66 protein-coding genes and 1 pseudogene are annotated in these 89,457 nt (G+C 46.5%); 39 read left to right on the top strand and 28 right to left on the bottom strand.

From position 1 onward, the window contains the following. Window positions 1–58 precede the first annotated feature (58 nt). The 7 genes from QUA54_RS18385 to QUA54_RS18355 form a co-directional block, all read right to left on the bottom strand. Window positions 59–220 carry a hypothetical protein gene (locus QUA54_RS18385; RefSeq protein ID WP_333415741.1) on the bottom strand — a complete coding sequence of 54 codons (162 nt, stop codon included), beginning with the start codon at window positions 218–220 and terminating at the stop codon, window positions 59–61. After that, the gene (locus QUA54_RS18380; RefSeq protein ID WP_333415740.1) at window positions 214–510 is read right to left on the bottom strand and encodes an antitoxin family protein; all 297 of its coding nucleotides are present in this window, start codon (window positions 508–510) and stop codon (window positions 214–216) included. Before QUA54_RS18380 ends, QUA54_RS18385 begins: the two co-directional genes overlap by 7 nt. A gap of 46 nt (window positions 511–556) precedes the next feature. Then, window positions 557–1,357, bottom strand: a complete 801-nt coding sequence (locus tag QUA54_RS18375; RefSeq protein WP_333415739.1) for a class I SAM-dependent methyltransferase — start codon at window positions 1,355–1,357, stop codon at window positions 557–559. Between the two features lie 143 nt (window positions 1,358–1,500). Next, window positions 1,501–3,141, bottom strand: coding sequence for a 2-isopropylmalate synthase (locus tag QUA54_RS18370; RefSeq protein ID WP_333415738.1), 1,641 nt, complete (start codon window positions 3,139–3,141; stop codon window positions 1,501–1,503). A 341-nt stretch (window positions 3,142–3,482) separates the two neighbouring features. After that, entirely contained in the window at window positions 3,483–4,004 is a 522-nt protein-coding gene (locus QUA54_RS18365; protein WP_006633075.1) for a LabA-like NYN domain-containing protein, read from the bottom strand. 331 nt (window positions 4,005–4,335) lie between these two features. Then, a complete protein-coding gene (locus tag QUA54_RS18360; protein ID WP_172184679.1) occupies window positions 4,336–4,986 on the bottom strand; it encodes a response regulator transcription factor in 651 nt (216 codons plus the stop codon). A 720-nt stretch (window positions 4,987–5,706) separates the two neighbouring features. Next, window positions 5,707–6,132: a (2Fe-2S) ferredoxin domain-containing protein gene (locus tag QUA54_RS18355; protein WP_172184677.1), complete on the bottom strand. Its 426-nt coding sequence runs from the start codon at window positions 6,130–6,132 to the stop codon at window positions 5,707–5,709. 263 nt (window positions 6,133–6,395) lie between these two features. Between QUA54_RS18355 and groES the strand changes: the two genes are divergently transcribed. From groES to QUA54_RS18315, 8 genes are all read left to right on the top strand, one after another. Then, window positions 6,396–6,707 (top strand): co-chaperone GroES, encoded by a 312-nt coding sequence (gene groES, locus QUA54_RS18350; protein ID WP_006633072.1) that lies wholly within the window; start codon window positions 6,396–6,398, stop codon window positions 6,705–6,707. Window positions 6,708–6,845: 138 nt separating this feature from the next. Further along, window positions 6,846–8,489 (top strand): chaperonin GroEL, encoded by a 1,644-nt coding sequence (gene groL / locus QUA54_RS18345; RefSeq protein ID WP_172184675.1) that lies wholly within the window; start codon window positions 6,846–6,848, stop codon window positions 8,487–8,489. Between the two features lie 269 nt (window positions 8,490–8,758). After that, complete coding sequence (locus QUA54_RS18340; RefSeq protein WP_333415737.1) at window positions 8,759–9,124, top strand: Tse2 family ADP-ribosyltransferase toxin; 366 nt, start codon at window positions 8,759–8,761, stop codon at window positions 9,122–9,124. 167 nt (window positions 9,125–9,291) lie between these two features. Next, window positions 9,292–9,666, top strand: a complete 375-nt coding sequence (locus QUA54_RS18335) for a hypothetical protein (protein WP_333415736.1) — start codon at window positions 9,292–9,294, stop codon at window positions 9,664–9,666. Between the two features lie 87 nt (window positions 9,667–9,753). Beyond that, complete coding sequence (locus tag QUA54_RS18330; protein WP_333415735.1) at window positions 9,754–10,248, top strand: hypothetical protein; 495 nt, start codon at window positions 9,754–9,756, stop codon at window positions 10,246–10,248. Beyond that, window positions 10,202–10,702 carry a hypothetical protein gene (locus QUA54_RS18325; RefSeq protein WP_333415734.1) on the top strand — a complete coding sequence of 167 codons (501 nt, stop codon included), beginning with the start codon at window positions 10,202–10,204 and terminating at the stop codon, window positions 10,700–10,702. Before QUA54_RS18330 ends, QUA54_RS18325 begins: the two co-directional genes overlap by 47 nt. 55 nt (window positions 10,703–10,757) lie before the next feature. Further along, window positions 10,758–11,420, top strand: coding sequence for a glutathione S-transferase family protein (locus QUA54_RS18320; protein WP_333415733.1), 663 nt, complete (start codon window positions 10,758–10,760; stop codon window positions 11,418–11,420). Then, window positions 11,417–11,845: a hypothetical protein gene (locus QUA54_RS18315; RefSeq protein ID WP_333415732.1), complete on the top strand. Its 429-nt coding sequence runs from the start codon at window positions 11,417–11,419 to the stop codon at window positions 11,843–11,845. The genes QUA54_RS18320 and QUA54_RS18315 overlap by 4 nt, the downstream gene beginning before the upstream one ends. 257 nt (window positions 11,846–12,102) lie before the next feature. Here QUA54_RS18315 and QUA54_RS18310 read toward each other — a convergent pair whose 3' ends face one another. Further along, window positions 12,103–13,029 carry an SH3 domain-containing protein gene (locus QUA54_RS18310; protein ID WP_333415731.1) on the bottom strand — a complete coding sequence of 309 codons (927 nt, stop codon included), beginning with the start codon at window positions 13,027–13,029 and terminating at the stop codon, window positions 12,103–12,105. 379 nt (window positions 13,030–13,408) lie between these two features. Further along, complete coding sequence (locus QUA54_RS18305; RefSeq protein WP_333415730.1) at window positions 13,409–13,558, bottom strand: hypothetical protein; 150 nt, start codon at window positions 13,556–13,558, stop codon at window positions 13,409–13,411. Window positions 13,559–14,285: 727 nt separating this feature from the next. Between QUA54_RS18305 and QUA54_RS18300 the strand changes: the two genes are divergently transcribed. Continuing rightward, on the top strand, window positions 14,286–15,170 hold the full coding sequence (locus QUA54_RS18300; protein WP_333415729.1) for a lysophospholipid acyltransferase family protein: 885 nt from the start codon (window positions 14,286–14,288) through the stop codon (window positions 15,168–15,170). A gap of 385 nt (window positions 15,171–15,555) precedes the next feature. On the opposite strand, the gene QUA54_RS18295 is transcribed toward QUA54_RS18300, so the two are convergent. Then, window positions 15,556–16,941 (bottom strand): 2-polyprenyl-6-methoxyphenol hydroxylase-like oxidoreductase, encoded by a 1,386-nt coding sequence (locus QUA54_RS18295; protein WP_333415728.1) that lies wholly within the window; start codon window positions 16,939–16,941, stop codon window positions 15,556–15,558. 399 nt (window positions 16,942–17,340) lie between these two features. Here QUA54_RS18295 and QUA54_RS18290 point away from each other — a divergent pair, with 399 nt between their 5' ends. Beyond that, window positions 17,341–20,439 (top strand): MFS transporter, encoded by a 3,099-nt coding sequence (locus tag QUA54_RS18290; protein WP_333415727.1) that lies wholly within the window; start codon window positions 17,341–17,343, stop codon window positions 20,437–20,439. Window positions 20,440–21,325: 886 nt separating this feature from the next. Further along, window positions 21,326–25,810, top strand: coding sequence for a response regulator (locus tag QUA54_RS18285; RefSeq protein ID WP_333415726.1), 4,485 nt, complete (start codon window positions 21,326–21,328; stop codon window positions 25,808–25,810). 130 nt (window positions 25,811–25,940) lie between these two features. Here the strand turns inward: QUA54_RS18285 and QUA54_RS18280 are convergent, their stop codons facing one another. Continuing rightward, complete coding sequence (locus tag QUA54_RS18280; RefSeq protein ID WP_333415725.1) at window positions 25,941–27,602, bottom strand: glycosyltransferase family 39 protein; 1,662 nt, start codon at window positions 27,600–27,602, stop codon at window positions 25,941–25,943. Window positions 27,603–27,676: 74 nt separating this feature from the next. Between QUA54_RS18280 and QUA54_RS18275 the strand changes: the two genes are divergently transcribed. The 4 genes from QUA54_RS18275 to QUA54_RS18260 all read left to right on the top strand — a co-directional run bounded on the left by QUA54_RS18275 (window position 27,677) and on the right by QUA54_RS18260 (window position 38,367). After that, window positions 27,677–29,164: a hypothetical protein gene (locus QUA54_RS18275; protein WP_333415724.1), complete on the top strand. Its 1,488-nt coding sequence runs from the start codon at window positions 27,677–27,679 to the stop codon at window positions 29,162–29,164. 359 nt (window positions 29,165–29,523) lie between these two features. Next, entirely contained in the window at window positions 29,524–29,931 is a 408-nt protein-coding gene (locus tag QUA54_RS18270) for a hypothetical protein (RefSeq protein ID WP_333415723.1), read from the top strand. A 762-nt stretch (window positions 29,932–30,693) separates the two neighbouring features. Then, on the top strand, window positions 30,694–34,371 hold the full coding sequence (locus tag QUA54_RS18265) for a DUF4347 domain-containing protein (protein WP_333415722.1): 3,678 nt from the start codon (window positions 30,694–30,696) through the stop codon (window positions 34,369–34,371). A 705-nt stretch (window positions 34,372–35,076) separates the two neighbouring features. Beyond that, a complete protein-coding gene (locus QUA54_RS18260) occupies window positions 35,077–38,367 on the top strand; it encodes a DUF4347 domain-containing protein (RefSeq protein ID WP_333415721.1) in 3,291 nt (1,096 codons plus the stop codon). A gap of 240 nt (window positions 38,368–38,607) precedes the next feature. Here the strand turns inward: QUA54_RS18260 and QUA54_RS18255 are convergent, their stop codons facing one another. The 3 genes from QUA54_RS18255 to QUA54_RS18245 form a co-directional block, all read right to left on the bottom strand. Continuing rightward, window positions 38,608–42,174 carry an AAA-like domain-containing protein gene (locus QUA54_RS18255; protein WP_445301565.1) on the bottom strand — a complete coding sequence of 1,189 codons (3,567 nt, stop codon included), beginning with the start codon at window positions 42,172–42,174 and terminating at the stop codon, window positions 38,608–38,610. Window positions 42,175–42,201: 27 nt separating this feature from the next. Further along, a complete protein-coding gene (locus QUA54_RS18250; RefSeq protein ID WP_333415719.1) occupies window positions 42,202–45,783 on the bottom strand; it encodes a WD40 domain-containing protein in 3,582 nt (1,193 codons plus the stop codon). A 231-nt stretch (window positions 45,784–46,014) separates the two neighbouring features. Continuing rightward, window positions 46,015–47,337 (bottom strand): AAA-like domain-containing protein, encoded by a 1,323-nt coding sequence (locus QUA54_RS18245; RefSeq protein ID WP_333191333.1) that lies wholly within the window; start codon window positions 47,335–47,337, stop codon window positions 46,015–46,017. A 586-nt stretch (window positions 47,338–47,923) separates the two neighbouring features. Between QUA54_RS18245 and QUA54_RS18240 the strand changes: the two genes are divergently transcribed. The 3 genes from QUA54_RS18240 (at window position 47,924) to QUA54_RS18230 (ending at window position 54,447) form a co-directional block, all read left to right on the top strand. After that, window positions 47,924–49,471: an ATP-binding protein gene (locus QUA54_RS18240; protein WP_333415718.1), complete on the top strand. Its 1,548-nt coding sequence runs from the start codon at window positions 47,924–47,926 to the stop codon at window positions 49,469–49,471. Between the two features lie 175 nt (window positions 49,472–49,646). Next, complete coding sequence (locus QUA54_RS18235) at window positions 49,647–53,264, top strand: GAF domain-containing protein (protein ID WP_333415717.1); 3,618 nt, start codon at window positions 49,647–49,649, stop codon at window positions 53,262–53,264. A gap of 37 nt (window positions 53,265–53,301) precedes the next feature. Further along, entirely contained in the window at window positions 53,302–54,447 is a 1,146-nt protein-coding gene (locus tag QUA54_RS18230) for an adenylate/guanylate cyclase domain-containing protein (RefSeq protein WP_333415743.1), read from the top strand. A gap of 26 nt (window positions 54,448–54,473) precedes the next feature. Here QUA54_RS18230 and QUA54_RS18225 read toward each other — a convergent pair whose 3' ends face one another. Then, a complete protein-coding gene (locus tag QUA54_RS18225) occupies window positions 54,474–55,754 on the bottom strand; it encodes a recombinase family protein (RefSeq protein ID WP_333191326.1) in 1,281 nt (426 codons plus the stop codon). Between the two features lie 3 nt (window positions 55,755–55,757). Continuing rightward, window positions 55,758–56,117, bottom strand: coding sequence for a VOC family protein (locus QUA54_RS18220; protein WP_333191324.1), 360 nt, complete (start codon window positions 56,115–56,117; stop codon window positions 55,758–55,760). A 196-nt stretch (window positions 56,118–56,313) separates the two neighbouring features. On the opposite strand from QUA54_RS18220, the gene QUA54_RS18215 reads away from it, so the two are divergent. The 7 genes from QUA54_RS18215 (at window position 56,314) to QUA54_RS18185 (ending at window position 60,878) form a co-directional block, all read left to right on the top strand. Further along, window positions 56,314–57,045 carry a PDC sensor domain-containing protein gene (locus tag QUA54_RS18215; protein ID WP_333415716.1) on the top strand — a complete coding sequence of 244 codons (732 nt, stop codon included), beginning with the start codon at window positions 56,314–56,316 and terminating at the stop codon, window positions 57,043–57,045. After that, window positions 57,024–57,149 (top strand): hypothetical protein, encoded by a 126-nt coding sequence (locus QUA54_RS18210; protein ID WP_333415715.1) that lies wholly within the window; start codon window positions 57,024–57,026, stop codon window positions 57,147–57,149. The genes QUA54_RS18215 and QUA54_RS18210 overlap by 22 nt, the downstream gene beginning before the upstream one ends. Before the next feature lie 117 nt (window positions 57,150–57,266). Beyond that, window positions 57,267–58,019, top strand: a complete 753-nt coding sequence (locus QUA54_RS18205) for a SpoIIE family protein phosphatase (RefSeq protein WP_333415714.1) — start codon at window positions 57,267–57,269, stop codon at window positions 58,017–58,019. A 170-nt stretch (window positions 58,020–58,189) separates the two neighbouring features. Then, a complete protein-coding gene (locus QUA54_RS18200) occupies window positions 58,190–58,417 on the top strand; it encodes a SpoIIE family protein phosphatase (RefSeq protein WP_333415713.1) in 228 nt (75 codons plus the stop codon). Window positions 58,418–58,582: 165 nt separating this feature from the next. Further along, window positions 58,583–59,818, top strand: coding sequence for an adenylate/guanylate cyclase domain-containing protein (locus QUA54_RS18195; protein WP_333415712.1), 1,236 nt, complete (start codon window positions 58,583–58,585; stop codon window positions 59,816–59,818). A gap of 31 nt (window positions 59,819–59,849) precedes the next feature. Further along, a complete protein-coding gene (locus QUA54_RS18190; protein ID WP_333415711.1) occupies window positions 59,850–60,458 on the top strand; it encodes a DUF6272 family protein in 609 nt (202 codons plus the stop codon). Window positions 60,459–60,524: 66 nt separating this feature from the next. Further along, window positions 60,525–60,878 (top strand): slr1659 superfamily regulator, encoded by a 354-nt coding sequence (locus QUA54_RS18185; protein ID WP_333415710.1) that lies wholly within the window; start codon window positions 60,525–60,527, stop codon window positions 60,876–60,878. 119 nt (window positions 60,879–60,997) lie between these two features. Here the strand turns inward: QUA54_RS18185 and QUA54_RS18180 are convergent, their stop codons facing one another. Continuing rightward, a complete protein-coding gene (locus tag QUA54_RS18180; RefSeq protein WP_333415709.1) occupies window positions 60,998–62,479 on the bottom strand; it encodes an ATP-binding protein in 1,482 nt (493 codons plus the stop codon). Window positions 62,480–62,609: 130 nt separating this feature from the next. Further along, window positions 62,610–63,440, bottom strand: coding sequence for an alpha/beta hydrolase (locus tag QUA54_RS18175; protein ID WP_333415708.1), 831 nt, complete (start codon window positions 63,438–63,440; stop codon window positions 62,610–62,612). Between the two features lie 159 nt (window positions 63,441–63,599). Between QUA54_RS18175 and QUA54_RS18170 the strand changes: the two genes are divergently transcribed. Together QUA54_RS18170 and QUA54_RS18165 are read left to right on the top strand one after the other, a co-directional pair. Continuing rightward, complete coding sequence (locus tag QUA54_RS18170; protein WP_172188544.1) at window positions 63,600–63,800, top strand: hypothetical protein; 201 nt, start codon at window positions 63,600–63,602, stop codon at window positions 63,798–63,800. A 154-nt stretch (window positions 63,801–63,954) separates the two neighbouring features. After that, complete coding sequence (locus QUA54_RS18165; protein ID WP_333415707.1) at window positions 63,955–65,937, top strand: BamA/TamA family outer membrane protein; 1,983 nt, start codon at window positions 63,955–63,957, stop codon at window positions 65,935–65,937. A gap of 447 nt (window positions 65,938–66,384) precedes the next feature. Here QUA54_RS18165 and QUA54_RS18160 read toward each other — a convergent pair whose 3' ends face one another. Next, a complete protein-coding gene (locus QUA54_RS18160) occupies window positions 66,385–67,686 on the bottom strand; it encodes a HEAT repeat domain-containing protein (protein WP_333415706.1) in 1,302 nt (433 codons plus the stop codon). Between the two features lie 45 nt (window positions 67,687–67,731). Beyond that, window positions 67,732–68,307, bottom strand: a complete 576-nt coding sequence (locus QUA54_RS18155) for a CPBP family glutamic-type intramembrane protease (RefSeq protein ID WP_333415705.1) — start codon at window positions 68,305–68,307, stop codon at window positions 67,732–67,734. 56 nt (window positions 68,308–68,363) lie between these two features. Here QUA54_RS18155 and QUA54_RS18150 point away from each other — a divergent pair, with 56 nt between their 5' ends. Next, the gene (locus QUA54_RS18150; RefSeq protein ID WP_333415704.1) at window positions 68,364–68,654 is read left to right on the top strand and encodes an acylphosphatase; all 291 of its coding nucleotides are present in this window, start codon (window positions 68,364–68,366) and stop codon (window positions 68,652–68,654) included. A gap of 139 nt (window positions 68,655–68,793) precedes the next feature. Here QUA54_RS18150 and QUA54_RS18145 read toward each other — a convergent pair whose 3' ends face one another. Further along, a complete protein-coding gene (locus QUA54_RS18145) occupies window positions 68,794–69,435 on the bottom strand; it encodes a phosphoribosylanthranilate isomerase (protein WP_333415742.1) in 642 nt (213 codons plus the stop codon). Between the two features lie 133 nt (window positions 69,436–69,568). Between QUA54_RS18145 and psaK the strand changes: the two genes are divergently transcribed. The 4 genes from psaK (at window position 69,569) to QUA54_RS18125 (ending at window position 74,101) form a co-directional block, all read left to right on the top strand. Further along, window positions 69,569–69,853: a photosystem I reaction center subunit PsaK gene (psaK, locus tag QUA54_RS18140; RefSeq protein WP_333415703.1), complete on the top strand. Its 285-nt coding sequence runs from the start codon at window positions 69,569–69,571 to the stop codon at window positions 69,851–69,853. 80 nt (window positions 69,854–69,933) lie between these two features. Continuing rightward, complete coding sequence (locus QUA54_RS18135) at window positions 69,934–71,130, top strand: site-2 protease family protein (protein ID WP_333415702.1); 1,197 nt, start codon at window positions 69,934–69,936, stop codon at window positions 71,128–71,130. Window positions 71,131–71,327: 197 nt separating this feature from the next. Further along, window positions 71,328–73,283, top strand: coding sequence for an adenylate/guanylate cyclase domain-containing protein (locus tag QUA54_RS18130; protein ID WP_333415701.1), 1,956 nt, complete (start codon window positions 71,328–71,330; stop codon window positions 73,281–73,283). A 38-nt stretch (window positions 73,284–73,321) separates the two neighbouring features. Next, a complete protein-coding gene (locus tag QUA54_RS18125) occupies window positions 73,322–74,101 on the top strand; it encodes a DUF928 domain-containing protein (protein WP_333203104.1) in 780 nt (259 codons plus the stop codon). A gap of 50 nt (window positions 74,102–74,151) precedes the next feature. On the opposite strand, the gene QUA54_RS18120 is transcribed toward QUA54_RS18125, so the two are convergent. After that, window positions 74,152–74,931, bottom strand: a complete 780-nt coding sequence (locus QUA54_RS18120; protein ID WP_333203102.1) for a biotin/lipoate A/B protein ligase family protein — start codon at window positions 74,929–74,931, stop codon at window positions 74,152–74,154. Window positions 74,932–75,074: 143 nt separating this feature from the next. On the opposite strand from QUA54_RS18120, the gene QUA54_RS18115 reads away from it, so the two are divergent. Both QUA54_RS18115 and QUA54_RS18110 read left to right on the top strand, forming a co-directional pair. Continuing rightward, the gene (locus QUA54_RS18115; protein WP_333203100.1) at window positions 75,075–75,401 is read left to right on the top strand and encodes a thioredoxin domain-containing protein; all 327 of its coding nucleotides are present in this window, start codon (window positions 75,075–75,077) and stop codon (window positions 75,399–75,401) included. 205 nt (window positions 75,402–75,606) lie between these two features. Continuing rightward, window positions 75,607–76,812, top strand: coding sequence for an LL-diaminopimelate aminotransferase (locus QUA54_RS18110; RefSeq protein WP_333415700.1), 1,206 nt, complete (start codon window positions 75,607–75,609; stop codon window positions 76,810–76,812). Window positions 76,813–77,073: 261 nt separating this feature from the next. Here QUA54_RS18110 and QUA54_RS18105 read toward each other — a convergent pair whose 3' ends face one another. Continuing rightward, on the bottom strand, window positions 77,074–77,472 hold the full coding sequence (locus tag QUA54_RS18105) for a hypothetical protein (RefSeq protein WP_172188566.1): 399 nt from the start codon (window positions 77,470–77,472) through the stop codon (window positions 77,074–77,076). Window positions 77,473–77,600: 128 nt separating this feature from the next. Beyond that, the gene (surE, locus tag QUA54_RS18100) at window positions 77,601–78,407 is read right to left on the bottom strand and encodes a 5'/3'-nucleotidase SurE (protein WP_333415699.1); all 807 of its coding nucleotides are present in this window, start codon (window positions 78,405–78,407) and stop codon (window positions 77,601–77,603) included. A gap of 216 nt (window positions 78,408–78,623) precedes the next feature. Between surE and pheS the strand changes: the two genes are divergently transcribed. Next, a complete protein-coding gene (pheS, locus tag QUA54_RS18095; protein ID WP_333415698.1) occupies window positions 78,624–79,628 on the top strand; it encodes a phenylalanine--tRNA ligase subunit alpha in 1,005 nt (334 codons plus the stop codon). A gap of 244 nt (window positions 79,629–79,872) precedes the next feature. Here pheS and QUA54_RS18090 read toward each other — a convergent pair whose 3' ends face one another. Next, window positions 79,873–80,529 (bottom strand): aspartate/glutamate racemase family protein, encoded by a 657-nt coding sequence (locus QUA54_RS18090; protein WP_333415697.1) that lies wholly within the window; start codon window positions 80,527–80,529, stop codon window positions 79,873–79,875. Here QUA54_RS18090 and QUA54_RS18085 point away from each other — a divergent pair. Together QUA54_RS18085 and QUA54_RS18080 are read left to right on the top strand one after the other, a co-directional pair. Further along, the gene (locus tag QUA54_RS18085) at window positions 80,528–80,710 is read left to right on the top strand and encodes a hypothetical protein (protein WP_333203090.1); all 183 of its coding nucleotides are present in this window, start codon (window positions 80,528–80,530) and stop codon (window positions 80,708–80,710) included. The two genes, QUA54_RS18090 and QUA54_RS18085, sit on opposite strands and share 2 nt — an antisense overlap. 187 nt (window positions 80,711–80,897) lie before the next feature. Further along, window positions 80,898–81,266 carry a tRNA ligase subunit PheS family protein gene (locus tag QUA54_RS18080; RefSeq protein ID WP_333415696.1) on the top strand — a complete coding sequence of 123 codons (369 nt, stop codon included), beginning with the start codon at window positions 80,898–80,900 and terminating at the stop codon, window positions 81,264–81,266. A gap of 239 nt (window positions 81,267–81,505) precedes the next feature. On the opposite strand, the gene QUA54_RS18075 is transcribed toward QUA54_RS18080, so the two are convergent. Both QUA54_RS18075 and QUA54_RS18070 read right to left on the bottom strand, forming a co-directional pair. Next, the gene (locus QUA54_RS18075) at window positions 81,506–81,955 is read right to left on the bottom strand and encodes a hypothetical protein (protein WP_333203086.1); all 450 of its coding nucleotides are present in this window, start codon (window positions 81,953–81,955) and stop codon (window positions 81,506–81,508) included. A 685-nt stretch (window positions 81,956–82,640) separates the two neighbouring features. Continuing rightward, on the bottom strand, window positions 82,641–86,162 hold the full coding sequence (locus tag QUA54_RS18070; protein WP_333415695.1) for a response regulator: 3,522 nt from the start codon (window positions 86,160–86,162) through the stop codon (window positions 82,641–82,643). Between the two features lie 993 nt (window positions 86,163–87,155). Here QUA54_RS18070 and QUA54_RS18065 point away from each other — a divergent pair. Continuing rightward, window positions 87,156–87,443 (top strand): hypothetical protein, encoded by a 288-nt coding sequence (locus QUA54_RS18065; RefSeq protein ID WP_333415694.1) that lies wholly within the window; start codon window positions 87,156–87,158, stop codon window positions 87,441–87,443. A gap of 436 nt (window positions 87,444–87,879) precedes the next feature. Continuing rightward, complete coding sequence (locus QUA54_RS18060) at window positions 87,880–88,506, top strand: GNAT family N-acetyltransferase (RefSeq protein ID WP_333415693.1); 627 nt, start codon at window positions 87,880–87,882, stop codon at window positions 88,504–88,506. 836 nt (window positions 88,507–89,342) lie between these two features. Here the strand turns inward: QUA54_RS18060 and QUA54_RS18055 are convergent. Then, window positions 89,343–89,457 (bottom strand): annotated as a pseudogene (locus tag QUA54_RS18055) (transposase); the annotation flags it as partial.

The raw sequence follows: 89,457 nt of genomic DNA, 5'->3' as shown, positions 1-89,457 counted from the left end.
GTCATTAGACAACCATATCGGTGCAATCTGGTATTTCATCCATCATTATAATGCATCATTACTTGTTTAGCACTACCAGAACTTCCACCCAGGTGATGCTGACTAGAAGCAGCGAGTTACCAGTCTGGGAATCCGTGAGCGTTTTTATCCAAGGGCTGCCAATTTCAACCACATATCTTTTGATGAGGGCGCTGCTATCCAAAAAATAAATGTTTACCACCGGCCGCGATCCTCGATAATAATTTCTGACAGAGGCTTGCCCGGTTTTGCCCCTAACCTTTTAGCCAATTCATACACATCTTCATCAGTGACAGCCTCGACGTTATGGAGATCGTTAGGTAGTGGAGTCACCAATCCTCGGTCAACTAAAAACTGGATTGCCAATTCTGTCTGCTTTTTTGGATCATCTGGCCAGAGTTGAATCTGCACAGTTTCTCCATCTTTGAAAGACACAGAACTTAATGGACGAAAAACCCCATTTTCGTAGATAGCAGTAATAGTTTCTGGCATAATTAGCCTCTTAATTAAATGCTTTGACTTATTGTACTTCTTTTAATTACTTCGTTGCCACCACAGCCAAATTCCAAGCCAACCGCTTCATCAAAGGCAACTTTTTCAAAAATCCATCCAACTCTTCTAACCGAGAGTATTCCGGTTTCAATCTATCTTGTTCAATGATAATCTTTTTCCAATAACGCTCCTCATTTGGATGCACTTTTTCTATCAAATAAAAGCGCAAAAAAACCCAAAGCGATGTCAGCCAAAACGTATCATAAGCAGTCTCAGAAAACAAAGACTTGACAAAATTCACAATATTAATATCCAAAGGACTTTCATCCTCCGTCCGCACCTCAGTCGCCATCCTGCGGTAAACATTTATCACCGGATTGTGCTTCATCGGGTCCCAAAAACAAGCTTTTCCCCCAGGCTTTAGGACGCGGTGCATTTCGCGAATTGCCTTTTCTGGTTCCGGTAAATGGTGCAACAAATTAGAAGCATAAACAATATCAAAACTATTGTCCGGGAAATCCATCGCCATTGCATTAACCGTGCAGCCGTCTATTTTGACGCCGTTTTTCTCAGCCAATTTCAGGGCAACTTCTACCATGCCCTGAGAATAGTCGGCCGCCACACAGTTTGCACCTTTTTTAGCAAAATAAACGCTATTTTCTCCCGCGCCGCAGCCTAAATCTAAGAGGCGTTTGCCTGTAATATCGCCCATTTGCTGGACAATAAATCTATTTTCTGGGGCGGTACAAGCTTCAAAGTAATCATTGACTCGAATGCCGTCTATATCGATTGTGGATGCCCAAGCATCGTGGAATTGCCGCTCTTTTTTTAAAGTTTCGTCTTGCATTTTTCAAGAGTTTGTTATTGGTAAAATAAATTAATTTTAAACCGCAGATGAACGCGGATTAACGCAGATTTATTGAGATATATCTGCTGTTATGTGCGTTCGTCTGCGGTTTGTTTCAAGAAAAATGGCTGACAATAAATTTATCAGCGCTGTGCTTTTGCAACAACTTGATTTGCGATCTGAGTTGGCTGTTCTGAGGATTTTTCAGGATTAGACTGCAATGCCTGATACAGGCGATTTAAAGCGCTGATGTATGCTTCTGCGGAAGCTACGATAATGTCGGTATTTGCTGAGTGACCGGAAAATACTTTGCCTTCGTGGCGCAAGCGAATTGTTACTTCCCCGATCGCATCAATTCCCGCTGTTACCGACTGTACAGAAAACTCGATCAACTCGTTGGGTACGTTTACCACGCGGTTAATTGCCCTGTAAATCGCATCCACAGGCCCGGTGCCGATCGCGGCATCGGTCAATTCTTCGCCCGCCGGAGTCCGCACGGTTACGGTTGCTGTCGGGCGAGATTTGTCGCCGCAAGAAACTTGCACCAATTCTAACCGGAACAGTTCCGGTGCTTGGTGCACTTCGTTATTGGCGATCGCCTCTAAATCCCAATCAGTAATCTCTTTTTTCTTGTCTGCCAAATCTTTAAACTTGACAAAAGCCTTATTTAGCTCATCGTCTGCCATTTCAAAACCCAACTCTTTCAAGCGAGTGTGAAATGCGTGGCGGCCGGATAATTTGCCCAAGACTATTTGATTTTCAGTTAAGCCGATCGACTCAGCATCCATAATCTCGTATGTCAGCTTATTTTTCAGCACCCCGTCTTGGTGAATTCCCGACTCGTGAGCGAAAGCATTTGCCCCGACAATCGCCTTATTTGGCTGCACCAACATCCCCGTCAAATTGGAAACCAAGCGGGAAGTTTTGTAAATTTGGCGCGAGTCAATATTTGTCAGCGGTTCCTCAGAATCCGCAGGCCGACCCAAGAACGGATTATAATATTGGCGCCGCACGTAAAGCGCCATTACCAACTCTTCCAGAGCTGCATTTCCCGCCCGTTCGCCAATCCCGTTAATCGTGCATTCTAACTGTCTGGCACCATTTTTTACGGCTTCCAAAAAGTTAGCAACAGCCAATCCTAAGTCATTGTGACCGTGCACTGAAATAATTGCGCGATCGATATTCGGCACATTTTCCTTAATTCCCCGAATCAAAGCCCCAAACTCGCTCGGAGTCGTGTAACCGACAGTATCGGGAATATTAACAGTAGTCGCACCCGCTGCGATCGCCCGTTCTAGAACCTGATACAAAAACTCCGGTTCCGATCGGCAAGCATCTTCCGGGGAAAACTCCACATCATCCACAAAAGACTTAGCGTAAGCCACCATTTCCGGCACAATTTCCAGAATCTCAGCCCGCGTCTTTTTCAACTTATGCTCCAAGTGAATATCAGACGTAGCCAGAAACGTATGAATTCGCGAATTGGCGGCTGGTTTCAGAGCCTCTGCTGCTCTTTTAATATCCGGCTTTCTCGCCCGTGCTAAACCGCAAATTGTCGGCCCATTTTCCGTGCCAACCGATCGGGCTATTTTTTGGACTGCCTCAAAATCTCCCGTGCTGGTGAAAGGGAAACCCGCTTCAATCACATCCACGCCCAATCTCGCTAACTGGCGAGCGATCGTCAGCTTTTCATCGACATTCAGAGATGCACCCGGAGATTGTTCTCCGTCCCGCAAAGTCGTATCGAAAATAATAATCCGGTCTTGACTTGGTTGAGTTTTCATAGCTCTAAAAAAGTGTTTTCCTGATTTTTACTTGTCCGTTTTTCTGGGTTTTTAGCCCCAGTCAGTCGATTTTAGATTTTAGATTTTAGATTTTAGATTTACTCCACAGATGAATCTGGGAACTTGAACCTTAGTCTAAAATTTTGGGCTACTGGCGGCTCCTATCGGAAAGCAAGTATGCGTTTTTGGGCGGGTCACCAGTCCCCTGTCTCGCGCCAATAACGAATAATTAATAACCCATAACCCATAACTACTGACTAATGACTGCTGACTAATGAGTAATGACTAATGACTAATAACTACTGACTAATGACTAATAACTACTGACTAATGACTACTGACTAATAATCCATTTTCTCGATATGTTCCCTAATTTCATTTAGGTCTATATACCTATCTGTAGCATTTCGTAACTCTCTAGCAATCATTCCTTCGGTTGATACCACAGTAATATGAGTATTTTTAGATCGCAACAACTCGATCGCCCGCTCAAAATCCCCATCCCCGCTAAACAGCACAACTTGGTCGTACTGATCTACCGTATTAAACATATCAACAACAATCTCAATGTCTAAATTAGCCTTTTGAGAATATCTGCCCGAAGCATCATCGTAATATTCCTTAAGAATCTTAGTGCGAACCGTGTAACCCAGACTGATCAAGGCATCTCGAAATCCCCTTTGATCTTGCGGGTCTTTCAGACCCGTATACCAGAAAGCATTGATCAAGATGACATTCGGCTGCGAAGTTTTGAAATATTCGAGCACCCTGCGAGGATCAAAAAACCAACCGTTCTTTTGTTGAGCGTAGAACATATTGTTCCCGTCCACAAAAATAGAAAGGCGGTTCATTAAGTTTGTCATAGAAACTTAGACCTAATAATTGTAGAAAGAAGTTAATCTAAATATCACATTTTAGCAACATGGAGCTAACTGAGGCAATAGATTAGACTTCAGAAAACTCCATCCCCCCAGTATTTCATATTTTAGGCTCTACCGCCAGAGGGCTCTTTTAACCCTGCTTGGATTCGATCGAGCAGCCCTCACAAACCAGACGCCTAGTAACTCAATACCGGCTGCCCTGTCCAGGTTAATGGGGCTTCACACTACCGCCCTACCGCCCTACCGCCCAGCAGGCATACCGAAGCGCATAGCACTCGCTTTTGCTCCCTGATTTGATAGCAGAGTACCTCACTCAAGCCTTTTTGCTTTCAAGGGCCCAGCGAGCTAACTCTGTCCGGTTGTGCAGACCTGTTTTGCCCAGCATATTGCTGACGTGGCTCTCTATAGTCCGCTGGCTGACATTCATCACGTCTGCGATCTGTCGGTTTGCCATACCCTGCGCTAGCAACTGTACCACCTTTAACTCAGTGGGAGTCAATTCGACATTGCGGCGCGCCTTAATTTTTGGGCCGCTCTCAATACCTGGATTTGAGTGACGAATCAAGCGGGAGGCTGCTTTCAGAGAAGATTCTACTTGGGCTACCAGTTCTTCTGGTTCAAAAGGCTTGACTATATAAACGTCAGCCCCAGTGCTCAAGCCTTTTACTCGGTCTGAACTTTGACCTTTGGCGGACAAGAAAAGAACCGGAATCCAGCTCGTGCGCGGGTCTTCTCTGATGTATTTGACTAAAGTGTACCCGTCCATTTCCGGCATCATCACATCGCATATGATCAAATCGGGGACTTCTTGTTCGAGCTTTTCTAGAGCGTCTCTGCCGTTTTCTGCTGTAATGACGTTGTAACCCCGAAACTCCAAGTAATCCTTGACTAGCAAGATTAAGTTCGGGTCGTCGTCAACCAGCATCAGCCGTTTTTGATCTCCTGAATTATTGTCTTTTGTCATGTTTATTCCCGCTAAAGTATCCCGCTTGCTTCCTTTTTTTCACTCGTGTTTTTTCCGTCACTCCGCCAACACCCCGGCTGAGGGTGGAGGACTGCCGTCGGGTGAAACGATCGCCCTCAGGGGAAAGCGGGGCAGGTGTTACCGCTTCCCAACCAGCGATCGACGCCCGTTTGTGAATGTCTTGCGACTAGGAACGGAGCCAAAACCTATAAGGTACATCTTCACAAAAGCCTGTCAATGGCAGGCATCCTGCCTGCCCCACCAGAGTTATTGGAGATGTGTAATGGACGAATATCGCCCGTTGTCACTATCGGTCTTGATTGATTGGAGACTCTCTGGGAGAGCCCAAGTTAAATATTTAATCTCGATCGGTTTAATTGGTTGATGCCCCAGTTTTAAATGATACTTCTGATATAGAGAAATTTAAGCAGACTCCCTACTTACGTATTTAACTGTTTCTAGTGTAGTTTGGCAAATTGCTTAGTGTCGGCCACTGAGAAACTTTTGCACAAAATTTCACACTTTCTCCGATCGTTTTTTTTGGGCGTACCTTTTGAGCAACACTAACGACAAGCCAAGCCCGACTACCAAGACAGCCTAACTACAGTTTTTTTGCTCTGTAGCAGGTGCGATCGCCTGGGAGCCCAACGGTCTAAAATTCTCACCTTTAACCTAAAACTTAACATTTCAGTATAACTTTGTACTTTAACAGCGCTATACTTAAATGTTTGGCTCTGCCTCAGGAGGCACAGGCAAAGGATGAGTCAAGAAAGCGTATTCTTGAACGACCTTTGAGTTTAGAAGATGTTCCTGAATAATTCTCTCAATGACGGGGGGAGTAACGTCGCGATACCACACTCCGTCTGGATAGACTACCACGATCGGGCCAGACGCGCACACTCGCAGGCAATTGGCTTTCGTGCGAAAGACGCAGGTTGGTCGATCGGCACTTGGCTTGTCCAACCCCAATTCTTGCAAGCGTTTTTTTAAGTAATTCCACGCCTCCAGACTGGTTTGCCGATCGCAGCACTTGGGCACGGTTTGGTCGGCACAGATAAAAATATGCCGCTCGATTTTAGCGAGGCCAAGGCTTTGGACGCAAGCGCTCAAGCCTTGGCTGCAATATTCCTCGTTAGGTTCAAGCATTTTATTCATTCGTCAACAGTAATTGGTTAGCGAGCAAAAGTCATCACCGCAGCCCCCACTCTCCCCTACCCCTCTCCTAGGCTCCCACTCATTCTCGGTTCGGGAACCCGTACTGACAACTAAGTTGCGATCGCCCCTTTCTAGAGCTAAATTAGCACTCAGGAGTCGAGAGTGCTAATATGTCAGTTGTAAGCAGTCGGCAGTTGCTTTTATAGCGACCCTGACGGCTGACTGACTAGGATCTGTAATCTGGAGATTTATTTATGGCAGCAGTATCACTGAGTGTTTCTACCGTTAAACCGTTAGGCGAGCGCGTGTTCGTGAAAGTAAGCGCTAGCGAAGAAAAAACCGCCGGCGGCATCCTTCTGCCCGACACAGCGAAAGAAAAGCCCCAAGTAGGCGAAGTCGCGGCCGTGGGCCCCGGCAAGCGCAACGACGACGGCAGCCGCACTGAAATGGAAGTAAAAGTCGGCGACAAAGTTCTCTACTCGAAATACGCCGGCACCGACATCAAACTCGGCACTGACGAATACGTCTTGCTTGCAGAAAAAGACATTCTGGCGATCGTTAACTAATTAATCATTAGTCATCAGTCCTTAGTCATCAGTCATTAGTTTAAAGCGAACGCCGCCAAACAACTAATGACACGGGACAAATGACTAAAATCCATCATCCCCAATCCAAAATCTCAAACCTTCTCATCCCCAAAAACTATGGCTAAGCGTATCATCTACAACGAAAATGCACGTCGCGCCCTCGAACGCGGTATGGACATTTTGGCCGAAGCAGTGGCTGTAACCCTCGGCCCCAAAGGCCGTAACGTGGTTCTCGAAAAGAAATTCGGAGCTCCTCAAATCGTCAATGACGGCGTTACCATCGCCAAAGAAATCGAACTAGAAGACCACGTAGAAAATACAGGCGTTGCTCTAATTCGTCAAGCTGCTTCCAAAACCAACGACGCAGCAGGCGACGGTACGACCACTGCTACCGTGCTCGCCCACGCAATGGTCAAAGAAGGCCTGCGGAACGTAGCAGCCGGTGCAAATGCGATCGCCCTCAAGCGCGGTGTTGACAAAGCAACCACGTTTTTGGTAGAAAAAATTGCCGAACACGCCAAACAAGTAGAAGATTCCAAAGCCATCGCTCAAGTCGGCTCCATCTCTGCTGGTAACGACGATGAAGTCGGTCAAATGATTGCTAACGCAATGGACAAGGTGGGCAAAGAAGGCGTGATTTCCCTGGAAGAAGGGAAGTCTATGACCACCGAATTGGAAATCACCGAAGGGATGCGCTTTGACAAAGGCTACATTTCTCCCTACTTCGTCACCGACACCGAACGGATGGAAGCGATTCTCGAAGAACCGTTCATCTTGCTGACAGACAAGAAAATCGCTCTGGTACAAGATTTAGTACCCGTGCTCGAACAAGTAGCTCGTTCCGGCCGCCCGCTGTTGATCATTGCAGAAGACATTGAGAAAGAAGCTTTAGCTACCCTCGTTGTCAACAAACTGCGCGGTGTGTTGAACGTGACTGCTGTGAAAGCACCCGGTTTTGGCGATCGACGCAAAGCCATGTTAGAAGATATCGCCGTATTGACCGGCGGTCAACTAATCACCGAAGACGCCGGTTTGAAACTGGAAAATACCAAGCTCGACATGATCGGCAAAGCCCGCCGCATCACCATCACCAAAGACAGCACCACAATTGTTGCCGAAGGTAACGAAGTCGCCGTCAAGTCCCGCTGCGAACAAATTCGCCGTCAAATGGACGAAACCGAGTCTTCCTACGACAAAGAGAAGCTGCAAGAACGTTTGGCCAAATTGGCTGGCGGCGTCGCAGTGATCAAAGTCGGCGCGGCTACGGAAACAGAAATGAAGGATCGCAAACTGCGTCTTGAAGATGCGATCAACGCTACCAAAGCTGCTGTAGAAGAAGGAATTGTTCCTGGCGGCGGTACAACTTTGGCTCACCTGACTCCTCAATTGGAAGAGTGGGCTAACAGCAGCCTGAAGGGCGAAGAATTGACCGGTGCTTTGATTGTGGCACGGGCTCTGGCTGCTCCTCTGAAGCGGATTGCTGAAAATGCTGGTTTGAACGGCGCTGTGATTGCTGAGCGCGTCAAAGAAAAGCCGTTCAACGTCGGTTTCAACGCAGCGACAAATGAGTTTGTCGATATGTTTGAAGCTGGTATCGTTGACCCCGCGAAGGTGACTCGTTCTGCTCTGCAAAATGCCGCATCTATTGCTGGTATGGTGCTGACAACTGAGTGCATCGTCGTTGACAAGCCTGAACCGAAGGATGGCGCTGCTGCTGCTGGCGCTGGCGGCGGCATGGGCGGCGGCGACTTCGATTACTAAGTCGATAGTCGATCGTTTGATGGGGCGGGCTTTAGGGCCCGCCCTGTTATATTGATAATTGTTACAGAACGGAACGTGATAGTTTCTCATCATTCCGCTCCTCAATAATTCCACATATTGAGAACCCAGGAAACTCTTGACATCTTCAAACAGAAGTTTTAAGATCGAACCAAACCAAAAATTAAATAAAATACTGTAACCTAAGCCGGGGCATCACTGCCTCGGCTTTTTTGGTTTTTACGGCTTTATTCTCCTATGAGGACTTAATTATGAATACAACACCCGTTGCACTGTATCGACAGGGGAATGCTAGTTCGCCTAGAATGGATAATGTCAGACCCAATAAAGATATTACTGTTTATGAACAGCAAGATGAATTATGGGTTATGCTTACTTTAGAAGAAGGAAGGTTGTCAGGAGGAATGTCTCGGTCAGAAGGAATATCAACCTTTGAGAGTCCCGGCTCAGGAAAAAATTGGTATAAATTAGAATTCGGCACTGACATTCCACCAGAATTGGAATTAGTGAATGACCGTGCTGGTCATTGGTTATTCAAGCCAAGTAGACCGATGACTCTAGAAAAATACAAAGAGGCACTTTACCTCATAGGCACATTTTTCTGTAAAATAGAATAAGTTAATAGAAGGTTGGGTGTTACTAGACAAACCCAACCTACTACTATAATTAATAGTATATTTTATTACTTTTTTATATCAAACTACCTGCATAGAAAAAAACAATCTTTTGGGTATTTTAAACTCAAGTCGGCAAATGAGTATTTATTCTTACGAAGGCAAGTATCATGAATTTATCATTTAAAGATTTAAGGTTTATTATAGAAGCCATTGAACATCAAATCAATGCCTATCAAGAACGTTTGCAAGTAATTGAAGATGTAGATGAGGATGAGGCTGCCGATCTAGGGAACGATATTAAATTTTTAGAGCTTCTCCACGCAGACATGACGACAACTTTAGAGCAGAATACTTCAGTCAAAACTTTAAGTTATGGTGAGGTTTCTTCGGCAGCTCAGAATGATAAATTTTCAGAAACATCCAAAAAAATATCGTTTCAAGAATTAGTTGAATTAACCCAGAAGTTGTCACTTAGTGAGCGATTATTTCTAGTAGAGGCGATTACATCGTCTGTGCGTCAGGAAGTCACAATAAGCCAATAATCAGTCAATGACAGGATTTTCAGAAGTTTGTTTAGATGATATACTGAGGATGACTGAGTAATCGTAAAGTGAGCAGAGGTCAGGCAAATGTCAGCCACCATCACAATTAGCCCCAGCGAAATTCGGCAGATATTTCAGCCACGCACGTCCAGCGCCTCACGTTTTTGGGAACTGGCTCAAAAAGCAAACAATTTAGCTGTGATAGTTGAGGCTCGTTGGGAGCAGATTCCCGCTGACACGCGAGAATTACTCAAAATTTTTGCCTATGCCTTAATTGAACCCCCTCAAGGAATTAAGGGAGTTTTGATTGAATTGTTAGGGCGTTTTTATTTGGCTTTTTCTTTATTTTCAATTGCAATCAAAGGTGAGCAAGACGCTTTTATAGCTTACGCTGGAGCATTTCAACGTCTTCTTAATGCAATTTTGAGTGCGATTGAACGGGAAGATATTGCTTATGAAAAAGCACTATCCGAAGCCCTGGAGGAAACTTTTGCCGGGTTGGAAACTAGCGAGGCGATGACGGCGGAGGAGGCCTGTGAACGGATCAGAGCAATTTCATATCAAGCTCTCGAAGAACTTTGATAAAACTCAGCAAAAACTAATCCGCGATCGCTATCGTAAGAATCAGGCAGGATTAGTAAAATTTGTCGAATTACTCCAAAAATTCCTCAGAATTTTGAGCGTTGACCCCCGTCCCCGTCCACCGTTGGGACATTTAGAACCTTGGCCAAAAGGCAGTAGCCGTGATGGATGGGAACTGTGGAAGTTGGAGTTTAAAATGCCTCAGCTTCGCGGATCCACTGAACAGGGGCGACTTATATATTTGTTAGATATTACAAAACAAGAAGTTGTGTTGCTGTGGATTTACACGCACGCAGAATTTGAAAAACGCCCACCGGAGCAGAATCTAAAGCGTTTATTACTGGAAATTATGGATAATTATGAAGCTTCAGATGAAAGTAAAAATTTAGACGACAGTGGAGACGGTGACACTGGAGAGGACAAAGTTGGAGAGAATAAATCAAATGACAGTTAAGGTGCATAATCAAAATGTGGCTTTTATTACCTTTGAATAACCAGAAACACCAATTATGAAACTTTACCACGCTCCCATTTCCCCCAACTCCCGCCGCGTCTGGATCGCCCTCTTAGAAAAAAACCTCGACTTTGAATTGGTAGAAATCCACTTGGACGGCGATCACTTGCAGCCTGAATTTGTGGCAATGAATCCTTTTCACCGCATCCCTGTTTTGGTCGATGATGACTTCACTGTGGTCGAGTCTCTAGCAATTCTTGACTATCTAGAAACGAAGTATCCCGAACCGGCAATGCTGCCGAAAGAGCCGAAAGATTTGGCAGTTGTGAAGATGGTAGAATTGGTCACGGTTAACGAACTTCTGCCGGGACTTGACCCCCTCAGCAGTGAAATAATGGGATGGGGAATTCCTGAACCACAGGTAATCGAAAAGGCTAAGGAAAAAGTCGATACTGTGTTGAAATTCTTTGAAGGTTTGTTGGACGATCGCCCTTTTTTCGGTAGCAACAATGTGACGTTTGCCGAGTGCGTTGCCGGCACCGTCATACCTTTGCTGCCCTGGGTTGGTGTGTCCCTAGACGGCTATCCTAAAATTCAAGCTTGGTGCGATCGCCTGCTTGCCCGCCCCTCCTGGCAGCAAACTCAATCCACCGAAGCAGATTTGGTGACTTTCGTAGCTCGGAGACAAAAATTTCTCGCACAAACTCAAGTCTCATGAACAAATCACTTGTGAAGCGATCGCTCTTTTTCCTTGCTATTTTCGCCTGCATCCAACTTCCCATCGCAGCAATGGGGCAGCCCGCCGCCCGATCGAACTACGAAGCAATTAACGCTAAACAGTTCCTTGCCGATCGCAAAATTACCGTCTCCAACCCCAAAGATATCGCAGCAAAACTCTTTAGCAGTGACCGAGAATCTGAAGGCAGAAAAAGCGACCAAATTTCGGTTGAATATCCCACGCGAGAAACAGCCGTAATTGTCCAAACCGTCGTCGGTTTAGCTGACGATTCTGTTGCTGGAATGCGGCACCGCCTCGAACTCAGACTCAGGCAAAATAAGTGGGAAATTGTCTGGATTGGCAGACAATCGAAGTGTCAACCAAATCGCGGACACCAAGATTGGGCAAGCGGCCTCTGTAGGTAGAAAAGTCGATCGGCTTTTTGCTTAAATTCGTTCATTCCGCGTGCGTTGCGAGGAACCAAGTTAGGACTTGATGCAACCGACGAAAAACATAGGCCTAGAAAGATTCGCTACCGCTGCTTCCTGGCAGAAATAAGTTATTCATGTAAGTCCAGGAAGCAGTCTGGGCTGGGCTTTGTTCGCTTGCTGCGCGACAATCTTAAAACTATTTTCGGTGTCGATCGCTCTTTTAGTTAAAAAGAGCGATCGAACTCAGAAGTTTACTTGCACATGATTAAATTTCCCGCTGAGATGAATCCGGCCACAGGGGCTGAAATCTCAACCCAATTGCGGTCTTCTCCATTCTTATCTTTCACTAACTGGAAATTCGGTACAAGCGTTACTTGACCGTTAGCCGGTACGCCACCTTTAACCGCAGCAGTCTTGGAAGGCTCCGTGCGGATAGCTAGACCCCTTGGCGCTACGCGAGGTTCTACTTGACGGCACAGACTTACGGGGCCCGGTGCTGGTGCCGGTGCTGGTGCTGGTGCCGGTGCCGGTGCCGGTGCTGGTGCTGGTGCTGGTGTCGGTGCTGGTGCTGGTGCTGGTGCTGGTGCTGGTGCTGGTGCTGGTGCTGGTGCTGGTGCTGGTGTCGCTGCTGGTGCCGGTGTCGGCGCTGGTGCAGGACTTGGACTTGGACTTGGACGCGGTGTCGGCGCTGGTGCTGGTGCTGGTGTCGCAGCAGGTGCCGGTGCCGGACTTGGGGAAGGAGTTTGACTAATTGTGGTGCTGGCTGTCGTGCAGGAACCTAAATTAGCCTCGTTGTTGGGGTATCCGGTAGCTACATACCCTTTTACGGGAGCGGTAATTTGAATCCAGAGGCGGCCGTCGGAGGCTTTAACTGAACTAGCGCTTTGGGGTACCGTTACCTGAGTGTTAATTGCTACACCGCCAACTCTAGGGGATTTGGGGTCTGGGTTCTGGCGAACGGTCAAACCTTCTTTGGGAGTGACTTTGCGGCAAATGTTGCCAGCTTGGGCTATTTGAAAGGTGGCGCTATCTTCAAATGAACTATTTTCAGCATCCTGACTGGCAGTGGATGTTGATGGGGCGGCAACACCGATCGCATTCGCTTGCAAACTTCCGGCTGCGATCGCGATCGCGCCCAGCAATGCAGCGGGTTTGTTCCAGTAACTCAAGTTTTTCATTCCGTTCAACTCCTCATCTCATCAAAACTATTATCTTTATTGCAGGTCAATATAGCAAAAAAATCGATTTGTCTTCCAGGAAAAAGCTCTATGTAACATTTTTTATGGGTATAAGTCAAGTTTTTTCTATATAATTTAATTTTTGCTGAGAGTTAAGCCAAGACAAATTAAGCTGCTACACCTATAAATTGCTCTTATGGCAGAGCCGGGGAGGGGGAGAAGACGAGAGGGGAGAGCGGGGAGAGTGGGGGAGCGGGAGAGTGGAGGAGTCAACAGTTAACAGTTAACTGTTTAAATCCGCGGCCGTTTACTAGGAATGCAAGTCATTTGTTATCCGTCAATATCTTGTCAGGTGTTCGTTAAACCATTTAGCTGCCAGTTATTGCAGTTGAGTAATATTTGGCTGCATTTCAGGTAAATTCTTGGCAGCTTCGAGAGCGAGATGGTGCTTGAGATGCTCCAATATTCTGAGTGGGAGACGATTGGTGCGATCGACCCCATCGTCCCAGTCGGGTGTCGCAAGCCACATACAGTTCTTCGATCTCGCTCGCATAACTCAACTGTCGATCGCACCTTACTTAATATTGCGGCAAACACCGCAAATCGCTAGCATTAACCCGATGGCTGGCGTCAATTTGATACAATCTTGCAAAACAGAAACCCATCGGCTTTAGACCGGGTTGGGTTTTTGTGGCTCAAGCCGCCGCGCGATCGGCCAAGGACATTTGCTGTAGCTGTTTCCAAACAGTTTTGTTCCTGTGGAGACATTTCCATTAAGGATTCTAGTCGTCGCAACGCCGGCTTGTAGTTCCTCTACTTCAGGTGCCCTTGGTTCTGGCTCTTAAGTAAGGAACTTGGATGGTTTCTTTGTATTTACTCGCTGACGCTTTACTGTGCCTGCTGCGGTTCGAGCGCCTGTCTGTTTAATAAAGATACAGGGGGCCAGTTTAGCCAACAAAATAGACAACCTGCACAAAACCTCCGAACAAAATCAGCCGGCTCAAATCAGAAACCAAATATTTGCACAGATTATGATTTAATGATATTGATATAGCAACCGCGAGCGAAGGTTAGGATGTTTTAAATTTCTGAAACTAATGCACTAGATTCCTTCTGAATGGGAGCATTTAATCCTAGTATTTTTTTTTATTCCGCTCGCGGCGATGCTCTCACACAAAGAGAGTAAAAGTGAAACTGAGATGCTCCCTTTTTCCTTCTCTCCTCGATAGCTCAAGCTTTCTTCCTTCTGCTATATAATGACCAAAGCGTTAAATATTATTTTTGCAGTGACAAAAACTACTAACAAAAAAGACGGAAAATCCTCTAACTATCCCTTTGACGGTCTATCTTTAGACGATCGCAATCCCGACTTCATTCAGCTTTTGTTGCCAATCTGGGAATGGCTGTACCGCTACTATTTTCGCGTACAAAGCGACGGCTGGCACCACGTGCCCGCGAGCGGAAAAATGCTCGTTGTCGGTTCTCACAACGGGGGAATCGCCGCTCCAGATATGTTTATGTTCCTCTACGAATGGTTCCGCAGGTACGGAACCGAACGCTTGGCCTACGGATTGATGCACCCGACGGTTTGGCAAGTTTCTCCTGATGTTGCTAGCATGGCGGTTCAGTGTGGAGCCCTCAAGGCGCATCCGAAAATGGCGATCGCAGCTTTGCGGAAAAATGCCCCAGTTCTCGTCTATCCGGGCGGCGCCCAAGATGTTTTTCGCCCCCACCACTTGCGCGATCGAATCTACTTTGCGGGACGCAAGGGATTTATCAAATTAGCATTGCGAGAAGAAGTGCCAATTGTACCAATTATCTCCCACGGTGCCCACGATACTTTGATAGTTTTGGCCGATTTGTACGAACAAGCAAAGCAATTGCATGAATTGGGGATGCCGTGGCTATTTGGCATCGATCCGGTAGTATTGCCGGTGTATTTGGGATTGCCTTGGGGATTGAGTATTGGGCCTTTGCCAAACCTACCTTTACCCGTGCAAATTCGGACTCGCGTGTGCGAACCGATTGTATTTGAGAGGTACGGTTCGGAGGCGGCGCGCGATCGCGATTATGTTGATGCTTGTTTCGAGCGAGTTACTGCCCAAATGCAAGAACAATTAGATTGTTTGGCTGGTAAGTGAGAATTGCACAAGTCTATATTAGTCTAGGATGCAGAAACCGATTTTTTTTCCGACAAGATAGCGTGAAGTGCGAGGGATATGGGTAAAAAATCCGGTTTCTTGAGTCCTGTGAGTAAGTCCTGACTACAAACAATTTTTGCAATAAATCTAATACTTTATTTCACAAACCAACAATTAGGTACAAAATGGGCTTTTACCCATCTTATGACGTGAAATACTCGAAAACCGCAGTCGCAAAAGTCACGCTTTTTATCATCCAGGTTCGAGGAAACATAATATCAGGTTAAATAAACGCAGATGAATAGGATTTCATCTGCGTTTATCTTCCTTCATGGGGGGTGAAAAAATAGAATTGGCAAAAATAACCTGATTCTGTATAAACTCTTTATTTTAATTCTGCCTTCTGACTTCCGGTGACTAATTGTCCGATCGCCTTAACCGCAATACTGGGATGAAAAAGTACAGTCGGCGACTCAATCATGTGCAGAACTTCCAAAAATGCTTGACAAACTTTAGCATCTCCGACCAGGACTTTTAACACTAGATCCATGTAATCAATTGTCAGCCGCGTAGCAAGGTTTAGTTTTGCACCCGTACTTCCGCGATAGCGGGAATCCTGACTGATGGCAAACGTCCAAGGAATAGTGTGTAATTTTGCTAGTTTTTGTTGAAATTGTCGCGCAAAGCCTGTTAAATCGCCTTCTGGATACCGCTCTCTTTGCTTTTGCAGGCACCCATCTAGCATCTGAGCATCCAGTGCAGCAACGGTCATTCCCTGGCCGTAAACCGGGTTGAAAGCGCAAACTGCATGACCGATAATTATTAAGTTTTCAGGGTAACGAGGGAGGAGATCGTAGTGGCGCAAACGGTTTTCTGTACCTCGATAGCTATAAATAGGTGTTATTGCTTCTGCGTCTTTAATCGCATCATAAATTGTCGGGGTTGGTAGAGTGCGGGCAAATTCTAGAAAACCTGCTTCGTCGGCGGGAGGATAATCGCGATCGCCCCCGCCGAGAGTCACCAGCCAGCAATTGCCTTCGATCGGGAAAATTCCACCGCCACGGGTGCGAAATGGCGGTGCAGTTGACACAAATACTGGCGCTGTGTCTGACAATTTACCGCTGCATTTATAGATGCGGGTTGCATAGCCGACAAAAGCATTGATAACGGTTTCTTGCGGAGGTTCATAGCCCAAACTTTTCAACCATTGAGGTGTTTTGGAAACTTTGCCGCCTCCATCGACTACTAAATCTGCATACAAATTTTCTGCATGGATTTTACCCGGGTTGTGGCGATCGCGAAAACGCACCGACACCCCAGTAACCTCCGCGCGCGAGGCATTCGTCAGGAGTCCCGTTACTGTGCCTCCTTGGAGAAAATGCACGTTCGTATTTTCAGCCAAGCGGCGGCGAATTTGCCAATCAACTAAATCCCGACTGAACATAATTAAATCATTTAGATCCGGGCTAAATTGTGGGGCCCAACCCGCCGGACTAAACCACCCGATCGACCTCGGATCTAAACTAGGAGCACCAGCAGCTACCAGTTCGTTTTCCAAGCCGGGAAAAAACTCTTCTAGGATGATTTTCCCCCGATTTAAAAGGATGTGAAGGTGACAGGATTGAGGAATCCCGGGGCGAGGTGCGGGTTTTTCTGGGAAAAAATCTCGTTCAACAATACTTACTCGGTCGAAGTGTTTTGATAATACTCTAGAAGCCAACAGTCCTGCTAAACTGCCGCCAATAATAATTGCATGACTTTCTCGCTGCACTATCGAATTCCTTGAAAGCTAATTTGCTATGGCCTTGGTAGATGAATTGCGAACAATTTGTCTGGGCTTCTGTGGCGACTCTTAATATCGCTCTACCAAAGATTTTCCTCTGCAATTATTTTAATCCGATTTACCATTACTACCATCTATCTCGGATGCGCCGCAGCGCGCTTTACTGATAACTTAGAACTAACAATTTAACAACTGCCAACTTACATATCACAAATATCCCTAAATAGACAGCCGGCCGCAGACATATTTCTACACTTCCAACTGTAGGGGGATGCTTTAGCTCGTCAATAAGGCGATGCTTGCCATTGGGGGCATGAGTCTAAAACTATACATTAGTTAACTCGCGCCAACGATCGCGCGCACCCACCCCTTAACGAGGAATATACTATGTATCAAAATTTGCCAATAAATCCACAACTGTATAACATCGGATTCTGGCTGGCCCAAGTGCCAGTAGAGCAGACTACTACAAACACAGCAGAAGACGCAGCACTCCTCTATTCCGGGCCGCAATTTTTTATCGCCTTGATAGCTGGAGTCGTGCTCGCCTGCGCTTTCCAACTCTTGCTAACAAATTTATCAGTAGCTGCAGGCCTTTCCTACATGGGACAATCCCATGACGACGGCAACCGCTCGGATAGCGGCAGCTCCCCAGTCCGCCACATCGGCAGAAAAGTAGGCACTTGGACGCTAATCACCGTCACCGTCGCTTTATTTTTCGCTTGCTTGCTGGCAGTTAAGCTGAGCTTGATTAGCAGTCCCGGTTTAGGTGCGATCGTCGGTTTAGTCGTCTGGGCCGCCTATTTCTCAATGCTCGTCTGGGTGAGCTCCACTACCGTCGGTTCCCTGATCGGTTCCGTCGTCAACACCGCGACATCAGGCTTTCAAGCCATTGTCGGCACCGCAGCCTCGGCCATCGGCGCAAAAGCAGCTAGCAACCAAGTCGTCGCCACAGCCAAAGCAGCAGCAGCAGCAGTGGGTCACGAACTGGGTAGCGCGATCGACCCCACAAGCTTGCGCGAAAACGTCGAAGACTACATCCAAAGCCTCAAACCGCCGGAATTAGACATCAAAGGGATGCGCAGCGAATTTGAAAAATTGCTCAACGATCCCCAACTCAAAGCAATCGCTGGCGAAAATTTGCCTAATCTCGATCGGCAAACTCTCGTAGATTTAGTAAGTTCGCGATCGGACTTATCAAAACGCGACGTAAACCGCATTGTAGACCAACTCCAAGATGCTTGGAAACAAGTAGGAAAACAAGGGCAGCCATCAGACGGTATCGCCCAATTAGTAGACTATCTCAAATCTGCAAAATCGGGAGATTTGGTCTCAGATACATTGGCAAGTAGGGTAGAAAAAGTCCTCGGCAATCTGGGCGGTCAAAATTCCGGACAAAGCCCGACCATGATGTCCCAAGCAACGACAATGGCAGTCAATGCTTTAATGGGAATAGTATTGGGTCGCACGGATATTTCAGACTTAGATGTTGAAAAAGTAGTCGGTCAGCTCAAAGCAGCTAAAGACAAAGTTACTCAGCAAACTGATAAAATTACCGCTCAAGTCAAAGGCGAACCCGAAACTTACAGCCCTATTCGCGCCGACGTAGAAAACTACTTGCTCAATACTTATTCGTGGCAGATGAACCCCCAAGCGATCGAGCGCGAATTTCGTGACGTGCTCTACGATCCTACGGCCGATCCAGGAACTGTGCGCCGCGAATTAGAAAAACTAAAACAGGCGAATTTTGCGGAAATTCTGGCGAGCCGAGGGGTTTTTACCCAAGACAAAATAAAAGAAATTTCCCAGGAATTAGAAGCAATTAGACAGCGAGTTTTACAAACCGCGATCTTTGCCGAGGAGCAAGAAAAAGCTCGCGATTTGCAGTGGCGGCTGGAAACTTATTTGAAGCTGACGCCGAAAGAGGAACTCACCGCAGCAGGTATCGGGAGCGCTTTCAAAAAAATATTAGAGGATTCCGACGCTACTTACGAACAGTTGCGCGATCGGCTTTCTCCTTACACCCGCGACAGTTTCGTGCAAATTCTCAGAGGTCGCGAAAACTTCGGATTTCAGGAAGTAGAACAGATTGTTCAAGAGTTGGAAAGGACGCGAGATGTAGTTTTAGCAGATGCTAAAGGTGTCCAAGAAGCAGCGCAAGTTCGACTAGACAACCAGTGGCAAAGAGTGCAAGAATACTTGAAGTCTACGGGCAAAGAAGAACTCAATCCCGAAGGCATCAAGCGCGATTTCAAAACGCTGCTGGACAACCCGGAAGCGGGAATGTGGGCGCTGAGAGCTAGAGCTTCTAGGTTCGATCGCGAAAGTTTGGTAAAATTGCTATCTCAGCGGAAAGACCTCAGCGAAGACCAAGTAAATCAGCTTCTCGACAGCGCCGAAGAAACTTGGCACAGCGCGCTGCACGCGCCGCAAAAATTGGCCGAAAAAGCTAAGGATCAGTACGACAATACCACCACCGCCCTTGCAGATTACCTGCGCAATACTGGCAAATCAGAACTCAATCCTGAAGGGATTAAGCGGGATTTGACAAAACTGCTGGAAAATCCCAAAGAAGGAGCTTTAGCGCTGCGCGGTCGCCTGTCTCAAGTCGATCGCGATACTTTGGTAAAACTGCTTTCTCAGAGACAAGATTTGAGTGAGGAACAAGTCAATCAAGTTATCGACCAAGTGCAGGAAACTCTCGGCTCGATTGTGAAAGCGCCGCGCCGTTTGGCAAAGCGGATGCAAAGCCAAGTGCACGATTTCCAGAGTGTTTTAGAAGATTATTTGCGCAATACGGGCAAGGATGAATTAAATCCCGAAGCCATCAAGCGCGACTTGCAACTGCTGCTGCATGACCCGAAAGTCGGCGCTTACAGTTTGGGCGAGCGCTTGTCACACCTCGATCGAGCTACAGTTGTTTCTCTGCTGTCTCAGCGGCCGGATATTTCGGAAGCAGAAGCCACTCGCATTGTCGATGGAATTTTGTCGGTACGTGACGAGTTCCAACTCCAAATTCAGAAAATACAGGAGGGTATTCAGTCGGTAATTGACGGGATTCTCGGAAAAGTTCGGGATTACCTCAATTCGCTCGATCGCCCTGAACTCAACTACGAAGGCATTACGCGGGACGTGCGGAAGTTATTTGACGACCCGCAAGCCGGATTTGACGCTTTGCGCGATCGGCTGGGTCACTTCAACCGCGATACTTTAGTAGCACTAATTAGTTCTCGGGAGGACATTTCCGAAGCAGATGCCAACCGCTTGATCGATCAAATTGAAAGAAGCCGCAACAGCGTCTTGCAAAGAGCAGAACGCTTGCAGCAAGAAGCGCAGCTTCGCCTCGAAAGCATCAAATTACAAGCCGAAAAACAAGCAGAAGAAACCCGGAAAGCAGCAGAAGTTGCCTCTTGGTGGCTGTTTTTCACCGCTCTTTCCTCGGCAGTCGCCTCCGCAGGCGCCGGTGCTTTAGCCGTCATCCGATAAAAAAGACTCAAGTTGCGATCGGATTGCAGATAGTGCCTGATGTGAGTTTCTACTGATATCAGGCACTAATGTTAGTAAATGATTTTATCGGGAAGTGGGAACGGGTTTATTTAAGTTGTTGGTAGTGTATAATGTTATCGGCAAATCCGCTTCTAGCTGTTTTTTGAGGATGGTGCAAACTGTGAATTGATACATCTTAATTAGCAGTTTTGATTTATTTAAAATTGAAAAATGAAAAGCATAATTTTTGAATTTTTGGATTTTTTATTTTTTTCGGATGTAAACGGAAAGTCTGCGGATATTAATTACCTCTGCTAGAGCAATTTTTTGGTCAGTTATGAACTTGGTTTAGGCTTCGACGCTAAATTGGCTTTTCGACCCATTCCACAACTCCTGCAAGGATTGCTAGAGAACGACAAAAATCAAAAAAGCTCCTGGAATCAGAACCTTTTTGCGGGCCAAACTAGACGCGTCAGTCCGCTCTCTCCTCAATATTTTTTAGGTATAGTAATAGTTAGGGTTCTCAACCCAGCACGCCTGTTCTCCCAACCGCCCGCCGCCCTCGCTGCGTCAGTATCAAACGCGAACTTTTTTAAGTTCGATCGCTCGTTTATTTTGAAAATGCCGATCGTCAGGTCACAACTTGTAGGTCATCAGATCATAACTGGTAGCTCATAGGTTGTGCATAATAGGGAACTAAAGCTGTGAAAATACTACACTGACTGTGGGGGGCAACATACCGGATACCTTGGAAATACCAAGGGCTTTGCCAAGTCAGCCCACAACAGTCAAAACACGCAGGCCCTGCGATCGCCAATGCTAAACAACCTAAGTCTCAAACCTCTCCTGGCTAGTTGCCTAGTAGCACCGTGAGGAGGGCGACGCCATGCAACTCCGAAAAAAGACACTATTAATCATCGGTGCAGCGCTGATCAGCCTGATTCTGGTTCTCTATGCCACTGCATCAAGTATTTTGCTGCACGATTTTCACAACCTGGAGGCACAGTACGTCCGCCAGGATGTCGCACGGGCTTTGGACGCATTAGATGACGACTTGTCGAATTTAAACACCAGCGCCCAAGATTACGCCGATTGGGACGATACTTACTCTTTCGTCGAAACACGTAACGAGGATTTTGTCAAGTCAAATTTCGTCGATTCGACATTTGTTTACTTGAGACTAAACTTGTTGGTGCTGCTGGACTCCAACGGTCAGACGATCTTCAGCAAAGGTTTCGACCTGAAATCCAAAACCCAAATCCCGATTCCCGAAAGCTTAAAACAGCACTTGACGGACGCGGTGCTAGACTACTCGACAGGTTCTGGCGGCCCCGCCAAAACAGGCGTCCTCACCCTCCCAGAAGCCACGCTGCTGATTTCTTCAAAGCCGATCTTCAACAGCAACGCCCAAGGGCCACCGCGCGGGACGCTGATCCTGGGACGCTACCTCGACAGCAGCGAAATCGGTTTACTTTCAGAACTGACTCACTTGTCAGTGGATTTTAGATTGCCGAGTTTAGATTTTAAAGTGGGAGCCACGAACTACTCCGGACACGGCGCCAAGGCGATGGCTCGATCTAGGCAAGAGTTGGAAAATCTCAAACTAAAAATTTCCCACCTCAAATCGGTAGAAATTTTAGTCGAGCCGCTCAGCGACAGCTTAGTCGCAGGATACGCCCTGATTCGCGACATCCACGGCAACCTAGCGCTGCTGCTGCGAGTAGAGGCAGAGCGCATCATCTACCGCCAAGGTCAGGCTACCTTGGAGCTGTTTACCTTATCAATACTGGCAGTAGGTTTAATATTTAGCGCGATCGCTCTGCTGTTGCTAGAAAAATTAGTCTTGGCGAGATTGGCTTCCTTGAGTACCAGCGTCAGCAACATCGCAGCCAACGGCGACCCAGACTTGCGCGTTGAAATGGGCGGAGGAGATGAACTCGCAAGCTTAGCCGACACCATCAACCGAATGCTAGAAGCATTGACCAATTCTCAAGTCGAACGCTTAGAAATCGAAGGCCGCTATCGGTTGATGGCAGAGAACTCAACCGATATGATCACCAGACACGACCCCAAAGGCGTGTTTGTTTACGTCTCGCCCGCCAGCCGCGCTTTGCTGGGATACGAACCTTCCGAACTCATCGGCCGTGTCCCCAACGATTATTTCCACCCCGACGATTTAGAAATCATCGCCAAAGCTCACTGGAAAGTGCTGGCGCTCCCTGTTACTTACACCGTCAGCTACCGCATCCGCCGCCAAGACGGCAAATACATTTGGTTTGAAACCACCGGCCGCACGATCAGCGATCCCCAAACCGGCGAAGTGCAAGAAATTATCGGCATTTCCCGCGACATCACCGTGCGCAAGCAAACAGAACAAGAACTCCGAGAAAGCGAAGCTGCAATTAAAGCTTTGTACCAAGTGACTTCGGCTCCCCGTACAGACCCCCTCAACCACCTCTCAACCTTTGATTTGCGCCTCCAAGAACTGCTGGCAATGGGATGCCGGCAGTTAGGTCTGTCCGTGGGAATTTTGTCCTCCATTCAAGGCGACAACTATCAAATAATGGCTGTTGAGTGTCCGGACGGGTCGATCGTCAAAGAACAAATCTATGATTTGGAAAAAACTTTCTGCGTGGCTACGGCAATGGCAAAAGAACCGATTTACTTTGAGTCGGTGAGATTTTCGGGTTTGTCCTTCAACACGGAGGCTCCAGCCTTCAAAATCGAAGCTTACATGGGCATTCCCGTCACGGTGGCAGGTGAAGTTTACGGCACTCTGTGCTTCTTTTCTCCAACTCCTGTGACAGAACCGTTCCGAGTTGTAGACAGAGAGTTGATGAAACTGATGGCTCAGTGGGTGGGAAGCGAACTCGAACGCCAGCAAACAGACGTAGATTTGGCAAAAGCTCGCGATCAAGCACTGGCGGCTACTAGAGCCAAAAGCGAATTTTTAGCCACCATGAGCCACGAAATTCGCACTCCGATGAATGGAGTCATCGGCATGACCGGTTTGCTGTTGGATACCCGGTTAACTCGCGAACAGCGCGATTTTGTAGAAACTATCCGCAGCAGCGGCGATGCCTTGCTGACGCTAATCAACGATATTCTAGATTTCTCGAAAATTGAGTCGGGCAAATTGGACTTGGAGGAACATCCGTTTGACATCCGCACTTGCATTGAGGAATCTCTAGACTTGGTAGCTGCCAAGGCGGCACAAAAAAAACTGGAAGTGGGTTACTTGATCGATCGTGCAGTACCAGCAACGGCGATCGGCGACAGCACCCGCTTGAGGCAAATTTTAATCAACTTGCTCAGCAATGCTGTTAAATTTACCCAAGCTGGAGAAGTGGTGGTTTCGGTGACTGCAAAAAAGATTTCAGTGCCGGCAGCCAACGTTAAAGAACCGCCAGCAATTAATGGCGAACCGCTAACAATTAACCAAGCATACGAAATACAATTTGCGGTCAAAGATACAGGTATCGGCATTCCGAGCGATCGCATGGATCGGCTATTTAAATCCTTCAGCCAGGTTGATTCTTCAACGAGCCGCCAGTACGGCGGTACCGGATTGGGTTTGGCAATTAGCAAGCGTTTGGCCGAAATGATGGGCGGCAGGATGTGGGTGGAAAGTATGGGTAGTCTGGCGGGCAATCCTCCCGCAGATTTTAGATCGGCAGTTTTTGATTTGGGATGGGGAGAATCTTGCGAAATTGCCGAAAAATATTGCTATAGCAAATCGGTACTCAGCAATAAGCCGATCGGCCAAAATACCACATCCGTTGGCTCTACTTTTTATTTCAGCACGATCGTTTCTGGCTGCAACAGTTCCTTGCCAGTTAACTTGAGCAATTCTCAACCTGAATTAGCTGGCAAGCGAGTGTTAATTGTCGATGACAATGCTACCAACCGCAGAATTTTGACTCTCCAAGCTCAGTCTTGGGGAATGGTGGCTAGGGCTTCATCTTCGGCTCGTTTGGCTTTAGATTGGCTGGCTGCTAAAGAGGAGTTTGACTTGGCAGTTTTGGATATGCAATTGCCGGAAATGGACGGGTTGACTTTAGCAGCGCAAATTCGCCGGTATCCTGATTGCGAAAAGTTGCCGTTAGTCATGCTAACTTCGATCGGCAGGCAAGACATTAACACCCCTGCTATTGAGGTAGATTTTGCTGCTTTTTTGAATAAACCGATCAAACAATCTCAGCTTTACAATGTTTTAATCAATATTTTTGGAGAACAGACACCTGAATTTAGAGGGCAGCGCAGCAGCGGGCCTTTCTTGCAAAGTATACCCGTGCTGGCAGAGAACTTACCCCTGCGGATTCTGTTGGCTGACGATCATTTGGTGAATCAGAAGGTGGCTTTGCAAATTTTGCAGCGGATGGGGTATCGCGCGGATGTGGCGGGAAACGGTATCGAAGTGCTCGAAGCTTTGTGCCGCCAGCCTTACGATGTGGTGTTGATGGACGTGCAAATGCCGGAAATGGACGGACTGGAAACTACCCGCCGCATCCGCGAGCAATTTTCAGCAGATTTAACTTTAGAAAATGACACGGGAGAATCAGAAGTTTCCGCAACTGATGAGCAATCTAATAATGGAAAATCCAGAATCCAAAATCCCAAATTGACTGACGAGGAATCTAACAATCGAAAATCGAAAATCGAAAGTCGAAAATCGACGAGGCCTTGGATTGTGGCGATGACGGCAAATGCGATGCAGGGCGATCGCGAAGAGTGTATGGCTGCGGGGATGGACGACTATTTGAGCAAGCCGATCGCAATTGAGCAGTTGGTGCGAGCTTTGATTGCGTGTAAATCCCAATCAAACTCCGCATTCGATCGCCCGCAGCCGATCGTTTGTTTTGATGCTCCGGCGGAACAGATCGAAGGAACGAGTGAATTACAAGTGCGATCGAATGTGGCTTTTGCGGGAAATCCACAACTGACAATTCCCAATTCGCCGGCAGTCGTCAATGGTGGTGCATCAAATCTCGATCGGGCTTTGTCAGAAAGCCAGAATTCCCTGAGTCCCAAGATTATACAGGGACTGCGAGAAGTCGAAGCTTTGGACGAGGCGATCGAGATTTACCTCGAAACAGCTCCGGAACTGCTGCGAGGCATCTCTATGGCCCTGGGCAACGCCGATCCGCTGGCTTTGCGGCGATCGGCTCACTCTTTAAAGTCGATCAGCGGTACTCTCGGTGCTTTTCGCTTGTTTGAGCTGTGCGAGGAACTCGAAATCATGGGCCGCATCGGGACAAACGTGAACCAGCCTTTACCCGATCCGGCCTGCGCGCTTTTAGAACAGGTTGAGGCCGAGTATCAAAGAGTCGAAACAGCGTTGAAAATAGAAAGGCAGTCTGTTGATTGTTAGCGGTTAGATTGTGTCCGATTGAGCGATCGTAAATTCGATGCCGCTCCGGGTAAGGCTGGCAATCTGAAGCAATATTAGACAATGGAAAGTTATCTCACCCACGCTAAGGAGGGGACTGTTCACTATTAACTTACTTTTTAGTTACCAAAACCCAATCGTCCGCTGTTTTGACAATCTCAGCATTCTGCAAACCTAAATGTTTTAAAACTGGTTTTTCTAACAGGAAATAAGGTTGAGGAAGAGATTGCCATTTCTGTTTGAGAGTCGGCGCGTCGGCGACAATAACTTGGCGTTGACTGTAAAAATTCAGCGATGGACGGCCCAAGCGGTGAGAAGTAAACACCTGTTGACCGGCCGGAGTTCCTGTGCGGACAATTTCGGCGATCGGCTTAACCGGATAATCCTCCGCCAGTTCCCAAACCCAGTTATCTGAAGCGACCAATACCAAAAGCGTCAGGTAAGTTCCCCAAATTAAAACTAATATAAACTGCCGATCTTTGCGGTGCAGCAACACGGCCGCCAGTGTCATTGTCAAAGCTACAAATACCAGCATTAACTGCAAATCTCGCTCGCTCGGCACAATGTATTTCCCAATTTGCACTAAGCCACTGAAGTAAATGCAGCCGACAAAACCAACTATAGCCAGCACTGCGAAAATCGCGGGATGAGGCAACAAAGAAATAGCATCAAAATGTTCTTCTGCTTCCTCTTTGACTGGCTCTGGCGGCACCGACAGTTGCTCCCAAACTTCAGCGAGATAGCTGCCAACGGCTAGAGCAAAAGCTGGATAAACTGGCAAAACATACCAAGGCAATTTAGTATTCATAACAGAAATAGCCAGCACATATACTCCAGTCCAAACCAATACTAATTTTGGCCCGGGAAAATTGCGATTTTCCCAACTCCAAAACAGCCCTTGTAGCCAAAATAACTGCCACGGCCAAGCTAATTTTAAAATTTCTAAAAGATAATACCAGGGCGGGCCTTTGTGACTGCTCACAGGTTCCGAAATGCGCCGGAAAGATTCGTTAACTAAATTAGTGTTGATGAAATATTGGCCGTAGTGCAGCCATTGGGCAAAATACCAAGCAGCTACTGGGAAAGTTCCGATCGCCAATCCGCCCCAAAGATACCCAGAAGTGAGGAGTCGCGGGGTATCCCAAACCAAAAAAATACAGCCAACAGCAGCCAACAGCAGCCCCAACATGACGCCCTTAGTCAGGCAAATGAGTCCGAACCCAATCCCCGCCCCCAAAGCGTAGCGCAAGTCGCGGCGCGATCGTAGCAAACACCACATCGCCCCCAGCAAAAAACACAAAACCGCCCCATCCAACATCGCCAAACGTCCGTGCCGCACCACCGGTAACAGCGTCAGATAAACGAGGGCAGAAAAAATGGCGATCGACCGTCTGGGAAACAACTCCCTGCCAATGGCGTAAAGCAAGGGCACAGAAGCCGCCGTCAGCATCGCCGGTACCAACCTCGCCGTGAATTCGCTGACGCCGCCTGCTGCAAAACACAGCCCGATCAGCCAGTGTACCAGCGGCGGTTTGTTGAAATAAGGCATAGAGTCGATCGTCGGATACAGCCAATTTAAGTTGCCCCGCCAAATTTCGCGGCTTACCTGCGCTGCAATGCCTTCATCCCAATCCCGCAACGCCACTCCGCCCAGATTCAGCCCGAAAATCAGCACCGCAGCCAACAGAAAAGCCAGCATCCACACTTTGTCTGTAAAGCTGTCATTCCAGCGATTTTTCGGTTTGCGGCCTAGGAATGGAAAGATTTCTGACATAAGTTAAGAGAGTTTTGAGCGTCCCAAACTGAAGGTAAACTTAGACAGCAGTTATTTGCGACTAGGAAAATACCATGAACTTGCCTGTAATTATAGATATTATCATTGGCTTAGTCTTTATCTACCTGACTTTAAGCTTGCTAGCTTCGGAAATTCAGGAACTGATTGCTACTGTTTTGCAGTGGCGGGCGGAACATTTAAAGAAATCGATCGAAGTGCTGATTTCTGGCGGCAACGAAGGTGCGAAAGAGCCCCTGCAATCTAAGCGAGTCGGACAGTTAGCCCATTCGATTTACGCCAATCCGATTATCAAGGATTTGAATCAGGGAGCGAAGGGGCTTTTATCAGAGGGATTCCGCTCTGTTACGCACCGCATGGGGGATTTTTACCACGCAGTTACGGGTACTAAAAATGTTTTCGGCAATAAATCCAGTGGGCCTTCTTATATTCCAGCCGAGTGTTTTTCTGCTAGCCTTTTGGATACTTTAAAGGTTTCAAGTTTGATCGGATCTATCTCTAAAACCAGATTGGAAAGATTTAAAAATTTACAGTTGGCACAAATTAAACTGATTGGAGCAAATTTGAACTTGCCGGATTCTACTAAACCGATTATCGATCAAGAATTTGGGTGGCTGACGGCGGAGTTTAATCGAGTTGTTGAAGATTATCACAATAATTTAGGAAGTTTGAACAACAGCTTAGATCGAATGTCGGAAAAGCTAGGATTTTATATTAAGGATTCTCAGGTTTATCTACCAGAAACCGAGCTGGGAGGGAGAGGATTTCAGAGGCAGATGGCAATTGTGAAGGCTCGTTTTGACAGCCCAATTGAGCGGGTTGCCTTGCTAGGGCAACTGCAACCGAGTTTCAGCAATCTGTTAAATACTGTTAAAAAAAGTCAAGCTACGGTAGCAGAAATTATGGAGATAAAAGAGGAGAGTCCGATTTATCAACAAATTGAAGAAACCTTGGACAGTATGCCAGAATCTTTGAAACGCAGCCTTTATATTTTAGCGCAGCGGGCTGAAAAAGGCGGCGGAGATACTCAAGAGCAGTTGCAGCGGTTTCAGAAAGAAATTGAAATTTGGTTTGACCAATCGATGGAGCGCGCTTCTGGCGTTTACAAGCGGAATGCCAGAGGGGTAGCGATTTTGCTCGGAACTGCGATCGCTGTCGCTGCTAATGCTGATAGCATTCATATTATTAATCGGTTGTCGAAGGATTCGATGTTGCGATCGACTGTTAATTTGTACGCTCAGCAGTTGGTGACAAACAATGCTAAGACTAAATCAAATAATTTAACCAGTCTGACAAAAGTTCAACAGGATGTCGATCGAGCTTTGGATCAGGTAGCTCTGCCTTTTGGATGGAGCGAACAGAACAGCTTAGAACGAGATGCCAAGGGGAATTTATTGTGGCCTGCTTTGATGGCAAAATTGTTTGGTTGGATATTGAGCGGCCTAGCTATTTCTATGGGCGCTGCTTTTTGGTTTGAGGCGCTGAACAAGATTATTAATATTCGCAATGCAGGGAAAAAACCGCCATCTTCCACAGAATCTTGAGCGGTGCAGTTTCGCGGTCGATCGACTAACTGTCATACCCTTTTAGATTTTAGATGAAAGAATGGGAATGACTGAAGACTATTGAGGTTTGAAGCACGGGCCTACAGTTGGATTCTTTTTTGAAAGTGGTATCACCGATAGGATATAGGATCGATATGTAATTGCTGGCTTGCCGGAAGTAAGGGAAAACACGCAGAATATAAATTCCGTGCGATCGCGGATGGCAGTGCCGCAGAAATAGGGCAAACTGATAGATAGGTAAAATAAGAATGGGCGAAATAAACAAGGTCGCTGGCAGTTTCAGAAGCTCTGACTCCAAGGCTGTATCTACCGCTAAACACACTTTTGGAGGACAGAATATGTTGACTTCTTTAAGGGAAACGACTCGCGCCTCGGAATACGCAAATCCCCCATCCAAAAGCTTTGTAGTCAAGGACTCCAGCATCAATGAAGGTGGATATTTTGTTTCCAGAATTTGGACTGGGGAATCGGACTGCATCGAGAAAAATACCTCGGCACTTCAAAAATATGCCTCTATCCTTAGAGAGATTGACAAAGTTCGCACAACTTCTGAGGGCAGCTCGAACCAACTGCAATTAGGCTTTGTTATCCTCAGTTCAGATTACCTCGAACGATACAAAAGTCAATTGCCAAAATCGCATAGTTCTCTGAGTAAAAACAGGGGACTTGGTTCGTGTTATGGCGATCGAGATCGCGACACACTCGGCAACTGTATCGGGCGCGATCGACTATTTGGTAATAAGTAGAGTGATGCAATTGAGGGGGACTGGTCTGAATGCAATTGTAATTAGGGGAGACAGGCGCGATCGAAATCAACGATTCGATCTGACTCAGCCTGCAATCAATCATATGAACTCCCGCTGAATAATTCTAATCACGTTTGTAGTGACGATGGCAGTCCTCAAACTGTCCGCGCCAGCGCACAAATAACTTGATTGCCAGCGATTAAATGGCACTTAATATCAGACAGTTTAGACTGTTAGTAAAAAATGCGACCAAACCCACTTCTAATCAGTATTTTGGTGTATCAAAAATCTAGCAGCTTCCAAGCATATATAGTTCTTCAAAATGTACATAATTAAGTTTTTATTCGCAGGAAATACAGGTATGAGTACCTTACTACCCTGTGCCTATACCTAAAATTTCACATTCAAATGAAAACTACTAAATATAATTTAAAGGGATTGAAGGAGAAATTACCTACACAATTTCGTAATGCCTGAAATAATGGCTACCGTTAGCCAAATCAGGCTGAAAAGCTCGGAATGGTAGAAGGTGGATTTATTTAAATTTTCCCGATAAGTTTGAGTATCTATTCTCCAGCGTTAGCGACCAAAAATCCCAGTCAGTACCAGCGCCAACAGGTAAATCAGGATAAAAATAAATTTAATAAATTAAATTTAAATATTGCAGTTTATCCAAATTTGGTGTTAAGATGTAATAAAATAAGACTGATGAGATTACTCCGGGGTGTATCTACTAATAATGCCCTTAATGGAGTCTCCAATATGAGTTCTACGTTCGCTCAAGTTAACTCACAATCTTCTTTTGAAAAACTGCCACCGCGCTCCTTAGTCTTCATTGACTCCGGCGTGGAAGATTACGAGTCAATTGCAGCGGGAGTGCTGCCTGGACAGCAGGTAGTAATACTCGATAGCACCAAAAACGGCATCGAACAAATCAGCTCGGAAATTGAAAAATACGCCTCTACTAACGGGGCGATAGACTCGGTTCACATTATTTCTCACGGCAATTCTGGCAGCCTACAACTTGGCAATACTGCTCTGGGTTCAGATAACATAGAGCAATACAAAAGCAAGTTGGAAAAGTGGCAAAATGCACTAGCCCCAGAAGCAGACATCATGCTGTACGGGTGCGATGTAGCCGCAGGTTCGGGTGCTAATTTCGTCGATCGCTTCAGTCAATTAACCGGGGCTGACGTTGCCGCTTCCACCAACATAACCGGCAGCGACGGCGACTGGAATTTAGAATTCGTTAAGGGCCAAATTGAATCTCCCATAGCCTTGCAAGCCGAGGCTATGGCAAGTTACCAAGGTGATTTAGCTACTATAGTGGTAGCCAACAATAGCGATAGCGGGCCGGGTTCATTAAGGGCTGCGATCGCCACCGCTGTTGCAGGGGATACAATTACCTTCGCTCCAGGTTTAGCCGGCCAAACTATTACCCTCACCAGCGGTCAACTCGATATTCCCGTTGGCAAAAACATCACCATTGACGGCGCCGCCGCAGCGGGTTTAACTATCAGCGGCAACAACGCATCCCGCGCCTTTTTTGTCAATGCCAACGTTGCGACTGCTACCAATTTTGCAGTCAAAAACCTCATTATTACTAACGGCAAAACGGCTGATAACGGGGGTGCGATCGGTACAACTGACGAAGTAACGATGACCGTAGAAAACGTTCAGTTTACCAACAACGTTGCTGATAAAGGTGGCGGTGCAATCTTCAGCGGCTGGAACAACACCCTGACCGTTACCAACAGTAAATTCACCGGAAATAAAGCCACTGCAACCAACGATGAACGTGGCGCTGGCGGTATTGCTTTTGCAAGTAATAAAAACCTCACCGTTGTTAACAGCGACTTCACCAACAACTTAGGAATTAACGGCGGCGCAATTAATAGCCTCAACGGCAAGTTAACAGTTGAAAACTCGCGATTCATCGGCAACGACACCACCGCAGGCCAGTTCGCCCCAAACGATCCCAACGGCAATTCTTTTTTAAGAGGTTTCGGCGGCGCAATTTACACAGACAGAGCCAGTTCTACTGACGAGCCTTCCGGCACAATTAAAATTACCAAAAGCGTATTTCAAGACAACAAAGGGCGAGGCGAAGGCGGAGCAGCTTATCTGTTCACCGGTAGCCAGGACAATGTAATTTTGGAAAACAGCACCTTCCAAAATAACGAAGTTATGGCGCTCACAGGCAGCCCCAATGGTGGAAATCCTGGAAATGGTGGTGCGGTAACGATTTTGAGCGACAGCACCAACCAGGGATTGACCATTGCCAACACCACCTTTGCTGGCAACAAAGCCAATAATCAAGGTGGCGGCCTGTGGATGCGAAATGCCCCTACTACGATTACTAACAGTACGTTTTCTGGCAACTCAGTTCCTACTACTGTGGCTGATGGCTACGACAAACTCGGCGGTGCAATGACTCTTGGTGCACCCACAACTATTGTTAACACGACGATCGCCGATAATTACGCCGGCTGGGTTGGTGGAGGTATCTTCGCCGATGCCAATAATGTCACCCTCAAAAACACGATTTTTTCCAACAATACAGCGGGCAACGGAGGAAACCCTTGGGGCATTCAGCAACACACCACGGCCCAATATAGCGATCAAGGAGGGAATTTTCAGTGGCCGGTGATTAACACCGATACCAAGGTGACGACAAGTGTGACGATCGCAGACCCTTTACTCGGCCCTTTGCAAAACATCAACGGCGCTTTAGTCAGACCCCTGCTGACAGGAAGTCCGGCAATTGATAAAGGGATTGCTACCGGCGCACCCGCTACGGATCAGCGCGGCGTGACTCGCCCTCAAGATGGCGACAGCATTCCAGGTGCGATCGTCGACAGCGGATCTTTTGAATTGGGAGGTAGTGTCGTCCCGGTGCCAACTCCGACGCCTGCGCCCACTCCTACTCCGACACCGACTCCGGTGCCAACTCCGACGCCCGCGCCCACTCCTACTCCGACACCGACTCCGGCGCCGACTCCGACGCCCGCGCCGACACCAACTCCGACACCGACTCCGGCGCCGACTCCGACGCCTGCGCCGACACCAACTCCGACTCCGGCGCCGACTCCGACGCCTGCGCCGACACCAACTCCGACACCGACGCCCGCGCCAACTCCGACGCCTGCGCCAACTCCTACTCCGACACCACCGACGCCGACTCCGACGCCTGCGCCAACTCCTACTCCGACACCACCGACGCCAACTCCGACGCCTGCGCCCACTCCTATTCCGACTGAGACTCCGACACCGACGCCCGCGCCGACACCGACTCCGGCGCCGACTCCTACTCCGACACCGACTCCGGCGCCAACTCCGACGCCCGCGCCCACTCCTACTCCGACACCGACTCCGGCGCCAACTCCGACGCCCGCGCCCACTCCTACTCCGACACCACCGGCGCCAACTCCGACGCCCGCGCCCACTCCTACTCCGGCCTCGGATGCTGGTCTGCTGGATGACCTCAACGCCCCGCAACTCGACGTTGCTGCCATCACCGCGAACCCCGTCCAACAAACTCTCAACGGCGGTGAAGGTTCCGATTTCATCATGGGCGGCGGCATCAACGAGTCAATTAACGGGCTTGCTGGTAACGACACTTTTTACGGCATGGGCGGCAATGACAACATTGACGGCGGTGCAGATAACGACTCGCTTTTCGGCAATGAAGGCAGCGATTTCATCTCTGGTGGCGCTGGCAACGATACCATCTACGGCGGCAAAGATAATGACACTGTTGTTGGCGCTGATGGCAGCGATTTTTTAAGGGGAGATCTCGGCAAAGATACTGTTGCCGGCGGCCTTGGCAGCGACACCATCTTTGGTGGCAAAGATGACGATATCTTGCTGGGCGAAGATGGCGACGACTACATTTTAGGCAACTTAGGAAATGACACCATTAATTCTGGAAACGGCAACGATATTGCCTTTGGCAATGAAGGTGCAGACCTAATTTTCGGTCAACTGGGAAATGACACGCTTTACGGCGGCAAAGAAAACGACAGTCTCGATGGCGGTGAGGGCAACGACTTGCTGTTAGGCGGCAATGAAAACGATGTGCTCTGTGGCGACATCGGTAACGATACTATGTACGGTGGCAAAGGCAATGATATTTTCAGCGGCGGTGCTGGTTCCGATTTCCTTTCCGGCGATGTTGGGGATGATACTTTGACTGGCGGTTCAGGAAATGATGTATTTTTCCTAAATCAAAGTTTGGGTAGCGACATCATTACCGATTTCCACAAGGGTGAGGATTTAATTGGGTTGAATCCTGGTTTGAGTTTCAATCAACTCAGCATCACTTCGAGCAACAATCAGACTTTGATTAGCGTGACGGACACCAATCAATTGTTAGCGAAGCTTAACGGTGTTGCGCCCGGTATTCTCACCGCTAGCGATTTCACTCAGGTAACAATCTAACTGCCTGTGGTAGGGTGCGCCATAAGCACCTTACTACCAGCGCAACTTCGGGTAGGTGCGCTATAAGCACCACCCGAATAAAGCAAGCTTTCTCAATAACTAAATTTCGGATTGTTTGGAATTTTTTGCGATGGGCAAACAAGCTAAACTGACCAAGCTTTGATGCGGCTTTCCTGGTTTTCAGTAAGACAAATGTATGAGGTACTAGCTAGAGCAATTCTCAGGATTCGGAACCGGAGATATGTTTTCTGAATTTACCAGGACTAAAGCTCCAAAATGGTATGATGCGCTACTTATATCGGTAAGGTGCGCATTCCAAACCTGCGATATAGAGGTTCTACGTCCAGGGATATTTACATTACATCCTCTGCGGTTAATGGCTAGAAAACTCGCAATCCTTACACAGCAAAACCTACAGCAGATTGCAGCTTTATGAAGTACACCCGCCTATCGATCGATTCCCGTAGGGACACGGCACTGCCGTGTCCCTAGTGCTTCATCAACCTGGGATACGCTGTAATTATGGATACAAGTCTCGGATTTAAGGCAGGAAGAAAAAGAAAAATTTTCCCTAAAATTTCATCTCCCAGATTGATAATTGAGGTTTTAATTCGGCCTTCTGTCGGCTGCCTTCTGCATCTCTAGCCTTCTGCTTTCAAGGTGAATCTACCAGCAAATAGCAAACATTCTCATAGGGTATGCGAAATGAACTCAACTTTTGCCAGTATTGATTCACAATCTGCGATCCGCAATTCTCGTTCTAAATCTATTGTCTTCATTGATTCCGACTTAGATGACTATCAAACTCTTGCGGGTGGCGTGCTTCCAGGCGCAGATATCATCATTTTAGATAAAAATGGCAACGGAGTCGAGCAAATTACTGCGAAACTGCAAACAATTTCTGCTGCGGGAGGAACTGTAGACCAAGTTCACATTTTTTCTCACGGCAATTCTGGCAGCTTGCAGCTAGGTTCTGCGACGTTGAATTCGGATAATTTGCCACAATATGAAAGCCAGTTGCAAGAGTGGCGAAATGCCCTGAGCGACCAAGCAGATATTGTACTTTACGGTTGCGATGTTGCGGCGGGATCGGGAAGCGATTTTGTCGATCGCCTGGGCGAGTTAACCGGGGCTGATATTGCGGCATCTAGCGATCGCACTGGCCGCGGCGGTAACTGGAATTTGGAGTTTGCCAAGGGTGATATTGAAGCACCGCTAGCCTTGACTCCAGAGGCAATGGCGGATTACCGAGGGGCTTTAGCAACTATTACCGTTACTAACAGTAATGATAGCGGGCCGGGTTCATTGAGAGATGCGATCGGCTCTGCAGCGACCGGCGATACCATTGAATTTGCCTCCACTCTTGCCAGCCAAACAATTACTCTCACTTCCGGTCAACTTGTCATCAACAAAAACTTGACAATTGATGCAGTTGGTGCAGCCAATTTAACCATCAGCGGCAACAATGCTTCGCGGGTGATCCTTACCGAAGGTTCAACCAATGTTACTCTAAAAAACCTGATTGTTGCCAACGGCAAAGTTTCTGGTACTGACCCCAACAATCAGACAACTAGCGCCGGTGGTGGCATTCAAACAGGAGGTAGCAGCACTTTAACTTTAGAGAATTGCCAAATCAATAATAATGTTGCCGGTTTTGGTGGCGGCATTTACACGGGTTTCCGCAGCACGACGACTGTAATTAACAGCAAGTTTAGCGGCAATGACGGTTCGCTAGCAGATAATACCGAACGCGGTGGCGGCGCGATCGCAACCAAAAGCGGGGGTGTTCTGACTATCAGAGATAGCGAATTTACCAACAACAAAGGCAGCTACGGCGGTGCTGTTAATAACCTGTTGGGCAGCATGACGATCGAAAACTCTAAATTCACTGGCAACAGCACAGATAAAGGCGTTGGCGGGGCAGTTTACGTCGATGGCGCTAATGCTTCGGGGCCCAATGCAACCCCCGGCCCTGTTGCCGGAACTATTGCTATCCGCAACAGCGTTTTTGATGGCAATATCGGAGCGAGAGAAGGAGGAGCTGGATTTTTATTTGGCTATCTTCAAGATAAGATAGTTTTGGAAAATAGCACTTTTGTTAACAATAAAGCTGTTAAGGATCTAGCAGGAGTTGGAGGTTCCGGAGGCGCAATTCGTCATGGAAATGTGGATCTTACGGTAACAAATTCCACTTTTTCTAATAACCAAGCTGAAGATAATGGGGGCGGTTTGTGGTCGGGAGGAGATGGAAATATCAGCATTGTCAACAGTACATTTTCCGGCAACAGCGCTGCTAAGCAGGGCGGAGCAATGCTTGTCGCTAACAGAGATTCCTTTTCGACTAACATCGTCAATTCGACTTTTGCTAAGAATACCGCTGAATTTTCGGGAGGTATTGCTACTTTTAACGATCCTGTGAAATCGCCAATTACTGTCAAGAATTCGATTTTTGATAGGAATACGGCAAGTAACTCTTTTAAAACTAGGCAGCACACTGGACGGGAGCTAATCGATGGGGGAAACAATCTTCAATTTCCCGCTAAACTGACGGTGGGAGATCCTAATGATAGTAATGTTACGGCAAATGTGACGATCGCAGACCCCTTACTCGGCCCTTTGCAAAATATTAACGGCGTTTTTGTGTTGCCGCTGCTAGTAGGAAGTCCGGCAATTGATACTGGTACTGGTGCGGGCGCGCCGGCTGGGGATCAGCGCGGTGTGAGTCGCCCTCAAGATGGTGATAATAACGGAAGTGCGATCGTTGATATCGGCGCTTTTGAATTCACCACTACAGTCACGCCGACTCCGACTCCGACGCCCACACCCGCGCCGACTCCCACTCCGACTGAGACTCCGACTCCGACGCCCACACCCGCACCGACTCCGACGCCCACACCCGCACCGACTCCAACGCCCACACCCGCACCGACTCCAACGCCCACACCGGCGCCGACTCCGACGCCCACACCGGCGCCGACTCCGACGCCCACACCGGTGCCGACTCCAACTCCGACACCGGAAACAGATGATTGCCTGCTGGATGACCTCAACGCCCCGCAACTCGACTCTGCCACCATTACTCCCAACCCCGTCCAACAAACTCTCAACGGGGGTAACGATGCCGATTTCATCATGAGCAGCGGCGTCAACGAGTCGATTAACGGACTTGCCGGCAACGATACTCTCTACGGTATGGGTGGCAATGACAACATCCAAGGCGGTGCAGATAACGACTCGCTCTTCGGCAATGAAGGCAGCGATTTCATCCAAGGCGACGCTGGTAACGATACCATCTACGCGGGCAAAGATAATGACACTGTTGTTGGCGGAGATGGCGAGGACTTTTTGAGGGGAGATATCGCCAATGATACTGTTGCCGGCGGCGGTGGCAACGACACCATTTTTGGCGGTAAAGATGACGATATCTTGATCGGTGAAGATGGCGACGACTACATTTTAGGCAACTTAGGAAATGACACAATTAATACTGGAGACGGCAACGATATTGCCTTTGGCAATGAAGGTGCAGACCTGATTTTTGGCTTATTGGGACATGACACGCTTTACGGTGGCAAAGAAAACGACAGTCTCGATGGCGGTGAGGGCAACGACTTGCTGTTAGGCGGCAATGAAAACGATGTGCTCTGTGGCGACATCGGTAACGATACCCTGTATGGAGGCAAAGGTAATGATATTCTCAGTGGTGGCAGCGGTTCCGATTTCCTTTCCGGGGATGTTGGGGACGATACATTGACGGGAGGTTCGGGAAATGATGTGTTTTTCCTCAGTCAAAGTTTGGGTAGCGACACCATTAATGATTTCCGCAAGGGAGAGGATTTAATTGGGTTAAATTCTGGTTTGAGTTTCAATCAACTCAGTATTACTTCCAGCAACAATCAAACTTTGATTACTGTGACGGACACCAATCAATTGTTGGCGAAGCTTAACAATATTACCCCCGGTATTCTCACTGCTAACGATTTCATTACTCTGTAATTATTATACTAAATCCGGTTTGTCTATACCCTCGATCATTCTGCCTATCCTTCGGCGGTTAAAACCGCTACTAAACAAACGAAGTCTGAGTCCGCAGAGTGAGATAAAAGGAGTATTTAAGCCGGATTTAGTATTATAATGTTTCCAAAAAAAATAGCTAAGTATGATAAATATCCTCTAATCTTCTGATGCTATAGCCACACATATTAATCTCTTTTTCCTAATAAAGCGGACTTGATATTATTCCGTTTTAATACGATCGCACAAATGTCTGTCCTCCTCCTTCACATCGGCATTTGTTCGCAGATAATCCCGCACGCGATCGCACGCATAACCCAGTTCATCTAGTTTGAGAATGCGCTCCACATCCCACAAAATCACCGTGCGATCGTCCCCGGCGGAGGCAATGAGTTTGCCATCGGGGCTAAACGCAACTCCCCAAACGTTCCCTTCATGTCCGGTTAGCGTCGTTATTTCTGTCCCGTCGGTTTTCCAAAGTTTGAGTGCGCCAGTTGAGCCTCCCCCCACCAGCATTTGACCGTCAGGACTGAAATCAACTGTCATCATGCCTCTAGTATTTCCCTTGAGGGTTTTGAGCAACGTGCCATCGATCGTCCAGAGTTTAATCGTGTCATCCCTGCTGGCAGTTGCCAAAGTGCGACCGTCTGGACTGATGGCAACTTCCCAAATCGGGCTGCGATGACCCTCTAGAGTCTTGGAAAACTTACCGTCAAGACTCCACAACCGAGCAGTGCTGTCGCTACTGCCTGAAACCAGCCTCTGTCCGTCAGGGGTAAAGTCCACATCGTAAACCCTAGCCCGATGCCCTGTGAAAGTTTTCAGCAAAGTGCCGTCCTTGTTCCACAGTTTCACTGTTTTATCGTTGCTAGCAGAAGCCAGTAGCCGACCATCTGGACTGACGGAGGCATCCCACACTCCCGCCCCATGTCCTGTAATGGTTTTCAGCAGCGTCCCGTCGAACTGCCAGAATTTAATTGTTTTATCTTCACTAGCGGTAGCAAAAATAGGTGCGATCGCAGGATTGGCAAAGCTGGCACCAGAGAGGAAAGCAACGGAGCGAACGGCAGTCTTATTTCCGGCAAAAGACTTCAGCAACGTGCCGTCTCGCGCCCACAGTTTGAAGCTGCCATCCGTACTGGCTGAAGCTAGCATCTGACCGTCCGGGCTGAAATCCACATCCCAAATCGTGCCGCCATGTCCGTAAAGGACTTTCGAGAAGGAGTTTATCGGGTTCCACAGTCGGGCGGTATTGTCGTCGCTAGCGGAGACAACCATTTGACTGTTGGGAATAAAAGCAAGCCCGCGAATTCCCGATAGATGCCCTTTGAGGACTTTCAAAATTGTCCCGTCCGGCTTCCAGATGTTTATGGTTTGGTCGGCGCTGGCGGAAGCGATGAGATCGCCTGCTGTGCTGACGGCGACTTCAAACACTTCCGCACTGTGACCGCTAAGAGTTCGTAGCAGGGTTCCGTCGGGTTGCCAGAGTTTGACAGTGTTGTCAGCGCTGGCAGAGATGATGGCGGGACGCTTGGTGCCGCTATTATCGGCAAGTAAAGCGAACTCAACGTCCCAAACGGTGGCGCTGTGACCTTCCAGAGTGCTCACCAGTTCGCCGTCTAGAGTCCAGACCTTGACAGTATTATCTGTGCTGCTAGATGCGAGGAGGTTTCCATCCGGGCTAAAGGCAACACCCCAAACGGCACCTTGATGTCCGCTCAGGGTTTTGAGCAGTTTGCCATCAACGCTCCACAGGCGAATGGTGCTGTCTTCACTGGCGGAGGCGATGCGCTCACCGTCTGGACTCACGGCGATCGCCCAGATCGCAGTCTTGTGTCCCTGAAAGGTTTTGAGCAGTTTACCTTCCCGACTCCACAGATAAATGTTGCCGTCTACGCTGGATGTTACCAGGCTCTGACTGTCGGGAGTAAAACTGAGGGCGTAGACGCTGCTGATCGTGTGCTGGAGAGTGTGCAGCAAGGTGCCATCCCGTTGCCAAACCTTGGCTGTTTGGTCGCCGCCTCCGGTGGCGATGAGTTGACCGTCTGGGCTGACATCAACTGCCAGAACCGGGCTGGAATGCCCGAACAGGCGATTTAATTCTGCCGTTCCGTAGATGGCTTGTTGCAGCACTTGTTGAACTTGAGATTGCAACTGAGGGCTGGAATTCGCGAGACTGTCGAGCCTGCGTCTGGCTTTGATGGCACTCACGAGGGCGTCTAATCGCTGTTGGGAGGCGAATTGTCCTGCGGAGGAGGAGGTGAGGGCTTGAATTTCGCTGATGCGGGCTTGCTGCTCGCTGGCGATCGCGTAATGATATTGCCAGAGGGCAAGAATGCCAAAGGCGATCGCAACTATTAGCGCTCCGCTGAGCGCCCCAAGAAATCTTCGCTGTCGCTTCGCTATCTCTCGCTCTAAAACTAACCGCTTGCGTTCTTCTGCCAGTCTCGCTTCAACTTCTCTGAGCCTCGCTGCTTCCAGCGCTTGCTGCACTTCCAGCCTGTCTAATTCTTGAGAAGCCGCTAAAAATTGATAATCCAAATCGCTCAAACTTTTTCCCTGGGCCCAGTAGGAAGCGTCTTTTAGCGATTGTCCCCGCAACAGTCGCGATTCATCGGTTTGTTTTGAAGCGATCCAAGCGTTGAAAGCTTGGGAGTAAGGACGCAGTTGCTCTAACTGTTTTTCTACCCATTGTTTGTTAAACACTGCTTGATAAATCGGATTTCTGACCTTCAACAAACCTTGTTGTTTCACTACCAAACCTGATAGCAACAGTTCGATCTGCTCTCGACTATCATCGGCTTCAATTTCACCCCCCTGTAAGAGCTGCTGATAGATGCCTAAGCTACGTGCAGTGGATTGTTCGTTGCGAAGGAGGCGATCGCGTATCGTTTTTAAATGCTCCGGTTCGTCTTGCGATTCCCATTTATCGATGATTTGCGATCGCACCAAACTATCCACCCAAAATGCCTCTGCTCCCGGGGGAATATTTACTAATCCGCCCGCCGTTTCTCGGCTAGCTCTGTAAGCCAAATAGCAAATTTTCTGGGTGAGGAATGGCTGTCCGGAAGTCCAAACTAATATTTGTTTGATTACGGCATCAGGATTACTTACGGAACTCTCTAATCCTTTAACTAATAGTTGGGCTTCGTGCCGTTCAAAACCCCGCAAATCTATAGCACGACCGATATTAAAAGGAGTTCGCTTTTTGTCAGCTATTAAATCGCTCGGCGCGGCTACTCCAAAAATTGCAAAACTAATGCGATTGTATGAAGGATTAATCGCTCGCTGATTGTAGCAAAACCGAATCAGGGCGAAAAAATCATCGACCGCGAAATCCAAACTGAGAATGCTATCGATTTCATCGATGAATATAAATATCTGCTGTTGAGGAAATTTGACCAGTAGGATATCTTCTATAAAATGGCTCAATCTTTGCAGAAACGAGACATCTTCTTCATCGCACCACCAGGTTTTTAAGTTAACTTGCCCTAATAATTTGAAGCCGCGCCACAGTTCCCCAATCATGCCTTTATACCACTGTAAAGGAGTGATATTTTCGCTGCCGATGCGGGTCATGTCGATGGTGCTGCATTGAAATCCTTCAGCTTGCAATCGGTGCAAGGTGCGGACTAAGAGAGAAGATTTGCCCATTTGCCGCGAGTTGAGGACGTAACAAAATTCGCCTGCTTTTAAGGCTTCGTAGAGTTCGGAATCGGCAGCTCTTACTACATAGGTAGGCGCATTATTGGCGAGACTGCCACCAATTTGGTATTGATAATTGTTCATCATTTTGAGTTCAGAGTTTCTGATTGTTTAGCGATCGCCCGCTCGATCGCACAAATGTCTGTCCTCCTCCTTCACATCGGCATTTGTTCGCAGGTAATTCCCCACCCAATCGCATCCATACTGGAGAAAATCGAGCTGGAAAATTCGCTCTAAATTCCACACAATTGCTGTAGTATCCTGACTCGCTGAGGCGATGAACTTCCCATCAGGGCTAAAGGTAACTCCGAACACCCCATCGCTATGTCTTTTTAAGGTTTCAAGTTCTTGACCATCGTACCTCCAAAGTTTAACAGTGCCGTCAAAACTTGCTGAAGCGAGAGTCTTGCCATCGGGGCTAAATGCCACTGAGAATACCCCATTTTTGTGTCCCTTTAAGGCTCTGATTTCTGTACCATCCAACCGCCAAAGTCTCACCGTGCTATCCATTCCTGCTGAAGCGAGAGTCTTGCCGTCAGGGCTAAATGCCACTCCCGCCACCTGACGGCGATGGCTTGTTAAAGTGTGTAGAAGCTTGTAGCTGGACTTTCCAGAGGCGATCGCATTATCCCACTGCCAAAGTTTGATAGTTCCGTCCACACTACCAGAGGCAATCAGCTTTCCATCGGGACTAAATGCCACTCCGTTAATGTAATCGGTATGTCCTTTGAGAGTTGCCAATTGGGTGCCGTCAATCCTCCAGACTTTGACCGTTTTGTCCTCACCCGCCGAGGCGAGTGACTGCCCATCTGGATGGAAATCAACGGCGAAAACTCTACCTTGATGTCCGGTGAAAGTTTTGAGTAAAGTTCCGTCGAGTCGCCACAATCGAACAGTGCTGTCATAACCGCCTGTAGCAATTGTGTCTCCCTTTGGGCTGAAATCTACTCCGAAAACTTTATCAGCTTGTTTGGGGAAAGTGCGAATTAAGCTACCATCAAGCCGCCAAAGTTTAACGGTATTGTCACGACTGGCGGTGGCAATTGTCTTACCATCAGGACTAAATTTTATGGTGTAAATCGATGCTTGATGTCCGTTAAGAGTCTTGAGCAAACTATCATCAAGTTTCCATAGCATGATCGGGCCATCCCAACTGGATGAGGCGAAGATTTGCCCGTCAGGACTCCAAGCCAATCCAGAGACGACATCCTTGGCGACTAGCAGGGTTTTTACCAGAGTCCCGTCAAGCTGCCACAGTTTGACTGTTCTGTCTAGACTTGCCGAGGCAAGCAAACCACCTTGAGGGTTAAAAGCGATTTTGGTCACGGCATCGCTGTGTCCAGTTAGGGTTTTGACTAAAGTTCCATCAAGGTGCCAAAGTTTGACCGTTTTATCCGCACTCGCCGAGGCAATGAGATATTCTGAAGGGCTGTTGGCGTAGCCTGCGCTTGGCGCTAAGGCAACATTCATAACTCTATCGGTATGTCCGGTGAGGGTTCGGATCGGTTTACCGTCTGCATTCCAGAGTTTGATGGTTCGATCTTTAGAAGCAGATGCCAAAGTTTGACTGTCGGGGCTAAAGGCAACGCTGGTAACTTCATCTGTATGTCCGGTGAGAGTTCTGTGCAGTTTGCCGTCTGTACTCCAGAGTTTAACTGTTTTATCTTTAGAAGCTGAAGCAATAATCTGATTGTTAGGAGCGATCGCGACTTGTGTAACGTTATCGGTATGTCCTTTTAATGTCTGCCACAAGGTATAACTCGGCTTGACATTTGGTAAATTTGTAGTATTTTTGCGCCAAAGTTTGACTGTTTTATCCCCAGAACCCGAAGCAATTATATCCCCTTTGGGGTTAAATACGACTCCCCAAACTGCATTGTTGTGCCCTTGAAGCGTTCCCAGTTTTGTACCGTCTTTTTTCCAAAGATCGATCGTTGTGTCGGCAGAAGCTGAGGCGATGATTTCTCCATCAGGGCTAAAAGTTACATCATTAACCACATTGTTATGCCCCGATAAATGATTATAGTCAACTGCTCCATAAACAGCTTGATGGAGAACTTCTTTAACTGAGCGTTCGATCTCTGGGTCTACACCACCTAATTTTTGCAGTTGTCGCTTTGCTCTGATGGCTTGTATTAATGCGTCTAATTTTTGATTTGAGGCGAATAGTGCTTCGGAAGATTTGGCGATCGCTTTGATCTCGCTGACAGCAGTTTGCCGATACTGAAAATACACCGCTAGCCCCAAGGCACAGGCGATAATTAATGCTATTGTTACTACAAAAAGCAAAAATCTTTGCCGCCTAGAACTTTTTTTCTCTACAGCTAATCTTTTTTGTTCTTCTGTTAGTCTGGCTTGAATTTCTTTAGCCCGTTCTGCTTCCAATCCTACCTGCATTTCTCTTCGGTCTAATTCTTCAGAAGCGCCTAAAAATTGATAATCTAAGTCACTCAAACTTTTACCCTGGGCCCAAGCTTGAGCATTTTTCAAGGCTTGTCCGCGCAACAGTCGGGATTTATCGGTCTGCTTGGAAGTTATCCAAGCATCAAAGGCTTGAGAGTATGGACGCAAGGAAGCGAGATTTTTTTCTACCCATTTTTTGTTAAATACTTCTTGATAAATCGGGTTTCTTACCTGTAAAAAACCCTGGTATTTTACTACCAAACCAGACAGCAATAGTTCTATCTGTTCTCGCGAGTCATCGGTGGGTACTTCCACTCCTTGTAAGATTTTTTGATAGATGCCTAATAGTCTTCCAGCACGTTGCTCATTTCTCAGGATGCGATCGCGGATCGTCTTTAAATGCTCTGGTTCGTCTTGAGATTCCCAATTCTGGATGATGTGCGATCGCACGACCGATTCCACAAAAAATCCTTCCGTTCCAGGTGGAATTATCAGCACGTCACTGTGAGATTCTCGCGTCGATCTTACTATCAATTGACACAGCTTTTGGCTCAGAAATGGTTGCCCAGAAGTCCAAGCTAATATTGATTTGATAATTACCTCGGCATTACTAACTACACTCTCTAAACCTTGAGTTAAAGGAGAGGCTTCTTCCCAGGAAAAACCGTGCAAATCTACTGCTTGTCCGATATTAAAAGGTGTCCGATTTTTATCAGCGATTAAATCGCTGGGTGTAGCTACTCCGAAAATCGCGAAGGTAATTCGGTTGTAGGCGGGATTAATGGCTCGTTGGTTGTAACAATAACGAATCAAGGCGAAAAAATCATCAACTGGAAAATCTAAGCTTAAAATACTATCAATTTCATCGACAAATATAAAAATTCGCTCTTTCGGAAATTTTACTAATAAAATATCTTCAATAAATTGACTCAATCTTTGCAGGAGAGAAACTTCTTCTTGTTCTTTCCACCAAATTTTTAAGTTAAGTTGCTCTAAAAGATGGAAGCCCCGCCATAAATCCCCAACGATTCCTTTGTACCACTGTAAGGGAGTAATGTTTTCGCTACCGATACGGGTCATATCGATGGTGCTGCATTGAAATCCTTCTGCTTGCAATCGGTGCAAGGTGCGGACTAAGAGAGAAGATTTTCCCATTTGCCGCGAGTTGAGGATGTAACAAAATTCGCCAGCTTTTAATGCTTCATAGAGTTCGGAATCGGCCGATCTTACTACATAGGTAGGCGCATCACTGGCGAGACTGCCACCAATTTGGTATCTAACCTTGGTCATGCCGTTTACAGGTGGTTTTAAAGGTGAGTATGTAGTGAATTTATTTAGAGGTGAGGATGTGGTACTGGAGCTTGATTGTAATAAAAACTATGCCAAATTTTGGTTAATTACCGCCTTTTTTTATTTAGTCCGGCGCGGACTTTGTTTGTATAGCAGCGACTTATCATCGCCCGGAAAAGTCTAGTTTTCAAGAGTAATTTTGTATGCGCAAAAAAACAGTAAACCCCCGTTCTAAAGAAAGTTGTGCGAACCAAAATACAGGCGGTACAACTCGCAGCTTAGCGTATAGCGGTTGTTATCGATATGAATCAGCCCCATACTCATTAATTTAGAACCTAATATCGGATCTAATTCCACGCCCCCCTCAGATTTTACCACTTGTTTAAGTGCAACCGCAAGTTCGGGATACTCTTGCAATGTCACCCAAAAATTCTGCAAGTAATCTTTATAAATTCCCGCCAGTGTAGGAGCTTCTTGTAGTAGCCTATCTAGCGTTACAGCGTTTTGACAGAGGTGGTAAAAAGCGAGCCGCACCAGATAAGGATGTCCCCCCACCATTGCCATCAGTCGATCGGCATCGGGGGTATCTCTCCAATCCAGTCCGTGACGCTGCGCTAAAGCAAGTATCTGCTCTTTGGTAAAATAGGGTAATTGCAGCGGCAAACCGACATTAAAAGGCGATTCATTCAGCTTAAAAGGAATATAAACTTCTGTGGAGTGAAGTACGATTAACCGCAGTTTTCCAAAAGTTTCTATCCGCTTTGCTTCTTCATGCCAGCTTCGCAGCAGCGGCAAAAATTCTCTGGCAATTTTTGGATACTCTAAAATTCTATTGACTTCATTTAAAGCTAAGACAATAGGACTCCTTATTTCTGCTAATACATATTGTTGCAAATAGACGGTGCAGCTTACTTTGCTACCCATATCTTCATCCCAATAATCATCTAATAGAGGTGGCAATTTTAGGTGACGGCTGATGTTGGCACAAAACCAGCGTAAAAATTTATCCAAGTTGTCTAAAACAGCTTCCTCGGCTTGCTGAAAATCCAAACTTACGGTTTGGTAGCCAAGAGAATTAGCGCGCTCTAAAATCCGTAGCAGCAGGGAACTTTTTCCCATCTTCCTGGGAGCTTTAATCCGCAGAACACTTCCAGGTTTGTCAATCTGTCGGTACGCGAGTTCTTCAATTAGCGGGTGATGGATATAAAATGGCGAACCGAGGGGTACTGGAGAGCCGGGATAATCTAAAGGTGTTGCTAGGCATTGGCTGCGGGTAAATTCTTCTATTAATTTTCGTTCCTCTGCTGTCAGGGAACGCGATTCTAGAGAGGATCTAAAATTTGATTTACTAATAGGTATCTGCAAGATCTCAGAGAGAGATTGCCACAAGGACGAGGCGATGTTTCTCAGGTAATGCTCTCCGTAATGAGAGGCTGATGCTATACTTGTATAAGTCTTTCCTTCCCAAACTTGGCGGAGTATGATTTCTTGTACGGGATATAAATTTTTTTTAAATCGGGTACGAGTTAGCTGTATGACCTCATCTATTGTCATAATTTGCAATGATTGCGTAAGTGTATCGTTGATGTTATTTCTTTTGATTGATTGTAAAGCCCTGAGCGATCGCCTATTGAATTGCGACGCGAGGCGGAAATAATATTTCTCTGGGGGTAACAGGTAAAATCCGTTAAATGTCACCGAACCCTTCTTTATTCTACTCCCTAGGGCGTAATCCCTACGCTCGTCGGCCAAAATGTCATGCAGGTGTCACAGTGAGTAGTAAAGCCACAATTATAAATGTGACACTTGACCTTGATAAATTTTAGTTAATTGATGTTAATTTAATCAGATGTAGTTTCATATAGTTCTCGTGATTATCGGGTGATTGATATGGCTTAAAATTTTACGGGCAAGGATTTCAGCGATTTAATTTAAAAAAATTTGTGTTTCTCCTCAATAAAGTTGATCCACAAATGTTACGCTACAAATCCAAGATATCCTTTCATATCGCTGCATCTATTCATCACAATTGTGACAATTGTTAAGTCCAAAAGCCTAATTCTTCTTTTTGTGCTCGCAGGTTTTTAAATTTTCCTGTAATCCCCTCTAAAAAATAGTAGCAGATAACCGACTTGATTTGATGCAAATGGTTCATAAAATGTTTCCCAATTATTTTATTCCTCACGGCCATTGCTACTTGTGGAAGCCTGGATTAGTGGGGCTGCACGTTTTGTCCGACGCTTTGATTGCCGTCGCTTATTTTTTGATACCCCTTACGCTGATTTATATTGTCAATAAGCGGAAAGACGTGCCTTTTGACTGGGTTTTTATGTTGTTTGGCTCTTTTATTGTCTGCTGCGGTATTACCCATATTATGGAAATATGGACGCTGTGGCATCCTAATTATTGGTTCTCTGGTTTTCTTAAAGGGATTACGGCCCTGATATCGCTATCTACAGCAGCAGTGCTGGTGGAACTAATTCCAAAAATCTTGGCTATCCCCAGTCCCGATCAATTGGCGGTGGCAAATGTGGCTTTACAAAATGAGATTGGCGATCGCAAACAAGCTCAGGAAGCACTCTCAGAATTAATGCTGGAATTGGAAAAACGGGTTATTGAGAGGACGATCGCTTTAGAATCCACCAATGAACTGTTGTTACAGGAAAATCGCGATCGCTCCTTGGCTGAAAATTCATTGCGGCGCTCTGAAGCTAAACTGCTTGAACGAACTCAGCAGCTAGAGAAAACTCTGCAACAACTTAAAGGCACCCAAGCTCAACTCGTACAAAATGAAAAAATGTCCTCTTTGGGGCAAATGGTAGCTGGCGTTGCTCACGAAATCAATAACCCTGTTAACTTCATTTATGGCAATCTGATTCCGGCTGAGGAATACATTAAAGACCTTTTGGGACTGATTAAGGTATATCAAATTTATTACCCCACTCCTGCGCCGGAAATTGCAGACAAGATTAAAACCATCGAACTCGATTTTGTTTTAGAAGACCTGCAAAAACTTTTTAGTTCGATGAAGATAGGAGCAGAGCGGATTAGGGAGATCGTTAAATCTTTACGCACTTTCTCCCGGTTAGACGAAGCGGACATGAAAAAAGTAAATATCCATGAAGGTATCGACAGCACTTTAATGATTGTGCAGCACCGCTTGAAAGAACAACCAAAACGTCCGGCTATCCAAGTTATTAAAGAGTATGGAGATTTACCACAGTTAGAATGCTATGCTGGAAAGCTCAACCAAGTATTTATGAACATTATTTCTAATGCTATTGATGCTTTAGAACAGATGGCGCAGCAGGGACATTCCACCCAAGGCTATTGGGAAAATAATTTCGATGAACACTTACACAAGACCCATTGCCAACTGCTAAAAATTCGCATCCGCACGCTTTTGGTTGAGGGCAAGTGGGTGCAAATTCGCATTGCTGATAATGGCACTGGTATAGATTCTGACGCGATCGCTAAAATTTACGATCCCTTTTATACGACGAAACCTATCGGTTATGGTACGGGCCTGGGTTTGGCGATTTCTTATCAGATCATTAAAAGCCATGAAGGTTATTTGCGTTGTGTTTCCGAGCTTGAGAGGGGTACAGAGTTTATCATTGAAATTCCCTTGAAATCCCAAAATCATCAACAAGCAACTTGCTCAAAAAAAGTTTTTGTAAAGCTGTAAATTTTGGTTCATCCCGTTTTGGTGAATCAACTTGTGGGGTTTGCAGAAAAACCCGCACTAACTCAAATATAGGCCAGGCTCTTGGGTCTAATTCATAAGAAAAATAGGGTAGGCTATGCGACATACTATACAACAACAAGAGCATTTTAATTAAAATTATCTGCAATCAAACATTATGTGGCCAATAGTCAAAAGTATCTTTTCTCCAAGTCAGTATATGCCTCACGGTCACTGCTATCTGTGGCAAACACCTTTGGTATGGCTGCACATCACCGGCGACTTTTTAATCGCGATCGCCTACTATTCAATTCCGGCGATGCTGATTTATTTTATCCTCAAGCGGCGCGATATCCCTTTTTTAGGAATATTTGCTTTATTTGGTGCATTTATTATTCTCTGCGGCACGGGTCACTTGCTAGAAATTTGGACGCTGTGGCATTCCGCTTATTGGCTGTCGGGAATTGAGAAAGGAATTACTGCAATTGTTTCCTGCTTCACTGCTGGACAGATGGTAACACTATTGCCACAGTTTTTATCTTTAAAAACCCCCCAAGAATTAGAGGCAATAAATCGCAAGTTGCAGAGTGAAATTACTGTCCGTGAAGATGCAGAATTAGCGCTGCGACACGCTTATGATGACTTAGAAATTAAAGTCGAAGAGCGCACCGCACAGTTGAGAGAAACCAACGGTTATTTAGAAGCAGAAATTAGAGAAAGAATAGCCGCTGAATCCGCTTTGCGGGAACGAGAGATTAGGTTAACAGAACAACAAACTGCCTTGCTAGAATTAGCACAAAATTCTAGTATCTACGAGGGAAATATTGGCGAGGCGTTGAGAGAGATTACACAAATGGCAACCCGTACTCTGAATGTTGAGCGGGGAAGCGTTTGGTTTTTTCGGGAAGATAAATTAGCATTGTGCTGTGCGGATATTTACGAACTGACAGCCAATCAACACAGTGAGGGTGCTGAACTGAAAGTTGCTGACTATCCTAGCTATTTCCAAGCTTTAAAGAGAGAACAGACGATCGCAGCAGTTGATGCCAAAACCGATCCGCGCACCCGAGAACTTACAGAATCTTATTTGATTCCTTTAAACATCTCGTCAATGCTAGATGTTCCTATTACCCATCAAGGACGAATTGCGGGTGTAATTTGTTTGGAACATCAGGGGACGCCGAGGAAGTGGACGCTCGACGAACAAAGCTTCGCTAGCTATTTGGCACAGATGACAGCTTTAGCAATGGAAGCTCGCGATCGCAAGCAAGCCGAGTTAAATTTGCGCTCTGTCACCGAACGCTTGCAATATTTGCTGGCGACTACTCCGGCGGTGATTTTTAGCTGCCAATTAGGAGGAAATTATGACGTAACATTTGTTAGCGAGAACGTTATTTCAATGATCGGCTACGAAGCGCGAGAATTTGTTGATGGTTCTCTTGATTGGCATAGCATCGTTCACCCAGAAGATCGAGAGGTTGTTAATACTTCATTCGCTCAGATATTGGAAAAAGGAACCATTTCCTATGAATACCGCGAACTGCACAAAGACGGTAATTATCGCTGGATATACGATGAGGTTAAGTTGGTCAAAGATGCTGCTGGCATACCTGTGGAGTGCGTTGGTTATGGAGTAGATATTACTGCACGCAAACAAGCGGAAATAGCCTTGCAGCAACAACTAAAAAGGGAGCGGCTCGTAAATTCCATTCAAGAGCGGATTCGTTCTTCTCTTAACCTAGAAGAAGTGATGACAGTGGCTGTGGAAGAAGTGCGCCAGTTTTTGTCAACTGACAGGACAGTTATTTACCGTTTTAATCCAGATTACACTGGATTTATAGCCGTCGAGTCGGTAGCAGCCGATACGATGCCGATTTTGGGAATTGATATTAACGATCCTTGCTTTCAGGAACACTACGTCTCTATTTACGAGCAGGGACACCTTCGCGCGATCGACAATATTTACACGGCAGGTATTTCAGAGTGCCATATTAATTTACTGAGCCAGTTTAAAATTAAAGCTAACCTCGTGGTTCCCATTTTGCAAGGTGAAAAATTATGGGGTCTTGTCATTGCTCATCACTGCAGCAGTCAAAGACATTGGAACTCTTCTGAGATAGAATCTATCAAGCAAATTTCCGTGCAGCTAGCAATTGCCATCAAGCAATCCACCCTTTTTGAACAAGCCAAAACAGAAATTTCCGAACGCAAAGTAGCAGAAACAGCATTACAAAAAGCTGTCGTAGCTGCTGATACGGCTAACCGCGCTAAAAGCGAATTCCTTTCTTCTATGAGCCACGAACTGCGGACTCCCCTAAATGCCATTCTGGGATTTAGTCAGGTGATGGTGCGCGATTCATCTTTAAACAAGCAACACCAGCAGCACCTAGAAATTATTAATCGCGCCGGCGAACACTTGCTTGCACTAATTAATGATATTTTGGAAATGTCTAAAATTGAAGCGGGGAGAAGTCAGCTTAATGAAAGCAGTTTTGATTTAAGGCGCCTGCTAGAAACGTTAAAAGAAATGTTTCGATTAAAAGCTAAAGCTAAGAAATTGCAGCTCAATATAGAAGTTGTTGACGGCGTACCGCAATTTCTTAATGGAGATGAAGGTAAATTGCGCCAAATTTTGATTAATCTTGTAGGAAATGCGATCAAGTTTACAGAGACGGGTAGCGTTACGTTGCAAGTGAAAAAGAAGGTAGAAGAAAGTTTGGCTGTTGAAACCGCAGAGTTGACGGGTACACAAACAAAACCTGCCTCGGCGGGTTCAGAACAGTCCTCGCAGGCGGACTTTGATGGTGTAGAGGCGAATGACCTTCGCCGGGTATTTTTACGCCTTCAGTTTGAAATTGAAGATACCGGCCTTGGTATTGCCGCAGAAGAGATGAATAGGTTATTTGAACCATTCGAGCAAACAAAAACAGGTCAACAATCTCAACAGGGTACTGGATTAGGTTTACCAATTAGCCGCAAATTTGTACAAATGATGGGAGGGGATATTGTTGTCAGCAGTACGCCTGGTGTGGGAAGTAAGTTTGCATTTGATATTGAAATCAAGCTTGCCGATCCAACCGAGATTAAAATGCTTCAACCGCAGAAAAAAGTAATTGGTTTAGCACCGAATCAACCAGAATACCGGATTTTGGTAGTTGACGATCGCGCCGATAACTGCCTAGTCATAGAGAGATTACTGTCACCGCTAGGCATCATCGTGCGAGAAGCTAGAGATGGTGAAGAAGCTATTGCTGTATGGGAGGATTGGCAACCGCACCTGATCTGGATGGATATGCAGATGCCTGTCATGAATGGCTATGAAGCCACCAGAAAAATTAAAGCTCATCCTCTCGGAAAACAAACTGTAATAGTTGCTCTTACAGCTAGCGCTTTTGAAGAAGAACGACAAACTATTTTAGAAACAGGGTGCGATGATTTCATGCGTAAACCCTTCGAGGCAAAGATATTATTTGCCAAAATGGAAGAACTTTTAGGAATGCGCTACATTTACGAGGAATCTGTTGATGCACAACAAGAAAATGAAAGAGAAATTAGCGGAGCGACCAGCAATCAATCTGTAGTAGAATCACAACTCGGTCAAATGCCTGTTGAGTGGGTGGAGAAGATATATGATGCTGCTCATGAATGTTGCGATGATAAAATTGTCAAGTTGATTGAGGAAATGCCTAGACAATTTTCTGTAGCCGCACAAGTTTTAACTACTTTAGTGCATGATTTCCTCTTTGATGATATTATAGAGCTAGCGAAATCCGCAGTTACGGCACGTCAGTGTTAATATCTTTAGATCTTAAAAGAATACCGTGAGCGATCGCATGGACAGCAATGAATATCCTACAATTCAAGCCAACATTTTAGTAGTTGATGATAAGCCAGATAACGTGCGGCTTTTATCTACAATTTTGACGGCACAAGGGTATCAGGTTCGTAAAGCGCTGAATGGGCAAAGGGCGATCGCTACCGTGCAAGAGTTTCCGCCGACTCTAATCCTGCTGGACGTGATGATGCCTGAGATGAATGGATATGAGGTGTGTGCAAAGTTGAAAACTTCACCAAAAACCAGTTCCATTCCCGTGATTTTCTTAAGCGCCTTAGATGACGTTGTAGATAAGGTGAAAGCCTTTGATGTGGGAGCAGTTGACTATATTACTAAACCTTTTAACAGTAAAGAAGTATTGGCACGAGTGGCAAATCAGCTAACAATTCAAAGTCAGCAACAGTTACTTCAAGAGCAAACGAAGCAATTAGAAGAAGTTGTGAAACGTTTGCAAAACGAAATTAAAGAGCGACAGGGGGTGGAAGTAGCTTTGCGCCTTTCTCAAAAAAAATCAGATCATTTATTGTTAAATATTTTACCCGCAGCGATTGTTGAAAATTTGAAAAAAGGCCAGGGTTCTGCTGCCGATAGGTTTGACTCAGCAACAGTCCTATTTGCCGATATTGTTGGTTTTACGTCTCTTGCTGCCAGAATTTCACCTCTGGAATTGGTAAATTTGCTAAACAAGATTTTTTCAAAGTTTGACCAATTAACTGAAAAACACGATTTGGAGAAAATTAAAACGAGTGGGGATGCTTATATGGTAGCAGGGGGGGTGCCGGTGCCGAGGGCAGACCATGCTGAAGCGATCGCGGATATGGCGTTGGATATGCAGGAAGCGATCGCAGATTTTCAAACTGACACAGGCGAACCGTTTCAAATTCGGATTGGCATTAATACAGGGCCAGTAGTTGCTGGCGTAATTGGCACTAAAAAATTTATTTATGATTTGTGGGGAGATACCGTTAATGTTGCTTCTCGGATGGAATCTCAAGGATTACCGGGATATATTCAAGTTACTGCTGCTATTTACGAGCTGTTAAAAGATCGGTATTTATTTGAGGAAAGAGGCGCGATCCCGGTTAAAGGTAAAGGAGATATGATCGCCTATTGGCTAAAAGGTAAAAAAGTTAGTTCAAGCTAATTGATAAGTTATAGTCGAACTAATTATTAAAAGATGAAAATAACTTGCAGTTTCCAACTTTCATTCTCGTGTACTATTTCAATGCGATCGATAAACTCTCGAAAATAGAACCTGCGTTCCGATTCCGACAAGTCCAGCCAAAATTGTGGAAGAGAAACAGTTTGAGCAGTTTCTCGCAAATTCACTGGCGGCAGTTGCGCTAATTTGCTTTGCTGTTCGGCAATTTCCGTGCGGATTTTGTAGGATCTCAACTCTGCCGTTTCTGTGTCTAAAATGCCGCTTTCCATCAGGGCGGGAAGTTGGTCTAGGATTTCTTGTTTCGAGGCGATCGCCCGTTCAATTCTTGCTTTAATTCCGTTGATATCCGGCATTTGCAGCGCGGCGACAGCAGCGGGCAAATCCCGACAGATTCCTTCAATGGTTGATTGCAATATTTCTTGGTAGGAAAAGCCACTGCATTTAGGCTGAGACAGACACTTAATGGGCCGCAAATAAAGGTATTCTCTATCTTTGCGGTAGGAGGTGACTTTGGCAACTGTCATGGGCGATTTGCATTCCGCACAAATTGCTAAACCTGCGAGGGAACGGGGGGCGCTGGCGCTGCGGGGAGAAAGGCGGCCGTTGCGGCGCAGCAATCTGTCTATTTGGGCGGCTTCTTCTCTGGAAATAATCGGCACGTGGGTGTTAGAAATTACTTGGCCGTTTTGATATTCCAAATCGCCTCGGTAGGCGGGATTTGTCAGCCAGCGGCGGCCTGTGCTGACGGAGATTTTTTTGCTGTATTTCTTTGCTAAATACCGCACGGAACCGCGCAAAGAACCGTAGATTAGAAAGTGTTCAAAAAAGTCTTTGACGGCGGCGGCGGCCGATCGCTCGATCGTGTAGCGCTCTTTGCCGCGCCGGTAGCCGTAGGGAGCTTTACCCGGTGGAATCCGGGATTTGATGCGGTTGCGGGCGTGTCCTTTGCGAATGCTCCGGCTGTGTTGGCTGCGCTGGAGTTCTGCGAGGATTTGCAGCAAGTTTTTGCGGTTTCGCGGTTCTGTTTCTGCTTGTACGATGATTTCGACGCCGAGGTTTTCGAGTTGGGCGAGGTGCGAACACACTTGCTGCAATGTGTCGCCGAGTTCTTCAAAGCGCTGAATTAGCAGGTATTTGACGGGTTCTGTTTGGCAGTCTTTGAGGAGTTGTTGCAGTTGTTGCCGCCCTCCTAAGTCTTGATATATTCGATCGACCTCTTGGCCCCAAATTTCGGCTGCCGGCGCAGGTTCTAGCAGCGGTTCGCTGTAAGAGTAGGCAATGATTTTCATTTTTTACTCGCTCAGTTCAATTATATTCCCGTCGGGGTCTTGGGTAAATAATGCCGATCGACCTGACGCGCTCATTTGAAACGGGCAATTGTGAGCAATTAATTGCTCTCTGGCTGCTGCTAAGTTAGCAACAGAAAATGCTAAATGTCGGTTGCGCCCCCATTTGTCATTGTCTGCGGCATCTGGGATAATTGTTGCAGCTACAATTAGGTGTATCTGGAAGTTGCCCACTTGATACCAGATACCGGAAAATTTTAATTGTCTATCTATTTTTGACAGTCCTAATATGCTGCTGTAAAATTCTTCTGATTTTTCGAGGTTGGAAACGAGTATGGCGGCGTGGAGGGCTTGAGTAATTTGCATTTTTTTGGAGATTTATTTTTTTATTTTAACCGCTGATGCAGGCATATGAGCGCTGATGAACGCAGATTGGCTGATGTTTATTCCGTTTTTGATATAATCATAACATTGTCAGTCGTTATTAACATATCTACGGAGGTAGAAGCGAGGCAGCAATTCCTGTTTGCGGCAGCATTTAAAAACTTCTTGATATCATGCTATGGCTTCCACCCTTTGCCAATTCCGCCTCCGCACCGCCCTCGCAGTTCCCTTCCTGCTGCAAATCTTTGCAGCCGTTGGTTTAGTTGGCTATCTTTCCTTCCGCAATGGACAAAAAGCGGTAACAGATTTGGCTAACCAGTTAATGACTGAGGTGAGCAACAAAACCGATCGGCACCTAGATAACTATTTCTCAACCCCTCATCATATTAATCAGATCGACATCGATGCGATCGCAACAGGATTGCTGAATCTAGATGACTTCGACCTTGCTGGACGCTATTTTTGGAAGCAAGTGCAAGCATTCGATCATCTTGGCTCGATCTCCTATGGACTTTCAGATGGACGCTTTATTGGTGCTGGGCCAGTCAGACCGGGGAAAGGCGTCACTATTGACGAGCTTTCAGCAAGGACAAACCGGAAAATTTACGGCTACACAACCGACAACCAGGGGAATCGAACTAAAGTAGGGCAGGTTGCTGCGTTTGATACGGTGATAGCAGAATGGTACACTCAGGCGGCTAAAGCGGGTAAACCCATCTGGACTTCTGTGTATGCGTTAGACCAGTTTGAATTTATTGCTGTAGGGGCCATGCGTCCTATTTTTGCAAAAGGCAAACTAATCGGAGTGATTGGGGTTGATTTACAACTGTCCAATATTACTAACTTTCTGCACAACTTAAGCTTGAGCAAACCCGGGCGAACTTCATCATGGAACGAGATGGGCAGTTGATTGGAAATTCCGGTTCTCAACCCTCTTTTACAAGGGTGAACAATCAAGCCCAACGCTTCAGCGCCCTGAACATCTCCGATCCTGTGATTCAAGCTGCTGCTTAAACCCTGCAAAATCAGTTCGGCAGCTTTCAAAAGATTAGAAAAACCCAAAGGCTTAAAATTAAAATTCAAGGACAGCAATACTTTGTCCTGGTTGCTCCCTGGCAAAACAAGTTTGGGTTGGACTGGCTAATCGTGACGGTGGTTCCCGAATCATATTTTACGGCCCAAATTAACGCCAATACCCACACCACCATTCTATTGTGCGCGATCGCATTTACTGTGGCAACGGCAATGGGACTTCTCACAGCCCGCTGGATTACTCGCCCCATTGAAGGCATCATCCAAGCTTCGGAAGACATGGCTAAAGGTTATCTCGATCGACAGGTAAAAACCAGTTCGATCGTCGAGCTTAAAAAACCAGCCAATTTTTTTAACAGCATGGCAGGACAACTCAAAGAATCCTTGGAAATCCTGGAAGATAAAGTTAAAGAACGCACCGCTGAACTCGCCACAGCTAATACAGAAATTGCGGCTCTCCATCACCGACTGAAAGCGGAAAATATGCGGATGAGTGCCGAACTCGACATTCTCAAACAAATGCAGAAATTGATTTTGCCCAAACGCCAAGAACTAGAGGAAATTAAAGATTTAGATATTGCCGGATTCATGGAACCAGCCAACGAAGTAGGCGGTGATTATTACGATGTTCTCCATACCGACGGTGTGGTTACAATTGGCATCGGCGATGTCACTGGACACGGACTAGAAAGCGGCATTTTGATGGTAATGACTCAAGCTGCTGTCCGCACTCTTCAGGAAATGCAAGAATCCGACCCTGTGCGTTTTTTAGATACCCTCAACCGCACTATTTATAAAAATGTCCAGCGCATGAGCTCGGACAAAAATATGACGCTAACTATGCTCATCTAAGCCGATCGCACAATTAGTATCAGCGGTCAGCATGAGGAAACTATTGTGGTCAGGAAAGGCGGTAAAATCCAGCGAATATACACAATAGATTTAGGATTTGCGATCGGCTTAGATGAGAATATTTCCGAGTTATCGGCTATGTTTTAGTAGAGTTAGAGCCGGGGGACGGGGTGGTGCTTTATACTGACGGCATTCCCGAAGCTAGAAATATGCACAAAAAATTCTACGGTATCGAAAGACTTTGTGAAGTTGTTTCTCAAAACTGGCTTTTGAGCGCCGAACAATTCAAGGAAGCCGCCATCGATGATTTGCGAGAATTTATGGGAGAACAGAAAGTATTTGATGACATTACTTTGCTAATATTGAAGCAACAGGGAAATATCGTGCATAATTTATGATTGACTGTCATCAACCCGGTTTCTAGCATCGCTATTGGATTTAGTGGCGAAGCATCTAAGCAGAAGAAGCAGAAACCGGATTTCTCGCTCCGCCTGTGTAAGTTCTAGTAATTTACAGGGAGCGAGTGAAACAATTTTGCGATCCCAGATTCGAGAGGATAAATTATGAAACCCAAAATAAATTTAGCACAATCTACATCTCCAGAAAAGCTCAATACCCAGCTACAGGATTTGATGCAAAAACTTGAGGAAGCCGAAGATGAAAAAAATAGCTATGAAACTTTAGTAGAAATTATCACGGAACACTCCACGAATCTGGAAAACCAGATCCATCATAAAAATCGAGAGATGCAGACTTACATCGAGCAGGTTAAAAAGGTAATAGATGCAGCTATTGCTGTGAAAAATAACAGCTTTGAACCCCAGATATTGTCAGAGGTGGCAGCGCGTAGTGATGCACTGGGAGAACTTGCACAGGTATTCTCGCATATGGTGCAAACGGTGAAAGCGCGGGAACAAGAATTAGAGAAACTTTTGCAGGCTTACGGACGTTTCGTTCCCGATGAATTTCTCCAATTTCTCGGCAAGCAGAGCATGGTTGATTTCCAGCTTGGAGATCACGTCAGCAAAGAAATGGCAATTATGTTTTCCGATATGCGTTCGTTCACCACGATGGCGGAGCAAATGACTCCTCAAGAAAACTTTGACTTCATCAATAACTATTTACAGCAAATTAGTCCCGAAATTCGCAAGCATAACGGTTTTATTGTCAAGTATATAGGAGATGGAGTCATGGCAGTTTTTCCCGATGGCGTTGATGATGCTATTCAGGCAGGAATTATGAAGTTGGAGCGGTTGCAAAAATACAATCAAAGCCGTGTAATAAATGGGTACGTACCGCTGAATATTGGCATTGGTATCCATGTCGGTGATACAATGGTGGGAATTATTGGAGACGCGAACCGGATGCAAGCCGATGCCCTGTCCGATCATGTCAATCTCACGGCGCGTCTGGAAAGTTTAACTAAGTATTATGGCGTATCTTTATTAGTTTCAGGAGATGTGGTACAACGTTTGACTCAACCAGAAAAGTATCATATTCGATTTTTGGATCGTGCCATTGTCAAAGGTAGACAAGAAGCCATTACTGTTTGTGAGGTGTTAGATGTTGATGCAGAACCAGTGCGATCGCTCAAAATTCAAACAGTGCCTATTTTTGAGGAAGGACTCGAACAATACTGTCTGGGAAATTTTGCTAATGCCAAAGTTTGTTTTGAACAAATAGTGGCACTAAATCCAGGCGACAAACCCAGCCAACTTTACCTAGAACGCATCCAAGCATTTTTAGAAAATAGTATTCCCGCTAACTGGAATGGCGTGTGGAAATTTACCCAGAAGTGACATTAACACATCAATTGAACGGAGAACAATAATGACATCTGGAAGCTTACAATCTGTGACAGAAATCTGTGGAGAATTCATTGACCAATTTCCGCCTGAACACGACTCCCTAGAACTTACTTTTACGCCTAGCTCTCGCCCCATCAAGCAGCGCTGGCGCAACAACAGGCTTTCGGCTCATTTTGTAGCCGATTATTTGTCCAGCTTTCTACCAGTGGATGCAGAGGATGCTAGCAGCGAGAAACGGGTTAAACAAAGCAAGGGAGCTGTGAGCTACGTCGCTAACGAACTGTTAGAAAATGCGATAAAATTTAATAAGGATGATACCAATTACAAAGTCAAATTTGGCATACATTTTATTGGTGAAACAGAGGTTACTGCCGTAATTTTTGCCAGTAATACTGTCAATCCAGAAGGCGCGAATAAGTTGAAGGAGTTTATTAAAGAAATTCTGGCTTCCGATCCGAATGAACTTTATTTGCAGCAGATTGAAAAGAATGCTGAATCTGAAAGCGACACCTCGGGATTGGGATTGCTGACTATGATTAATGACTATTCAGCTAAAATAGGTTGGAAATTCGACCCAAGGCCAGACAGTGATACGATCGCTGTGACGACTGTGGTTCAAATTACGGTCTAGTTTCAACCATTTCAATATTTACTCTCTTGTGCGATCGCAGTATTTTACTCAGGAAACCAAAGAACAATGAGCATTCAAGAAATTAAAGGTGAAGATTACAACATTCAGTACGATGGAGAATCAGCCACAATCATTTTCCAAGGCGAACTCAGCCTGGGCGGGCCAGCAGAGTATGCACCAATAGCCGAATTGTTAGATGAGGTCGCCAATCCCGAACCGCCTACTATTACCTTGAACCTAAAAAAATTGGAATTTGTTAACAGTTCTGGTATCAGTATGCTGTCTAAGTTTGTCATTAGCGTCCGGAAAAAGAAAACGATTAAACTTTTGGTATTGGGTTCAAATGATGTTCCTTGGCAACAGAAATCTCTCAAAAATTTAGAAAAGCTGTTGCCAACTTTGAAGCTAGAATTAGAGTAGGATATGTGTAAATTTCAACTAGAGTTAACATAGGCGGGACCCCATTCCACACACAATTAACACAGGCGTGCTGCCCGTGCCACAATTAACACAGATAAATTTGGAGATTTGTAAATTGCTTAAATTTGCTGTACCGGCAGTTCAATGATAAACTCGGTTCCTTTGGACGGTTCAGACTCGCACCTGAGCGATCCTCCGTGATTTTCTACTAATATTTTGTAGACAATAGACAATCCTAAACCGGTACCTTTACCGATTTTCTTTGTGGTAAAAAACTGCTCGAACATTCGTTGTTTTATCTCTGCTGTCATTCCCGTTCCCGTGTCAGCAATCCGTACTCTCACGCGATCGGGCCCAGCTAATTCTGTGCTGATAGAAATTTTGAGCGCAGCATGGGGCTCATTTTGTGATGCCTCGTCCAAAGCATCAATCGCGTTGGTAATTAGATTCATAAATACTTGATTGAGCTGTCCGCCATAACACTCTACAGCAGGCAATTTTCCATAATTTTTAACTACTTGAATGTCGCGACGGTCTATTTGAGAATTGAGACGGTTTCGCAAAATTAACACGGTGCTGTCAATGCTGTCGTGCAAATCGCACAGGGTCATGTGACTGTTATCGGTTCGCGAAAAATTGCCCATAGATTTGACAATTTCGCGAATGCGATTGGAACCCATTTGCATAGAAGAGATAACTTTAGGCAAGTCTTCAACTAGAAAATCAAGATCTATCTCTTCGATTAAAGTTTTAATTTCGGAACAGGGATTGGGACAGTATTCTTGATACAGACACAGCAGGTTCAGCAAATCTTGAGTATAAATTGCGGCATGGCTCAAGTTGCCGTAAATAAAACTAACTGGGTTATTAATTTCGTGGACGATACTAGCCATTAGCGCCCCCAGCGAAGACATTTTTTCGCTGTGGAGGAGTTGAGCTTGAGTTTGTTTGAGTTCGCAAAGTGCGCGATCGAGCTGGGCCGCTTGAGCTTCCGCTTTCGTGGTAGCAGCGCAACTTTGTTGATAAAGTTCAACCTGTTTGAGGTCGATTTCAAATTGTTCGATTTCGCTTTCTTGCTGGTATTGACTCACCACCGCATCGAAAGCTTCTAGCAAGTCGCCGCCCGCAGCTTCGACAATGTACAGCATATCGGGATTTTCCAGCCTGATTTCGGCATCAGGAACTTGCACCAATGCTTTTATTCGAGCGATATATTCGCGGACTTGTTTGTCTAAATACAGTGGCGGCTCAAAATACATTGCCTTGAGGGTGGCTGAAGGGGGACTGCCTAAGTTGATGCTGCTGCCAATATTAATTAAGTCGCGGTGCGATTTTTCCATAAGCTCGATCGCCTCTAACAAATCCCCGCGCAGTTTTGCTCTTTCTGCAGCATTCTCAGAGCAAGCTAACCTCATGCAAAAAAAAGCCGTTCGTTGGGAAAGCATTCGCTGGCGGCCGCTGATATTAATTACCGCAGCACTAATTTTTCTGGCTGTCGTAATTTCTTCCAGATTAAAGTAGTTATTCAGTGTCGCCATTGATAATGCCCCCGACTCAACTAAATGTCTGTAGCTCCTGCTGACACAAGATTTAAGAGCCATAAATTTTTTTTGTACAATACACTAACTAATATATTGTGTAGTTCGTAATAAAGTAGTATACTAAAACACAATTATTTTCATTTTTTGACTTATCACAATTTTCATAATTCGGCTTGTTGCATAGTTTTTCTTAATTATTCAAAAATTTACTAATCAACTTGGCCATGATTTGAGCTTGAGTTTGCGGCAAGCCGTGAGCGGCATTGGGAATAATTGCTAACTCAGCCCCCGGTATCTCGTTGGCATAGGTTTGACAGTGCCATAGAGGAATTGTTTCGTCGCTATCTGCGGCGATTACTAAGGTAGGAATTTGCAATTGGTGAATTTCTTTTTCTACGGTATCAACTGCATCTTCCGGCCGCATCCGGCTCATTAAAAATGACCTTGCTACTGGTTGAGACATTAACTCCCGTCGCCACCCGGAAATTTGCTGCAATTTATCACTTTTTCCCGCTAAACTAGCAAAAGGTTTGGCTAACTGCAAGGCCCAATCAACGGCGGTTGTTTCCCACAGCAGCGGCCGCAAAGCATCGTATTGACCGCAAAAACTATCGTCCCGAATTCCCGCAGGTGCTGCTAATACTAAACTGCTGACTGAATTAGGATATTTTAAGGAATATGCAGATGCGACCCAACCGCCAAAAGAATGTCCGATGATGCAGCATGGTTCGATATTTAGTTGTTCTACAACTTGCCGCACAAAAGCAACTTCTACAGCTACATCGTAGCGGATTTCTGGTTTGCTGGATTCTCCAAAACCCAACATATCTAAACTGATGCACCGAAACTGAGATTGCAATAACTCAATTAATGGCAGCCAGCAAGTCTTTTCTCCGAAGAAACCGTGCAGCATCAATAAGGGTCGGCCGCACCCGATGTCGAGGTAGGCGGCTGTTTGGCTGCTGCTATTGACAAAGGTAGTTAATGTGTGCTTCTGTCCTACAAGTGCTTGAGACTGCATGGGCGAGCGATTCCTGATAGGTAAGAAATTTTTGTAAACAATTGTAACAAAACGGCAGTCCAAAGGTTAAACTTCATTACGGAGTACGCAATTAGAAATAGACCGTGATATTCTCTATTATTATTTGAAAATACTGCCAACTCAAAGCAGGAGAACACTTTGAACTCTACTTTAAAACAGTACCCGGCTTGCTCTCTTCGCGAAGATGTCAGTGAGTACGTAGCACACCTACAGCTTCACATGACTTTACAAGCTCGCAACTTGCTCCCTACCATTACCACCGCTAAGGATAGTCGCGAACTACTGTTGCAGCAAACTCAGGCTCATTTTGAGAAACGAGTTTCTCGACAAGCTATTTAAACAAATTTTACGATCGCCCGCGGTCGATCGAATTTTCCCAAATTCCAGCATCGTAGAAACCCGGTATCCCCAAAAATACCGGGTTTCTTTTCGGCTAATTAGGCAGGGGGCCAGGTTTTGGGTAATATGCGTTGGGTTCTTTAATTTTATGTTTATGCGAATTCCGATTATTGCATTTTTGACTTTGGCGTCGGTGGCTGGTGGCGAATTGGGGGCGCGGGCGATCGATCCGAGTGCCGCACTCACTGAGGCGGAGTTTAGAGAGGGAACCGCAGAAATTGACAGGCGAGACGCCTGTCCCACAAGGGCACAGACGGAGGATGAGGTGAGTCTCACATCTGGTACCATTCTCAAGAACGGGCAAGATGCCCGTTCCACTACAGATGAATTGTTTTGTGGAACAGGCATCTTGCCTGTTCATAAAAAGCTGATTGAGAATGGTGCAACCTCTCAGGTGAACCCAACTGTGCGGGATTTGCCGGCATCCGACGAGCTCGCAGTTGCGGTCGAAGTACCCGCGGGGCAGCTATCCCCTAGGGAATCTCCCTCATATCGTTTCCGGTTGCATCAAAATAATAAAATCGAGTCAACAGTTAACACTCAACCATTGAGTTTTTCCACCCCGACTTCAACAGTCAACAGTCAACAGTCAACAGTCAACAATCACCTGACGCTGCAACCGGAATTGATATCACTCAAGTCCAGCCACCATAAAGATTTTACATCTCTGTTAAAAACTCCGACGATCGCGGCCAACGCCGAAATCCCCGAAGCAGTAAACAGCAACGCCCAACAGCTAGGCGGTACTCTACAAATCAGTCAAGCGAGCAATGCTGAGGGCGTTTACGTTGCTGAGGTGAAAATTCGCTTTGTCAATTCCCGAGGCGAAGCTGTTGATAAACAAGGGAATCCGGTTGAGGGCAGAATTTCGGAAGATTTTATCCGAGGCGAGCTCAAACTCAAGGCGGGGGATAACTACAGCCCGTCCGTTGTACGATCGGATTTGCAGCAGTTGCAGCAATTGGGATTGTTTGACAAGGTTACGGTTTCGATCGAAGAAGTTGGCACGGATATTAATGTAATCTACAACGTTCAAGAGCGATCGGCTCGCTCTTTTAGCGTGAGTGCCAGTCTTAGTGATGATGTTGGCGTTGCTGTTCCTCTTTCCTATACCGATCGAACTTTCGGCCGGGTCCCGCAGCGGCTGGCGGTGGAACTTCAGCCCAGCCTCCGAGGTATCGAGTACGATGTCCAGTTTGTCAGCCCTTACGTTGCCGCCGAAGACCGTTTGGGATACAGTGTGAGAGCTTTTGGCGATCGCAGAATATCGGAAATTTTCAACAAAGATATTGATTTGCCCAACGGGGACCGGGTACGGGAAATTCGGGTGGGGGGAAATCTCAGGTTTACCAGACCTTTGGGCGAGTGGCAATCGACTTTGGGATTAAATTATACAAATATCAGCACGCGCGATCGCAACTTAGATATCGCCCGCCGCGACGAACTCGGCAATCCTCTCACATTCAGCGGCAGCGGCGTTGACGAGTTATACACAGTTTCTTTTGGTGCGATGCTCGATCGGCGCGACAATCCCTTCGACCCAACCAGAGGCTCGATTCTCAGCCTCAGCACCGAGCAGTCGATACCTCTGGGGCGAGGTAACATTGTGAGTAACCGCCTGTTGGCGAATTACATACAGTATGTACCAATTACTTGGCTCGGCCGCGGCGACTCCGAGGCCTTGCCAGAAATGTTGGCTTTTAACTTGCAAGCGGGCACTGTAATTGGGGATTTGCCGCCAACAGAAGCTTTTCGCCTCGGCGGTCGCAATTCCGTGCGGGGTTACGATAGCGGGGATATTGGCAGCGGCCGGAGCTATTTTTTAGCTTCCGGCGAATATCGGTTTCCTGTTAGCAGGGATGTCGGCGGCGTGATATTTGTTGATTTTGCGTCGGATTTGGGAACGGGAGATAGCGTACTGGGAAAACCGGCGGTAGTCAGGGACAAACCGGGGACTGGGGCGGGTGTTGGGGTGGGTGTGAGGGTGCGATCGCGCTTTGGATTAATTCGCTTAGATATGGGGGTTAGCGACTCCGGCGATCTCAAATTTATACTCGGTACAAAGCAACGATTTTAAATTAGTCATCAGTCAGTAGTCATTAGTCACGAGTTAAGTGTAGATACAAGAAGCGATTTTAATTGCCAGTTGCTAAAAAAGGTTTCAGCCTACGGTTTTAAACAGCGCCGTGTCGGTGATTGCTGCGTCTGATTGGGCGAGTTGTCGATCGTATAATTGAGTTTGATTTCGTTCCCCAACCCAAGCTACAAAGTGTTCACTATATGTTTGTGGTAGTAATTGAAATTAATTGCCATACAGCACCTCGGTAAGGACACAACGAGAGCATCTCAGTTTTGCTTTTAAATGCGTGCGAGCCGGACGCTCGCTATATGTATATACTGTGCTGGGCGGGACGATCGCACTCCAAAAAAACGCTTTTTACTCTGCTGAGATGCTCCGGAGACAACGTTGTTGTATCCTGCGTTGTAGGTAATTGAGAATTGCTATATTTATCCTAGTAACTACTTAACGCTTTGGTTTCTTCAAATCGACAGTTTTGGGCTTAGCGGCCGGAGTGCGCGGATAAAACTTAAACTTATTGAGCGCAGCACTTGCCGATTTAGCCACACCGCTATCTATATCTCGCAAAGCTTTTTGTAGCAGCGGAATCACTTTTTCCGACTTAATCATTGCTAGTGCTTCCACAGCGGCTCCGCGCACCTCCGGGTGAATATCTTGAGCTAATTTTCCCAAGGTTTCTATTGATCGCTGACCTTCTGCTCTCAGAGCATTAGCAGCAGCCATTTTACCTAAAGCAGACGCTGCAAACTTGCGAGTTTCTTTGTCCTGACTTTGAACACATCCCATCAACTGCGGTAGGGAATAGCTTGGTGCTTGTCTGGCAATTGGAAGCTGTTGTTCGGCTACTGGTTGAGGTAAATCAATTGATTGTGGTTCGGAAAAATCTGTGTAATTTAACTCTTCTTCAAATTCTGTTTGATTTAACTCACTTGGCTGTTCCTGCCAAACTTCTTGTTGTGGTAAATATTCTCCAAATTCTGTGGGATTTAACTGACTGAACTGCTCCTCCGGGACTTCTGGTGGTTGTACATTACTCTCGTACTGCTCTTGCAAAGACCTGATAGTAGCTTGCATCTGAGCTTCGTGAGCTTTCAACTGCTCGTTAGCGGCTTGCAACTGACTCTCGTATTGCTCTTGCAAAGCCTGCATATTTAACTGCATCTCAACCTCGCGGTTCTCATATTCCTCAGCAGTTTGCCTCAAACGAATTTCGTGTTCATTTTGCAGGTTTTGCAAATGTTGCTCCATCTGAGCTTGATAATTTAGATGCAATTCGTCAGCAACTCTAAGTAAATGATGTTCGTGTTCTGCTTGCAGAGATTGTATATTTTGCTGCATCCTAGCATTGTTAGCAGCTTCTAATTCCTCGCTGATTTGTCGCCGCAGCTCATGCTCGTCTGCGCCAGCAACTTGTTGAAGCTGACTGTCGCGTTCTGCCTGAAATTGTTTGAGCCTGATTTCGTATTGATTCGCAACTTGTTTGAGCTGATTTTCGTATTGGGTAGTAACTTGTCTGAGTAAATTTTCGTGTTCGATAGTAGCTTTTCTAAGCTGATTTTCCCGTTCTCCTTGCTGAGTTTCGACAGCTTGTTGCACGCGAGACATCTGAGCTAATTCTATTTCCTCAGTAATTCTGCGAGTTTGCTGCAAGTATTCTTGCTTTTGCTTGTTTAACCGCTTTTCTACCAACCAGTAAGCAACTGCTATGCCTGCCAAAAAACCTACGATCGCTCCTATGATAGCCACAACTGAGATCCTCCCAACAAAATAGTTATACTGAACTTTTTACATTTAACCATACAGCCTCCTGTAACCGCCCAGTAGCAGCAGCCAGGCTGTCACTGCCAGCCAGTGAACGGCCACCGCAGGCCAGATAGAACCGCTTTGCAGGTATGCGATGGAGCACGCAACTCCCAAGATTGCCGCCAGCAGCAAAAACACTGGATTCATAAAGGTCGATCGACCAACCGGGTAAAAAGTCAGCGCGTTGAGCGGGTGGTAAACTACAAAAACCGCCAAACTCGTGCATCCCCAAAACCACAGGATTAACCCAGAAGCATTCTCGAACGGGTGTGGCAGCATTAACACGCGGAACAATAATTCCTCGGTGATGCCCGGACTTAACAAACAGCCAAGAAGCACTCCCACAATTGTACGCCGAGAGGTTTGCACGTCTACTTTCAGAAATCCCGACCAAAAACCCACGGAAAGAGCGATCGAAGTGTAAACCAGCGCGAGCATAGCTGCAACCAGCCAATCAGTGAAATCGGGAATAGTTGAAAAAGCCAGGGTGAGGCGGCGTATCAGGAATCCCGGCAGGGCGTGAAGCGCAGCTATCCCGAAGGGAATCGCACTAAAATTTAACATAATCAAACTGATCCTTAAAATTTTCCAAGAGATGTTAGCAGTAAGTTGACCCGTTTATGCAAAACCAATCATCGCAGCCTGTCAGAGTCCGTGTTTTTGTTTCGGGATTAGTTCAAGGAGTAGGATACCGATATTCAACGATGAATCAAGCAAAGTATTTCGGCCTCAGCGGCTGGGTGAGAAATCTCCCAGACGGCCGCGTCGAGGCTGTCTTTGAAGGCGATAAAAAAGCTGTTGAAGGAATGATTAGTTGGTGCCGCCGCGGCCCCACCGGTGCTACGGTTAGTACGTTGGTTTTGGAATACGAAGACCCGGAGGGCGATCGCACTTTTGAGATCCGCCGATAAAAGAATAAACGGCATAAACTGCGGTTGAAACCGCTACTATACAAACGAAGTCTGCTTAGTCTAGGGCAGGCTTCGCTCAGGCAGACTAAACAATGAATCGCATAAAAATCGCGAATTTTGTATTGCCACTTATCAATGATTAGCAAGTTGACTTAATGAGAGCGAACAACTGAGCAACTTTGGTCAAATCTTTATCTCCTGGCGCTATTTCTACGCCGCTAGAAAGGTCAACACCGCTGAAGTTATTGCCGATCGCGCTATCAATTGCATTTAAAATATTATCGGGTGTTAAACCGCCCGCCAGCAGCCAAGGACACTGCGGTCTAAACTCTGATAACATCATCCAGTCGATCGTTTTTCCAGTACCGCCCAATTGCTCTGGATGGTAAGCATCTAGCAGTAAAGTATCGACACGAACAGCGTAAACAGCCGCAGTCTTTAGAGTTTCAGGAGTCTTAACTCTCAAAGCTTTGATAATTTCAATTCCCGGCAAAAACTCCCGCAGCCGAGCGCAATATTCCGCTGTTTCATCTCCATGCAACTGCACCCCGCTTAAATTTGACTCTGCCGCTACTTGACAGATGTTTTTTATTGTGGTGTTCGCAAAAACGCCGATGCGATCGACATTTTCCGGCAATTGCTCGACAATGACGCGAATAGTTTCTGGGCTGACATAGCGGGGGGAAGCCGGCACGCAGATAAACCCCAAAGCCTGGGCTCCCAAGCGGGCGATCGCAATTCCTTGGTCTAATTTAGTGATTCCGCAAATTTTAACCCGCACTCTTCCTCCTCGGTTCCGAATTTGTATCAAAATATCAACGAATTGTTAACTATTAAAACAAATCTTAGTTTAATGCAAACCGCTTTTTATAATCTTGGAAATCAATTTATCTGTGAAATCAGGAGATAAAAACATGATGAACTCATCTTTGCTGTTAGCCGTACAATCTACCGTTCCCTCAACGCCGGAGTGGTCGCCACTGGTAGGACTGACAATGATTTTATGCAATTTGCTGGCGATCGCGATCGGCTACTACGGCATCTCCAAGCAACACCGAGGCAAGGGCCCAGCTTTACCCGTTCAAGTGCCTGGAATGTTCAAAGGCTTCGGCATACCAGAATTGCTAGCAACAACCAGCTTCGGCCACTTGCTCGGAGCTGGAGTAATCTTGGGCTTGGGTAACGCCGGAGTTCTGTAAAAATCAGGGGAAAGGCAAAGGCAAGGGGAAGAAAAGATATAATAGAAACTCTTTCTTGCTCTCCTTTCCCAGGAAACTTCATGCAGACAGGTTGGCGAATCGGCTCTTTATTTGGCATCCCCCTAGTTATAGATTACTCGTGGTTTATAATTTTAGCCTTAGCAACCCGCGAATACGCCAGTAGTTACCGCCTGTGGGGGCCTGCGCTCTCCTGGAGTGCGGGGTTGGCAATAGCTCTGCTGCTGTTTGCTTCCGTACTCTTGCACGAACTAGGACACAGTTTGGCTGCCATATCACAAGGCATTAAAGTTAATTCTATTACCCTATTTTTATTTGGCGGAGTAGCTTCGATCGACTCAGAATCAAAAACTCCCGGTCAAGCTTTTCAAGTAGCCATGGCAGGTCCTTTCGTCAGCTTTGCGCTGTTTTTAATCCTCGGTTTGGGTTCTCAAGTTCTTCCCCCGAAAAGTTTGCTAGCAATTGTCACCGAAAGGGTAGCACTAATCAATCTCGTTTTGGGATTATTTAACTTAATTCCCGGTCTGCCTTTGGATGGAGGACAAGTTTTAAAAGCAGCTATTTGGAAAATCACCGGCTCTCGATTTGTCGGCGTTCGCTGGGCGGCAAAAACAGGACAAGTTTTAGGTTGGCTGGCCGTTGCCTTGGGTCTGAGTTTATGCTTGTTAGCGCACGATTACGACGGTTTGTGGATTGCGCTGATCGGCTGGTTTGGCATTCGCAATGCCACTGCTTATAGCCGATTTACTTCACTGCAAGAAGCCCTGCTCAAAATTAAAGCCAGCGATGCGATGAGTCGCGAGTTTCGAGTTGTAGATGCAGATTTGACTCTGCGAGAATTTGCCGATCGATATTTGTTAGAAGTCAATCCGTCTCCATTTTACATAGCTGCGACCAACGGCCGGGATTTGGGCTTAGTGTCGATCGACGATATCCGCTTCACAGAACGCAGTCAGTGGCAACTTCAGACTTTGCACAACATTTTGAAACCCCTCCAAAAAACCCCCACAGTTTCCGAAAAAGCATCCATCGCAGAAGTAATAAACAACATGGAAGCCCGTCAACTTTCCCGAATCATCGTCCTCTCGCCGATTGGTTCAGTAGCAGGGACGATCGATCGGGGCGACGTGGTTAAAGTTTTGGCAAAATACCTCAAACCGCAGATTTCAATCGCCGACATCAAGCGCAGCAAAGAAGAAAACAGTTATCCGCAGGGATTGCAGTTAAGTGCGATCGCCAAAACCGCACAAGAAAACTAAAAATTTGGCATTAGTCAAACAATTTGGGATTTGAGATTTGGGATTTGGAATTAAAACAAGAAGAACCCCCGGATTCATCTGTGCAGACCATGTAAAATCCAATTCCACGATCTCAAATCAAAAATCCCAAATTGTTTGATTTGATAAGTTAAGAGGGGTGCATTTTTTCAAGGAAAGTTGAAAAAATAATTATCAATATGCCCAAATTTTTGCATCAATTTCATCATCATGTGAAGGATAGAGGCTGGAGTTGGAAAAACTTAACTCATTCCTTCCCCTTCGCTGACTTGCAACCTCTGATTATTACCTGCATTGCCGTGACGGGAACTCTATTGGGAGTGCGACATTTAGGCTGGTTGCAGCCACTAGAATTAAAGGCTTACGACCTCATGGTGCAGTTGCGGCCCGATGCGGGTCCTGACCCTAGGTTGCTGGTAGTGACAATCACAGAACAGGACATTCATGCTTTTAAGAAATGGCCAATTTCCGATCGCGTTTTAGCAAAAGCGATCGCCGAAATAGCGCGTCTAGAACCCACAGCTATTGGCATCGATATAATTCGCGATATCCCCTACGAACCGGGGAATCCAGAATTAGTAACTCAGTTAAAAAATCCCAAAGTAATCCCCATTACCTTCATCGGCAACTCAGAGTACGATCGAGCTCCGCCACCTCCCCATATACCAAAAAATCGGATAGGGTTTAACGATTTAGTCCTCGATTCCGATGGTAGAGTGCGTCGTAATTTGATGTTTGCTGGCGATGGTAAAACGACACTGGCTTCATTTTCAATGCGGCTAGCTTTTGCCTATTTGGATAGCAAAAAAATAGATTCTCAATTGACAAAAAAACAAGAAATTCAGGCTAATAAAACAGTATTTTCAAAATTGCGATCGGACTCAGGAGGTTATCAAAAAATTAATGCCCAAGGCTATCAAGTCTTACTCAATTACCGCTCTGCTGAAAATATAGCAAAGAGCGTGACACTAACTCAAGTTTTGGATCGAAAAGTTGATCCTAAATTGGTGAAGGGTAAAATAGTGTTAATAGGCGTTACAGCCCGAACTGTCAGAGATTTATTCTCCAGCCCTTACAGTGCTACTGCAAGCGGAAACCGCCTGATTCCTGGGGTATTAATTCACGCCACGGCCACCAGCCAAATTCTCAGTGCAGTTTTAGACGGCAAAGGGCTATTTTGGTATTGGGACGAATGGCAAGAAATTCTCTGGATCGCTGTTTGGAGTGCAGTGGGCGGCTGTTTAGCTTGGCGGTTAGAAAAATCGCTGAATTTGATGGGAAGTGCGATCGCAGCTTGCGGCTCATTATTCGGATTCACCTTTTTCCTCTTCATGCAACAGGGGTGGATACCTCTAATCGCTCCAGCCCAGGCACTTTTAATCACCGCAGGAGTCACAATCACGTATAAATACGAGCAGTCGAGGCAACAGCAAGGGATTGTGATGAAATTATTAGGACAACAAACTTCACCGGCGATCGCAAATGCCCTGTGGAAAGAACGGGTCCATCTGCTCGAATCAGGGTTATTGCCGGGCCAAAAAGTTACTGCTACGATCGTACTCACCGACTTGCAGGGTTTTAGTACAATCTCCGAAAAACTACCGCCCGAAGTAGTAATGAGTTGGTTAAATGAGTATTTATCAGCAATGGCCCAAGAAGTCCAAGCACATCAAGGCGTGATTAATAAATTTACCGGAGATGGAATGCTGGCAGTATTTGGCGTACCCATTCCCCGCACCACTCCAGAAGAAATTGCAGGAGATGCTCGCCTCGCCGTATCTTGCGCTCTAGCTATAAGTTCGCGCTTGCCACAAATGAATCAAAATTGGCTCGCTCGCGGTTTACCGGCCGCAAAAATGCGAGTAGGCATCTTTACAGGGCCTGTTATGGTGGGTAGTCTGGGAGGCTCAACCCGTTTAGAATATGGAGTGATCGGCGACAGCGTAAATATTGCCTCTCGGCTCGAAAGCTGCGAAAAGGATCGGCAAGAGGACACTTGCCGGATCTTGATTGCACAAGAAACATTACTCCATCTGGAAGGTAAATTTGAAGTAGAATCTTGGGGAGCTTTACCGTTAAAAGGGAGGGAAGAAAAAGTTAATGTCTACCGGATTTTGGGAATAAAACAGAAATAAAAAGACACAATTTCTCCCTAAAAATTCATGGAGTTAATATGAAAAAAATTACTAAGTTTCTCATCAATCTGATATCAGTTGGCTCAATAGTATTGATAGCAACACTTGATGCTTCCCAATTAGCAGTTGTGGGACTGCCGATTCCCAACAACGGGGGCAAGCCAGACACTGAATCGGGAGGGCCGCGCTTCATTCCGCCCCGTGAAGATATAGACGGGCCCCCCACTCAACCGATCCCCCCTGTGCGCGGTGGCTGCGGGAGCATTAGTCAGCTACGTCTCACAGCCTTAGTGCCTAAAAATAAGATCGGACGAACTGTTTCCGACTATCCAACATTCTTGTTCTACTTGCCTCCAACAGAGGCAGAAGTAGCCGAGTTTATCCTAAAAGATCAAAGCGGCAACCAGATTTATAAACAGGATGTCAGAATTAGCACTTTATCAGGGGTGATCGGCGTTAGTATCCCTGCTGACAAAAATGTGCCGCCCTTGGAAGCAGGCAAAAGTTACCGTTGGAATTTTACAGTGATTTGCGACGCTCAAGACCGATCGAGCGATCAGATCGAAAGCGGTATTGTGCGTCGAGTTGAACTGAGTGCAGATATCCGCAGTCAATTAGAGAAGGCAGATCCGCGCCAGAAAACGGTTATTTATGCTGAAAATGGGATTTGGCAAGATGCCCTCAGCACCCTAGCTGCCGCTCGTCGCGCTAATCCTAACGATGCAGAATTAGCTGCTGATTGGAAAAGCTTGCTGGATTCAGTGACATGGGGCGAGATTGCCAAAGAGCCGATCGTTGAAATTGAGCAGCAGCCATAGATGAGTTTTCCGATTTTAGATTGGCGATTTTAGCGAGATACCCGACTTTTTCAAGAAGTTAGGTATCTAGTATCTAATATATTTTCCTTCTTCCTTCTTCCTTCAAAATCTGCTATATCCTGCCATTCCCGATCCGAAAGCGGCTGCACTTCCAAATCAATTTCAAAACAGCGACAAGCGGCCGCACTCAAAACATCAATTACAGTTGCAATCAAATCATTCCCATTTGAAGATAGAGGTAATTTCACAGGAATTAATTCCTCCCCAAACACTTGATAAAACAATTTAACATCTAGCTGCAAACGCATCGAACCGTGCTGCAAAATAGCATCACCCCGTCGCAATTGCGCGCTACCAATTAATTTGTGGCCATCAAGTGTAACTAAATCCGCACCCGTCGCAGTACCAAAACAATTCGGATTGTGAATATAACCCCTTCCAGCTTCCCCGTAGTGCAAATCCAAACCCATCGCCCTCCAACCCTCAATCAAAAACTCGCAAATAGTCTGATAAGCTTTCATACGGCTGCTTCCAAATCCCGACGCCACAACTGCATAAGTTAAATCGCCTTGGTGCAACACGGCGCGCCCGCCGCTGGGTCTCCTCACCAACTCCACAGGCATTCCCTGCCAAAACAACTCCTGCCAAAACTCCGGCCACCTGCGCTGGTGGTAGCCCAAGGATATCGCCGCCGGTTGCCAAGTGTAAAATCGCAGAGTTGGGGGATTTTTGCCCGCTAGATGCTGTTCCAGTAGCCATTGGTCGATCGCCATCTGCACGCTACCAGACGCCGACAACAGTGGAATTAAACGCCATAAAGAATTAGCCATCAGTTCCCACTCCTGAGTTCGCACTCAATAATTCGCAGAATGTTTTAAAATTAGTAACAGTTTTTTGGGCCTGTCTTGTCAGTTGGTACAAGTTTTACCGAGCCGGTGCTTTAGAAATAAATAGAAAAAATAATCGCAGAACCATGAGCAACAGTGTAATTGTCATTAACGACGAAAACTTTGAAACACAAGTCCTGGAAGCAGAGCAACCAGTGCTTGCCTATTTTTGGGCTACTTGGTGCGGGCCTTGCAGACTGACCGCGCCTTCGGTAGACTGGGTAGCGGCTAACTACAGCGATCGGCTGAAAGTGGTTAAAATGGAAATTGACCCCAATCCTAATACTGTCAAGCAGTATAAAGTAGAAGGAGTCCCAGCTCTCAGGCTGTTTAAAAATGCCGAAGTAGTGCTTTCTCACGAGGGAGCTATTACTAAACAAACTTTGATCGGTTTGCTCGACGCTAACTTATAAAGTTTGGAAATGATTGGGGAGTTTCCAACTCCCAACTCACAATTATAGCAATCGCAATTTTTTTTACATCTCTCTTTTTTCCTCGATGTTCCTCTCTGTGGTTATTAAAAAAACATTCACAAAGTAAATAAAAATACCACAGTAAAAAAATAATATTGAATCAATATAAAAAGATTCCTTAAAATCCCAAAAAGTTACAAAAAATATGCAATTTGCCAAACGTTTAGAGCCACTGCAATTTAATGTATTTGCCGATATGGATCGGGCAAAAGCTCAAGCTAGAGCAGCGGGGCAGAATGTGATTGACTTGTCTCTGGGTTCTTCGGATTTGCCGACGGCTGCTCACATTACAGATGCGATCGCACATTCTTTGTCGGACTCCAGCACCCACGGCTATTTGCTGTTTAACGGGACGAAATCTTTCCGGGAAGCCGCAGCTATTTGGTACGAGAAAAAATTTGGGATTTCAGTAAATCCCGAAACCGAAGTGCTGCCGTTAATTGGTTCCCAAGAAGGCACGGCGCACCTGCCTTTGGCTGTACTCAATCCGGGAGATTTTGCTTTGCTGCTCGATCCGGGCTATCCTTCCCACGCGGGCGGCGTGCATTTGGCCGGCGGTCAAATTTATCCGATGCCGATATTAGCAGAAAATGCGTTTTTGCCGATATTTGAAGATATTCCGACAGCAGTGTTGGCTCAGTCGAAGATGATGGTTTTGAGCTATCCTCACAATCCTACAACTGCGATCGCACCTGTTGCTTTTTTTGAGAAAGCTGTGGCTTTTTGTCGCGAACACCGGCTGGTTTTAGTTCACGATTTCCCTTATGTGGATTTGGTGTTTGACGATCGCAATTTTGGACTTGAGGCGACTGGGATCGAGGAAAATCGCAAATTGATGGCACCGTCAATTTTTCAGGCCGATCGAGATAAGAGTGTGGCGATCGAGTTTTTTACACTATCCAAATCGTACAGTATGGGAGGTTTTCGAGTCGGATACGCGATCGGCAATTCCGAACTAATTGCAGCGCTGCGACAGGTAAAAGCCGCAGTGGACTTCAACCAATACCGAGGGATTTTGAACGGAGCGATCGCAGCTTTAACCGGCCCTCAAGATACCGTCAGAACAAGCGTAGAAACCTTCAGAAAACGGCGGGATGCCTTTGTAAACGCGCTGCTGGGCATCGGCTGGCAAGTCCCCGTACCCCCTGCCACCATGTACGTCTGGGCGAAACTGCCGGAACCTTGGGCCCAAGATTCCGTGAAATTTTGCACTCAGCTAGTACAGAGTACAGGAGTCGCAGCTTCCCCCGGTGCCGGTTTCGGGAAATCAGGAGAAGGCTACGTGCGATTTGCCTTAGTCGAGTCGCCAGCAATTTTGGAAGCAGCAGTTAGAAAAATTGCTGAGTTTTAAAATTGAGCGATGTAATCTGTGTCAACTTAAGCCGAAACACCGTTCTAATACTTAGGTACACCGGACTTGAGCTTTGAGGCAGGGGTTAAACCCCCTGCCTTACTGGGGTTTGGGCGTTTTTGGCGACACACTTTGGGCATGGCGCCTAAGTCCTTACCCGCAGCTCAAGATTGGTTGGTGCAATTGCTAAAATATTGTGATTTATACCTAAAGGAATAGATATTTGCACGGAGTATCTGTCAAAATTTCAGTTAAGAAATGTTAACGCGAGGCATCTTGAGAATTGTCAGTTCCGCTCACCCACTCTAAAAATCCTTGAAATGAATTCTGTCGGGGCAGCGATTGTTCCGTAGCGGCGATCGCACATCCCAAAAATACCATACTCCCCAAAATTGCAATCAGCGGAAAATGCTTGCCCAGCCCAAAGTCGCGCTGAATGCGAGCTAGCGGCCTGCTCTCGCGCCTGAGCATCTTTCCCACCGTCAGTTGTTTGAGACAAAAAGGATCGCGCACAAAATGACCGCTCCAGCTAATTACTAAATGAGAATGGCAGTGAGGACAAGTGAATAGTCCGCTAACCATCCCGACTGGGCCTACGACGCTGGAACGGTTGCATATCGGGCAAGTGACAGAATGAGTGTTATAGGTGGGAGCGTTCATAACTGTTTTTCTTGAGTAAAAAAAAACCAACAACTAATTGGGAGCCTGTGTTAACGCCTAAGGTATAGACCTGAAGAGGCACTTTTCCTTAATTCCTAGTTTACCGCTCGGATCGGGTCGATCGCAGCTCATTGCTTTGGAAAACCTTCAAATTGCCAATCCCGCAACGAGTGCAAGTCGGGAGTACAGGTGAGATTGTATTGCAACGGAGTAACCGTTATTCTGTTGTCGCGAATAGCTTGTACGTCCGTAGGAATATCATGCAACACCGCCGAATCGGGGATTTCTTCTATATCTTCTAACAATTCCCCAGCTAGCCAATAATAAGTTTTGCCGCGCGGATCGGTGCGCTTTTGAAATATGTCGAAATAGCGGCGAATGCCTTGACGGGCGATCGCAACTCCGGTAATTTCTGCTTGGGTGACAGCAGGTATGTTGACATTCAACAGCACCGGTTTGGGCATTGGCTGTTTTTCCAACTGTGCCAGCAAGGTGACAGCGAAATCCACCGCCGGTCCAAATTCCTGCGAAGTATAGCTCGCGAGGCTGAAAGCAATGCTGGGAATGCCTTCCATAATTCCTTCCATTGCTGCCGAAACCGTGCCCGAACAGATGATGTCCGTGCCTAAATTGGGCCCGTGGTTGATACCGGAAAGGACAAAATCCGGCGGTTTGTCAAGTAAAGCCCACAAAGCGAGTTTCACGCAGTCGGCGGGAGTTCCCGAACAAGCCCAAGCTTGGACTGCGGGATCAAAAATAGATTCGACAATTTCGGCGCGGATGGGTTGGTGCAGGGTGAGGCCGTGACCGGTAGCGGATCGCTCTCTGTCGGGACAAACTACGCTCACGTCGTGACCGGCGACGGCGAGAGCGTTGGCGAGGCTGCGGATGCCTTGTGCAAAGATGCCGTCGTCGTTGCTAATTAAAAGTTTCATTGAAATTTTTATAGGCCTTATAACAATACTAAACTAGATTCAACTAGGGCGATCGCTCTAATATCCAATTACCTATTACGAATTATCCGTAAATACCGAAAATCTAAAATCTAAAATCTAAAATCAACAAGACTGTCGAGCCAAAATTGCGCTAAACTCAACTTGGCTCAAAACTGCCATCAATCTAAAATCTAAAATCTAAAATCTAAAATCAAAATGACTGTCCAGCTAAGCGACATTGAAACTCAACTAGAAACCCTCGGTCAAGAGTCCAAAAGTGCGATCGCCACTGCCAATACCCTCGAACAACTCGAACAGTTGCGCGTCGGCTATCTCGGCAAAAAAGGCCAACTCTCTCAAATTTTAGGCATGATGGGTAAACTGTCGCCAGACCAGCGGCCCAAAGTAGGTGCGATCGCCAATACTGTAAAAGAAGCCCTGCAAGCCAATTTAGAAGACAAGCGCGCCACCCTCCAAACAGCCCAAATCCAAGCCAAATTAGCCTCAGAAACCATCGATGTCACCATGCCGGGGATTTTTCGCCCCCAAGGCCGCGTTCACCCCTTAAACGCCGTCATAGACCGCGCTCTCGATATCTTTGTCGGCCTCGGATACACCGTCGCCAACGGCCCGGAAATGGAAACAGATTATTATAACTTCGAGGCCCTCAACACCCCGCCGGACCACCCAGCGCGGGATATGCAAGACACATTTTACTTGCCAGGAGGCGACTTGCTGCGGACTCAGACATCATCGGTGCAAATTCGCTACATGGAACAGCACAAACCGCCGATTCGGATTGTCTCTCCCGGCCGCGTTTACCGCCGCGATACTGTTGATGCTACTCACGCGGCAGTCTTTCACCAAATTGAACTTTTAGCAATTGATGAAGGTCTGACATTTACTGACTTGAAAGGCACAATAAAAGAGTTTTTGCGGCAAATGTTCGGCCAAGATTTGCCGATTCGTTTCCGCACCAGTTACTTTCCGTTTACGGAACCTTCTGCCGAAGTAGATTTGCAGTGGAACGGCAAATGGCTGGAAGTTTTGGGCTGTGGAACGGTCGATCCTAACGTTCTTAAAGGAGTGGGTTTAGACCCAGAAAAATATACTGGGTTTGCGGCCGGTTTTGGTGTCGAGCGGTTCGCAATGGTACTTTATGAAATCGACGATATTCGCCGGGTTTATGCTAGCGACTTGCGCTTTTTGCGGCAATTTTAAAAAGAAAGAATTCAGGAGTCAGGAGTCATATCAAATCCGGTGGCATCGGAATGATAAGCGTGCAAGCGGATCGCGCTCGAACGCTACTTATAGCGAGCGGGACGCTCGCACTGCAACTCGAAAAATTATGTATGATTCCGATGAAGCGCGGAAACAATATCATTCGGGAGCGCATGAATTCTAACTCCTGAATTCTTCTTCATTAATCTGAATTGCATCACTGAATTAACGAAGTATTCCTAAGTTAGGATTTAGAGTTTGGATACGCCAAATCACCCACCTTGCTGGTTCCCAGTCCCAAACCCAGCAGGGCTTCCACAAGTTTGACTGCCGCACTGACCCCATCAATGACGGGAATTCCTAATTCCTGACTTAACTGAGTTGGTAAATCAGCCATGCCACCACAACCCAGTACGATCGCCCCACAATGGTCTTCTTCCAGTGCCAAGCGGCACTCTTGTAAAATTGCCGTTTTTGCGTGAGGGGTTTCTAAACTTAATACGGGTAAGTCGATCGCCCGCACCTTATGACAAAACCGGGTCATTCCATAGTTATCCACCAAATGTTGAGCAATCACCCGTGTCCTCTCTAAGGTGGTGACAATAGAAAACCCAGTGGAGATAAAACTGGCAGCGTGCATAGCCGCCTCCGCAATTCCCAACACCGGACCTTTTGCCAACTCCCGTGCTGCCAGTAGCCCCGGGTCTCCAAAGCAAGCAATCACGTACCCATCAATTCCTGCCGCCTCCCCTTTAGAAATTTCTTCTAGAACCCCTACTACACTCATGGCTTCGTCGTAGTGTCCTTCGATCGCAGTCGGACCTGACACCGGATTGCAGGCAACAATTTCTGTTCCCGGGCTGGCAACAGCAACTGCAGCCGCACCAATCTTTTCAGTCATGCTGACATTTGTATTTGGGTTGATGACCTTGATTCTCATAGTTACTAAGTTGATACATACAATTCTGAATGACCGCGGGCGGCTGGATCGAGTTGCCACTCCAGATGATTGTACGATCGTCCCGGCTCTCAGTTTGTTGCCAAGTTCATGGGCGACTGTAACAAAAAATAAAATTTTATAACAATTACTTGACTTAAGTGCAGGCTTGAAATTGTTTAAAGTCTGATTCTGGAATACAAATCGATTTTTTTGCTATATTGACCTGCAATTAAAATAATGGTTTTAGTTACATACAGCATATTCCAGGTTCATGAAGTGTAGGGACAAAGGCTTTCGCCGTCTCCCTACGGGGATCGAACGATAGGCGGGTGTACTTCATAAGCGTGGAATCTGCTGTATGTGATGAATATCTGACATTTGCTGACTTGAAAGGCACAATAAAAGAGTTTTTGCGGCAAATGTTCGGGCAAGATTTGCCGATTCGTTTCCGCACCAGTTACTTTCCGTTTACAGAGCTTTCTGCCGAAGTTGATTTGCAGTGGAACGGCAAATGGCTGGAAGTTTTGGGCTGCGGAACTGTCGATCCTAACGTTCTTAAAGCAGTCGGTTTAGATCCCGAAAAATATACTGGGTTTGCGGCCGGTTTTGGGGTCGAGCGGTTCGCAATGGTACTTTATGAAATCGACGACATTCGCCGGGTTTATGCTAGCGACTTGCGCTTTTTGCGGCAATTTTAAAGCATGGTTTGGGGTCGGTTCTACAAACCCTCTAGAGATTTTGCTTAAGCTACATCAATTTTTCTGTTTCAAGTAAGCAGACAAGAGCGACAAAACCATAAGATATGGTGGGCGGGTGAGTGCAAGTAACTCTTGCTATCCGACTTCTTGCAGGTCAAAACCCGCCCCCTCACATCAGTTTATTCATGCCCGCTTACTTAAGTAGACAAGGCCTTTGCACTTACCTACTTATTTATTTTCTAATTGCTAAAAACATCCTTGATGCTGTCAACAGCGCGCTCTACAGCATTTTTGGTATTATCTACTGCTTCCTGAGTCCGAGCTGAATCTTCCGATGCTCTTTTCTCAATTGTGGCCGCATCTTTCTTAGCTTTGCGCTCTACGACACTACCATCCTCCGATGCTCGATCGACTTTAGCAGCATTTGTCTTGGCAGTTTCCTTAACCTTCTCTTCTGTATCTCGGATGAAGTTCTTGGCTCGTCCAGCATCTTTGCTGGCTTTTTCTTGAACCTTATCGCCCGCATCTGGATCTGCTGCCATCGAGTTTACAGCAGGAGAGGCCATTGCTGCGGTGTTCGAGAAAAACGCACCAGACCACACGAAGGCCATCGCTGACACGCAAAGCACAGTTGCAGCCATCCAGCGCCCGACAGTCGAAAGCCGTTTCGTAAAAGAATTCAGTTTCATACAATACACAATCAGATATGACATTCTATTTCTACTCGATCGGAGCGATCGGCTGAACCGTTCTCTAGAGAGAGGTTATCCGCCGACCAACCGTTAAAAAATTTCCCTCTTTTGATAGATGGACGCAAGGAATGTCAGTCAATTTTAGATTTTAGATTTTAGATTTTAGATTTTAGACTTTACTCTACAACCGCCATTTGGAATCTTGAACTTTGGTGAGCCGATTAAAGATTAAAGATTAAAGATTAAAGATTAAACAATTGATATCAAATCTGTTAGGAACGGAATTATTCAATATATCTTTTCTCTGCATCTGCGTGAATCAGCGTCAATCCCTTGTCATCAGCGGTTCGAGAAATTATATTTTTTTAACCGCAGATGAGGGCAGATAAACACAGATTAACGCAGATGAATTAGATCGAGTCCGGTTGCAGCGTCCGTGATTGTTGACAGTTGACTGTTGACTGGATTTTACCAAAACGATGCTGCCGGATTTGATACAGCGCTTTGCATCTAAATGGAGTACACCCCTCCCCAACCCTCCCCGAAGTTCGATGAGGGCGCTTGATAGGGCGGGTGGGGTGAATGTACTTCACTTAGTTGAAATCTGCTGTATTTACGAATAGGTTGTTTCCGAGATTGTGTGTGGGATGTCAATATATAATACTTAACCAACAACTAATAACTAATCGCAATTCAGGAGAAAAGTCAATACTGTTTCATCGATTCCTTTTAGTTTCAAGGGCTTATATTTAACAATTCGATTTTCCTCAACATAATCTGCAACCGCAGCCGAAATTAGCACAGTGTTTGGTTGCGCCACCTCTTGCAGGCGGGCGGCAATATTCACGCTCGGCCCGATCGCAGTATAATCCGATCTGTCGGGGCCGCCAAACATCCCCACCACGGCAGTACCCTGGTGAATTCCGCAGCGAAACCGCACAGGAAGCACCCCATTTTCCCCAACAATTCCCTGCTCCAACCAGCCCTTGTTAAGCTCCTTCAGAGCTTGCAGCATTTGGCTAGCAGCAGCTACAGCGCGGCGTACTTGCTCGTTAGGCGTTAGTTCTTCGGGCGCGCCAAAGAAAGCCATTACCGCATCTCCGACAAACTTGTCCACCGTACCGCCGCTGTCAAAAATAGCCTTAGTCATTGCCGCCAAATATTCATTCAAAAGCTCAGCTACCCGGCGCGAGCGCAGCGTATTTGACATTTCCGTAAAACCGACAATATCGCTAAACAGAATAGTAATCAATCGCGGTTCCGGGCGCAAATCCAAAGCCAAATCTCCAGCCGCTGCGGCCTTCACCATCGACGGCGGCAAAAATCGGCGCAGCACCGACTCAGTTAAATAACTGTTCAACTGCTGCACTCGGCGCTCGTTTTGTTTGAGGGCGAGCAAATTCCGCACTTCCGCCAACAATTCGCGATCGTTAAAAGGCTTGGACAAATAAGCATCAGCACCCCGTTCTACTCCTTCAATTCGAGTATCCTCGTCGGCTTTAGCAGTCAGCAAAATTGCCGGAGTTCCCTGCAATTCCTCATCCTCTCGAATCATCCGAATCAAATCCAAGCCCGAGATCAAAGGCATCATCAAATCCGTTATAATTAAATTAGGGTGGCGTTTTTTTGCCACGGCAAATCCTTCTTCTCCGTTGCGGGCGAGCAAAACTGCAAAGCCGGAATCTCGCAAAATTGCCGACACATAAAAGCGCAAATCGGGATTGTCGTCAACCACCAAAACCGTTCCCACTGCTGTTTCCGATCTAACCGGTTCGAGCGCCTCAAAGTTATAATTTTCTGCCTCACTTTCCGACAAATCCGCCTCCACATCTGCAAGTTCCACCGCAGCTTTGGATGAGTGAAACTCCGCAGGTATTTCTAGTACCTGTTCCGGGGGCAAGTGAGTCGAACCGAAGTGCAGCCAAACGGTAAAAGTAGTACCTTCGCCGTAAACTGACTCAACGGAAACTTGACCGCCGTGGAGTTCGACTAATTCTTTGACAAGTGCCAAACCTAAACCGCTGCCTTCGTAGGAACGGCTGGCAGAACCTTCGGCTTGGTGAAAGCGCTCGAATAAATAGGGAATTTGTTCGGTGCGAATGCCGATACCGGTGTCTTTTACTTGCAACAAGCAGTGAGCGCCGGCTGATTCAACTTTCAGGGTGATATTTCCGCCTTCTGGGGTGAATTTGACAGCATTAGATAGCAGGTTGTAAATAACTTTGTCAAATCTTTCAAGATCCAAATAAAGTAAAGGACATTCTTGCAGTTGGGTAATTAAGTGCAGTCCTTTTTTCTCGCAGTAAGCGCGAAACGACTCTGCGGTAGAGTAACAGAAACCGACCAAATCGCAGGGGCGAAAACTCGGCTGCATCCGTCCGGCATCGAGCCGCTGCAAGTCCAGCAGTTGATTTACCAAGCGCAGGAGGCGGCGGGAATTGCGCAAAGCGATTACTGCTTGTTCGTAGGGCAAGTCTTCTTGGCGCCTGCAAGCTGATTCCAGAGGACCGATAGTTAGAGTTAGAGGCGTGCGGAACTCGTGGGAGATATTTTGGAAAAACTCTGTTTTGAGCCGATCTGCTTCCAGAAGCCTTTCTGCCTGCTGTCTGGTAGTCTGGTAGAGGCGCGATTGCTGCACGGCCAGAGCAGCTTGAGTTGCCACTATTTGAGCCAGGTCAATGTCTGAGTTGTTCCAGCGGCGGATGCTTCGATTTTGGCGCAGGGAAATGCTGCCGATGATGTTGCCTTCTGAGAGCAAGGGAACGACTAACAGGGCGCGGGCTGGCGATCGAACTTGCAGTTCTGTAACATTTAACTCGGGGTGTTCGTGCAGGTCTTCGATCGCCACCGGCTCTTTTGATACCATAACTTCCAGCAACACCGGATTGCCCCGAATCGGCACCAAAGACTGGGGTAGGGAAGGATGGGCAAAAACCCAGCCGCGAGCTTTATTAGCAGCATCTGCAGAACTCGTCTCATGGCTAAGAGGGTTCGCAACTACATCTGGATCGTTAAAACCCTGTTCTACAGTCACGGTATCTCTCTTTGCGTCGTATAGCCCCACGCATTGGACGTATTCATCATCTTCTGTCCACAGAGATAGGGCGCAGCCGTCAACTTGCAAAGCTTGGCCAAGCTGTTGAGTAATGGCTGCAAAAATATTTTGGGGATCGAGACTCGATCGAATTGCCGTAGTAATAGTATTGACTAAGGCTTCGCGCTTAGCCAGCGCCCGCACCTGTTCGTAAGCCCGGGCTTGAGAAAGCGCCAAAGCCGCTTGGTCGGCCACCGTAATTACCAACTGTACCTCGTGGTCTTGCCACTGGCGCGGTCGATCGAACTGGTGCAGCGCCAAGACTGCCATCAGTTCGACTTTGTAAAACAGCGGTACGATCAAGCTCGATCGAATATTCGCAACTTGGTAAGCCTGCTTTCGCTGTTGATTATCCCAGTTTAAAACTCGATCGTCAGTTTGGGCATCTTGAATCACCTCTACATCCCGAGTTTCCCAAACCAAATTCGGCAGCAAATCCGGGGATAGTTCGGCGGCAGAAGCGTCTGCAGGCGTGACTTCCTCATCGCCGCCCAACCCTTGAGTTTCGGCCTTCTGGTAAACGAACCACTCATCCGCCACCCGGCCGTCTTGGAACGGCCGCAGCAGACAGCAACTCACCTCAAACATCTGCCCGACGCTTTCCACAATTCTTTGCAGCATTTGCTGGTAATTGGGAGCCGATCGGATAGTATTGGTAACCGCATACAGCAGCGATTCTTGGCTCAAAGCCCTGCGCAGTTCATTGGTGCGCGTTTTCAGAAGATTGTGAGTCTCAACAGCTTGACTGACAAGAGTTATGAGTTCTTGAGCATCCCAAGGCTTGGTAACGTATTTGAATACTTTGCCAGCGTTAATAGCTTCAACTAAATCTTCAACATCCGTATAGCCAGTTAAAATAATTCGGATCACGTCGGGGTATTGAGCCGCCGTCAGGCTGAGAAACTCCGTACCGCTCATTTTTGGCATTCGCTGGTCGGAGATAATCACCGCAACTTCTCCCTGTTTTGCCAAAATTTCGAGGGCAGCGGGGCCAGATTCGGCTCTGAGCACTTTGTAGTCTCGATGGAAGGTGCGGTAAAGCAAGTCGAGGTTATCCGGTTCGTCATCGACGATCAGAATTTTTAGCTTAGGATTTTCTTGGGAATTCATGCACCGTTCTCCTGTGCCCCGGGGCAGTTCGATTTAATAATTCTGATGAAAGGAAGAATTCACCGATTTCAATTGCTCAAGTCATACCATTTTCGATTTTCGATTTTCGATTGGTAATGACTGATGAAATAAGAGTTGGGAGTTTGCCGACAGTGCCATTATTTTGGGAAAATGGTATCACAATAATTCGTGGATCTGAAGTTTTTGTGAGTGTGCCGAGGCAAGCATCAACCTTGATTTTTGATGTCTGGGTTTTTAATTCGGAATTCTTCTGAGCCACAGTTATCTATCGTGCACCCCAATTTTATTATTTAATGATATTCACATAAACTCCTCTCCCAAAAAGTTTTCTGAACCCCTTAAATCTATGCAGCACGAGAGCCAACACGAATCGGGCACTTTTAACTGCCGTCTGGATCTCTTAGAATACATAGGAATAACCGTCCTGATTGTGAGTTGATTTGCCAAATTGATGTTTTATTCTGGCTCCTGGGCCTGTTTTATTTGGTATGTGAAAGCTGCCCGCAGCACGATACAATAGACAACCAACATCTTCGCCTGTGTTTTTCCGCACAGGTAACAGCAACTTTAACACTCAGCCAAGGATACAGGTCGCAATCCGGCGCCAAGCCCCTGACTGATATTCGGGGGTGGCCCACAGACAACAGAGCCGTCTGTGGGAGTGACGCAATTGCTGTACCATTTTAGTTAGACTTGCACTTTTTTTCCCGATCGCGGCATTTTTTGTGCCTCCTGCAGACCTTCGACAAGCCAATTACTGCGGCGAAACACCGCAAGCCAGAGCATCCATCTGTTAATCTTAGCTAGGGATGTACTCTGTGGAAACCGGTCAGTCGATTTAGATTTTAGATTTACTCCACAGATGAATCGGGGAGCTTGAACTAGGGTCTAAAATTTTGATCTGTCCACGACGAGTGTCGGGGGGTTGTATCGGTTTTTGGGCGGGGTCAATCAGCTCGATCGAGGTTTTGAATGTCTCGATCGCGCGCAGCGCAGAGTATCGCAGCACATTATCGAGCCGACGGGGGAAAACCCCCGCAGACTGTTTCCCGGCATCCAAATTTAAATTGGACGGTTGGGAGAGTACCCCCTGCGGCAACAGACGCCGGCCGGTTCGATCGGGGACGCGCGATCGATTGCCCAGAACTGCTGAAAGCTGGGTTGCCAGGCCGGGGGCCGACGGTCAACATCCGACGCGCGATCGCGCCCGGTTTTAGTCTAGCCAGTCGTGGAGTTTTTCAATTACCCCTTGAGGGATAAATTATATTCGATCGGGTATTTCCGCAAGCAAAGAGGGGTAGAATTCCGGGAACCTGACCTTAAAACCTTTTTGATTGTTTTTAATACCTTTCCCGCTAAGCTGTCGCGCATTTAATTGGTAAGCTAGTGTTTACTTAAACTCTTGTGGCCTGGGCTCTCCTGCCAGCGATCGAGCTTCAATTTAAATGCCAAGTAGCCGATCCACAAATCTAGTATTAGGGGATAGCTTTTATTTGGTCATAACTAGAGTTTGAAACCTAAAAAAATCCAATTTACATCATAAGACTACTTAAAGTCAAGCAAAAAGAATGTAATTTAATCTTGCTAATAAACCATGCCTATAAGTTACGTTATAAGATCAGTATAACATCAGTGAACTTTCTAAGAGGGCAGCTTAGAAACCCGCGTAGAAAAATTAATATAGTGGCCTGGCATTGTGAATCCTTCCTTTTTTTCCTCACCCTCTCACGAACAACAAACTCCCGGACTTTCGGGTTTTTCGATCCGGGTGGCTGCGCCGAACGACTTGACGCAGCTAGCTGATATTTTGGCAATGAGCTTTCACTCCCGCCAGGGGTTTGTAGAATGGGTGTATCCGGTTTTGCGTTTGGGCATTTATGAAGATTTAAAAAATCGACTGCGTTCTAAGGCAGAACATTACATTTGTCTGGTTGCTGAGCTAGTCTCGCGCGAGGAGGGAACCCAGAATTATAATAGATCGCACCGAGATCAGCGCATGGCAGGAACAGTAGAAATGGGTCTGCGTTCTCGCTTTCCTTGGCAAATCCCGAGTTCTGAGTATCCTTATTTGTCGAATTTAGCCGTTCACCCGGAGTACCGGCGGCAGGGAGTTGCTCAACAATTGCTCAGCAACTGCGAGGAGACAGCCAGAGAATGGGGATTTTCTGAGATTTACCTCCACGTTCTGGAAAATAATCACGCAGCGCGACAGTTGTACTATCAAGCCGGCTATCGGTTGCAACAGGTGGATTGGAATTGGACTTGTTGGCTGTTCGGCCAGCCGCGCCGGCTGTTTTTACGCAAGCAGATTTTGCTCTCATAAGCTAAGTATTTGAATTGAGCGTAGAGAATTGGGACGAACCAGGAAAAAGGAAAAAACAGCTATCCATGTATCTGTGACTTCCGCATCGTGAATTAAGGGAATTGGTAATAGGGAATTGCGACGTAAAAGGAAGAAGTATTGACTCTGGGGGGTGACAAACAGGTCTACGAGATAGACAGTATAAGGGTTGCAGCCCGCATACCTTATTGATAAAAGCGGCGTTTAGAAGGAGTTAACTTCATTAACTGTTCCACCTCCAAAGAATATTGTTCGAGATAATTAACCCACTTTTGTCCATCTAATCCAACACCAAATGTACTCCGTCTGCGATATTTTTTCTTGGTTCTTTGCGACGATATACATATTTTTGTACCTGTTTTTTTTCAGTTCAGTGCCTTGAAATATTGCTGAACTGTACGCAACTTTTATGAGCAGAATCATGTTAATAAGTCGGTTCCATTTGAGGCTTGTTCCTTCAAGATCGTAGCCTCATTTTTTACAGTCTCGGAACATTTATTTAATGCCCATCCCCTGCTTATAAGCATTGATTGCTGCTCGCAATGAGCGTAAATTTGTGAGAATAAACCAAGCTTCTTTAACTTGATATTTCCCCGAGTTCCTTCTCCACTTACAAGCAAGATACAGCGTATTCCAGGTTTATAAAGAATAGTAGGGACACGGCAGTGCCGTGTCCTGTAGGGGATACAGCGGATTCCACGTTTATGAAGTACAGTAGCAGCAGTTTGTAAACCAGTTTTTGAAGTGCTTAGTATTCACCAAATCAAGCGCAGTAGCCAGTAAAACATCAACCATCTTAGTAGTGGTCGGCGAGAATTGACGTAAAAAAGCTTTCAGTTGTGACCACCATAATTCGATCGGATTAAAGTCCGGAGAATAGGGTGATAAATTGAGGATAGTGGCGCCAGCAGATTCAATCAAGGGTTCAATCGC

Source organism: Microcoleus sp. MOSTC5 (genome assembly GCF_036701825.1).
Lineage (GTDB): Bacteria > Cyanobacteriota > Cyanobacteriia > Cyanobacteriales > Microcoleaceae > Microcoleus > Microcoleus asticus.
Note: the sequence above shows the minus strand (reverse complement) of the source record. Positions and strands in the feature narration are given on the sequence as shown.

What these genes read in the sequence shown, in the direction of transcription:
- QUA54_RS18380 (WP_333415740.1), bottom strand. Translation starts at nt 510, where the DNA reads ATGCCAGAAACTATTACTGCTATCTACGAAAATGGGGTTTTTCGTCCA.
- QUA54_RS18375 (WP_333415739.1), bottom strand. Translation starts at nt 1,357, where the DNA reads ATGCAAGACGAAACTTTAAAAAAAGAGCGGCAATTCCACGATGCTTGG.
- QUA54_RS18370 (WP_333415738.1), bottom strand. Translation starts at nt 3,141, where the DNA reads ATGAAAACTCAACCAAGTCAAGACCGGATTATTATTTTCGATACGACT.
- QUA54_RS18365 (WP_006633075.1), bottom strand. Translation starts at nt 4,004, where the DNA reads ATGACAAACTTAATGAACCGCCTTTCTATTTTTGTGGACGGGAACAAT.
- QUA54_RS18360 (WP_172184679.1), bottom strand. Translation starts at nt 4,986, where the DNA reads ATGACAAAAGACAATAATTCAGGAGATCAAAAACGGCTGATGCTGGTT.
- QUA54_RS18355 (WP_172184677.1), bottom strand. Translation starts at nt 6,132, where the DNA reads ATGCTTGAACCTAACGAGGAATATTGCAGCCAAGGCTTGAGCGCTTGC.
- groES (WP_006633072.1), top strand. Translation starts at nt 6,396, where the DNA reads ATGGCAGCAGTATCACTGAGTGTTTCTACCGTTAAACCGTTAGGCGAG.
- groL (WP_172184675.1), top strand. Translation starts at nt 6,846, where the DNA reads ATGGCTAAGCGTATCATCTACAACGAAAATGCACGTCGCGCCCTCGAA.
- QUA54_RS18340 (WP_333415737.1), top strand. Translation starts at nt 8,759, where the DNA reads ATGAATACAACACCCGTTGCACTGTATCGACAGGGGAATGCTAGTTCG.
- QUA54_RS18335 (WP_333415736.1), top strand. Translation starts at nt 9,292, where the DNA reads ATGAATTTATCATTTAAAGATTTAAGGTTTATTATAGAAGCCATTGAA.
- QUA54_RS18330 (WP_333415735.1), top strand. Translation starts at nt 9,754, where the DNA reads ATGTCAGCCACCATCACAATTAGCCCCAGCGAAATTCGGCAGATATTT.
- QUA54_RS18320 (WP_333415733.1), top strand. Translation starts at nt 10,758, where the DNA reads ATGAAACTTTACCACGCTCCCATTTCCCCCAACTCCCGCCGCGTCTGG.
- QUA54_RS18315 (WP_333415732.1), top strand. Translation starts at nt 11,417, where the DNA reads ATGAACAAATCACTTGTGAAGCGATCGCTCTTTTTCCTTGCTATTTTC.
- QUA54_RS18310 (WP_333415731.1), bottom strand. Translation starts at nt 13,029, where the DNA reads ATGAAAAACTTGAGTTACTGGAACAAACCCGCTGCATTGCTGGGCGCG.
- QUA54_RS18305 (WP_333415730.1), bottom strand. Translation starts at nt 13,558, where the DNA reads ATGTGGCTTGCGACACCCGACTGGGACGATGGGGTCGATCGCACCAAT.
- QUA54_RS18300 (WP_333415729.1), top strand. Translation starts at nt 14,286, where the DNA reads ATGACCAAAGCGTTAAATATTATTTTTGCAGTGACAAAAACTACTAAC.
- QUA54_RS18290 (WP_333415727.1), top strand. Translation starts at nt 17,341, where the DNA reads ATGTATCAAAATTTGCCAATAAATCCACAACTGTATAACATCGGATTC.
- QUA54_RS18285 (WP_333415726.1), top strand. Translation starts at nt 21,326, where the DNA reads ATGCAACTCCGAAAAAAGACACTATTAATCATCGGTGCAGCGCTGATC.
- QUA54_RS18280 (WP_333415725.1), bottom strand. Translation starts at nt 27,602, where the DNA reads ATGTCAGAAATCTTTCCATTCCTAGGCCGCAAACCGAAAAATCGCTGG.
- QUA54_RS18275 (WP_333415724.1), top strand. Translation starts at nt 27,677, where the DNA reads ATGAACTTGCCTGTAATTATAGATATTATCATTGGCTTAGTCTTTATC.
- QUA54_RS18270 (WP_333415723.1), top strand. Translation starts at nt 29,524, where the DNA reads ATGTTGACTTCTTTAAGGGAAACGACTCGCGCCTCGGAATACGCAAAT.
- QUA54_RS18265 (WP_333415722.1), top strand. Translation starts at nt 30,694, where the DNA reads ATGAGTTCTACGTTCGCTCAAGTTAACTCACAATCTTCTTTTGAAAAA.
- QUA54_RS18260 (WP_333415721.1), top strand. Translation starts at nt 35,077, where the DNA reads ATGAACTCAACTTTTGCCAGTATTGATTCACAATCTGCGATCCGCAAT.
- QUA54_RS18255 (WP_445301565.1), bottom strand. Translation starts at nt 42,174, where the DNA reads ATGAACAATTATCAATACCAAATTGGTGGCAGTCTCGCCAATAATGCG.
- QUA54_RS18250 (WP_333415719.1), bottom strand. Translation starts at nt 45,783, where the DNA reads ATGACCAAGGTTAGATACCAAATTGGTGGCAGTCTCGCCAGTGATGCG.
- QUA54_RS18245 (WP_333191333.1), bottom strand. Translation starts at nt 47,337, where the DNA reads ATGACAATAGATGAGGTCATACAGCTAACTCGTACCCGATTTAAAAAA.
- QUA54_RS18240 (WP_333415718.1), top strand. Translation starts at nt 47,924, where the DNA reads ATGCAAATGGTTCATAAAATGTTTCCCAATTATTTTATTCCTCACGGC.
- QUA54_RS18235 (WP_333415717.1), top strand. Translation starts at nt 49,647, where the DNA reads ATGTGGCCAATAGTCAAAAGTATCTTTTCTCCAAGTCAGTATATGCCT.
- QUA54_RS18230 (WP_333415743.1), top strand. Translation starts at nt 53,302, where the DNA reads ATGGACAGCAATGAATATCCTACAATTCAAGCCAACATTTTAGTAGTT.
- QUA54_RS18225 (WP_333191326.1), bottom strand. Translation starts at nt 55,754, where the DNA reads ATGAAAATCATTGCCTACTCTTACAGCGAACCGCTGCTAGAACCTGCG.
- QUA54_RS18220 (WP_333191324.1), bottom strand. Translation starts at nt 56,117, where the DNA reads ATGCAAATTACTCAAGCCCTCCACGCCGCCATACTCGTTTCCAACCTC.
- QUA54_RS18215 (WP_333415716.1), top strand. Translation starts at nt 56,314, where the DNA reads ATGGCTTCCACCCTTTGCCAATTCCGCCTCCGCACCGCCCTCGCAGTT.
- QUA54_RS18210 (WP_333415715.1), top strand. Translation starts at nt 57,024, where the DNA reads ATGGAACGAGATGGGCAGTTGATTGGAAATTCCGGTTCTCAACCCTCT.
- QUA54_RS18195 (WP_333415712.1), top strand. Translation starts at nt 58,583, where the DNA reads ATGAAACCCAAAATAAATTTAGCACAATCTACATCTCCAGAAAAGCTC.
- QUA54_RS18190 (WP_333415711.1), top strand. Translation starts at nt 59,850, where the DNA reads ATGACATCTGGAAGCTTACAATCTGTGACAGAAATCTGTGGAGAATTC.
- QUA54_RS18185 (WP_333415710.1), top strand. Translation starts at nt 60,525, where the DNA reads ATGAGCATTCAAGAAATTAAAGGTGAAGATTACAACATTCAGTACGAT.
- QUA54_RS18180 (WP_333415709.1), bottom strand. Translation starts at nt 62,479, where the DNA reads ATGGCTCTTAAATCTTGTGTCAGCAGGAGCTACAGACATTTAGTTGAG.
- QUA54_RS18175 (WP_333415708.1), bottom strand. Translation starts at nt 63,440, where the DNA reads ATGCAGTCTCAAGCACTTGTAGGACAGAAGCACACATTAACTACCTTT.
- QUA54_RS18165 (WP_333415707.1), top strand. Translation starts at nt 63,955, where the DNA reads ATGCGAATTCCGATTATTGCATTTTTGACTTTGGCGTCGGTGGCTGGT.
- QUA54_RS18155 (WP_333415705.1), bottom strand. Translation starts at nt 68,307, where the DNA reads ATGTTAAATTTTAGTGCGATTCCCTTCGGGATAGCTGCGCTTCACGCC.
- QUA54_RS18150 (WP_333415704.1), top strand. Translation starts at nt 68,364, where the DNA reads ATGCAAAACCAATCATCGCAGCCTGTCAGAGTCCGTGTTTTTGTTTCG.
- psaK (WP_333415703.1), top strand. Translation starts at nt 69,569, where the DNA reads ATGATGAACTCATCTTTGCTGTTAGCCGTACAATCTACCGTTCCCTCA.
- QUA54_RS18135 (WP_333415702.1), top strand. Translation starts at nt 69,934, where the DNA reads ATGCAGACAGGTTGGCGAATCGGCTCTTTATTTGGCATCCCCCTAGTT.
- QUA54_RS18130 (WP_333415701.1), top strand. Translation starts at nt 71,328, where the DNA reads ATGCCCAAATTTTTGCATCAATTTCATCATCATGTGAAGGATAGAGGC.
- QUA54_RS18125 (WP_333203104.1), top strand. Translation starts at nt 73,322, where the DNA reads ATGAAAAAAATTACTAAGTTTCTCATCAATCTGATATCAGTTGGCTCA.
- QUA54_RS18120 (WP_333203102.1), bottom strand. Translation starts at nt 74,931, where the DNA reads ATGGCTAATTCTTTATGGCGTTTAATTCCACTGTTGTCGGCGTCTGGT.
- QUA54_RS18115 (WP_333203100.1), top strand. Translation starts at nt 75,075, where the DNA reads ATGAGCAACAGTGTAATTGTCATTAACGACGAAAACTTTGAAACACAA.
- QUA54_RS18110 (WP_333415700.1), top strand. Translation starts at nt 75,607, where the DNA reads ATGCAATTTGCCAAACGTTTAGAGCCACTGCAATTTAATGTATTTGCC.
- QUA54_RS18105 (WP_172188566.1), bottom strand. Translation starts at nt 77,472, where the DNA reads ATGAACGCTCCCACCTATAACACTCATTCTGTCACTTGCCCGATATGC.
- surE (WP_333415699.1), bottom strand. Translation starts at nt 78,407, where the DNA reads ATGAAACTTTTAATTAGCAACGACGACGGCATCTTTGCACAAGGCATC.
- pheS (WP_333415698.1), top strand. Translation starts at nt 78,624, where the DNA reads ATGACTGTCCAGCTAAGCGACATTGAAACTCAACTAGAAACCCTCGGT.
- QUA54_RS18085 (WP_333203090.1), top strand. Translation starts at nt 80,528, where the DNA reads ATGCTGACATTTGTATTTGGGTTGATGACCTTGATTCTCATAGTTACT.
- QUA54_RS18090 (WP_333415697.1), bottom strand. Translation starts at nt 80,529, where the DNA reads ATGACTGAAAAGATTGGTGCGGCTGCAGTTGCTGTTGCCAGCCCGGGA.
- QUA54_RS18075 (WP_333203086.1), bottom strand. Translation starts at nt 81,955, where the DNA reads ATGAAACTGAATTCTTTTACGAAACGGCTTTCGACTGTCGGGCGCTGG.
- QUA54_RS18070 (WP_333415695.1), bottom strand. Translation starts at nt 86,162, where the DNA reads ATGAATTCCCAAGAAAATCCTAAGCTAAAAATTCTGATCGTCGATGAC.
- QUA54_RS18065 (WP_333415694.1), top strand. Translation starts at nt 87,156, where the DNA reads ATGTCTCGATCGCGCGCAGCGCAGAGTATCGCAGCACATTATCGAGCC.